Source organism: Natronoflexus pectinivorans, from assembly GCF_004345615.1.
Taxonomy (GTDB): Bacteria; Bacteroidota; Bacteroidia; order Bacteroidales; family Marinilabiliaceae; genus Natronoflexus; species Natronoflexus pectinivorans.
In genome coordinates, this window is the sequence record NZ_SLWK01000003.1 from 115344 (window position 1) to 230686 (window position 115343).

Sequence of the window (115343 nt, forward strand, 5' to 3'; positions counted from 1 at the left end):
CAACTGCTTCCTGTAACCAACTCCATTCTTTTAAATGGCGTGATACAGTTTAATAAAGAGAAGGTTGTTCCTTTTATATCGCCACTTAGCGGACAGGTTAACACCGTGCATTTCCAACCTGGCGATTTTGTTGAAAAAGGAGAACTGCTTGCAACGGTGAGAAGTGCTGAAACAGCTGCTCTTGCAAAAGAATTGTCCGACGCAAAAGGTTCGTTAGATATGGCAGAACGTGAGTTGGAAATGACCCGTCGAATGCACGAGTCCGGACTTGCATCTGGAAGAGATTTGTCGGAAGCCAAACGGATGTTTAATCATGCTAAAATTAATGTTGAGCAAATAGAAGAGACCTTACAAGTTCTTGGTGGAGGAGGGGAAAATATGCTGCAACAAATAAGAGCTCCCCGTTCCGGCTACATTGTTCAGAAATCGATGAATTCCGGCATGTACATTGGATCGGGCGAAGACCCTCTTTTCACCATTTCAGATTTGAACGATGTGTGGGTTATGATCGATGTTTTTGAGTCAGAAATTGCAAAAATTTCGGAAGGACAAGCTGTTATCATTCGTACCATAGCTTACCCCGACACTGTTTTTAAAGGATTCATAGATTACAGTTCAAGAATACTCGACCCGGAAAAAAAAGTGATGAATGCTAGAGCTACCATCTCCAATTCAGAAAAATTGCTGAAGCCCGGAATGTTTGCAGCTGTCACACTGGAACATAATCCGGGAAAAAAGTTGGTGGCGATACCTTCAAATTCTTTGGTGTTCGACCGAAACCGATATTTCGTGGTTGTTGCTAACGACTTGTGCGATGTCAACATTCAGGAAGTTAAGATTTATTCGCAAAATGATGAATTCACCTTTCTGAGTTCCGGCCTTGAACCGGAACAAACAATTATCTCTAAAAACCAACTGCTTATCTATAATCAACTCCAATATTAATAAGTTTCGGAGTAGAACATCGGTTACGCTTGATTAGTCATCAATAATAAATCAGCATATGCATAAAATTGTCAATAACATCATTGCCTTTTCCATTAAAAATCATGCTTTTATATTCTTTATGACATTTTTGGTGATTCTTTTTGGAGTCATCAGCTATCAAAACACACCTGTAGAGGCCTACCCCGATGTAACCAATACCCGTGCACGAATCATTGTACAATGGAGCGGACGAAGTGCCGATGAAATGGAGAAATTCATAACACTTCCCATTGAGAAAGAGATGAATACCATTCCATATACCCGCGAAATGCGCTCCATTTCACTGTTCGGGTTATCTGCCATAACCCTGATTTTTGAAGATCACGTGGACGATTTTACAGCACAGCAATATGTGAGCAGTCGTTTAGGAGGGATAGACCTGCCATCAGGAGCCGATGTGTTTCAGGAACCTCCTTCGGGAGCAACAGGGGAAATTTTTCGCTACGTCATTCGTGGCGAAAATCGCCACATACGGGAACTTACTGCCATTCAGGACTGGCTCATTGAACGCCATCTGTTATCGGTTCCGGGAGTTGCGGATGTTGTAACTTTCGGAGGCGAGGAAAAAATATATGAAATTCAGGTGGAGCCTTCACTTTTAGCACGGTACGAATTCTCTCCGTTGGATGTATATGAAGCGGTAAGCCGAAGCAATGTTAACGTGGGTGGTGACATCATTGAAAAAAGTGGACAGGCATACGTGGTAAGGGGCATAGGACTTCTTGACAGGATTGAGGACATCGAAAACATCATCGTGGACAACATCAACGGAACGCCAATTCTGATCAAACATCTGGCAACGGTTGAAGTCTCTTCAAAGCCCCGATTGGGACAGGTTGGACTTGATGATGATGATGATTTGGTGCAAGGCATTGTAATCATGCGCAGGGGAGAGAACCCGTCAGATGTTATTGAAGGTTTGCGGAAAAAAATCAGTCACTTGAACGAACGTATTCTCCCGTCCGATGTAACAATTAAACCCTTTATGGATCGTACCGAACTCATTGAAAATACGCTTAGTACGGTAAAAACCAATCTCATTGGAGGCGTGGTGCTGGTTTCGGCTTTTGTTTTTATGTTTTTGCTTGGATGGAGAACAACCTTGATGGTTGTGATCATTATTCCTGTTTCGTTTCTTTTTGCAATTATTATGCTGCGATTACAGGGACTGCCTGCTAATTTAATATCCATGGGGGCACTCAATTTTGGAATTGTGGTGGATGGCGCTGTTGTTTTGGTTGAGAGTATCTTTGTTGCACTAGATAAACGAGCCAGGCAAATGGGCATGGAAAAATTCAATCGGTTATCGAAAACCGGTTTAATAAAAAGAAGTACAGCGGTTATAGCAGGTTCTGTATTTTTTTCAAAATTGATTCTGATTGTTGCATTGATTCCCATTTTCGCCTTCCAACAAGTGGAAGGAAAAATGTTCGCACCATTGGCATACACCGTTGGGTACGCACTTCTTGGTTCCCTGTTGTTCAGCCTGACGCTTATTCCTGCCATGGCAAAATTTCTGCTGAACAAAAATGTTAAGGACTTTAAAAATCCGATTGCCGATTTTATCAGGGAAATGGCTTACAAAGCCTTTTCCTTCTGTTATAAATACCGCAGAGTTGCACTAACATCTGTTGGCCTTTTCTTTCTGTTTACCATCTATATTTTCAGAATGTTGGGAACAGAATTTCTTCCGCAGCTGAACGAAGGAGCCATATATGCCAGGGCAACCCTTCCTAACAGCATCGCATTAAACGAAGCAGTAGAAATCACAAAAGACATTAAACAACGCATCCGAAGTTTTGATGAAGTAAAATATGTTTTAACTCAAACAGGGCGTCCCAATGACGGAACAGATCCCACGGGCTTCTTCAATATTGAATGCCATATTGAATTGCATCCCCGAAAAAAATGGAATCGGAAGATATCACAACCAGATTTGCTTAGGGAAATTCAGGAAAAGCTATCGGTTTATCCCGGTGTAGATTTCGGTTTTTCACAACCCATTATGGATAATGTTGAGGAGTATGTTTCGGGTGTAAAGAGTTCGCTGGTGGTTAAAATATTTGGTGACGATCTTTACCGTCTCGAACACAAGGCGGAACAAGTAGCAGAAACCATTTCACATGTGGAGGGTATTGAGGACATCAGCATATTCAGAAACATCGGTCAACCGGAATTGCGTATTCTTCTGGATGAAGTTAAAATGGCTCGGCATGGAATTCACATGTCAGATGCACAGGCGGTAATAGAAATGGCCATAGGAGGTAAAACTGCCAATCAGTTTTATGAAGAGGAGAGAATTTTTGATATCCGGGTGCGGTTTAAAGCCTCTTACCGTGATTCGAAGGAGCGGATCGCAAATATTTTGATTCCCTCTTCCAATGGAAAAAATGTGGTATTGAAAGAGGTCGCCGACATAGAGGTGATCAGTGGTCCTGCATTTATTTACCGTGAAAACAACAACCGCTACATCGCTGTTGGCTTTTCGGTACGTCACCGCGATCTGGGTGGAACCATCAATAAAGCAAGGGCATTGGTTGATGATGAGTTAAATCTTCCTCGCGGTTATACCATAGAATGGGCCGGGGAGTTTGAAAACAAAGAAAGAGCCACCCGCCGACTTGCTGAAATCATTCCCATTGCACTGTTGTTGATATTTTTCCTGCTGTTTATGAATTTTGGCAACATTCGCGATACGCTCATTGCACTCTCCTGTATCCCCTTTGCATATATGGGTGGAATGGTGGCCTTACTCTCTACAGGAACCGTTTTTGGCATTTCAGCCGGTGTTGGTTTCATCATTCTTTTTGGGGTGGGGGTATTAGACGGTTCCATTCTCATTTCAGTAATAAAAAACAATCTTCAGAAACGAATGACATTGCATGATGCCATTCATAACGGGGTTTATTCAAGAATACGTCCGGTGGTTATGCTCGCCTTAATGGGAGCACTTGGATTGTTGCCGGCAGCACTTTCAACCGGTATGGGCTCGGAAATTCAAAAGCCAATTGCCATCATGAGTGTAATTGGAATGATGATTTCAATGGTTTTTACCTTGTTGATTCTTCCGCTGATTTTTCATTATGCGTATAAAGGCGATAAAAAAATCAGAAGCTTGCAGCAAAATTAGTATGAAGACGTTTTAATTAAGATGATACTAACATGCATATTCTTTCGATTTACAGAATCTCATTTAAAACTCTGCCCGGCACTTAAGTGCCGGGCAGATTACAAAATGTATGCATTTAATTCTTTCTAATTGAAGCTATATTAATTTAATCTGTTTATTGAACAGGCACAAATCTCCAATGAGCGTTGTGATGGTTGGTATTAACCCATTGACCAACATCTGCACCATTGGATGTTCTTCCCATTCCGTCAAGATACAATCCTGTACCACGGTTTCTTAAACGGAAGTAGCCGTCACCAGCTGATTCCAGACTCCATTGGGCATTGTTATGATTGGTATTTGCCCATTGACCGGCATCAGCACCATTCGAAGTTCTTCCCATTCCGTCAATATATAAACCGGTACCTCGATTTCTGAATCTTTCAAATCCTCCAGAAGCTTCGCGAACCCAATGGGCATTTTGATGATTGGTGTGAGCATATTGTCCAAGATTGGAACCATCAGAAATTCGCCCCATTCCATCCAGGAATAATCCTGTAGCTCTGTTTTGTATTCTATAGAAGGTAGCTCCACCACCTCCGCTGCCACCACTTTGTCCGGCAAGCCAAACAGTAGCATTCACAGAGCCCTGGCTATTTCCTCCATAAGCTTCAGTTAATAAAATGGCAGCTGGAGTCCAATCACTCCCAAGTCCTAAACCAACACTAGCCCAAGCATTTACGTGATTGGCAAATGTAATGGTACGATTCTGACCTGTTGGTGCCTGAGTTCTTCGGGTACTCCAAACTTGACGAAAAGTCTGAGTTCCATCAATCGAAGGTGCATTAACTCGCATTGCTGTATAAATATCATAGGTAGCTCCATCACTGGTTACAGTACCTCTGTGCTCACCCGTTGGTCTTGCATTACCCCATCTCTCATTTACATAATATTCGATTAATGGATTTCTAGTCCAGCCATAATAGCCGAAAACGCCTCCACCACTGTGGTTATGCACACCTATGTTATAACCGACTATTCTATTTACCGTTCCGGAATTCCAACCTTTTCCTGCAGTAAAATTACCTGAATAATCCCATGATACAGAGTAATTTCCGCCAGGTCCGTTTTGATAATTTACCCATCCTGGTCTATCATCAGTCCACAAGGCCCAAAAATAACCATCATGAGTTCCCGATTCATATGATTTTAGATAAGCATCATTTATTTCCTCATCTGCAATCAGTTCTACATCAATGATATCCTCTGAACAACCAGACAGCAAAAAAAGAAATGCTGCTGCATAAAATAATGTTCTTTTCATAATTGGATTTTTAAGTTGTTAAACAATTAGAAATGATATAAATGCATACATATTTATCTATCTTATAATTGTTAGAGAAACCAACTTCTATCAAATAAAATCATCCAACCACTCTTCCTCTAGTCTCAAATTAAGTTTTGCGTTATATATACTTCTGTAATAATATACCTGTTAATATGTTTAGTAGTAGAATTATCAATTGTGGGGCGGGCAAAGGAGCGTAGGGGTTGAAGTTAATTTGTGTTGTATTATGTAGTGGCATGCTAACAAATTCCTATTTGCAAAAATTTCTTGAACTACATATACATCTGTACATTAGTTTATTTTCACTGTTCATGTGGCAAATATTCTACATACTAAGATTTAACATAGATTTTCAAAATTTAAAAATACAACACAATAAATGATATTGTTTTTCAATATTAGATATTTGATTTAAACAATCAGATATACTTGATTATGTTTAATTTTTTGAATTATTCTGTGCAACTTTCAAATCTAGTTGTGGCTCTACAATAATTTGCATATATCAGATATATTAGCTGTTGCAAACATTGAAATAAATTTGAATTAAATATTAGCATCTCGTTTAATATACTTAAACCGCTCTCAAGGCTGATGTTATGTTATATTAAACCACAAAAAGAGTTTTTCAACTTTGATGAGAATTAGATATTCATACTTAACCATATTTGTTAAGAGTAATAAGAAATTGTCTCACAACTTATCCTGTATTTTTCTATATTTGTGTAAGGCCATAACTGATTTAACATCTATGGAGATATTTACCACAGACTACGTTGCTTTTTTTACCATTATTGCATTAGGAATCATCCTCGGGAGCGTGCGCATTAAAGGACTCTCACTGGATGCGTCGGCCATAATTTTTGTAGCCATGGCTTTTGGCCACTATGGTGTGAGTCTTCCACCAATTTTTCAGCAGGTAGGGTTGATCTTCTTCATGTTTAGCGTGGGTATTCAAGCCGGACCTGGTTTTTTCGGAGCTTTCAGAACCACTGGAATAAAATTATTGAAACTCTCGGGTATCATTATTGCGTCGGCTCTAATAACCACCATTGCCATCATCTATTTTTTTGATGTGGACAGTGCCATGGCAACCGGAATTTTTACAGGAGCCATTACCAGTGCTTCAGGACTTGCTGCTGCAGCCGAAATAGGGGATCCCCATTTGATTGCAATCGGGTTTGGATTGGCTTATCCTTTTGGAATCATCAGCATCATTCTCTTTGTCAGGTTGTCGGCATCTTTTTTAAGAATCGATATTCAAAAGGAAGAATTAAAACATCGTGAAGATGTTTTAAAGCATCATCCTGAGCCGGAGCAACGAAACTTTTCAGTTGAGAACCCCAATGTAATTGGCAAAACCTTGTCTGAACTCAATATCAGGGGTGTTACACATACCAATATTTTTAAGATATTAAGGGAAAATACCCCCATTACTCCAACCGGAAATACGACACTCGAAAGAAACGACATCATTAGAGCCTCCGGCACTTCCAAAGATCTTAACACCCTTTCGTATTTCATTGGACCGGTGACAAACATTGAAATTCCCGAAAGTCAGAAATACATTGTTCGCAGATTTTTGATATCTAATCGCAGAAACGTTGGAAAAACCATTGCAGATTCACTTTTTCTGCAAAAATTAAACGCCACTGTAACAGCCATCAGAAGAGCCGGTATTGACTTAATTCCGGATGCAGGAACCTATTTGCGCCTGGGTGATAAAGTTACCATCAGTGTTCCGGTTGAGAACATTCCTGAATTGAGCAGAATGTTGGGTGACAGCCGGGCAGAGTTGGATCATCTGGATTTTCTCCCCATTGCCGTTGGTGTGTTATTGGGCGTATTTCTCGGACAGGTTCGATTTCCCATTCGTCCGGACGTGGAGTTCAGCCTGGGATTAACTGGCGGAGTGCTGATTGTTGCTCTGCTGTTGAGTAAAATTGGGAAAACCGGACCCGTTGTTTGGAGCATCAGTCACACCACCAATCAGTTTTTGCGAAAACTGGGATTGCTTTTCTTCATGGCCTATATTGGCACGGAAGCGGGTAAAACTCTTGGAACCACCATAGCCGAGTATGGAATCAGTATGATATGGATGGGCGCTTTGATCTCTCTAGTCCCAATGATTTCTGCTGTATTTTTTGGTCGCAGGATTCTGAAGATTAATTACCTGAGTGTACTGGGTGTTCTTTCGGGTAGCATGACCAGTTCACCTGCACTCAGTGCTGTTGAATCGGTGAGTAAAACCAGCGCCCCACAAGAAGCTTACACAACTGTATATCCAATTTCCCTGGTACTTATTATAATCCTTAGTCAGATTTTGGTTGCATTGTAGCATCTCTATCATTACTATGCCGAGAATCATAGTTATCAAATTTGTTTTTGATTGTGAATGCTTTAAGTCATTTAATCTTTCAAAAATGGCAGATTTTTTGCATATTTACAGTACATCTACTTAGAACCTGGTTTATGAATCGAACCACAAAACTGTTTTCGCAAATTGAGAGATGATTTACGGAGGCTCGTTTCATATTACCTAAAACAGATTAGAGTATATGAAAATTTTACTCACCGGCGCCAATGGCTACATTGGCAAAAAGCTACTGCCTGCTTTGATTAAAGAAGGACACCAGGTAATTTGCTGTGTGCGTAATGCTTCGAAGCTACCCTCATCAGATATCTATTCCCATAAAAATGTTTCAGTTATTGAATTTGATTTTTTGAAAGGTCAGACTCCGCCTGATTCAATCATCGACATTGATGTTGCTTATTATTTGATGCACTCCATGACCGGTTTTTCAAAGGGTTTTGTGGAGATGGAGGAGAAGGCTGCATATCATTTTTTGAGCGTAGTTAATAGAACATCAATCAAACAGATCATTTATCTTGGAGGCATTACAAATGAAGACAATCTTTCTCAACACCTGTCATCAAGAAAAAATGTTGAAACCATACTCAGAAGCAGCGCTGTTCCCGTTACTACTCTTAAGGCCGGAATAATAGTCGGTTGTGGAAGTGCTTCGTTTGAAATCATCCGAAGCCTAATGGAGAAACTTCCGGTAATCATTGGCCCCAAGTGGTTAGATACTCAAAGTCAGCCGGTATCGCTTATCAATGTCATAGAGTATCTTACCGGTGTTTTATTAATGGAGGAGACTTTTAATAAATCCTATGACATGGGAGGTGAAAATGTTATTACCTACAAAAAGATGCTGGAGCAATATGCTGAATTCAGAGGATATAAAAGGTATATAATTACCATGCCATCAATCCCCATGCCGGTTGCTGCTTTTTTTGTTTCAGTTTTTACATCATCTGATTATTCTCTGTCACTTAACCTGATTAGGAGCATGAAAGTAAAAGTTGTAGCCGAAAACAATCCCATCGAAAAGAAATTAGGGATCAAACCTTTGTCATATAAAGAAGCATTAGAACGATGTTGTGGTTTTCCTATAAACAGGCAACAAAACAAATGCGCGGAAATTTCTTAAAATTTCCGCGCATGGATATACAGAATATTATTCTAATTACTCCATTTCCTGCACTCTTCCACCTAAACTGGTTCGAACTTCTATTTTTTGCGGATCTCCGGTGTATTCAATTCTGGCTCCTGAAGCTGCTCTTGCTTCCAACTCTTCAGTTACCCAAACTTCTGCTCCGGCACCAGTATTCGCGCGCACCTTGGCCTTTTTGGTTTCCAGGTTTGCTCCGTTAAAACGTCCACCGGTGCTTAAATTAACATCAATTGTATTGGCTGTACCCATCACTTCCACTCGTCCGGCAGATGCACTGACTTCCAAGTGGTCTACTTCAATCTCGAATTGGATGGAGGCATCGGTTCCGGCATCTAAAACCAACCGTTTTGCCTCAATAACATCGTCGGAATAGACACTGCCGCCGGTTCCTGCACTAATTTCTTTTATATTCTGGTAATAGAGATATACATTTACTGCCATGTTCCGATATATGCGGGTACGCATACGAATGGTCAGATCCTTGTTGGATTGCTCAATGAGAACATCTTCCGGATCGGCATTCATAATATGAACTTCAGCTTTTGGTTTTTCTCCCTCCACAAGGGTTACGTTAATTCCCCTTGCCACTCGCAGGGTTTCGAAAGGTGCAAGTTGGCGAGTTTCTACAATGACTTCACCAACAGCAGGTTCATCTTCCTGAGCTACAATAGGGAAGGCCATTAAAAGGCAAAGGGCTGAAATCATAATTTGTCTCATATTCTGATTATTTAAATTATTTCAGTGTAAAATCTTATCCTTCCTTGCAATCAAATATTAAGCCAAATAAAAAAACAAATTGGCCTCTCAACTGAATAATTCCATGATTTCCTCTTTTGAGAGGTCTGTCAATGGATTGTTGTTATTCACGAACATATCGGCCAACTGCATTTTCTTTTCCTGCAATCTGGCGATTTTTTCCTCAATGGTTCCGGATGAGAGAAACCTGTAGACAAACACGTTTCGTGTTTGTCCAATTCGATGAGCACGATTAATGGCCTGAGCTTCTGCAGCCGGATTCCACCATGGATTCAGCATAAAAACATAATCAGCTTTAGTCAGATTCAGCCCCACACCACCGGCTTTTAATGATATTAAGAAGATAGAAGCTTTTGTGTTGAACTCGTCGATCACCTTTTCTCTTTCACGGGTTGCGCCGGTTAGTTTTGCATACCTTAACTTCCTGTTAAACAATTCTTTTTCCAAAAGCTCCAAATCTTTTACAAATGAAGAAAAAACCAACACATTGTGGCCTTCGGCCACAATGCTCTCCAAATTATCAATGATCTGCTCAAATTTACCCGAAGAACCTTGGTAACTATCATCAACCATGACAGGGTGGTTGGCAATTTGTCTCAACCGGGTTAATGCCTGAAGTGCCATAATGGCACTTTGTTCAGGGGTCTTCTGTTCAAATACCTTGTAAATGCTGTTTCGAATCCCCGATTTCTCCTTTTCATAAAATTGCTCCTGCTCGGGAGTCATGTCGCAGTATAACACCTGCTCCATCACCGGCGGTAAATCCTTTGCCACCTTCTCTTTGGTGCGCCTTAATAAAAACGGTTGAATCAGTCGTTGTAATTTCATCTCCTTTTCCTCATTGTTTTGTTTGGTAATGGGCTGAATAAAGTGGCGTTTAAAAAAAGCCAATGAACCCAATAACCCTTTATTTACCAGATTCATTTGTGCCCATAAATCAACCAGCGAATTTTCAATAGGGGTTCCGGTAAGGGTTAACCGATGTGAGGCTTCGATCTCTTTTACAGCTTCATAAACTTTGGATGTGGGGTTTTTAACATATTGACTCTCATCCAGTATAAAATAATGAAAGCGATACAACTTAAGCATCTCAACATCATTTCGCAATACCCCGTAGCTGGTTAAAACCACGTGGTAGTGTCTGAATATCTTCCCAATTTCTTTACTTCTGAGGCGGTTTGTTCCGGTATAGTTGTATATTTTAAGGGAAGGGGCAAATTTATTCAACTCATTTTGCCAATTATGAACCAGCGAAGTGGGCATAACAATTAATGATGCAGATAACCCACTTCTATTAAACACAGGATTGGGGGGCGGATCAAACATGGATAATTGTTGCGGTGCTTTCTGGCTGGAAGAATCATCTAGTTGTTTATTGATCTCTTCATGTTCGGCTTCATCAGGGTTGCGTTTCTCATTCTGGTAAACCTTTTGAATCATGGTGATGGTCTGTAAAGTCTTTCCCAATCCCATGTCATCAGCCAGAATTCCTCCAAAACCATTCTCACGCAAAAAATTAAGCCAAGCATATCCCTCAATCTGGTATGGACGCAATTTGGCTTCAATTCCTTTTGGCAGCTCGGTTTCGCCAATCACCAATGGCTGTTGCGGCGCATTTTCGAGGTTAGAAACACCATGTTTTACCTGCTCCAGTATCTGAAAATGTGCACGGGGCAAACGAATAACTTCCTTGTCAGATTTGGCATAATTAAAGAGTTCACTGAAACGGGTAAACCACTCCACGGGTATCATAAACAATTGCCCATTGGGCAATATGTATTCCGGGTTGTTTTCCAAAAGGTTTTTCCTGAATTTATAGAATGATACAAGATATTCTCCAATCTGCACACGGGCTTTAATTTCGAACCAATCATTCTCCTCATTGGTATCAATTGTCAACGAAACTTTTCCCACAAAAATCTCTCTGCCTTCGTAATCGCTATCGAAAGAGAAGTTCAGCTCATCCAGCTTCTTTTTGTTTTTTATAAACCAATTCGTAATCAATGACAAAACCTCAGTTGAATCATCATTGCAATGAGCATCAGCAGGTTTAAACAGTGCTTCACCTGATTTTAAAAGTCCCAGCTTTGTCAATTCGTTAACATATCTCTGCTCATAATCAAAATCTCTCTCCAACTTGGTAAAGGTAAATCGTCCATCTTCGTTTTTTAGGTCTACGAAAATGCCCGATCGCCGATCAGCCAGAAAAGCTCTGCTTGAATACCTAAAATGAAGAGCTATAACCGGAAAATGTTTGAGATCCTTTTCAATGGTAAGGTGAGGAACCGGTTCTTCTTTCGTGGTATTAATTTCAAAACCTTTCGCGGTGACATCAAAATTTCGAACCATATTCCTGACAAAACCCTCCATATATGGCTCTATCTGACGAAGGGGAACTGTAATGGTGCTTTTGGTGATAAAGGGCTTAAACTTATTGCTGTCGATGCCATCAAAATACCAAATATCGTTTTGTATTTTTATTGCTGCGCTTTGATGACAAATAAACTCCACTTCACGATTTAATAATGAAAACTCTTTGATGTTTTCATCATTGTCGCATTGCTTTACTTTTAGTGTATAAATTAACCCTTCATTGGTCAGATCGAATGTAAAAACAGGCTGAGCTGCACATTGGGGAATATTCAGAATGTCAGATGTGTACAAGTGACTGTAACCTTCATTTTTATAGTAAGCTTTGGTAGTTCCTTTGGATAGCAATACGATGGCCTGATACAGTATCTTGTCAATGTGATCTTTAATCAAAGTATTGTAAAACCGGTGTTGAGGAAGATGATCAATGAAATCCTTGAGATTTTGTTGAGGACTGAACTTTTTTCGTAAGGCCTGGTCACTGATTTTGCTCAACAGGCTAATGATCTCCTTTTCCTGTGATGAAAACTTATCACTGCTCTCTTCCACATGCAACATAGTTGCATGTTCATGCAGCGTAATCGGTTCATTATTATTAAGTGTTGCAATATATGGAATGGCCGTCAGACCAATGTTTCTTTTTTCGGTAAATACTACAATCAGTTGCTCCATCAAAATCAAATTCTATCCTTTTTTCGATTCCAAAGATAATAAATTGGAGGTATCTAAAAAGAAGAAATATTATGAGAGTTCGAAAACAAGTATCTCATTACAAAAAAACCTGTGAGATAAAAATCTCACAGGCTATACCATCTCAATTACTAGTTATATAAAATCTATTTTACAATTATCTTTTCAATGGTTGAATTATTGCCATTTTCAATATAGATAAAATAAAGTCCCGGATTTAGTTGCTCATTAATCTCAACCTCTTTATTGCTAACACTTTCTGAATATACTTTTCGTCCCTGAATGTCGAGAATAGTAATATTTGCAATGCCTTCTAGATAAAAGGCAGCTAAATTTATTTTAAATGAACCACCTGTCGGATTTGGGAAGACTCGAATTTCTTCATTTACTTTCTCTAAATCTTCTAAGCCAACCATAACGTTTCTGTAATCATCATTCATTTCATTCTTAGTCTCATCAGGAGAACTAGACAGACTACCTAATCTGACTAATTCAAACATTTGATTGGTTGCACCTGATATACATTCCCACTGAATTATATTGGCTCCGTTTGCAGATGAAGCTCCATATACATCTAAACATTTATTACTATGTCGGGCAATAATGCGATATCTTCCTGAACCTGCATTCTGAAACCTGAATTGCTGTCCGTTTCCTCCCCAATAATTCCAAATGTGAATATTTGCACCATTGGCAGTAGATATACCATCTACATCTAGTGCTTTTGAAGTTGCAATTACAGGTGATATACGGTGCCAATCACCATCAACACTTGAAATATTAAATTGCTGTGCACCTCCTCCCCAATAGTCCCATTGAACAATATTGGTTCCATCAGATGTTCCCCAATTATATACATCAAGGGCTTTTCCGCTATGAACTGCAACCACTGCATAACGGCCGTTTATTCTGGCATTATTGTCACCAGAACCGGATCCAAGATTTATGGAACATCTGGTGGTTCTTACCATCTGTGTATTTGGGTTACAATTAACCACAGTACCGCTTAATACATGTGTATCAGTGGCATCTTCTAAAAAGATTCCATGACTGGTGTTGTTTGCAATATCCACATCATTAACAATGCAATCGTAACTTCCTGATACGCTAAAGAATCCACGTCCAGACTCTCTGGAGATTACCTTTTGAACGCGAATGTTTGGTCCATTGTTATTTGCAACCCTGAATGTTGCATAACCACCTCCACGATTATTGCGGAATCCATTAATGGTTCCAATGGTTGCGTTTCTCGAATTATTCAGAATAACTCCACAACCAACTGCAGTATTGGTAACTGTTACGTTCCCGATCGAAATTCCATCAACTCCATATGTTTCAATGGCATGGCCTAGAGATCCATTGATGTTAATATTACCACTTATGGTGAGGTTTGAAGCTGCTCCGGTGGAATTATCAACCCTTATGCCCAATCCTACTGCTCCTGGGTGTGACAAATCCATGGTGATATTATGTAAAGTAACACCTGAACATCCCCTGAACCACATTCCATAGCGTGGTGCTCCTGTAACATGGAGGTTTCGTATCGTGATATTGTTACGTCTGTCTGCATGAATGGCAACGATTAAATCACCTCCATCACAATGTATTGAATGACCATGAAAATCTAATGTTTGATTAGCTCCTGGCCGTATGGCATAAATATTGCCTCCTGATGGACCTGAAGAGCCTGAATTCCAAATATTAATCGTTCCTGCTCCCATGTTATTACAGGCGGCATTAATTGCATCAAACATTCGGGTTCCGGTGTATACCGTGTTCCCATTGACACGTGCAGTCCAGGTGCTGCCCGAACGGGAAACTGAACCTTGGGCAAATAAATCTGCTGTTAAGAATAGAAACAGTGCAGCTGCGATTAATAGAAATTTAAGATTTGGTAATGATTTTGACTTCATAATTAAGTGATTTAAGGTATTGAGATGGCATTTTGAATTATAATTTAACAAATACTGAATTGTATTAACTACTTTTATTAACATGATCATAGTTTATTTATAGTCTTGGTAAAGACGATTTTATCCTGATTAATTAATTGGCAGAAAACGAAAAAAGGTTAGTCGCTTTTAACTTTACGTTTGAAGTAAAAGAAGGATCTTATCAGTGAGGAAGCATTAAATAATGTTAACATCAAATATAAAAACTTAATTTTCCTTTGCGTTTACACATTTTGACTATTTTTTTATACAAAATGTCACTGTTTATTAATGAGTTTGAACCCATGACCTTTTTTTGTATATTAGAGATTTAATAATAAATATATGCTAATATGAGATTTAAACTACTTATTCTATTATCAATAATTTTCATTCATTGTCAGGGTCAACCCGCACAACAAAATGAACCGGACAACGATTTGGTAAGCTTTTTTGGTACACGTGCCAATGAATTTGCCTCAGCCACTGATCTGAATCCTGTTATAAATTTAGCTGCTGACCGAAAGCTAATACTACTTGGAGAAGCATCTCACGGAACCCACGAATACTATCATTGGCGCGCTGAAATATCAAAAAGACTGATTACCGAGAAAGGTTACAATTTTATAGCCGTTGAAGGCGATTGGGCATCCATATACCGATTGAATAAATATGTTAAGGGAAAAAGCGGAGCACTAAACTCTGCACGCGAGGTATTGCTATCATTTAATAGATGGCCGGAGTGGATGTGGGCTAATACCGATATTCTTATTCTTGCTGATTGGCTCAGAGAACACAATAAAAATCTTCCCCAAAGTGAAAAAGTGGGGTTTTACGGTAAAGATGTGTATGGACAATGGGAAGCCATGGATGACCTCTTAAGCTTCACAAGTGAATTTATGCCTGATCAGCACAATGAAATTGAGCGATTACTGAACTGTTTTGCTGTATTTAGTGACGACGAATGGCAATATGCCAGATCTGTTGCCAGTGGCAACAGATCCTGTGAAACTGATCTTAGAAGGGTTGTAAATATCATCAAAGAGAATTATCAAATAACAGATTTAGCTGATGAAAAAATGTGGTTCAGGGCAAAACAAAATGCACTGGTCATGCAAAATGCAGAGAGTTTCTACAGGTTGGCGGTTCAGAGCAACGTGGACTCATGGAACAGCAGGGTAAATCACATGTGGGATACCGTTCAAAGATTGTTAACTAAATATGGAGATGATTCCAAAGGAATTGTCTGGGCTCATAACACCCATGTAGGTGATTCAAGGGCAACCTCCATGGGGTTAAACAATCAGTACAACATTGGTAACTTAAGCAGAAACAACCTGGGAGAGGAGGATGTTCTCATTGTTGGCTTTGGGACTCGCATCGGAAAGGTAAACGCCGGAAGTCAATGGGGTTCTCCAATGCAAATTATGGATGTTCCCAATGCGCAAAGTGGCAGCCTCGATTATTATCTGGGACAGGTACCAATGGATCAATTTTTTTTAGTGTTTAGTGAGGAAGATCGCAGACACCCGTTACTTGCTGATCCTTTAGGACACCGAGCCATTGGAGTGACCTACAATCCCCGTTCCGAACAGGGAAACTATGTACCGTCACTGCCTGCGTACAGGTATGATGTGCTTATCTTTTTCCAGGAAACAAAGGAACTAACTCCTGTGAGATAGCATTTGTTAATATCTGTTAAATTCACATATACTTTGTAATATTCTTTTGAATTCTATATCATAATAACCAAATTTGTTCTTAACGATATTAATCAATTGAAATTCAATTGATTTTTAAAGAAAGTACCAACTGTTAATTAAATTATTTATCCCATGAAGAATATCGGTACTTTCATAACAATTCTTCAGGATTTAATCAAAAAAGAGTATTATGAGTTTTACAAAAAATCAGATCGGAAAAGTATTAACAAGTCTTTTTATTTTGGCATTTGTTGCCATGGCAACAAATGCTCAACAGTTTGATATGCAAATGCCACAAGAGCAGGCATCGTTCTCAGAAGATCAAATTGACCAGTTTGTAAATGCTGTGGTAAAGGTTATTCCAATACAGGAAGCTGCTGAGGAAAAAATGATTGACAAAATTGAAGAAGAGGGAATGGATCTTGATACATTTAATGCCATAGCTACTCAGCTTCAAACCACCGGTGATGTTCAAGGAGTTGACGAAGCTGAAATCACCAAGTTTCAAACCATTTCGCAGTCTCTTCAGCAAATTCAGATGGAGATTCAAGGAGATGTAATGGAGGCCATTCAGGAAGAAGGTATGGATTTGGATCTTTACCAGGGAATTATGGCTGCTTACCAGAGCAACCCTGCTGTAAGGCAACAAATTGATGAAAGACTTGGTCAAATGCAGTAGTGTTTCTCAAGGTTTGCATAAAACCAAAAACTCCTGTTTTCGAATGAAAACAGGAGTTTTTGGTTTTATTAACTTCACACATTCGAACAAATTAAGCTTGGTAAGGTTAAAAGAATATTATCAACTTAATCATAATAGAAAATGACACACTTAATCATAGTATCACATCCGTCCAAAAACAGTTTCAGCATATATCTGGCCAATGAGCTTGCCAATAAATATCGTGAGGAGGGCTGGAAAGTCATTATACGTGACCTTTATGACGCAAACTTCCAGGCAGTATTATCGTCCGACGACCTGGGACAATTAAAACAGGGAGCAGTACCGGACGATATTCAAACAGAGCAGAGATATATAAAAGAGGCCGATTTAATATCGGTGATTTATCCACTTTGGTGGGCTTCTTTTCCAGGAATTCTCAAAGGTTACATCGACAGGGTGCTGACCAACGGATTTGCCTTTAATTATGGAGCCAACGGTGCAACAGGCTTGTTGACCGACAAGAAAGTGGTGATTCATACCACCATGGGAAACACTGTGGAAGAGTATGAAGAGAAGGATCTGATTACCGCATTCAAAAAAAGTCAGGGGGAAGAGGTGTTTGGCTTTTGCGGCATGACAATCAAAGGACACTACTTCTATCCACAAATTACTTTGGCAGATGAAGCAAAGCGCGACCATTTTCTTCAATTCGCTTTATCAAAGTATCCCGAACTGGAATTCAACAATGTTCTTGAGAAATAAACAGGCGGATATTATGCAAATCGCATCATTTGATGTTATTTTGTTGTGATATTTGAATGTTTATGGAATTATCCGATACCTATAAAACACTTGCTCAGCCGGCTGAAGGTTTATATAAAGAAAAGGGAAGTAAATTTTTGGCTTTTGCCTGGCCTGTGAAGTCTGAAGTTGAAATTAAGGATCTCATTGACCAGGTTAAAGCCAAATATTATGATGCACGTCATCATTGCTATGCCTGGCAGTTGGGAAACGATGGTATGCACTTTCGTGTAAACGATGACGGGGAGCCATCGGGAACTGCCGGAAAACCTATTCACGGTCAAATCAAATCAAATGAAATCACCAATGTTTTAATTTTGGTGGTGCGCTACTTTGGAGGGACAAAACTTGGTACCAGCGGTCTTATACAGGCCTACAAAGAGGCAGCTGCTGATGCCATTTCCAATGGCATCATAGTCGAACGAACCGTTGACAAACATCTTACCATACAATTTGCTTACGAAAATATGAATGATGTGATGAGGGTCATTAAAGAGATAGAGCCCTCTATTGTTCATCAGGATTTTAATCTTCGGTGCGAAATGGTATTGTCAATCAGAGAGAGTAAGTATCAAGAGTTATTAAGCCGGTTTGAGCAACTTATGGACGTGTCCCTAATTGATGAAAAACCCTGAAACTCGTATCACCCGGTTGTATGTTCACTGAAACATTCTCAGAAGAAACGCCGCCGCCAACACGGTGTTGTTCCAGTATTAACTCATTTTTGCCTGCCGGTAACGAAACACGAGTATAGGATAGGGAATAAGGGAGTGATTGCCAATTTCGGGTATCCGCTCGCTCAGTTATGGCGTTAATGATGCTGACCAAAGTACCAAGGTTTCTATTTTCATTTCGAGCTGTTCTTTCCATAATCTGCTTGGCTGCCAAACGCATGATGTTGTTGCCGACTTCGCGCAACATGCGATCGTGCAAGGATTGAAATGCGATGCGATTGATGTTTTGTGCCATTTCAAGTCGGTGTCTTTCTCCCTGGTGAAGAAGTGATGCTTCATGATAGAGTGGCGGACGCTCGACATATTTTGGAAATGCTACCCGAATGATGGACAAATTGCTCAAAGAAGCTCTTTGCTGTGACGATTGATTGCCCAGATAAATTGGAAATGTCACTCCCAGTTCATCGCTTCCTAAAATCATCATTCCGTTTCGGGTTCCCATGTTACTGAGGTTCAGACTCCATTCAGATTTTACAGGCCCTAAACCATTCATCCATATAAAAACCAAATCTCCGTTTTCGCTGTCTGGTTCCGGCGCTTTAATACCAAACTTCTCTTCATAATAGCGCACTTCGTTTCTAAAACCCATGCGACGAGCAGAATAAAGCAAATCTTCCTTTAATTGAAGTGGAGGGCCAAGATGAAATAGTTCCGTATAGTCGGTTTCATAAATTTCCAATGCATTTCGATAGGCGATAAATGCATTGTTGTAATCACCGTTGGCCTGGTAAATCAGTCCCATCAAATTGTGTGCAAAAGCATCCCGGGCATAACGGTTTTTATGATTCCGGTATTGATCGTTAATTTCCTGAAGTCTGATGTTTACGCGTCGCGCTTCAACGAGTGCACCCTCATAATTTTCTAAAGCAATAAAATTCAGTGCTTTGTAATAGTGAATCATGATGGATTCGAAATCCTCGGGAGGATAGGGGCGAGCCATGGGATTGGAAACAAGTACCAATGCCTCTGTCGCAAGATTCTTTCGGTAATCCTCAATATAAAAATCCGCTTTGTCGAAATAGCGGTTGCTCTCTTCATGTTCGCCCATCATAAAAAGAACCAATCCGCGGTTCATGTAAAACAGAACCCTGTGATTATTACTTTCTGCCCATCGTCTGTTGCGCTCCAGGGAACGGTTGGCCTGCTCAAAATCCCCGGAAGCAATTTGTGTCTGAACTTCAGCTGTGCGCTGGTAAAATGTAGCACATCCTGTCAGGATCAACAACATATTTACCATCAGCAGATACTTCATTGTAAATTGAGTTATATTTAATTGCAGAGTTGAGGACTTTGTTTTGAATTCTGAAAAATTTTATTGTCGTGCGGAAAACATTCCGCACGACTTTATATACCTAAATGCTAGCTGGTTAGAATCTTTAGTTTCTGACGTATTTACGTATCTGTTTATCACCAATCCAAACGATTTCGCTGGTCTCAAGGTGAGTTAGTTCCAAATTCACACGATAGTAAATAACCCTTTCGCGACGATAAGTGTCAACAATTGAGTTAATATCGCCATTGAGCATGAAATCGGCACCCAGTTCCTGACCCCATCTTTTAGCGGTTTCCACCGAAGCAAATTCTTGCTGCGCTGCACGTTCCCGTCGAAGCTCTTCCCGTTTATCACCGGCTTGCACCAAACGCACTCTGCCACTGTTTATAAATGCTCTTTCAACGTCGCGAATAAATGTTTCTGCACTGATGTGCTCATGGGATTTATTATATACAAGCCCTACAATCACTACGGGTCTTTCATCGGTATTGCGGGTATGATTATCTATCCAGTGACCGCCTAGAATCTGATCGACCATGGCCTGTGCAGTCAACCGCGAGTCGGTATCGTTCCAACGTCCACTAAGATCAATGGTTTCATCTAATCCAACACGCTCAACGCGTCGCGAAGTACAGCCCTGAAGCATAAACAATCCGGCAAGGGCAACAATAAGGGTAAGTGATATGTATTTCATAATTTTTAATATTAAAGTTAATTTCCATCATCAATTTTTATGCCATCTTATCTTCATTTATACTTCCCAGATAATGAGCTAATTGTTCAGTTAAACTGACCTCTTTTTGCTCATTCAGTTCTATCATAAAATCCAGATCGTCGCCAAATGGTTTGGATGCTCCTGCTTTAAACCGCGCCTTAGACAATTTTACCACCCAATGAAGGGGAAAGTAGTAATACCTGGAAATAACCACCAGCAAATCGGGGGAAGATTCTATAAATGCAGAAACTGACTCACTTTGAGGGTACATGAAAAAACCAAGATCCTTAACGGTGAAGAAAGTCTTCTTTTTGTCACTTATATAATTATGCTCCTTTACATGTTCAGGAATATAGCCCAAAAGGGTAAAACTGGTGCCATACTCTGCTCTCGATTTTATAAAACGGTTCACTTCCTCCACAATTCCCTTATCGCCGGCATCGAAAACAATACCAATGCTTTTGGCCTGTTTAAGACTTATTACATTAACAACTCGTTTAACCGATTTTGCCTGCCTGTTTAAAATCCATGCCCCAACGCGGGTTCGTGTTTTTCGAAATAACTTCATTTTAATGATTTATATATTGCACAAAAATCATGCTTTATAAAGACTGTTTAAATTTATATCGACGATTTTTAGATGCTATCCCGATATTTATGGATTAGATAAAAACAGGATACCAGTTGTGTCTAATTATCTTTCTTAACAACTCTATCTGTCTATTCCCGAATATCTCGGGATAAAAATCTTCGAGTCTTTACATGTTTTATAGATTAAATTTAAACGGTTACTAATATGTGCATAAAAGTAAAAAGTAAATGGATAAAAGCCGAAATAATTCCGAATATTAATCCTGCTCATTGATCATTTTCAAAAATTCTGACTCATCAATGAGTTTTACACCCAGATTTTCAGCTTTTTTCAATTTTTCAGGCCCGGCATTTTCTCCGGCCAGCAAAAAACTGGTGTTTTTTGAAACCGAATCGGTTGATTTCCCTCCATGTTTTTCAACCAGTGCCTTCAACTCCTTTCTCCTCTGTGGGGTGGCAAAACTTCCTGTTATCACAAAAACCTGTCCGTTTAGTCCGTCACCAGCAACCTCTGTTGCATCTTCCGAAACTTCCATTTTCAAACCGCGCGAACGCAAGCGCTCAACCAACTCTCTGTTCTCTTTGTCGGCAAAATATGCCATGACACTACCGGCAATGGATGCCCCAATGTCTTTAACCTCCAAAAGTTGATCCAAACCGGCACTGCTGAGTGCATCTACCGTTCGGAAGGCCCTCGCGAGATTTTTAGCGACCGTTTCGCCTACATACCGAATGCCCAATGCAAACAAAACCCGCTCGAAAGGCTGATTTTTTGATTCTTCCAGCGAGATGGTTATGCGATCAAAGGTTTTTTGCTGAATGCTGATAATTGAAAGATGGTTGGCACGATCGGGCTTAGCAAAAGTACTTTTAATACCATTCACAAGTGCATTGGCTTTTATAAAATCAAAACCGGTTTTCTCTTCAATTTCTTGTGCAGATGCATTTTGCAAGAAATAAAAATATCCGAAGGAATCAACAATCTGCTCCAAATCAGCATCATTTAACCCCGGAATATTCATGGCTTTAAGTAATTCTGCAAAACCCACCACGTGGTTTTGCAGGTTTAATCGTTTTATAAACCGGAGATTTTCTCCAATGGTTAAAAACTTAAGGTTTTTACTCTCTATCTCTAATTTTCCTTGAATTTCTTTAGGAATTGATTCTTTATCAAGCTCTGGAAAAATACCCGCTATCTGCTTACAAACAGACAGTGATGGAGCACTTTTGAGCGAAAAAAGGATTTTTTCCAAAGGAATATCTGATGGAAGAGGATTACCTGCTTCATCTGTTGTTTTTAAATCTTTCAGATTTAAAAACTCACTTTTCCGTTCAGGAATGGTATATAAATCTGATACATCCTTAATCAATCCCTTTTTGTAGAAAAGTTCGATGGTCTCTTCTCCCAAACCATCAATATCCAAGGCTTTCCGGCTAACGAAATGAATCATTTTACCCAAAATCTGGGGGGAACATCCGGTATCGTTGGGACAATAATGCGCCGCTTCGCCTTCGTTTTTAATCAATGGGGTGCCACACTCGGGACAATTTTTGATAAACTCCACTTTCGGTACTCCGGGTGGACGTTGAGCCACATCAACAGCTGTGATTTTAGGGATGATTTCGCCACCTTTTTCCACCGCCACCATATCATTCAGATGCAAATCCAGTTTTGCAATGATGTCGGAATTATGAAGGGAAGCCCTTTTTACTGTAGTGCCTGCCAGGGGAACCGGCTCCAGATTGGCAACCGGCGTTACCGCGCCGGTACGTCCCACCTGAAAATCCACCGAAATCAAACAGGTATATGCCGATTCGGCCTGAAACTTATAGGAAATAGCCCAACGTGGAGATTTGGCGGTGAAGCCTAATTTTTCTCTCAATGCAATGGAATCGGCTTTTATAACAATGCCATCAATTTCAAAAGGCAGTTCCATGCGAGCTTTATCCCAATGGTGGACAAAAGCGATGACTTCATCAACACTGCGACAAAGTTCCATGTGTGGAGATACTCTCAGACCCCATGTTTCGGCCTTCTTCAGGTTTTCGAAATGACTGTCGCCGGGAAGATTATCTCCCAGCATATGATAGAGATAGCACTCCAAAGGTCGTTTGGCAACCAGTGAACTGTTCTGTAGTTTTAGAGAGCCGGCTGCTGCGTTTCGGGGATTTGCAAATAATGGCAAATTTTCGCTTTTCCTTTCTTCGTTGAGTTTCTCAAAACTCTTCCGTGATATAAAAATCTCGCCTCTGATGTCGAATGACGGGGGATGGTCGCCATTTAATTGCAGCGGGATGCTTTTTATGGTTTTAATGTTGGAAGTTACATCATCGCCCTCAATACCATCTCCCCGGGTTATGCCGGAAAGCAGGCGCCCATTTTCGTAAGAAAGTGATATGGCCGTACCATCATATTTCAGCTCACAGACAAAAACAACCGGCTCTCCGGCCAATTTTTCAACCCTGTTGACAAAATCACGCAACTCACCTTCTGAGTAGGTATTTCCAAGTGAAAGCATGGGATACTTATGCTTTACTGTGTTGAAATCCTGACTTAAATCACTACCAACCCGCATGGTGGGACTGTTGGGATCCTGAAATTCGGGATGTTGTTTTTCAAAATCTGCCAGTTCTGCAAGTTTCCGGTCAAATTCCTTGTCAGAAATTTCCGGATCATTTTTTATATAATAGAGGAAATTATGGTGGTGCAACTCATCACGCAGTTGCTTAATTCTTTCCTGAATACCTGGTTGTTCCATAAATTTAAGGGTAATTTGTAGAGTAACAAAAATACAATTTTATGAAACAAATCAAGAACCAATCTCTTAATTAGCGTCCTATTTTCTTGAGTGCCCGGTAATCTTACTCTCTATCCACTGCCTTAATGCACCGGAAAGCGGTTTTATCCATTCTGCCAAGGCAGAGGACAGCAAGCGCATTGGACTAAGTGCGGCACTAAATTCCATCACAGACAAATCCAGTTTACGACGAGCCAGCCTAACTTCATATAGCAGTCGGGTTTTCTCCTCTTCTAATTCCTGAAATGATTCGATGTATTGATAACTGATTTTTCGTTTTGCCATAGGAAAATATGTTTTTTAAATTTTACTCATCATCATCCTCAAATTTTGGGAAAAAGAGCTTTACAAAAGATCTGATTACAGGTTTTTCAACTAGTTTTCGGCGAAGCAGATAGAACATCCACGCCAATAAAAAATAGAAACCCGAAATAAATAGAAACCCAAGAGTTACGGATTCTAACAAATGTCCCAAAAAATAGGCTCCTGCAATAGAAATAAACATCAAAGCGAAAAAAAGCAAGTAAAGAATGCCCATTTTTACAGCAAACCCTGCGGTAAACCTGGATAACTCTTCCACAATGTGCAATTTTAATAAGTCTATGCGCTTATCTACGTATTTCTCAAATTCATCTTTTACATCATTCAGATGATCTTTAAAGTCTTCTTTAAACATAATACATCCTGATTTAGTGAGGTTGTGTAAGTACTGTATGTAAATATATCAAATTTCTTTACAGTATAGTTAAATTCTCTCCATATCTTATTTGGGAAACAGTTCAAACAAAACATCCGGCAGAACCCGATGTAAAGCGAGCATGGCCGGATGCAGGATTTTTAAATCCTCGAAAAAATGATTAATTGAGATAAAATGTGACAATGCTTTGCAAAAAGCATTGGGTCTTAATACCTATTTAGCTTTCGCTTCCTGTGGCTTTTTATATTCATTCACCATTTTCTCAATTCTTCCTTCGACTTCATGTATTTTTTGTTTGATATCCTCCTTTAATTCTCCTCCTTTGGTTTTAAGTTTTCCTCGAAGGACATCCAACTCATCTTCCAATTCATCGACTTTCTTCTTGATTTGCTTGCGGGTATCTTCACCCGACTGAGGGGCATATAACAATGCAATAGTTGCGCCTAAAGCTGCGCCAGCCAGTAAACCTCCTATAAATGATCCTGCACTTCTCATAATACAAGTTTTTAAGGTTAAACAATATATTGATTTTCAATATTCTATAAAATTGGGGTACATTACCCTGTTTGTAATTAGTAAATATTAATAGTTCGTTAAACCATTGAGATATTTTAATTACTATTTATAAAAAAATTACGCGATACAAACGACAACTTACTTTTAATCAACTTTTTTACCCTTTGAAATTCGGGACATTTGACCTGTTGATTCAGTCATCAGGCCGTTTAACATGCTCAGATGCGAAGTTGTTGCAATAAAATTAAATAACCGTTTGAGATCGGCGTGTTATCTAACTTTTTCGTTAATAATAAATATAGGACTAAATTATCAAAAAGTCAAATATGCAATTCATAAAGCATTATTAATAAATAAACCAACTGACGTCAATAATGTTCTTTTTAACATCGTTAAATTCTATTGAAGAAGCAATTGAAATGCCGCTGTGTAGGCATTGTTGGAGATAATCGACAACTATCCATCTGTTCATAGCAATCAGTGCTCAAAATAAGATGTTGTAAAAAAACTTAAAAGATTCAAACATCTGTTTGTGTAAGATTCTGGTTCATCATATTTCATTATTAAATATATAATTTAGTAAACTAACTGTATATATCTAATATAAAGAAAATTAAAAAATATTTCATTAGATTTCCAATAAAATTGATAAAACAATTTAAATGACTGTATTTCAACACATAATTATTATTACGCAGGAAATAAAAACTCCAAATCATTCATTAAACGGATTGTTTTATCTTTACACAAAGAAACCCTTCAAATTTGTTTAAACCCAACATGCACCGCATGTTGTTTGAGATAGACATTAAACCGGAGAAAAGATGGAAACAAAACTAGCCAACATATCAACCGAAGATCGGAAAGAGATTATTCAGGCGTATCAAAAGTTACTCAGAGCCTCTCGTAATGTTCTTAATTGGGATGATATCAAACAAATTAGAAAAGCAATTGAGCTGTCGCTCGAGCAGGCTGGTTTTGATCGTCGGTTATCAGGTAAACTCTCCGTTGTTCATTCCCTTGAAGTGGCCACCATCGCGCTGGAAGAAATTGGTCTTGGCAGAACCTCGCTAATATGTGCATTGCTTTATGATACCGTACGAAAATCTGATCAATCCATTGATCAGATCCAAAAGCAATTTGGTTCACAGGTTGCTAATATCATGGATGGACTGGTAAAAGTATTTGATCTGTATCAAAGGAATGTATCCATTCAATCCGAAAATTTTAGAAAGTTGTTGCTGACCTTTGCACAGGATGTACGGGTGATACTGATCATTATAGCCGAAAGACTTCAGACCATCCGTACTCTGGATTTATACGATAGGGAATTACAGCTGAAGATAGCTTCTGAAATATCCTATTTATATGCTCCAATGGCGCATCGTTTAGGTTTGTACACCATCAAATCGGAGATGGAAGACCTCGTGATGAAATATACGAACCGCGACATGTATAAATTCATTGCCAAAAAACTGAACGAAACCAAACGTGCTCGGGAGAAATATATTAAGGAGTTTATAGATCCTATTAAAGAGGAGCTTGAGCAATATAATTTAAAGTTTGACATTAAGGGAAGAACCAAAACTATTCACTCCATTTTTAACAAAATGCAGAAGCAAAAGGTGGAGTTTGAACAGGTTTACGACCTTTTTGCGATCCGTGTTATACTGGACAGTCCTCAAAAACACGAAAAAGCAGATTGCTGGAAAGTTTATTCAGTTGTAGCCGATAAATATCAGCCCAATCCCAGTCGCATGCGCGACTGGTTATCCATTCCCAAAAGCAACGGTTATGAATCGCTGCATACAACCGTATTAGGCCCCGCAAATAAGTGGGTGGAGGTGCAAATCCGCTCCAAACGTATGGACGAAGTCGCCGAAAGAGGATTGGCTGCCCACTGGAAATACAAAGGAGTGAAAGGTGATCAGGGACTGGATATGTGGTTAGCTAATATTCGGGATATACTTGAAAATCCGGAACTTAATGCCGTTGATTTCATTGACGACTTTAAGCTAAACCTATATGACGAGGAGGTATTTGTTTTTACTCCCAAAGGCGACTTGAGAAGGCTTCCCAAAGGAGCTACGGTGTTGGATTTCGCATTTGATATTCATTCCGAAGTCGGGAAAAAATGTGCAGGAGCCCGTGTAAACGATAAAAACGTGAGCATTCGGCATGTTCTTCAAAATGGTGACCAAGTAGATATACAAACCACTTCCAACCAGGAACCGAAACAGGATTGGTTACAAATAGTTGTAACCTCTAAGGCAAAAACCAAGCTAAAACAAGCGCTGCGCGATATTCAGTATAAGGAATCAGAGCTTGGAAGAGAACTTCTTGTAAGACGCTTAAAAAACTGGAAGATAGATCTCAGCGACCAGTTAACAGGAGTGATGGTTAAACACTTTAAATTTAAAAGTGTTAATGATTTCTTTAGAGATATTGCCCTGGAAAAACTGGACATAGTAGCAATAAAAGAGTTTATTCAACAGCATGAGCGTAAAGATCATGAACGAGATCATTCAGACTCCCGTCAATCAGGGCGAAGTGCTGAGAACTTTATTGCTCCGCCTCAGGATGATGGTCAACTGCAAGGCGATGATGTTTTATTAATCGACAAAAACCTCACCAACGTTGATTTTAAACTGGCAAAATGCTGTAATCCCATTTTTGGAGATGAAATTTTTGGGTTTGTTTCTGTTTCAGGTGGCATACGCATCCATAGAAATAATTGCCCCAATGCAAACGAAATGCACACCAAGTTCAGTTACCGTATCATTCAGGCTCGTTGGACTGGTGAAGCAGGAGGAAGTTATCTGGCTGCGATAAAAGTTGTGGGAGAGGACGATATTGGAATCGTCAGTAACATTTCTCAAATCATTTCTAAAGAGTTAAAACTAAAAACCCGATCAATTTCAGTCGACTCCAAAGAAGGATTATTTGAGGGTACTGTTTCTGTGTTCGTAAATAATAATCAAATATTAAATACGTTAATTAAAAAAGTAAAAGAGGTTAAAGGTGTTTTGTCGGTATCGCGTATTGATGCTGTTGGATAAATGTCTAAATTATTTTTTTTGATAAGGTAGAAAAAACTTTTTATTTTTACATTCTGAAACTTAAATAAAACCATTCATATTAAGAACTTTACCCTGACTTCATTTATAATTTCATGATTTTGGCCTAAAACAACCTGAGATATAATATATTACATCTGAGATTGTAAACACTTAAAAATTTCCTCCTCTGGAAAGGTCCCCGGTCAAAATTGTAACTTTGCAAATTTTGATGAAGACTCAAAAATGAAGATCAGCCTATTAGTAATGAGAATTTTGAATGACGCCCTCTTTTCTGAAAATAAGAAAAAAAAGGTGATTCATAAACTTCAGGAGTATAAATACCTTGTATTTTATAGTATTCTCGTTACATTTTTCTCTTTTTCAGATTTGTCCGGGAGCAATTTTGAATCCAATGAGACAATGATCAGTTCCGCACATTTTCAAAAGGAGGAGTTGGAAGTCCTGCAATTTGCCATTGAGAATTGTCCGTTGGCTAACGAAGAGAACCAGCCTCAATGTATTCAAACCATTCTTGAAGTTGCTGAAGTCCAGCGAAAGCAACAGCTTCAACAGATATTCATTACAATCATTTTTGCCGTTCTGTTGCTGGTTTTTATCATATTTTTATTTCGGCTGAAGCTGAAACAAAAAAACTCCAGTTTGGAAAAAGAGATTTTAATGCGTCAGATTGCAGAGTCATGGACTATACAAATAAGTAAGGAAAAAGCCCAGAAGGAGCATCTGCTGGCTCTTTATCATCAGCTGACGTTGAGACACGTAGCAACTCAGGAACGGCTTGAACAGCTTTCATACCGCTTTATTAAAGATAATTCCGACATGCATCAAGCCATTCAGATGGAACTTCAAACCATGAAAAATGAATTTAATGCTATTCTGAATGAGATCATACATGAAGACCTTTTCTATTCATATTTTGATATTCCAAAAGATATTTCTCTGACAACCGGAGAAAAGATCATTTTATTTCTATTTCATTGCGAGATGTCCTCAAAACAGGTTGCAACACTCATCGGAATCACACAAGGCAATTTGAGGGTACGCAAATCCAATCTGAGGAAGAAACTCAGCGAGTATTCCAATCAATATCCGGAGATAGAAAAAGTATTGATACTGCTTTAAAACTTCTACAAAAAGTAGGTTTCATCCTTAAAACGCAGTGAAATTTTTATGATTTCTCATGTTTCCTCAATAAATATCATGCGTTAAAACACCAATATTTAAATAATTGTAATTAAAACACTTCACCTATACTACATGCGTTAAAATGCACGCAACAAAACATAAAACCTAGGATAATTCAACTCTTAGTGCTTATTTTAAAATATCAAAATGACACCCGCAAACCCCACTTTATATCTTTCACTTTTAATCCTGACCAATCTTACCAAAAAAGCCGGAATCCTCCGGCTTTTTTGGTAAAACAGAGTTTCTGCTAATCCGCCTTATCAAGATAACATTTCCGATCTCTTTGGTTAAAAGTAAAAATCGCTACTTGTTTTTTTCATTAGGTTTTGTTAAATTAAGAGAGTAATAGCGAACTAAAACCCCTTTATATCATGGAAGAAAAGATAATCACATTAGCCACACACAATTTTCAACATGCACAGGTATTACAAAATATTCTTGAGTCAGAAGGTATTGAATGTTTTCTTCAAAATGCCAACTTGATTGAAGGTGCTGTAAATGCCAGTGTTAAAATCAGGATCAGAGAGTCTGACCTTGAAAAGGCTATGAAAATAATGGAGAGCATAGAGGAGCCGGGCATCATGAAATTTGCGGAGAAAAAATCCGGACGTCCACCCAAGCCACGCATTCTGTTGCCGGTTGACTTCAGTGACTATTCTGAAAAAGCCTCTGATATGGCTCTTGATTGGGCATCACGACTGAATGCCGAAATCACAGTACTCCATGTCTATTTTAACCCGGTTATTAATACACTTCCTTTTTCTGAAGCCTATGTATATGATACCAGTCTGGATGAAATGATGGTGGACATGGAGGAGAAGGCCGATGCTGACATGAAGATTTTTCTTAAAAAATTTAAGGAGAAGAATAAGGATCAATACCAGTCGAAAATTGGCATAAAGCACAAATTGCTTCGCGGAGTTGCCGAAGAGGAAATACTCCATTTCAGTGAAGAGTATCAGCCAACGGTGATTATTATGGGTACCAGGGGACGCAACCGAAAAGCGGATGACTTAATTGGCAGTGTAACTGCGGAAGTCATGGAACTGGCTAAAGTGCCTGTATTAGCCGTTCCCGAGGATTTTAACTATCAAGGCATCGATAATATTAAAAACGTACTTTATGCCACCAATTTCGAAGAGTCGGATTTTAAAGCGCTGGATAAACTTGAACGCATCGTAAAACCTCTTGATGTTAAAATCTTCTTTGTTCACGTTGGTCCACATTCAGAGAGCAAATGGGACAAGCTCAAATTGGACGGACTTAAAAAGCACGTAGAAGAGAAACTTCCTAACATCAAAGTTGAATGTGATTTGATTGAAAACGAAGATTTTTGGGTAGGGTTGGAGTGGTACATCAGGAAAAACAAAATTGACATCATCAGTTTGACAACACGAAGAAGAAACCTTGTAGCCAGGTTGGTTAACCCATCCATTGGTAAGAAGATGCTGTTTCATACCAATACCCCAATGCTGGTATTTCATGCTTAAATGATTTTGCAAATTGCCCGGATCAGAGCGTAGAGAAGATTAATTGACCGCAAAGCACACAAAATTTTAAAATTTTGTGTGCTTTGCTGCATTCAATAATGTCCTGTATTTCTCCCTGCCAATTTAAGATGAAGCTATTTTCACTCAAAATTGATTACATTTGAAATAAAAAAAGATGAACAAACGGGGATTTGCAAGTGATAACAATGCCGGGGTACACCCACTGATTATGCAAGCGCTTAACGATGTTAACAATGGACATACTGTTGGTTATGGTGGAGATGTTTACACCCAGGACTGCTTAAATCTCTTTAAAAAGCAGTTTGGGGAGGAAACCGAAACTTATTTTGTATATAACGGAACAGGAGCCAACATCATAGCCCTTCAGGCCATGGCGCGACCTTATGAAGCAGTCATATGTGCCCATACGGCACATATTAATGTGGATGAGTGCGGCGCTCCGGAAAAGCAGACTGGTTGTAAACTCATCGACATCTGGTCACCCGATGGAAAACTTACTCCGGAATTGATTGAACCATATCTGACTGGAGGAGGAGTGGAGCATCATGTGCAACCAAGAGTTATCTCCATCACACAAAGCACCGAAATGGGAACTCTCTATTCTTTGCAAGAGTTAAAAGCCCTTTGCAGCTGGGCTCACGATAAAGGTTTACTTGTACATATGGATGGTGCCAGATTATCTAATGCCGCCGCTGCATTGAATTGCTCAATGGCCGAAACTTCAGCTAAAGTGGGGGTTGACGTGTTATCGCTGGGGGGAACCAAAAACGGATTGATGTTCGGTGAGGCTGTGGTCGTTTTTAACAAAGAGCTTTCTGGCGGACTTAAATTCATTCGCAAACAATCGGCTCAGTTACATAGTAAAATGAGGTTCATCTCGGCTCAATTTAATGTCTTCTTTACAAACGACTTGTGGCGAAACAATGCATTGCATGCCAACAAAATGGCTCAAAATCTGGCTAAAGCAGCATCCGGTGTACCTGGCGTTACCATCACACAAAAAGTGGAGGCCAATGGCGTTTTTGCAATTATTCCCAAGCGTTGGATTGAGGCTCTTAAAGCACACTATTTCTTTTATACCTGGGACGAAAACCGCTCAGAAGTGCGTTGGATGACAGCCTTTGACACTACCGAGGAGGATATTGAAGGATTTACCAAAATACTTAGAGAAATAGCTAAAAAAGATACAAACTGACTCCGCACCTGATGTTCAAAATTGTTGGAAATCATCAAAAACCAGAAAAACGCCGTTTCATTCACAGTCTGATAATGCCTGTGAGTATGGTTTTGTTGATGTTTTCGGTTCATCTCATATCGTGGCTCGAAAAGCTGGAACTATATTACCTGGGGGTTTATCCTTTACAGCTAAAAGGTCTGACAGGTATTATCACAGCTCCTTTTATACATTCCGGATGGCAGCATCTGTACAACAATTCGGTCTCATTTTTCATATTAGGAGTCACTCTTTTTTATTTTTATCGTGGAGTGGCCTACAAGGTTTTTGTGACCATTTATTTACTGGCCGGCGCATGGCTTTGGTTTGGAGGACGCGAAGCCTGGCACATTGGTGCCAGTGGTTTGGTGTATGGACTGATGTCGTTTCTTTTTATCAGCGGCGTTATTCGCCGGCACATCCCTTTAATGGCGGTCACGCTGTTTGTCATTTTCCTTTACGGAAGTTTGGTTTGGGGAATGTTTCCGCTGGCCGAGTACATGCCCCATTCGTGGGAAGGTCATTTATGGGGATTTATGGCAGGGATTACGGCTGCTATTGTTTACCGAAAGGAGGGACCTCAGAAACCTCCACCTCCCTTTGAGGATGAAGAGGATGATGATGACGAAAATTTGCCGGAAATTCCTCCTGACCATCAAAACCCGCCTTCGCGGTTTTGATGAGTTCCAACATCTGGTCATATCCGTTTGTTTCCATTGAACGTGCTCTCAACTCAGCAGCACCTCTGAATTCGGAAAGATATATTTTATAAAAACGCTTCAGAATCTGATAGTTTTTCTTTCCTTCCCAATTGCGTCGAAACAACTGCAAGTGGTATTCGAGTGTTTCCAGGCGCTCGGTTAAGGTTGGCTTTTCCCCGTTTGAAAAGAGCCAGGGATTTGCAAATATTCCACGACCAATCATTACTCCATCAATCCCATGGTTAAAAACCTTTTCTCTTGCCTCTGTGATGGATGTGACATCCCCATTCCCGATGATTTTTACCGTTGAGCCCATCTGGTTGCGCAGCTGAGCGGCTTTTTCAATCTCATCCCAATTGGCATGGCCGTCCGACATCTGTTTCTGGGTGCGGCCATGTAAAATAATGGCTTCGGGTTGTTGTTCCAGTAAAAAGCCTGTCCACTCTTCGGTAACAATAGATTTAACGCCGATTCTGGTTTTTACACTCACCGGCAACCGGGTGGCTTCCCTGGTAGCATGTATGATCTCACTGGCCAATGTTGGGTTTGATATCAATGCTGAACAACATCCCTTTCGTACCACATTTTTTACCGGACATCCCATGTTGATATCAATTCCATCGAATTGATAATGTTCATCGATATGTTTTGTGGCATGGTAGAATTTTTTTGGTGAATTTCCCCAAATCTGAGCAACTATTTTAATGCCTTTGCTTTTCAAAACCGCTGCCTCACTTGGCGAAACAACAAGGCGCTCTGATACTTTGTCACGCCCCTTGGGGTGACAAAGTCCGTCGGTTGAAGTAAACTCAGTGAAAACAATGTTCAGATTCTCCGGTCTGCTGTTCTGCATCACCACCTCACGAAAAGAGGTGTCGGTAACATCCTCCATGGGTGCCAGCATAAACAGGGGTTGATTGGTCTCTCTCCAAAAATTTTTAATCATTTGACAACTGCTTTTTGCTTATTAACTTTCCCTACCAGTTCATGAAACAAGTGGTGCGGTGTTCCTTTTTGCTGATGCTCATGGCAAGTGTCACTACAACAACCATTGTATTTTGCTTTGCATTCATCACACTGGATGATTAAATCATGACACGGTTGATATGCACAGTTGGTGTGATTATCACAAGGTTTGCCACATTGATGGCATTTGGCAAGAATGTGAGGGGTAACTCTTTCACCCAACCGGTTGTCAAAAACAAAGTTTTTGCCAATGAATACAGACACTTTGCCAGTTTCATTAATTTCACGGAAATAAGCAATGATGCCACCGTGTAGCTGATTAACATCTTTAAATCCATGATGTTTTAACCAGGCACTGGCTTTTTCACATCTAACGCCACCGGTACAATAGAGAAGTATTTTTTCATCTTTCTTATCCGCCAGCATATCCACCACCATCTCAACCTCTTCGCGAAAAGTGGCCGCATCGGGACAAATGGCATTTTTGAAATGACCAACCTCACTTTCGTAACTGTTTCGCATATCCACTACAAAGACATCCGGATTTTGAGCCAATTCATGAAATTCAATTGGCGCTAAATGATTCCCAACGTTGGTGGTATCAAAAACATTCTCACTCAGACCATCAGCAACAATTTTTGGTCGCACCCGGATGGTTAATTTGTAAAATGAATGACCATCATCCTCAATGGCCCATTTTAGCGGCATGTTCTCCAATCCCTTTGTATTGTCAAGCAAATCACAAAATGTTGAAACGTTTTGTTCAGGAATGTTCATTTGTGCATTGATGCCTTCTTTGGCCACATAAATCCGTCCCAAACAATTCAAACTGCTCCATTCCAGGTAGAGCTTGTCTCTGAACTCTTCAGGATTATGGATGTTTACATAACGATAAAAGGAGACTGTTTTCCTTTTAAAAGTCTCTGCATTGAGGCGTGCAATCAATTCCGGTTTGCTGAGTTTATTATGTAACTGCATGATTTAAATTGATTTTTTTGCAAAGATAATGTATTTTAGGATGCAATTATCCGATTTGTAGAAAATCAATAGAAACACATCAAAATACTATATGATTTCATGAGGAGGCAGAGTTGACCTTAAAGTCTAAAAAAAATAGATCGTTAGACTTTTCCCGAGACATTAGGGATTAGATTTAAGATACATACAAGGCTCTAATTATCAGACGATTAGAATTTACGTTTGTAAATTCACATATGCTTGATAATTAAGCATATAAAAATGATTAACGAACTATTAAATTAAACAATAAATAACCAATCATTTGAATGATAAGTACTGAACATCTCATAATAGGACAGGGGTTGGCCGGTAGTGTTCTGGCTTGGAGTATGATGGAACGTAAGTTGGATTTCCATGTGATGGATTCACCTTCTCTACCAAAATCCTCAATGGTGGCGGCAGGTCTTTATAATCCTGTAATGTTTAACAAGTTAAGAATATCAAGAATGGCCGAAAAGTTATGGCCTGAAATGCTTAAAACTTACAGTGCCATTGAGAATACCATCGGCCATAAAGTGCTACACCCCATGAAATCTGTTAAATTGCTCAATGATGAAGAGTTGTCAGACTGGCAAAATAAACAAGAAGATCCACCTGGAAAATACATCGGCCAGATTATGTCTCACATGACAATCCCCGGTATTAAGCCATTCTCCGCAGCCGGTTTAATACTTGAATCGGGATACCTTGATATTCCTAAATTGATAGATGGCATAAACAACATATTGTGTCAAAAGAAGCAAATGATTGTTGAGGATTTGGACTATTCATCCATGGAATTTCAAAACGAACGTTTTGAAATCAGAAATCTGATAAGCGCAAAAAATGTGATTTTCTGCGAAGGAGCTGCTGTTATAAATAATCCATGGTTTAAAAATGCCGGATTTCACCCCAATAAGGGAGAAATCATTGAAATAGAATCTGAAACTATCGATTTTGATGGTATTATCAGAGATAAAGTATTCCTTCTTCCATCAGGAATAAATCGATATAAAGTTGGTGCCAGTTATCTACACAATCAAACCAACAATTTGCCGGAGAAAAAAAATTTGCCATTGTTAACATCTAAACTGGAACAACTCATATCAATCCCTTATACCATCACAGACCATAAGGCGGGTATGCGTCCGGCAGTGAAAGACCGGATGCCGGTTTTGGGATCGCATCCTCTCAACAAAAACTTGATGATTATGAATGGAATGGGTTCAAAAGGAGTGGTTTATGCCCCGTATTGTGCCAACATTATGATGAATTATCTCACTAATGAAAACTATTCCATTCCTCAAATTATAAATGTTCAGCGATATTTAAAAAATTAGTGAACCAGAACCGGAATCTTGTTGTTAATAGTTAAATCTAATGGCGTGCCTCCTAACCGTTGTGGTCATGGCTGATTTCTTCGGTCGGTTGAGCACGCCATTATTGCTTAAATATGCACTATTTTCTGCTCACTGCCATAAACATTCACAATTTTAACAAACTTTTCAGGGTGATTTAAAAATCTTTTGTCATCTTTACATGTCGTATTAAAACAGGTTAACCGGAAATGAAAAACCGTCCAGATATTACATATCTAACCATCATTGGGTTATCGCTAACCGTAGTTATATCGGTTTGCAAAGATGATGAACAGGATAAGAATGGTCTTTTCCGGATTACTTCTGCCAGTCAACAGCACATCCGGATTATGTCGGCTGATTTTTTTAAATCAGCACTCAGCCTAAATGAATCGACATGCAAACCCAATGCCTGTGTGTTTATTTACGAGCACGGACTCCTGAAAGGCAACATCATTGAAAACTTCTCCTCAGCCTGGCAACTTTCGGAGGTATTACTGTATCCGCAAATTAAAATTAGTTGCGTTTCAACCACCATCTGTTTGAAACAGGCAACGGATGAGTCGACTTCTGGTCAGACTGCCTATGTTTATCATTCCGGTTTTCCGGTTGCTGACTGGTTTTCAGACGCTTTGCATCCTTCAAATGAGGAAGTACTGCAATCCTGCACCGGATTTATCTGCTCCACCCGTGCAGGCCCCGGAATTGTCTGATAACTGTTCTTTCAGACCACATATTCATTTCCTAATCAATCAAATTACTCTATTTTTCGAAGTCTGTGCAACCGCAACAAGCGGTTATACTAATGGAAAAAGATGTAATTTTAATCGCAAAAAATCTATAAATAATTCATTATATGAGCATTGTTAATACAATACTATCCGTTTTCGTAGGGGACAAGTCGAAGCGTGACATGAAAGTACTTGCCCCTTATGTTGATAAAGTCAAGGCAGTTTACCCTGAAATAGAATCCCTTTCAAACGATGAACTGCGCAGTCGTACCGATGCAGTCAGAAAAACCATTTTTGATGCCGTTGCCGAAGAGCAAAACAGAATTGACTCTCTAAAAGCCCGCATTGATAATGAAGATCCTGACATTGATGAACGGGAACGGATTTACGAAGAGATTGATGAGTTAGAAAAAGTGATAACCTCAAAACTAGAGGAAGTTCTTGAGGAAGTGCTTCCCGAAGCCTTTTCCATTGTAAAAGATACCGGCAGAAGGTTTAAGGAGAATGAAACCATTGAGGTTACTGCCACGGAATTTGACCGTGAACTGGCTACTGTTCATGATTTTGTTGAAATTAAAGGTGATAAAGCCATATTTAGTAACTCATGGATTGCCGGAGGAAACACTGTTAAATGGGATATGGTGCACTATGATGTACAGCTCATTGGTGGTGCTGTTCTTCACCAGGGAAAAATTGCGGAGATGAGCACAGGGGAAGGTAAAACGCTGGTTGCCACTTTGCCTGTCTTTTTGAATGCGCTAACCGGACGCGGTGTTCACATTGTTACAGTGAACGACTATCTGGCAAAACGTGACTCGGAGTGGATGGGTCCCATTTTCATGTTCCATGGGTTAAGTGTGGACTGTATCGACAAGCACCAGCCCAACTCTGCCGAACGCCGAAAGGCTTATAGAGCCGACATTACTTACGGTACCAATAATGAATTTGGTTTTGATTATCTGCGCGATAACATGGCCATATCTCCTGATGATCTGGTTCAGCGGTCGCATAATTATGCCATCGTTGACGAAGTAGATTCGGTTTTAATTGACGATGCCAGAACACCACTGATTATTTCAGGTCCCATTCCACGTGGCGACGACCAGCTCTTTACAGAGCTGAGACCAAAGGTTGAGAGACTTGTTGAAACACAAAGAAATTTGATTTCAAAACTGCTTTCTGATGCTAAACAAAAACTTAAATCATCTGACTCTAAAGTGCAGGATGAAGGGAACTTATTGCTTTTGAGAGCTTTCAAAGGAATGCCTAAAAACAAGCCTCTTATAAAGTTTCTCAGTGAGCCCGGAGTAAAAGCAGGAATGCTGAAAACCGAGAACTTCTACATGCAGGAAAATAACAAAAACATGCATGTAGTAACCGACCCCCTCTTTTTTGTTATAGAGGAGAAAACCAACTCGGTTCAATTAACCGACAATGGAATTGACCTGATTACCGGTAACTCGGAAGACCCCCAGTTCTTTGTTCTGCCTGATATTGGTTCCGAAATGGCTACCCTCGAAAAAGCTGGTCTTCCTGAGGAGGAATTCCGTGCTAAGAAGGATGAGCTGATGCAGAGCTACAGCATTAAGTCGGAGAGAGTGCACACCATTAATCAGCTGCTTAAAGCATACACCATGTTCGAAAAGGATGTGGAATATGTGGTGATGGATAATAAGGTAAAAATTGTGGATGAGCAGACTGGTCGTATCATGGAAGGCCGTCGATATTCTGATGGTCTGCACCAGGCCATTGAGGCCAAAGAGCGGGTGAAAGTTGAAGCTGCAACACAGACCTATGCCACCATCACGCTTCAGAACTATTTCCGGATGTATAATAAACTTGCCGGTATGACCGGTACTGCGGAAACGGAAGCAGGCGAATTGTGGAATATCTATAAACTGGATGTGGTGGTTATTCCTACCAACCGACCCATTCAGCGTAAGGATATGAATGATAAGGTATATAAAACAAAAAGAGAGAAATACAACGCTGTAATTGAAGAGATAGTTGAACTTGTGAAAGCCGGAAGACCGGTATTGGTAGGTACCACCAATGTGGAAGTTTCGGAACTTCTGAGTCGAATGCTCAAGATCAGAGGCATTAAGCACAACGTCCTTAACGCCAAGCTTCACCAGAAGGAGGCCGACATTGTTGCTGAGGCCGGTAATAGCGGTACAGTAACCATTGCCACCAACATGGCGGGTCGTGGTACCGACATCAAGCTGTCTGCTGAAGTTAAAGCTGCCGGAGGTTTGGCCATTGTAGGTACCGAGCGACATGAATCCCGACGGGTTGACCGTCAGTTGCGCGGACGTGCCGGTCGTCAGGGTGACCCGGGTTCTTCTCAGTTCTTTGTTTCTCTGGAAGATGACCTGATGCGTCTGTTTGGCTCTGACCGCTTGGTAAAATACATGGACAGGCTTGGTGTTGAAGAAGGAGAGATGATTCAGCATGGTATGATTACCAAGTCCATTGAACGTGCCCAAAGAAAAGTGGAGGAGAACAACTTTGGTATCCGTAAGCGATTGCTGGAGTATGATGATGTAATGAATTCTCAACGTGAGGTTATATATACTAAACGTCGCCGTGCTCTTTTCGGTGAACGTATGCAGGTTGAGATTTCAAATATGATGTACGATACCATTGAAGAGATGGTGGACGAACATCAACAATCTGGTGATTTCGACCAATTCAAAGAGGAATTGCTTCGAATATTTTCTGTTGATGCACCAGTCTCAAAGGATGAATTTTTAAAAGGTCAACCCAACGAGTTGACCGATAAAATGCATGACGAAGTATGGAAAAGCTACCGCCGCAGGGTTGAAACCATGGCCAAACAGGCTTTTCCGGTTATTAAAAATGTTTACGAAACAAAAGCCGAGCTATACGAAAACATCGTTGTTCCCATTTCAGATGCGCAGCGCGTATTTCAAATCAACACCAATTTGAAACGTGCTTACGATTCTGAAGGAATGGAACTTTCCCGCTCTTTTGAAAAAGCGATGATGTTAATCACCATTGACGAAGCATGGAAGGAACATTTAAGGGAGTTGGATGATCTGAAACAGGCTGTTCAGAATGCATCCTATGAGCAAAAAGACCCGCTTTTGATTTATAAATTTGAATCTTTCAATCTGTTTAAGTCCATGATCGGTAAAAACAACCGAACCATCGCATCGTCTCTGTCTAAAGCACACATCCCCATTAGGGATGCCAGTCAGGTACGTGAGGCTGACCAGCGTAGGCGAACAGATTTGAGCAGACTCAGAACGCAAAAAGACGACCCCGGAGCGGGAACGCCAGGCTACGGTCAACCGGGAGCGGATCAAAAACGACCACAGGTAACGCAACCTGTTCGGGTTGAAAAGAAAGTAGGAAGAAATGAACCCTGTCCCTGTGGAAGCGGGAAAAAATATAAACAATGCCATGGAAAGGGAGCTTGATTGATTTAGATGTTAGAATACTAGATATTAGACATATAGATGTTAGAACAATAGACAAGACAAAATAGAAATGCAGTTGAGTCTAATAATCTTTCTAAACTATTCTATTTGTCTACTCCGAATGTCTCGGGAAAGATCTATAATCTAAAGAATTATTTAAATCTAAATTTTAACAACTACTAAATCTTAAATAAAATTTATAAATAACTAGTTGTATTATGTTGGTATTAAATTATATAACATGGGCTCCGGATCCAGAGATATTCTCACTAGGGCCTATGTCGGTAAGGTATTACGGACTGTTTTTTGCCATGGCCTTTTTACTGGGTTATTACTTGGTTGACAGAATGTTTCGCAGAGATAATGCACCGGAGGAGTGGATGGAAAAGCTGTTCATCTACGTGATGGTGGCCACGGTAATCGGGGCACGTCTGGGACATGTTTTCTTTTACGGATGGGACTATTACTCCCAAAATCCGGGCGAAATCCTGATGGTTTGGAGGGGAGGACTGGCCAGTCACGGAGGAGCCATTGGAATTCTTGTGGCCATTTGGCTCTATTCAAAACTGGTGACAAAAAAGTCGATGCTCTGGACCATGGACAAATTGGTGATTGCCGTGGCATTGGCAGCAGTATTTATTCGTCTGGGTAATTTAATGAACTCAGAAATCATTGGAAGTCCCACCACTGTTCCATGGGCTTTTGTTTTTGAAAAAGCACATGTTCATAATCCTGAAATACCAAGACACCCGGCTCAACTGTATGAGGCCATCAGCTATCTGATCACCTTTATTGTGCTGATATTTATGTATTGGAAAACCAATGCTGCCAAGCGGCAGGGGCTTATTTTTGGGGTGTTTTTGATAGGTATTTTTGCCACTCGAATTTTAATCGAGTTTGTAAAAGAAAACCAGGAAGCTTTTGAAGAGACCATGACATTGAACATGGGACAGATATTAAGTATTCCGTTTGTTATTCTGGCAGGGGTTCTGATTTACCAATCGTTTAAAAAGCCACTTGTGGAGACAGCCATAACCGGTAGACATAATAAGAGGAAATAAACTTCTATCATTTATTATTATGCAGAGTTCCATATCGGTTTAACAGCTGAAATGAACTCTGCATTTGTTTAAAATAAAACCTGTAAATATGCATCCATTACTATACATTATACTAGCTATCATTGTTTTCGAAGCATTGTGGGATTTTTTTCTGGGAGAACTCAATCGAAAAAGCTGGAGCGACAAGGTTCCCAAGTGTTTAGAGGATGTTTATCCGCAAGAAAAGTTTGAAAAGCAGAAACAATACCGCCTAGCCAACTACCGGTTTGGCCTGATCTCTTCAGCAGTCTCAACCATTCTAATTCTGATGGTTTTGTTGTTACAAGGCTTTGGGTGGCTACATTACACCGTTGAGAGTTTTACCAACCATAAATATTTGCAGCCATTGGTATATTTTGGAGCAATCGGTCTGGCCTCCATGATTCTCTCGTTACCATTTTCTATTTACAGCACCTTTGTAATAGAAGAAAAATTTGGCTTTAACCGAACCACCAAAGGAACCTTTATTGCTGATGTGTTTAAATCGCTACTTCTTGGCGCCTTAATTGGTGGTTTTCTACTATGGTTAGTGGTGTGGTTTTACCACAGTGCGGGATCGTTGTTCTGGCTTTATGCCTGGGGTGGATTGTCTTTGTTTATGATCTTTTTCAGTAAGTTTTATACCACTCTGATACTTCCGTTGTTCAATAAACTCACCCCACTTGAAGAGGGGGATTTGAAATCGGCCATTGAGAACATGAGTCAAAAAGCAGGGTTTTCATTGGAGAATGTATTTGTCATGGACGGCTCAAAACGAAGCACTAAAGCCAATGCATTTTTTAGCGGTTTTGGGAAAAACAAGCGAATTGTCTTATTTGATACCTTAATAAATGATTTGGACAAAGAAGAGATTGTTGCCGTGCTGGCACATGAAATTGGCCACTACCGTTTAAAACATACCATCAGGGGAACCATGCTGGGGATTTTTCAAACAGGAATTACGCTGTTTTTGTTGGGCTGGTTTATTAACCATCCCGGTATTTCCCAGGCTTTGGGTGTTGCAAATCCCGTATTCCATGTGGCATTACTGGGGTTTGGCTTGTTGTACAGTCCTATCAGTTCCATGGCCGGTTTGGGAATGACCATTTTATCGAGAAAGCAGGAATACCAGGCCGATGAATTTGCCGCAAACCATGCGAGTGCTTCAGCCTTGCAATCGGCCCTTAAGAAGATTTCCACCACAGCACTCAGCAATCCCACACCGCATCCATGGTTTGTCTTTTTTAATTATTCACATCCGCCGTTGTTAAAGCGACTGGAGGCTCTGGATAGTAATGATAAAGATTAAATAACACAACTTATATGAAACATTTACAGACTTTTATATAATCAACATGCAGGTAGAAATCATAACCATAGGCGACGAACTTCTGATTGGTCAGGTAGTGGACACCAATTCGGCATGGATGGCCGGGGAGCTCAATAAATCCGGCATGTTCATCAACCGGATTACTTCGGTGAGCGACCGCGAAGAAGAGATTTTAAGTGCCATAAAAGAAGCAGCCAGTCGTTCTGCCATAGTATTACTCACCGGTGGTCTGGGACCCACGCGAGACGACATCACCAAAGCTGCATTATGCAAATTCTTTAACACACAATTGGTTTTTAACCAACAAGTAATGGATGATGTTGAGAGGTTTTTGAAAAACCGGGTAGGCCGCATCAATCAACTCAACAGAGACCAGGCATTGGTTCCGAAAAAATGCGACGTGATCAGGAATCCTGTCGGAACCGCACCCATTATGTGGTTTGAAGAAAACGGAGTGATAGTTGTTTCCATGCCGGGAGTTCCCACGGAGATGAAACATGCCATGGAAAACGAGGTATTACCTCGTTTAAAAGCGAAATTCACCAACGGCATTGTTCGCCATCGAACTGTTCACATCTTCAACATTCCTGAAGCTGTGCTGGCTGAAATGCTGTCCGATTGGGAAGATCAAATCCCAGATTTTTTAAAAGTAGCCTATCTTCCTTCGCCCGGGAAATTAAGATTAAGAATCAGTGGAAAAGGCAAAAATGCGCAACAAATTGAATCGGCTATCGAAAATGCTATTGAGGCGTTATACCCATTAGTTGAAGAAAACATCTTTGGATTTGATGATGAAAAACCTGAATCATTACTATTAAACTTATTATTAAGTAAACATAAGACAATTAGCTGTGCAGAAAGCTGTTCAGGTGGACTTATGTCGCATTATATCACATCCGTTGCCGGAGCATCCAACGCTTTTATGGGAGGTGTTGTTGCATACAGCAACAACTTAAAATCCAATCTTTTGGGAGTTGATTCTTCCTCCATTGAAAAACATGGAGCGGTGAGTCGTGAAGTCGTTGAACAAATGGCCATAGGAGCGTGTAAGCGATTAGGTAGCGATTATGCCATTGCCAGTTCGGGAATTGCAGGACCATCGGGAGGCACCGATGAAAAACCGGTTGGGACAGTATGGCTCGCATGGTCGGATGGGACAAAAGTCATCAGTCGTACTTTTAATTTTGGCAACAACCGGGAACGAAATATTTTAAGAACCGCAGAAGCCGGCATCATCATCATGAAGCAACTTTTGGAAAGAGGGGAATTGTAGTGGGAGAATAGATCTTAGACCTAAGATGTTGAGAATTGAGATAGATGGAATAGTTGAGAAAGAATGCAGCCTCATAATTCAGTGTCCCTTAGGGGCGTCAACACTTTTTAATGGCTTTAAAATATTTTGCTTAAATTTGCCGGACAACAACAACAAAATTACTGTTCTATTAAAGATTTCAGATAATAAAAAGCAAACAACAACAATTAATTTAAAGAAATAACAACAATTAACAGAAATAAAAGGGCTAACTATTTGCATTTTTAAAAGAAAATCACGTATTTTGCGCTCTGTTTGAAAAACGTAGATACAAAAAACATTTGAGAGATGTCAAAAGTTTGTGAAATAACTGGTAAAAAGGCAATGGTTGGAAACAATGTTTCCCACTCAAAAAGACGCACCAAAAGAAAATTTGATGTAAATTTGTTTTACAAGAATTTCTATTTGCCTGAAGAAAAACGTTGGGTTAAGTTGAGAGTATCGGCTTCCGGACTTCGTTTGATCAATAAAATTGGTGTGCAGGCTGCGATAAAAAGAGCGCAGGATAATGGTCTATTAAGTACAAAATTATAATAAGGGAGGGTAGATAAAAATGGCAAAAAAAGCTAAAGGAAACCGCATCCAGGTAATTCTTGAATGCACCGAGCACAAAGAGAGCGGCCAACCCGGAACTTCCAGGTATATTACCGTAAAGAACAGAAAAAATACACCCGACAGAATGGAATTGAAAAAATACAATCCCATTTTGAGAAGGATGACTGTACATCGTGAAATCAAGTAAAATTTAAGTCATGGCAAAGAAAGTAGTAGCAACCCTGCAGAAAAAAGGCGAAGGTAAAGGACATACCCGTGTCATTAAAATGGTGAAATCACCTAAAACCGGTTCTTACTCTTTCCGTTCGGAAATGGTGACCAATGACAATGTGAAAGAATTTTTCAGCAAATAGCCGGAATACCGGATTAAATTTATCCAAAAGGGGACTTGTCGTTCAGACAAGTCCCCTTTTTTTGTTTTTAATCATTATATTTGCAAGGTTTTATAAATTAGCCAATCATAGACATAATCAATTATAATAATGGGACTATTTGGAAGTTTTAGCCGTGACAAAAAAGAACGGCTCGATCAGGGTTTATCCAAAACCAAAGAGAGTGTATTAAAAAAGCTTACCCGCGTTGTTGTAGGAAAATCAAAGGTTGATGATGATGTACTTGACGAATTGGAGGAGGTTCTTATTACTTCCGACGTTGGTGTGGATACCACTCTTAAAATTATAGAGCGCATTGAAAAAAGAGTGGCCAAAGATAAGTTTATCAATGCCTCAGAGCTTGATAAAATTCTAAAGGAAGAGATCACAGCTCTGTTGGCTGAAAATGCACTGAACAGTTCCGCAGATTTTGAAATTCCCCAACAATCCAAGCCATACGTGATCATGGTTGTTGGTGTTAACGGCGTTGGAAAAACCACCACCATAGGTAAACTGGCTCACAAATTTAAAAGTTCCGGTAAAAAGGTTGTTTTAGGTGCAGGTGACACCTTTCGTGCCGCTGCCATCGATCAGTTGGAAATATGGGCTCAAAGAGTGGATGTTCCTCTTATCAAACAAAAAATGGGATCCGATCCGGCTTCCGTGGCCTACGACGCTCTATCTTCGGCTAAAGCAACCGATGCCGATGTGGTCATCATCGATACAGCCGGTCGTTTGCACAATAAAATCAACCTGATGAATGAGCTGACCAAAATCAAAAATGTGATGCAAAAAGTGGTGCCGGATGCACCTCATGAAATACTGCTGGTTTTGGATGGCTCTACAGGACAAAATGCATTTGAACAAGCCAAACAATTTACCCTTGCCACCGAAGTAAATGCTCTGGCCATTACAAAGCTGGACGGGACAGCCAAAGGTGGAGTGGTTATAGGGGTGTCGGATCAATTTAAGGTGCCTGTAAAATATATTGGGATTGGTGAAGGAATGGATGATTTACAACCGTTTAACCGGGAGGCATTTGTGGATTCCCTGTTTGGAAATTAAGTACCTGAATGAGTAAGAAGCGTGTTGATGTTATAACACTGGGTTGCAGTAAGAACCTGGTGGATTCTGAGTTGTTGATTAAACAGTTTCAGGCAGGAGGTTTCGAGGTTGAACATGACTCCTCAAACCCAACCGGTGAGATAGTGGTTATTAATACTTGTGGCTTTATTGGCGATGCAAAAGAGGAGTCCATAGAGACCATCCTCAGTTTTGCTGAAGCGCGGCAAAAGGGGCAAATCCGTCAACTTTATGTCATGGGCTGTTTGTCTGAGCGCTATGTTGATCAACTTGGTGAGGAAATTCCTGAAGTTGACAAGTATTATGGAAAATTTGACTGGAAAAATCTGATCAAAGATCTGGGTATGACATACCGGGCAGATCTTATGAACGAAAGATCGCTCACCACTCCGGATCATTATGCATATCTTAAAATTTCCGAAGGCTGTAACCGGTCATGTTCTTATTGCGCCATCCCCATTATCACCGGGAAGCACCAATCCAGATCCATCGACAGTCTGGTAGACGAATCACAAAAGTTGGCACAAAAAGGAGTTAAAGAACTACAGCTGATTGCTCAGGACTTATCGTGGTACGGACTCGACACCCATAAAAAGCAGATGCTTGCTCCTTTGATTGACAGATTGTCGGAAATTGACGGAATTGAATGGATTCGCCTGCATTATGCTTATCCGGCAGGGTTTCCTATGGATATACTCGATGTGATGGCAGATAATCCTAAGATTTGCCGCTATCTCGATATTGCTTTGCAGCACATTTCGGATCCCATGCTGAGTGCCATGCAACGAAAAATTACCAAAAAGCAAACCATTGAACTCATCAAAACCATAAGAGAAAAAGTTCCCGGCATTCATTTACGAACCACCATGATTACCGGTCACCCCGGCGAAACCGAACAGGATTTTCGGGAGCTGATGGTATTTGTGGAAGAAACGCGCTTTGAAAGGTTGGGCGTGTTCCCTTATTCGCATGAGGAGGATACTTATGCCTATTTGAATTATAAAGATGATGTTCCCGATGAAATCAAGCAAGAGCGTGCCAATGCCATTATGGAACTGCAAAGCAACATCAGTCGCGAAATCAACGAAACAAAAATAGGAAAAGAGCTCAAGGTTATTATTGATCGTGAGGAAGGAGGATATTACATAGGCAGAACTGAATTTGACAGTCCTGAAGTTGACCCGGAAGTTTTGGTGACGTCACCAAATCCACTGAAAACAGGTAATTTTTACACAGTAAAAATCACTTCCGCAGAGGATCATGATCTTTATGGAGAGGTTAATTAAATCTGTATGAAGAAAGCAACTTTTTGTATTTTAAATCGTTAAAATCCTTAACTATGATTTCAAAAAAGTTATAACACCATGCAAAAAAATCTACTCTGTTTTCTTTTCAAAATATCCATCCTACTGATAACAACTAATGGTGTTACAGACAATCTTTTTGCACATCAAAATGGAATTACCTCTTTCTCTCTTCCCGCTGAGGAACAGGGACAATCAATTATTTCTCAGCAACAATTGTTTTCTTCTATACATAATACCCCTTTTTCGCTCACAGACAGTATTTTGATATTTAACAACTATACCAGTTCTGATTCTTTAAAGTATAAAAAAACGAGCTACAAGTACAACTTAAACAATAATGTTCTGGAGATTGTATTTCAAAAAGCCGGTGAGGATGATTCGAATTGGTATGATTATAAATCATATATCTATACTTTTGATGAGCTGAAACGTCAGACTCAATTCCTGAAACGGGAATTTGATCTGAACAACTTACAGTGGGAGAATCGGGAAAAACGGGAATATAAATACGTTGGCAACGGTCGGCACCCCTCTGAAATAGCTGACTATACTCAAAGTTCAGGATCTGAAACCTGGAAAGGCAACTGGAAAATAAATCATCAGTACGACTCGCACGGTAATGTTACGAAAACTGAGCAGTTTAAGTGGGATAGTAATATAAATCAATGGTTTATCACCACTCGAAAAGATATAATATACAACAATACCAACCAAATTGTATCAAAAACCTCTTATTACAATAATCTGACTGAAGAGGTCTGGATCGGAAACAACAGAACCATATACATCTATAATGATAAGAGCCAGCTCGAAAGCGAACTTCTTATGTTTTGGGATGCTGTTGAAAGTAAATGGATCAGCAGTTTAAAAAAGGAGTTTTATTATACCGGCGAAGGAATGCAATCCGGGTGGGAAGCTCTGCGTTGGGATAGAGATTTTGATATTTGGACTAACTGGTGGAAGGTTGAAAATGAATATGATGCCAAGGGTAACTTAATTGGATTGTTTAACTACAATTGGAACCAAAATCTTGATCAATGGGTTGACGGATGGCAAATTACCAACCATTTTGATCCCGAAAACAACGAGCAGGAGGAGACCGGATTTATATGGAATTCTGAAAAAGAGGACTGGGTGGGCATTTATCGGTTGTTTCATCAATACAATTATGAGTATTCGGTAAAAACCATTTCTGATTTCTCATGGGATCACGAGTCTGAGCAATGGGTATTGAACCAAAAACGATTTCATTACCTCTCCGTTCCGGAAATGTTGCCTTTAACCCTAAACATCATCAATCAAAATGGCCAAATTATTAATAATGCAACAGTTTCCATTGATGGTCATTTATATGAACCAGGTATTTACCATTTCCCGGCAAAAGCACAAGGGCAATACTCCATAACTGTTAATGCAGTGGGATATGAGTCAGCATCCATTGATCACAATCTTGATGCATTTAACACCATCGTGGACATTGTTTTAAAAGATCTCTCATTAAACCTACCTGAACTGCATATCAGTGATCTACATGTTTACCCAAATCCGGCATACAATGCAGTTCACATTAGAATGCCGGAGGAGATTACTATTAATCAATTATCGCTATACTCATCTAGTGGTCAGCTGATTCATTCCGATAAACCTGCTCACAGTGCGGTTAGGATATCTGTAAGCGATTTGCCATCCGGCTTGTACTTACTGCATGCCGAGACCTCTGCCGGATTTAGAGTTGCAAAAATTATTGTGGGACACCGTTAATGGTTTTTCGTTGAAAAACCATTAACAACTCATCACCTTTCAACAGATATAGTTCTTTACCTGTAACACGATAGCGATCAACCAGCGTCATAATGCGGGAAAAATCGTTTTCGGCAACCGATAAACAGAACATTTTTGTGGTTTGAAGGGCAAAAAACTGCAAGGTTGAAGCATCACGATCGAACCTGAATCGTCCGTTCAGCCTGTTACAACCATTGAAACCACTCACCTCACTTTGGCTACTGTTGATCTCCAAAACAGGAACTCCCCGCGGAAAATCACTCTCCAGATCATCACTGTGCATCCATTGTATCATTTCCCAACTTCCACTTAAAATATCAGGTTGTGGCTCAGTTTGCTGCCGCTGAAGTGTGGCGCATGATGAAAGAACCAGTGCTAATATAATGGCATATACCGCTGTATTTCTCATATTTTTGAATTATTTTAGTGACTTTTGACAAGCAAATAATATTTGACCAAATATCAACCGGGAAAAGCGTGCCAAAGATTAAAAAGATTTTTAGGTATTAGTCCCGAGTGTTTCGGGATATAAATCTATAATATACAAAATTCTTTATAATAGTTCGTTAATCTTTTTTATTTGCTTAATTATCAAACGTTTATGAATTTATGCTTGTGTTGTTCAATCAGTTGATAATAAGAATCTTACTTATTTCTAATATATAATCCCGAATATCTCGGGAAAAGTCTAAGGATCTATTGTTAATCCGATCATGAATTTATCATTAACATGGAGGAGTTTATCACTTTTATTACCGTATTTGGGGGATTAGGAATTTTTCTATTAGGAATGGATCTTCTAAGCTCCGGGACAAAAAGTCTGGCAGGGGCGCGGCTCAGACAATTACTCGATTCATTTTTAAAGAATAAGGCCGGAGGAGTTGGTTTCGGCGTCATTCTTACATTGCTTTTTCAAAGCAGCAGTGCTGCTTCTGTTGTATTGGTGGGTTTTGTTGATGCATCACTCATTACTTTCAAACAAACCCTTCCGGTGCTTTTAGGCACCGGAATAGGAACCACCATTACCACTCAGCTGATCTCTTTCAATGTAGGAAATTTTGCACTTCTTTTCGTGGGTTTGGGGTTCTTTATTCGAAATTTCACCAAGGGAAGCTGGAAACATGGCGGACAAATCATACTGGGTTTTGGTGTACTCTTTTTCGGAATGAAGCTGATGTCGGATGGTATGGTGCCGTTGCGCGACAATGATCAGTTCATCAAAGCCCTTCTTTACCTTGAAAATCCCTTGGCAGGAATGGCCGCGGGCATGATATTTACTGCACTCATACAAAGTAGTGCTGCTTTTATCGGAATACTAATAACCCTTTGCAACAGCGGACTTCTATCGTTCGAGGCATCACTTCCGCTGATTCTTGGTACCAACATCGGAACAACCGTAACTGCTCTTTTGGCAGCCATGACATCTTCCTACCCGGGACGCAAACTTGCCGTTGCAAATGCGCTGTTTAGGGTGATTGGCGCATTGATTTTTATTTGGCTGCTGACGCCTTGGGCAAATATAACCGCAGCAATTTCAGGACAAGCAGCTTCTAACGCACGATTACTGGCCAATGCTCACACCATTTTCAATTTCCTAATGGCGTTTTCAATGCTTCCGGTTACCGGGTTAATTGGCAAACTGGCTGTAAAACTGGTTCCCGTTCCTAAAGTGAAGCCGGTACATGCGCTTCAGCATTTGAATAAAGACCTTTTATCATCACCCGAACTCTCCATGCCGTTTCTACAGAAGGAGATAGAGGATATGGGGAATTTGGTTTATAGAATGGTAGAAGGATGTATGGATCCGTTTTTTCATCGCGATGAAAAGGCCATTAAACAAATACGGATTTGGGAAGAGAAAACCGATTTTTATCGTGAAGAGATCAATCAGTTTCTGGTGAAACTGAATGAATCCAAACCCATGGAAACATGGTCGGAGGAGGTATTTCGTCTCATGCACGTGGTTAATGAGCTGGAACAGGTTGCCGATATTGTTTCGGTCAATATTTTGCGACAGGGTGAAAAATGGCTTCAAAATCAGATCAAATTTTCGCCGGATGGAAAAAAAGAGCTAGAAAATTACCATCAACGATGCCTGAAACAACTTGAACGAGCTTTGACATTAATGCAAAACTGGGATCAAAACCAGGCTCTTAAAATGAAGCGAAAATACCGCAAATATGCATTGATGGCCTTTGATCTGGAAAGACGCCATTACAAACGGCTGCTTTCTCCAAATACCTTATCCCTCGAATCCAGTAAAATGCATATGGAATTGCTCAATCTGCTGCGCATCATCAACAGCAGAGCCACCAACTTTGGCCGGTTGGTTTTCATGTCCGAAGAATTGGAGTAAAAAGTAATTTCCGGTTTGTACCGGTTGCTGATTTTTTTATCTTTGTAGTGCTGCTTAAAAAACGCGGTTATCAACACTATGGAATACATTGTTTCGGCACGAAAATATCGTCCATCTACATTTGCCACAGTTGAAGGGCAGGAGAATATCACCGCCACTCTTAAAAATGCCATTAAAAACAATCAATTGGCACATGCCTACCTGTTTTGTGGTCCTCGTGGTGTAGGAAAAACAACCTGTGCACGTATTTTCGCAAAAACAATTAATTGCCAGGAAATTACCAGCGATTTTGAAGCCTGTAACGAATGTGCTTCATGTAAATCATTTAACGAGCAACGTTCATACAACATTCATGAACTGGATGCTGCCAGCAACAACTCGGTAGACGACATCCGCCTTTTAATTGATAAAGTTCGCGTACCACCCCAAATGGGAAAATACAGCGTGTACATAATTGACGAGGTACACATGTTGTCGCAGGCTGCTTTTAATGCGTTTCTTAAAACACTGGAAGAGCCGCCACATCATGCCATTTTCATTCTTGCCACTACTGAAAAGCACAAAATTCTGCCAACCATTTTATCTCGTTGTCAGACTTTTGATTTTAACCGCATAACGGTTGAAACAGCGGTTCAGCACCTTAAATACGTGGCCGAAAAGGAGCAGATTGCCTATGAAGATGAAGCATTGAATGTGATAGCCACCAAAGCTGATGGTGCCATGCGCGATGCACTCTCTATTTTCGACCAGATTGTGGCATTCTCCGGGCGGAACATCACTTATCAGCAGGTCATTTCCAATCTCAATGTGTTGGATTATGACTACTATTTTAGAATTACAGATGCATTTTTAGTTGAAGACACCACCAATAGCCTGTTAATATTCAACGACATATTAAATCATGGGTTTGATGGCAGTCACTTTCTGAACGGACTCAGCAGTCACTTTCGTGACCTGCTGATGTGTAAGGACTCGCAAACCGTTAATCTGCTGGAAGTAGGGGCATCCATTAAACAGAGGTACTTGGAACAGGCGCAGAAATGCGATGCAGAGTTTCTGTTTGAAGCTTTAAAAATTGTAACGAACAGCGAACTAAATTACAGAATTGCCCGAAATAAGCGGCTGCATGTAGAATTTGCGCTGATTAGCCTGTCACGCATCGTGACAGAAAAAAAAAAGCAGTTGAATTAGCAAAAAAGCGAAAAAATAATCCGGCTCAGGTTAAGTCAAACAGCCAATCGACAACAAAAACGGGTTCAGGCATCAACAAGCAGGCTCCGGGGATCACATCCTTTTCTATCAATAAGGTTATTTCTAATAATCAATCCTCAGGAAACGCAGAAACTAAAACATCAAATAACAATGCGCAAGAGCCTGTTGCAGAAGAATTAAACAAGCTTGTCACCATACAGGATTTACAAAGCGCCTGGAAGCGTTTTGCCACTGAAATTGAAAAAGAGAATGTACGTTTGTTTACCATTCTCAACAATCATTTGCCTCAAATAGAAAAGGATCACACCATTAATCTGGAATTATCAAGTCCGGTTCAGGAAGTTGAAATCGAAAAGAACAGAGATTCCATTATGCTTTTTTTAAAAAAGGAGTTGCATAACAGCTTGTTAAGTTTGAAGGTGAAAGTTGCAGAACATCAAGCATCCCCTCAGGAAAAAGTATTTACGGCTGCCGATAAGTTTAAGGTAATGATGGAGAAGAACCCTGCATTGGCTATGTTAAAGCAACAATTCAACCTTGATTTGGAGTAGGTATTTAGTACTTCGACAAACAATCATATGGATTGTTTGTTGAATTTTCAGCATAACATTAATTTTATTTCTAAACCGAAATTAATAAATATTTAAACTATGAGTAAAATAAAAGTAATCAACCCGGTTGTTGAACTGGATGGCGATGAAATGACACGCATCATTTGGAAAATGATTAAAGAGGAGCTGATTCTTCCATATCTGGATCTCGATATTAAATATTTTGACCTGGGAATGGAAAGCCGCGACGCTACTGATGATCAAATAACAATAGATGCCGCCGATGCCATTCGTAAGTACAATGTGGGAATTAAATGTGCCACCATTACACCGGACGAAAACCGTGTGGAGGAGTTTGGGTTGAAGAAAATGTGGAAGTCACCCAATGGTACCATTCGTAACATTTTGGGTGGAACTGTTTTCCGTGAACCAATCATCATTAAAAATGTACCACGCCTGGTTCCCGGGTGGGAGTATCCCATCTGCATTGGTCGTCATGCTTTTGGAGACCAGTATCGTGCGACAGATTTTCTGGTGAAGGGGAAAGGTAAACTTACCATCACTTTCACTCCCGAAGATGGCGGAGAGGTTCAGTCCTATGATGTTTATGACTTTGATGGTGATGGCGTAGCTTTGGCCATGTATAATACCGACGAAAGCATCAGAGGTTTTGCTCATAGTTGTTTCAATCAGGCCATAAATAAAAAGTGGCCTTTATATCTCTCCACCAAAAATACCATCCTGAAGAAGTATGATGGTAGGTTTAAAGATATTTTCCAGGAGATTTATGACAATGATTACAAGCAAAAGTTTGAGGAACTTGGAATTACATACGAACATCGTTTGATTGACGACATGGTAGCCGCTGCTCTTAAGTGGAACGGAAATTTTGTCTGGGCATGTAAAAACTACGATGGAGATGTGCAGTCTGATACATTGGCTCAAGGTTTTGGATCTCTGGGATTGATGACTTCAACGCTGGTAACTCCTGATGGAAAAACAATGGAAGCTGAGGCGGCTCACGGAACAGTAACACGCCACTACCGAATGCATCAACAGGGTAAACCAACCTCCACCAACCCGATTGCCTCCATATTTGCCTGGACAAGAGGTTTAGCTTTTAGAGGTAAACTGGATAACAATCAGGCTCTTATTGAATTTGCAAATACTTTGGAAGCGGTGTGCGTGGAGACCGTAGAGAGTGGACAAATGACCAAAGACCTTGCGCTGACCATTCACGGAAAAGATATGAAAGATGAGCATTATCTGACTACGGAAGGATTTATGGCAGCCATTAAATCCCATTTAGACATTAAAATGGCTAAATAAGGGGCGGATACAAATAAAAAAAAAGCCACATGGTTCACAGACAAATGAAATTTGTTTGTGATTATGTGGTTTTTTAATAACTTCTCTTCGCTAAGGCAATAAGGTCAGGATTTTCTGAGACATTCTTCAATGGCCTCCCTGCACTTTTCAACTAACATTTCAGCATCTAAGTTGCCGGGCTCAATGGGATCAAGCACCGTGTAGTTGATTTCAACTCCAAATTTTAATGGAAAATATCCCTTGTCCATTAACTCCGTATGACCATCTATTGCAAAAGGAATCAATAGGGAAGAGGGCGCTGCTTTAAGTAAAGATTTAACACCTGCCGATTGAAATTTGCGTAGTTTTCCTGTCCTGCTTCTTGTTCCTTCCGGAAAGATGCAAACTGCATAATTGTTCTTCTCTATCATCCTTCCAAGTCTGATGATCTCTTTAATAGACTGACTGCCATTTTTGCGGTCAATCAGCGCCGACCCACTATGTTTCAGATTGTATGATATGCTTGGAATCCCACTTGCCAACTCAATTTTAGAGACAAATTTTGGATGGAACTTTTTAAATCCGTTAATAAATGCAGATATATCGAACATACTTTGGTGGTTCGAAGCTACAATTAAAGGACGATTATCAGGCAACTTCTCCAAACCATGGTATCGAACCCGGGCTCCAATAATTCTCATCATCATCATTATTAACCCGTTAAGCACATTCACACTTTTAAGATGGGCATGGTATCCTCCGAGTTTTCGTGCTATAACTTGCACCGGATGAAAAATGACCAATAAAAGGCCAAATGCCAAGTAATAAACAGGGGTGAAGATGTACCCAGCAACTAATCTCATCATATTAGATATTTTAACGGGCAAAAAAACAACATTTATTTGGTTCATGCAATACAAAACATATAATCTAATTTAAACTGAAACCAAATAGTACCATTCTGCGACAGATTTTAAACAATACATGATAATTATCAACGAAATTTAACTATTTTACGCAACGCAAAAAAATGAAAATTAATCAAGCTATTAATAACTTTAAATTAATCAAATCACAATGAGTTCAAAAAATTCAACGAAAATTAATTTTTTCAGTGGAGAGCAGATTCCTGTCGAGTTACACAAGGTAAGAATTGTTCAAAAGCTCAATCTCAAACCGATAGACGACCGTTTGAAAGCAATTGAAAAGGGAGGATATAACACATTCCTGTTGAATACTGAGGATGTATTTCTCGATATGCTGACCGATAGCGGAACCAACGCTATGAGTGATAACCAGTTGGCATCCATGCATCAGGCTGACGACGCCTATGCAGGCTCTCAAAGTTTCTATCGCATGGAAAAGGCTCTTCAGGATGTTTTTGGCAAGGAACTTATATTACCAGTGCATCAGGGAAGGGCTGCAGAAAATATCATTTCCCAAACATTTATTCGTCCGGGGCACGTTATTCCAATGAACTACCATTTTACCACCACCAAAGCGCATATGGAGATCAATGGTGGTAAAATTTACGAAATATATACCGATGAGGCGCTTAAGATTAAGAGTAGTCATCCATTTAAAGGAAATATTGACATAGATAAGCTTAAAAAACTGATTACCAAATACGGAGTAGAAAATGTTCCATTCATTCGTCTTGAAGCATCAACCAACCTGATAGGTGGACAGCCATTTTCCATTGAAAACATGCGCGAGGTTCGTAAAGTGGCTGATGAACACGGAATTATGATGGTATTGGATGCCAGTTTAATTGGCGAAAATGCCTGGTTTATTAAGAAAAGAGAAAAAGAATTTGCCAATAGCAGCATACGCGATATTTTACGTACCATGTGCGATTTGTGTGAAATCATCTATTTCTCAAGCCGAAAAGTAAGTTCAACCAGAGGTGGTGGTATTTGCACCAATGACAAGAAGTTGTTCATGAAAATGCGCGATTTGGTGCCATTGTATGAAGGATTCCTTACCTACGGTGGTATGTCGGTTCGGGAGATAGAAGCCATGGCGGTTGGATTAATGGAAACCACAGATGATACTGTTATCAGTCAATCTCCCGGTTTTATTGAATACGCTGTGAATGAACTGGATAAATTAGGAATACCGGTGATCACTCCTGCTGGAGCTTTGGGTGCTCATGTAGATGCCTTGCAATTCTTAGACCATGTTCCACAAAAGGAGTATCCTGCCGGAGCTTTGGCTGCTGCTCTTTATATTGTTTCGGGTTGTCGTGGTATGGAAAGGGGAACCATATCAAGTGTGCGTTTGGACAATGGGGAAGATTTGCTGGCCGATATGGAACTTTTACGTTTGGCGTTCCCCCGCAGGGTTTTTACGCTTTCGCAAACTAAATTCCTCATTGACCGTCTTAACTGGTTGTACCAAAACAGAGAACTGATTGGTGGTCTCGAATTCGTGGAAGAACCTAAAGTACTTCGTTTCTTTATGGGAAGATTAACGGCAACTTCTGACTGGCCACAAAAACTTGTTGCCAAGTTTAAAAAAGATTTTGGAGATAGTTTGTAGCGAATAAATTAAAAAGATTCTTAGATAATAGATTTTTAGAACGATAGACAAGACAAAATGGAAAACCAGTTATGTCTAACCATTTTTCTATACTATTCTATTTGTCTAATCCCCAAACGCTCGGGATAAAATCTATAGAATTTTTAGAGACAAAATTTAAACAGTTACAAAGCACAGTGACGAAAAATCGCGAATTTTTAACGGTTTATTAGTCATTTACTAAATCTACCTTTACTTAATAAGCCTGTTCAATTGATTTTGAACAGGCTTTTTTTTAACTTTTATCTAAATAAGAACAAAATACGAACAAGTCACAAAACATCAATATTTACAGCAGTTTCAGTAATTTGTAACATTCTGGATATTCAAATTCAATACACAAGTACAAACAAAAATATAATATCGGTGTTAATAGGATAGATAATAAAAATAGCCATGATCACATTTGTCGGCAATTCTTATTTAGTCTTGTTTTAAATAAGAAAAATATTTACATTCGCCGCGCAATTAAAAAATCATGAACAATAACAATAAGTTTAATAAACTCAGATTAACATGTCTACATTTGAGATCCTAATGCCCAAAATGGGTGAGAGTGTTGAAGAAGCCACCATTACCAAATGGTTTGTAAAACAAGGTGATGTAGTGGAAGAAGACCAGGTATTATTGGAAATTGCCACCGATAAAGTGGACTCTGAAATTCCCTCGCCAGTAGCAGGGGTTATTAAAGAGATAAAATTCGAGACCGATGCACTGGTTCCGGTCGGTCAGATTGTGGCCATCATTGATATGGATGCCGATGGATCTGAAGCTACAGACGCCCCTGATGAGAAAAAAGACGAGGCGGAAAGCAAGCCTGAAAAATCAGCGCAAAAGGAAGAAAAGCCTTCTGAAGCAGAATCCAAAACTGCATCATCAGGCGACGAATACTCCAAGAGTAGTCGTTTCTATTCTCCATTGGTAAAAAGCATTGCCAAAGAGGAGAACATCTCTCTTGAGGAGTTGGATAAAATCGAAGGAACAGGCAAGGAGGGACGGGTAACCAAGTCCGACATTTTCAGCTATATAGAAACAAGGGGAAGCGGAGATGCAAAACAGCCATCCAAAACAGAGGAGCCTGCAAAAGCAGCTCAACCATCTGAATCAAAACTAGCAGCTGCAAAAGCACCGGATGTTAAAGCCTCCGAAGGTGATGAAATTGTTGAGATGGATCGCATGAGAAAAATTATTGCCGAACACATGGTTATGTCCAAACAGGTATCACCGCACGTTACCAGTATGGTAGAAGCCGATGTGACCAGCCTTGTACTGTGGCGTAATAAAAATAAAGATGCATTCCAAAAAAAGTATGGCGAAAAGCTAACCTTCATGCCGGTATTTACGCAGGCTGTTGCTAAGGCTCTACGCGATTATCCAGGTATCAATGCCTCGGTGAGCGGAACCAACATTATTATTCGTAAAAATGTAAATGTAGGAATAGCCGTTGCATTGCCATCAGGCAACCTGATTGTTCCGGTGATTAAGCAAGCCGATCAGAAGAACATTGTTGGTTTGGCTTCTGATATCAACTCTCTGGCTGCCAAAGCACGTGAGAACAAGCTTTCTTCTGACGATATACAGGGAGGAACCTTTACCATCACCAACTTTGGTTCATTTAAGAATACCATTGGAACCCCCATCATCAACCAACCCCAAGTAGCCATTCTGGCCACGGGAACCATTGAAAAGAAACCGGCGGTGATTGAAACTCCAACTGGAGATGTGATTGCCATACGGCACAAAATGTTCTTGTCGCTTTCATACGATCACAGGGTGGTGGATGGCGCTTTAGGAGGATTTTTCCTTCGCAGGGTTGCTGATTATCTTGAGGAGTGGAAAATTGATCAGGAGATTTAAAACATAAAGCGTATCGCCTGAAAGCGATACTCTTTTCAGAGTAAACAACATTAATAAGAATAAACTTATTTCTCAATAACTTAAGAGATTTTCTCCAGGTAATTAGCCAATCTGGAGAAAATAAAAACAGAGATGCGATGAAGAGTAACGTAAAAACCATTTACAGTATAAAAAAAACAGAAAAGGAGACCTTGTTGAAGTGGTACCATCTGTTGTTTTTGGGACGCACGCTCGACGAGCGTGCACCGAATTACCTGAAACAAGCCATTGGATGGTCGTATCACGCTCCCGCAGCGGGTCACGATGGCATTCAACTGGCCATCGGACAGGTTTTCCGAAAAAACAAAGATCACCTGTTTCCTTATTACCGCGATTTGCAAACGTGTGTGTCTGCGGGTTTAACAGCTGAGGAAGTCATCTACAACGGAATTTCCAAGGATGCCGATGTGGCAGGTGGTGGCCGACACATGTCTAACCATTTTGCCAAGCCTGCATGGAATATCCATAACTCAAGCAGCTGTACCGGTAACCATACACTTCATGCCACCGGAATGGGACGAGCGCTTAAGACCTATAAAGAGAAAGATGCTGTTGTAATAAGCAGTCAGGGTGAGAGTTCTGTTTCCGAAGGATATGTATATGAGGCCATTAACGGTGCCTCCAACGAGCAATTGCCCGTTGTATTTGTGTTTCAGGATAATGGTTATGGTATTTCGGTTCCCAAAGAGGACCAGACAGCCAACCGTAAAGTGGCCCGGAACTTTGAAGGATTTAAGCACCTGCGCATCATCTATTGCAATGGAAAAGATGTGTTTGATTCGATGAATGCCATGACCGAGGCGGTTGAATGGGCCAAAAAGGAACAGAAGCCTGTCATTGTACACGCAAACTGTGTTCGCATAGGCTCACATAGTAACAGCGACCGCCATGAGCTGTATCGCGACGAAAATGAACTCAGTTACGTGAAGGAGTATGATCCTCTGGCTAAATACCGTCGTTTATTGTTAAGATACGAGAGAGCCACTGAGGAGGAGTTGAAGGAGATTGAAGATAAAGTTGCTGCCGAGGTAAAGGATGCTCATAAAAAAGGATTGGCTGCTCCGCATCCAACACCTGAATCAATTCATGATTTCGTGATTGCAGAGCCGTATCCCGCTTCCAAATATCCCGAAGGGGTTCATGACCATAATGGTGAACCCATTAAGTTGATTACTGCATTAAATGAGACTCTAAAAGCTGAGTTCCGAAATAATCCGGATACGTATTTATGGGGACAGGACATTGCCAATAAGGACAAAGGTGGAATTTTCAATGTATCTAAAGGGATGCAGCAGGAGTTTGGTAAAACCCGGGTTTTTAACGCGCCTATTGCCGAGGATTTCATCATGGGAACGGCCAATGGAATGTCGAGGTATAAAAAAGATATGCGTGTGGTGGTGGAAGGTGCTGAATTTGCCGACTATTTTTGGCCGGCCATGGAGCAGTTTGTGGAAACCACTCACGAATACTGGAGAACCAAGGGTCAGTATTCTCCCAATATTACAGTGAGATTGGCCTCCGGTGGTTATATTGGTGGAGGACTTTATCACTCCCAAACCATTGAGGGTGCATTGACAACGTTCCCGGGCGTCAGGGTGGTTTATCCCTCTTTTGCAGATGATGCAGCCGGTTTACTGCGTACTGCCATTCGTTCGGAAGGGATGACAGTGTTTATGGAACCAAAAGCACTTTACAATGCCCCCAAAGCTGCAACACCGGTACCTGATGATTTTGAAGTGCCCTTTGGTAAAGCTAGAATTCGCCGTGAAGGTAAAGATTTAACCATTTTTACATATGGAAACACCACCCATTTTTGTCTTGAAGCTGCTGAAAAGCTTTCCAAAGAAGGATTCGGCGAAGTAGAGGTGGTGGACTTGAGAAGTTTGCTCCCATTAGATGAAGAAACCATCATTAACTCTGTAAAGAAAACATCCAAAGCACTAATAGTGCATGAGGATAAGGTGTTTGCAGGGTTTGGCGGTGAAGTGGCTGCCACCATTTCCGACTTGGCATTCCATTATCTGGATGCTCCAATTAAGCGGGTAGGCTCCACGTTTACACCTGTAGGGTTTAACCGCACGCTGGAAGCTGCCATTTTGCCCAATACAGATAAGGTTTTAAAGGCAGCTAAGGAGTTATTAGAGTTCTAATTTTTAATAAGTTAAAAGAACAGACCGAAACAAATATAAGAATATGGAAAAGATTGGAATATTTTATAGCTTCAGATCGGTTAAAACACAGCAGCAGGTAAAGAAAATCAAAAAGGCATTGGGTGAAAAGAATTGTGAAGATGTGGATGCAGATGCCGCGACTCTTGATGATTTTAAGAAATTCAAAAATTATATTCTTGCTGTACCGACTTGGTTTGATGGTGAGCTGCCCAATTATTGGGATGAGTATTTACCGGCTATTGAAGATGAGTCCTTTAAAGGAAAGAAATTTGCCATTTTTGGAGGAGGAGACCAGAAGAACTATCCCGAAAATTTCATTGACGGAGTTGGAATTATGGCCGAGTTTATTGAAGAGCGAAATGGCAAAATAGTAGGGATAACTTCTACCGAAGGATATACTTACGAGTTATCACGTGCGCAGCGAGGCGACAAATTTGTTGGTTTGGCCATTGATATAGAGAATCAGGCTGCGTTAACGGATGAACGCATCAAAAACTGGTGTGCAGATCTAAAAAAAGAGTTTGGTTTAAAATAGAGATATTTTATTGAGTTTTTGTTATAAGGTGAATCCTCCCGGATTCACCTTTTTTATTATCTGCCCAAATATTTATTAACATAATTAACGTCGTAAGAATCCGCTGAGTGCCTTTTACAAACCGAATTTCATCAAACTTCTCAGCATTTCAGGATATTGCAAATTTAGGCAATAGACCAACCCAACCATTGAAAAGAACTGTTCACAGGTTCGATCTCCAGATCTGTAATAGATACGACATAAAGAAGCATACCAAAAAATGCAAGAAGCTATTGAATTATGAATGATTTACGACAAAATAATGTAGGTATAAGGTTTACCACTTTTCGCAATAATAATGATGGTGAATTATAATTCTCAAATCACAAACAAAAGAGTAGGGAAGGGGGAAAGCATTAAATACAGAAGTAAACAGCACAAAAATGGCTGTTTTACTGTATGCAAAAGCAAAATATTTAATTATTTTCATTCACATTTCCAGAGCATTAAGTTATTCATATCAATTATTAATTTAATCCAACCAAATATATTTGTGTATAATTATTCAATTAGCAGCTGGTTATCTATTAGAATAAATCATTTTACATTAATATTCAGTTGTTTAAACATTTTTCATAAACTAATACTTTAAGACAAGAGCCAATCTGCTGAATTCCAGAGCAAACACCCATAGAGACAATCAAAACAAACAGAAAATAACAGGAAAAAGTCAACATATCGAAATGTTTAAACTGTTAACAATCTATTCTTATATCAGTAATTATATGAAACTTACAAAACCCATTTAAATATTAAGGTGATATTGTGATTGAACAGTTAATTAGATAAATTCAATTTTTAAGAAGGGTGTTTACGTTTGTCATGATTATTAAAATATCAATTGGAAAATCCCAACTATTTATTAATTTTGTAAACATGAAAATAAAAGAATATCTCACCTAATATTGATTACGTATGTAACCGAGACTATTTTAGAGTTATTCGCTAAATAGCAATACCCAAAGGATTATAGTATCTAAAACATCATATATTTAACAATATCGTTTAGTTAAGACCTGACAGGTTTCGATATTCTTATTAGGAAAGGATGATAAAAGAAATAACATCAATAGTTACCGAAAAAACCTGTCAGGTTTTTTCGCTTAACTAAACGACATTGATATATTCAAAGTAAATTAATTCCAGCAATATGAAAGAGCGTCTTCAGATACTTATAAAGAAAGAAAACCTGAGTCCAGTCAAGTTCTCTGAAATAGTCGGCGTACAGCGGTCGGCGGTAAGTCATATCTTGTCGGGCAGAAATAATCCCAGTCTGGATGTCATTCAAAAAATTCTAAGAAATTTTCCTCATATATCCAGCGACTGGTTAATAACCGGAAATGGAGAAATGTACCGCACAAATATCGAGGTTGATGCTAAACAACCATCCAATAAACCTACGGGTCTGTTTGATACCATAAAAGAAGAACCGGTGATTACATATGTAACGAATAAAAATGCCGCAAAGAACGATGTAATTGAAAAGCCGAATGTTACACCCCAGCAGAAAGAAAACATATCAATTGCAAAGGATCAGGATGTAGAACGGATTGTGGTATTTTACACCAACGGAACATTTAAGGAGTATAAACCAGCTAATCATTAAACTTAAAATTAAAGGCCAATCACAGGTAAATCTGCTCACACAACAAACAGATTATGGCTCACGTCTCCAAATCTTCTTTCGATTTATTCATATCACACCATTATGCTATCAATTCTGCGATTGAAAACCCAAATTAATTTCAATGAAATAACTATCTTTGCAGAGAATTAAACATCGCATTCAATCTAAATTACATATGTAAACGAAGTAAACCAACTTTACATCTTAGATGTTAAACATTTTATAAGAACTGATCTGTGTAAATCAAAAATAACAATCTAATGAAACACATCACTGATTTTACAGTTGTAACCAATCAACGGGAGACTGATGAATTTGTTGTATTAACTCTTCAACATCCCGGAGAGCTCCCTTCCATGGTTCCAGGTCAGTTCGCGGAAGTGCGGGTCGATGGAGCTGAAAATGCATTTCTTCGTCGCCCATTGTCGATACATGATGTGGATTACAGCAACAATACCATTAAACTTCTGATACAGGAAGTTGGAGAAGGAACCCGCGTATTGGCCAAATTAAAGTCCGGAGATCAGTTAAATCTTGTTTATCCCTTAGGAACCGGATACACACTGCCAAAATCCAATCGGGTTTTATTGGTAGGCGGAGGATGTGGCGTTGCCCCTTTGCTTTTTTTGGGGCGTCATTTTGTAGAGAATGGCATCAGACCTAAATTTCTCATCGGTGGCCGAACAGCAGCCACACTTATACGCCTCGATGCTTACGAACAGCTGGGAGACGTATACGTGACCACCGAAGATGGTTCTGCCGGTCATAAAGGATTTGTGATACACCATCCAATCATGAAAACAGAAACCCCTGAATTTGACCACATATACACATGTGGCCCCGATGCCATGATGAAAGTGCTGGCCAAATACGCCGGCAGCCGGGGAATTACATGTCAGGTTTCGTTGGAAAACCACATGGCATGTGGTTTTGGTGCCTGTTTGTGTTGTGTAACCCCCACAGTTGACGGACATAAATGTACCTGTGTGGATGGACCAGTATTTGACTCAAAATATTTGAAATGGGAAATTTAAAAGTACAGTTAGGAGAACTTACATTATCTAACCCGGTGATGACAGCCTCGGGTACCTTCGGGTATGGTGAAGAATACGCCGATTTTGTCGATATAAATACCCTTGGGGGCATCGTTGTTAAAGGAACAACCCTGCACGCCCGGGAAGGAAATGCTTACCCGAGAATGGCCGAAACAGCCAAAGGCATGTTGAATGCTGTTGGACTCCAAAACAAGGGTGTAGATGGTTTTATCAATGAGATATATCCAAGAATTAAAAACTTCAAAACAAATATTCTTGTAAACGTTTCTGGTTCAACAGTTGAAGAGTATATTGAAACGGCTGAAAAGATAAACGAACTGGATGCCATTCCCGGTATTGAACTCAACATATCCTGTCCCAATGTTAAAGAAGGTGGCATGGCATTCGGAACCAGCTGTCCATCAGCCATTGCAGTTGCCAATGCTGTGCGAAGAGTTTACAAAAAACATCTCATGGTTAAGCTTTCCCCAAATGTAACCGATATCACTGAAATAGCCAAAGGAGTTGAGGGAGCAGGCGCTGATTCAGTATCGCTTATCAATACACTCTTGGGAATGGCCATTGATGTTAACAGCCGTAAACCTGTGTTGTCAACCATCACCGGCGGTTTGTCCGGGCCATGTATTAAACCGGTGGCATTGCGTATGGTATGGCAGGTAGCGCAAGCTGTAAATGTGCCAGTTGTTGGAATGGGTGGTATTGCCTCGACAGAAGATGCCATAGAGTTTTTACTTGCTGGTGCTTCTGCAATCCAAATTGGCACCGCCAATTTTATCGACCCAACCATCACCATCAAAGTCATTAACGGAATCAGAGAGTATCTGGAAATAAATCAGATGGATGATGTAAAACAACTCACAGGTGCATTAATTACACGCTGATTTACTTTTGTTACCCAACACCACGCATATTAACAGACTTTTCCACCAGATTTACCAAAGGACGGAATTGTTCTCTGATTAATGGCCATTTATCAGGGAATTTGTTTAATAATCGTAAAATTCGCTCACTGTTTTTACGCAACGCATCGGTAATGGCAGGAGCGGAGACCGGCCGTTTAAGCATTTGTCCAACAGATGCACCGGTGATGTCATCACCACGACTATAGAGTTCCGCAGCAGCCTGTTCCAGGTTGTCCAGAAGCAATTTAGTCCGTGCCAACCGACCTTTGGGTTTGAAGTTTTCGCTACTGGTATTAGGAGTGTGCTCGCGATAACCATCTAAATTCAAGTATTGGGAATGAATGAGAAGTTCATTGCCTTCATTAGTCGTTGTATTAAGCATGATGACCAATCCGGCAGCTTTAATCAACCCCTCTTTAGCTTTTTTAAAACTTCCACAGGAGATTAACTTTTCCAGAGCATCTTTTGATAGTTGAAGATTCACAGAATGCTTTTCAGAAAGAGTGACCAGGAAATCTTCAGCCCATTCCGAGACCCATAATCTTTTCTCTTCCTCTTTTGATACACTTCCATCACCATTTCCATTCAAAACAGACCTGACTACACCTGTAAACTGCTCGACATATTGAATATCACGGCTCTTTGTCTGATAAAACGTTCTCATAAAACGATAAACAATCGAGCCGATTAAGGCTTTTCGACCTGTATCTAATGCCCCCTGAATGCGGTGAATGCCAAAGTTACTTTGATCTTCACGGAAAAACAGAAAATAGTGATCAATTCCATCTTCAAAACGCATTTTAATGTGAAGTACAACATGCTGAAATTCTGAAAATATCTGCAATTGACCGGGCATTTGTTGTTCTCCTTCGAAAGGAAGTTGGTCTTTATGTATCCAGTTGTATCCTGGCTGTGCATTTAAAAAAGCATCTTTTCGCAACAAACGATCACTTCCTATCACATTCCGGCGGCGGTATTGCTTGTCGACCAGGATGAGTTCCTCTCCACCTAAATCTCCATTGAGATGATTATATAACAGTACCACACGATCTATTCCCGGAAAAATATCAGGCCATACCTGCATGAGAGCCTCCCTGCAATTTAATGGTCTTTCTGGAATAGATGGAAATTGAATCATTATTGGTACTCAATAGATCGTTAGACTTTTCCCGAGACATTCGGGATAAGATATTAGATGCAAATAAGCTTCCAATTATCAGATGATTGAATTACAAAGCTATAAGTTCGTATACTTATGATAATTAAGTAAATAAAAAAAATTAACGAACTATTATGCATTAATTCACAGTAAAAATACACTTAAGCTAAATCTTAAGCAAGTATTTAAGCTTATTAATAGCAAATAAAGTACATATAATCTGGTCATCAGAAACAATTAATTAAATCTAAAATTACTAATCTATAATATGTTATATAAAATAAAGTATTAATTTCGAATGAATATAAACGATATTAGAAAATCTATGATTCTATATATAGATAAGTAAATTCTTAAGCATTTTGATTGTCGGAGAATATCCAGTTGCCTTAGAATTCCTCCGTATTGTATTCATATTTTATTATTTCTATATCACATACAAAGCAATATACATATGTAATCTCTCAAAGATTACATATGTATAATTAATTATTATGTGTGAATGCTTGTATGCGAGATTTGTTTTACATTTGTATCATAGGCAATAATTACTAAACAGACCTTACTCATGATGGTTTCTCTTTTTTAATTATATTAGTGGAAAATAATAAAACATCACATGCATGCCTTTTTAACCCACGAAGTATTTAATAAAATCTCAAATTGAGCTATAAAATGATGCAAGCTAATTGTACAATAATAAAGGAATCAAGCAATGAAAACAGCACCAATTTCGTCGGAAATGAAGGCAAATTGTCAATTCATTGCAGTATGAGAAATCACAATCACTCAAAGGAGTCTTTAAAAGCAAATGGCTTTTACAAAAGCCATTTGAAATATTGGATTCTCTCCTTTTTAATACTGTTAAATAGCTTTTCTCCAATCAAATCACAACTATCACCTGATGCTTCCATTAGCATTTTAACTTGTGCACCCGGTGATGAACTCTACAGTTTATTTGGACATACGGCCATCAGAGTACAAGATCCGGTAACAGATACCGATTATGTTTTTAATTATGGAACATTTAATTTCAATACGCCTAATTTTTATCTCAAGTTTATGAGGGGGCAATTAAATTATATGTTGTCGGTTACCTCTTATCAACATTTTCTATATGAATATCAATTCACCGGTAGGAGCGTTTGGGAACAAACACTAGATCTGACTCAATCTGAAAAGCAACAACTTTTCCGTGCGCTAATTATAAATGCAGAACCAGAAAATCGTTACTACCAGTATCACTTCTTCTTTGATAATTGTGCAACAAGAGTCCGAGATATGGCCCTCCTGTTTATTCCCGATGGCGTGAGCTTTGAAATCCCTGATTATTTGGAGGGGATGACATTTAGAGATGCCATCGCATATTATCTTCAAAACAAACCCTGGACAAAACTCGGGCTGGATATTCTGTTGGGACAGCCAACCGATGATCTGGTAGATGAATCTTCCATCCAATTTTTACCCGACTATCTCATGTGGCAGTTTGAAACTGCAGTGCGTAATAACAACAATCAACCAGTTATACTCAATACCCGCACCATATTGGAATTTGATGAGGAAAGCACCTACCCAATACTTTCTCCTATGGTTGTATTGTGGATTGTTTCTCTTATAATCATTGCGATTTCAGCATGGGAGTATAAGCGTAAAATATTTATAAAGTGGATTAATGTAGCAATCTTTTCCACTACGTCAATACTTGGTTTATTAATCTGTTTTTTATGGTTTTTTACTGAACATTCAGTCACCGGTCCAAACTGGCATTTGCTTTGGGCAAATCCATTGCATCTGTTTGTTATTCGTGCTGCATGGTATAACAACAGAATTAACCGTTACATAAATCTTCTGGTATTAATGGCGCTTGTAGTGATTCTAACAGGCTTCTCATTTGTTCCGCAATATATCCCTGCATCACTTGTTCCTCTATGGCTTGTATTAATTATAAGACTTCTGATGGTTGCGAGAGTAAAACCAGGTCCCCTTAAAAAGAATGATTAATTTCTAATATGCGCAATGAACGTGCGTTTACAATGAACATTTTTTGTTACAACGCTGTTTCAATATAAAATGTAAAATGTATCGTTATGCGAATTATATTATTATTAATGCTAGCATTATCCATCTCTTTAAAGACATTGGGAGAGACCAGGAAGGTTCCCGATGTTGAAGTTAGTCAATTATTAAAGAGAATAGAGACCCCATCGGACACCATATATGTTGTAAACTTTTGGGCAACGTGGTGTTTACCTTGCGTAAAAGAAATTCCGGAATTTAACCGAATAGAAAAATCATACCAAGGGCAACCTGTTCAAGTTATCATGGCAAGTCTTGATTTCCCTAATCAGAAAGAGAGCCGTGTATTACCATTTCTTGAAAACCACACTGTAACACATGACGTCATTCTTACAGTAACGCCCAGAGGTGGAGAATGGATTGCTAGGGTTGACAATGCTTGGACAGGAGCAATTCCAGCCACACTTATTATTAACCGTGACCAAAGATCATTCTATGAAGGAGAAATTAACTATGAACGGTTAATGGAGATGATAGGTGAAGTTTCTGGAGAATAAAACAAACAAATTTAAGATCAGAACAGATCTAACCATTTACATTTTTCACCAAAACAATAACAATTATGAAAACATTCAAGTATTTAATGATGATGACACTAGCTTTAGCAACCTTCACAGCTGGTGCACAATTAAAGGTGGGAGATAAAGCTCCTGGTTTTAAATTAAAAAACATTGATCACCAATGGGTTTCGCTTGACGATTACAAAGACCAAAAAGGGGTAATTGTTGTATTCTCCTGTAACCACTGTCCATATGTGGTTTTGTATGAATCACGCATGATAGAGTTACAGAAAAAGTATGGACCCAAAAAGTTTCCATTGATTGCCATTAACCCAAACGATTCGACTATAGTTCCTGCTGATGGTTTCTCTTACATGGTAACCAATGCAGCAGAGAAAGGTTTTAACTTCCCATATTTGCTAGATGATCAGCAACTTTTCAGAAAATTTGGAGCAACAAGAACTCCACACGTATATTTATTGAAAAACGAAGGAGATCATTTTACCGTTGCATATATTGGCGCCATTGACGATAATCCTCAGGATGCTTCTGATGTTAAGGAGAAATATGTGGCACAAGCCATTGATGCTCTTCTGGCAGGTCAGAAACCTAAGGTTACAGAAACGCGAGCCATTGGCTGTACAATTAAATTCAGAGAGTAAGAGACAGCCTATTAAAAAGTGAGCATGAGATAGCCAATAAAGTATCTCGCTACCGAAACAAAAATATTAAAAGCCTGTATAAAGTACAAAACCGTACTTTATACAGGCTTTTTTAGAACCTTTTCATTTAAATTACGTAATTTTGCACAGGATTTCACGAGCAAAAACAAAGAAATGCATATTAAAAGAACTCTACTATATTTATTAATCGGAATCATCACAGGTTTTGGAATTAAATATACAACCGGGCCATCAATAAAAACTTTTGGGACGGATCATATTCCACCTTCACCAATGATCAATTCCATTCGAATACCGAATGCGCTATCAAACGATTCTGCTTTTATGCACGTAGACCAGCAAATGAATAGGTTCATGAATCGTTGGGAATTAATGGGAGCTTCAGTCGCCATTGCGAAGGACGGACAGGTTGTATATGCCAGGGGTTTTGGTTATTCAGACGCAGAGAATGAAATTCCGGTTGAACCTTATCATCTTTTTCGTACAGCTAGCATTTCTAAATTAATTACTGCAGCAGGAATCATGAAATTGGTGGAAGATGGTGTAATTGGTTTGGAGGATTACGTTTTTGGAGAAGAGGGTATTCTCAATTTTGCACCGTATAATCAGTACAGAGATAGAAATATTGAGAGAATACAGGTTATTCACCTGTTAAACCATTCCGGAGGCTGGACAAATCGTTGGGGTGATCCGATGTTTATGCCACAGATAGTAGCCAGAAGATTAGGAAAAGAACTCCCTGTGAATGATGAGGATATCATTACATTTATGCTGGCAAGACCATTGCATTTTCGTCCTGGCACTATGTCGGCCTACTCAAATTTAGGATATGCAATTCTTGGTAAGGTAATAGAAACTGTCAGTGGTGAAACATATGAATCGTTTATCAACCACAACATTTTGTACCCTATAGGTGTTTATGACATGCGAATTGGGGGCAGTTTTTTAGAAGAGAGAGCAGATTTAGAGGTGAAGTATTATGAACCTGCAAATACGCCTCTGGTGGAAGATTTTATGGGGTTTGAGACCCGTGTACCACGTTCATATGGAGGCAACGACATCGAGACTTTAGGGGCAGCAGGAGGGTGGATTGGATCTGCAACCGACATACTGCAATTTCTTTTGGCAATAGATGGGCTGCCTTATCCTGAAGATATTTTATCCAAAGAGAGCATTGAAATCATGACAACTCCGGTGTCAGTGGGATTCCAGCCACTTGGTTGGAGAGGTGCCAATAGCCGCCAATGGTTCAGAACAGGCACATTATCAGGTACATCTACATTAATGGTTCGTAGAGATGATGGCATTTCTTATGTTATTTTGTTTAATAGCAACACTTGGAAAGGTTCGATGTTGTCTACAGATATTCGTCAATTAATGGATAGAGTTATTTCTCTAGTAGATGAATGGCCTGAATATGATCTGTTTCAAATCGCTTCAAACTCCGATATTGAGTCTTTACTTGCCAATTCGATAAATTAATTATCTTTTACTGTATATCCATTTGGGCTGCTATTTGTCCTAATAGCTCGTCTATATATAGAGAGACATATAGACTGCTTACAAAAAACGGATTAATAAGCTGATAAAATTGGCTAAAGTTTGAGTATTTCAAGTCAGATTTTATAAACTTTTCTTTTTTTTGCAATTTGTCTTTATTTCATATCCAAGTGATTATTTTTTCTGATTAACGTATTCATATTTGAATTTATAGTCGCTAATGAATATATCACAGCAGCTGTTCTAACCTTCAGTTATCAAACTCAAATTGTAAATGTTGTATCTCAAGTTGGAAATGATCAAAGGAAATCAATCAACACCCTAGTCTTATAATTGTCATTATGTTAATTGTAATATATATTAAAATACCGGGTATTACCCGGTATTTTAAACTACTCTTCTAAAGCCTTAAGTTTCTGCTCAACTTCATCATATTTGTCCATCATTTCGAAACGATAATAGAGATTTCTCAAAGTCTCTAAAACCATCCTTTCTTCTGGTCTAACCTCATGAGCCCTTTCCATATATGGCAAAGATTTACGAAAAACATCGAGAGCCTCATTACGGGCAATCTCAAATTTAGCAAAATCAGATATTTCATTTGCTTCCCTCATCATATCAATCGCACGATTAAAATAAATAACACCCAAGTTCAGCAAAGGATCAAAAAACTCAGGATTAAGCTCGATGGCTTTTCTATATTCTACCTCAGCAAGTTCATATTCACCGCTCATATCATATAAAACACCGCGTGCATTATAGAAAGAGAAGTTTTCAGGGTCACCATCAATGGCGGTATTCAAATACTCAAGAGCTTGCTCATTCTGTTCTGAAAGCAAGTAAAAATTAATTAATGATGTCAAAATCCTATCATCATCAGGAAACAGTTCAAAACCTCTTTTTAGATTTGGCCCCATTTTAGCAGAATCTCCTGTCTGTTCATAAATCTCATGAAGCAAAAGAATTGGATCTCCCTCCCCATATCTCAAATCCAGAGTCTTTTTAAAGAATTCTTCAGCAACATCCCAATTCTGGCTTCTGCTGGCTGCAAGTCCGGTGTAATAAATAAAAACAGAGTCCGGTGGTAAATTGTCCTCTTCAAAGATTGATAGATTATTCAAATTTACAACACTGCGAAAAATCTTCATAGCAGTTGCAAAATCTTCCTCATTGAAAGCGTCAATACCAGCATTTTGCAATTCAGGTACAAAAAAGGTTAATGCCACTTTAAGATCGCGCTCAAACCTACCAGGTCTGGCTCTTCTTCCACCTTGTTCATCTCTTTGATCAAGGTCAGCCGCAAGTTTGTAATGTTCAACGGCTTGTAAAATCTTAGCTTTGTCATTCGTTCTATTATACTCTTCGGTAGCAAGACGGGCAGCAACGATATATGTCCGTGGCCATTCCCGTGTTCTGTCGTGCTCGAATGCATCTTGCAGTCGTGAACGTGCAGACTCTATATCGCCGTTATCCAAAAAAGCAGAAGCAGCTGCAACCCTTCCTCTTTGGGCATATATAGCTGATACGGCTAAGATTGAAATTAAAACTAAAAGTAATCTTTTCATTGTGGTCTGTTTTTGTTTGTTGTTGTAATCAAAATTATAACAAATAATTCGAAAAAATCAATTATTCCGGAGCATTATCGTCTTTATTAATCTCCGTTTCTGGATTTACAGTTCCTGTTTCAAGTATGCTATCCTCAATCTGTTCAGCAAGAACCTTGGTTACAGAAGCAATTTCATCCTGCTTCTTGGTAAGATTAATAAATCTCACACCTTGAGTGGCTCTACCGGTTACGCGCACATTCGATACAGAAACCCTGATAGTGATTCCGGATTTATTAATAATCATCAGGTCATTATCGTCGCTCACACTTTTAATGGTAATAAGATCACCGGTTTTATCGGTGATTCTCATGGTTTTAACACCTTTCCCTCCCCTATTGGTTACCCGGTAATCTTCAATCTTGGAACGTTTTCCAAAACCTTTTTCAGACATAACAAGGATATCCTCATCCATATTCTTCACACAAACCATGCCAACCACCTCGTCGTTGGCAGAGGCAAGGGTTATCCCCTTGACTCCCTGGCCTGTACGACCAATACAACGAACCATAGATTCGTTAAATCGGATAGCTCTTCCCGAACGGGTAGCCATTAAAACTTCATTACGTCCATTGGTCAAACGAGCCTGAATCAATTCATCATCCTCTTTAATAGTAATCGCATTGACACCATTTTGGCGAGGTCTTGAATAATCAGCCAGTAAGGATTTCTTGATCACACCCTTTTTGGTACCCATAACGATATAATGTGATTTGGTAAACTCTACATCCTCATTTAATCTTTTAACCCTGATAAATGCTTTAACCGTATCATCAGGATCAATGTTCAACAGGTTTTGTATAGCACGCCCTTTGGTACTCTTTGATCCTTCAGGAATTTCATAAACCTTTAGCCAGAAGCACTTTCCTTTCTTGGTAAAGAACATCAGGGTGTTGTGCATGGAGGCTGGATAAATATGCTCAATAAAATCCTCATCACGCATGGAGCTTCCTTTAGAGCCAACACCTCCCCTGTTCTGAGTTTTAAACTCACTCAAAGGAGTTCGTTTAATATATCCCATATGTGAAATGGTGATAATCATTTCATCATCGGCATAAAAATCTTCAGGGTTAAACTCTTCAGATGAATAAACAATGTCGGTACGACGTTCATCTTTGTATTTCCCTTTAATTTCAAGCAATTCGTCCTTAATAATCTCCATTCTCAAGTGCACATGCTCCAGAATATTCTTTAACCTTGCAATTTCTTTCAGAAGATCTTCATATTCCTGACGAAGTTTATCCTGCTCAAGACCTGTTAATTGTCGCAAACGCATCTCAACAATTGCACGAGCCTGTATTTCTGTCAACTCAAAACGATTAATCAAGTCTTCTCGAGCCTGATCAGGTGTTTGCGCTGCTCTGATAATTTTAATTACCTCATCAATATTATCGCTGGCAATGATTAGCCCTTCAAGAATGTGGGCACGTTTTTCTGCCTGATCCAGTTCAAACTGGGTTCTGCGGGTAACAACATCGTGGCGATGTTCCACAAAACAACTGATGATCTCTTTTAAATTAAGTAGTCTGGGACGTCCTTTAACAAGGGCAATATTATTAATACCAAAGGAAGATTGCAGCGCGGTATATTTGTACAGATGATTCAAAACCACGTTTGCAATGGCATCTTTCTTAAGATCGATAACAATGCGCATTCCGTCACGGTCTGACTCATCATTTACATTTGAAATGCCATCAATTTTCTTATCGTTTACCAGATCGGCAATTTTCATGATCAGTTCAGCCTTATTAACCAAATAAGGGATCTCCGAGATAATGATTTTTTCTCTGCCATTGGGTGTGGTTTCCACATCCGATTTTGCTCTGATAACAACCCTGCCACGACCTGTGGCATAACCATCTTTAACACCTTGATAACCGTAGATGGTTCCCCCTGTTGGAAAGTCAGGGGCTTTAATGATTTCAACCAAACGGTCGATCTCTACTTCCGGATCGTCCACGTATGCCACAATGGCATCGATGGTATCAGACAAGTTATGTGGTGCCATGTTGGTGGCCATTCCCACAGCTATTCCTGAAGCTCCATTCACAAGAAGTAATGGAGCCCGGGTGGGTAAAACCGTTGGCTCCTTTAAAGAGTCATCAAAATTCAGCTGAAAATCAACCGTATTTTTATCAATATCCATTAAGGCCTCCTCAGAAAGCTTGTTCAGACGAGCTTCAGTATAACGCATGGCTGCAGGACTATCACCGTCCACAGAACCAAAGTTACCTTGCCCGTCAACCAAAGGATATCGCATCGACCAGGTTTGTGCCATACGAACCATGGCGTAATAAACCGATGAATCGCCATGGGGGTGATATTTACCTAACACCTCACCCACTATACGAGCAGATTTCTTATACGGTTTTCCGGCATTAACACCCAGTTCATTCATTCCGAACAAAACCCTGCGGTGTACCGGCTTGAGGCCATCCCTTACATCGGGAAGTGCCCTGGAAACAATCACCGACATCGAATAATCGATGTAGGCTGACTTCATTTCCTCTTCAATGTTAATCTTTATTATTCTATCTCCTTCAATCATTTAAATCTATCTTTAGATGAGTCTGGAACACAAAAAAAGGTCTGTCCATAAGACCTTTTTTTCACCGCTCTAAATTAAACATTATTCATGGAATAAGAAAATATGTAGCCTCGCTTTTTATTAACATTGAATCAACGTATGATATTTGCATAAAATATACTATTTTTGAGAATTAATTACGGGATAAAAATCATTCAAGATAGCAGAAAACAGATATCGTTTTCTCCATCTCAAACATCAATCCCAAACCTAAACCGAAACTGGTTTATTGAAATAAGGAACAACCTGTTTTAGTTCGTATCTTGTTCACTAAACCATAATTTGAATAGAGAGAGTAAGTTATGGATTTGAATTATTCATCACGTGTGCGGGACGTAATTACTTCCAGCAAAGAAGAAGCTTTAAGATTGGGCAATCTGTTTATTGCTCCAGAGCATTTATTGCTTGGAATTTTGTTACAACCGGAGGGAAAAGCATGTAGATTACTGGAAAGACTTAATGTAGATTTTGGTCAACTAAGAGAAACCATAGAAAACAAGATAAAAGGGAATAAACCATTGAACAAAATGGAACACTTACCCCTTTTAAAGTCAACGGAGCAAATTTTAAAACTGGTGCATCTCGAAGCAAGGTCTTTAAAAAGTGAAAAAATCACAACTCTGCACTTGTTGCTTGCTCTATTACGAGATTCTAACGGTACAATTTCTGAAATCATGGAAGAATACAACGTAAAATATAACCAATTAAAACATCAACTGACCAAAGGCAGTGCAAAGATGCGTTCCCAAATGCCGGATGATGATGATCATGATAATCCTTTTGGATCAGGAGGAGGCAGCCCGGAAGGAGCTAAACCATCAGGAGCCAAAACTGCAAGTGAGACACCCGTTTTGGATAATTTTGGCATTGACATTACCAAGGCCGCAGAAGAAGGCCGATTGGATCCCATCGTAGGTCGTGAAAGGGAAATCGAACGACTGGCTCAAATATTAAGCCGGCGCAAAAAGAATAACCCCATACTAATTGGGGAACCCGGAGTTGGAAAATCGGCCATTGCTGAAGGATTGGCTCTTCGAATTGTAGAGAGAAAGGTTTCCAGAGTACTCTTTGATAAAAGAGTGGTTACTTTGGATCTGGCATCAATTGTTGCAGGCACAAAATATCGCGGACAATTTGAGGAACGCATCAAAGCAATACTGAATGAATTATCGAAAAATCCAGGGATTATATTATTTATTGATGAAATTCACACCATCGTAGGTGCAGGTGGTGCCACAGGCTCTCTGGATGCAGCCAACATGCTTAAACCGGCATTGGCTCGTGGTGAAATTCAATGTATTGGAGCCACCACCTTAGATGAGTATCGTCAGCACATTGAAAAAGACGGAGCGCTTGAGCGCCGTTTTCAAAAAATCATGATTGAGCCCACCAGCGTGGAGGAAACTTTTGAAATCCTTAACAACATCAAGCCCAAATATGAAGACCATCACAACGTAGAATATACTTCCGATGCCATTGATGCATGTGTTAAACTGACTGAAAGATACATATCCGACCGCCATTTGCCTGATAAAGCCATTGATGCGTTGGATGAAGCCGGCTCACGGGTGCATATTTCAAATATAGTGGTTCCTGAAACCATTCTAAAGCTTGAAAATCAGATTGAAGAAACCAAAGAGAACAAAATCAAGGCTGTAAAAGCTCAAAATTTTGAATTGGCTGCAAGTTTCCGAGATAAGGAGAAAACACTGCTGGAAGAGCTAGAACAGTCGAAGGTTAAATGGGAAGAGGAGCTTCAAAAACATAGAGAAGTTGTAGACGCCGAAAAAGTTGCCGAAGTTGTTGCCATGATGACAGGGATTCCAGTACAAAGGGTGGCACAGGCAGAAGGTTTCCGGTTGCTGAAAATGGGAGAACAGCTCAAAGGTAAAGTTATAGGACAGGAAGAGGCCATTCAGAAGATTGTAAAAGCTATTCAGCGCAACAGAGCCGGTTTAAAGGATCCAAATCGGCCTATTGGTTCATTTGTGTTTTTAGGTCCGACAGGGGTTGGAAAAACCCATTTGGCGAAAATCCTTGCCGAATATCTTTTTGATACCACGGATGCCCTTATTCGCATCGATATGAGTGAGTACATGGAGAAATTCAGCGTATCGCGCTTGGTTGGAGCACCTCCGGGATATATTGGTTATGAAGAGGGTGGACAATTGACTGAAAAAGTTCGCAGAAGACCATATTCGGTGGTTCTTTTAGATGAAATTGAGAAAGCACATCCCGATGTGTTTCACCTGATGCTTCAGGTATTGGACGAAGGGCGTCTGACTGATAGTTTAGGACGCAGGGTCGATTTTAAAAACACCATCATCATCATGACATCCAACATTGGTACCCGCGAATTGAAAGATTTTGGTCGTGGTGTTGGTTTTGTACCTTCGGGAGCAAAAAGTGATAATGAATTTGCTAAAGGTGTAATTGAAAAAGCTTTGAAAAAAGCTTTTGCACCTGAATTTCTCAACAGAATTGATGATGTCATCATCTTTAATAACCTTACAGAAGCAGACATATATAAAATCATAGATATTGAATTAAAGGGACTCTTCTCGAGAGTGGAAAGTTTGGGATACAAACTCCAGCTCACGGATAAAGCCAAGAATTTCATCGCATCGAAAGGATTTGATGTGCAATATGGTGCTCGTCCTTTAAAACGAGCCATCCAAAAATACCTTGAAGATGAAATGGCCGAGGTTATCATTCAGGCCTCGATTTCAGAAGGAGATGCAATTGAGGTTGATTTTGATGATAAAGAAGAGAAAATAACCACCAAAATTGTGGCAATAGAGGGTGATAAAGATGCAGCGAAGAAAGCTGCCAGTAAGCATGGCAAAGAATCGAATAATTAACAGACTGCAAATGATAAAAAAAAGAGGTCATCCGATGGATGACCTCTTTTTTATGCCTAACATGTTCTATATTAATTAAGACGAGTATTGATCTCTCTCAATGATGCTTGCGCATTTGAATTATCAGGATCTATTTCAAGAACCTTTTCGAACCATGGTTTGGCTTTTTCAAACTCAACATTAGCTCTTGCGGTTATTGCATCAAATTCAGATGGATCAGCATCCTGAGCAGATGCAAGTATCTGAGAGGCTCTGTTATAGGGTTCTGCACCCTGACGCAAATAGTAATTGGTTAATAGACGACGCATATGTCCGAACACCGAACTTGAGCGAAAATCTGTCATTGCCTGTAGTAATACTTCCTCCATCTCATCGTGACGCTCCAGGTTGTTTAAGGCTGTAGCAACATAAAAAGTTGAGAAATCGGCACGATAACCAAGATCTACAGACTTTTGATAATACTCAAGCGCCTTTTCATGGTTATCTGAACGACGAGCACAAGTTGCCATGTTAAAAATCATCGCCGAATTTATTTCCTCATCTTCAGGCCAAGCAGCTAATGCTGCTTCATACAATTCAAGGGCTTCAGCGAAATTATTCTCTCTCAGCGCGTCATTTCCCTGATTCTGTAGTTCAATATGCGAGGTTCCATCCTGCGCAAAAACAACCAGAGAAAAAAACATTAAACCTACAACTGCTAAATACTTCATAATCTTTACTTTTTTATTGTTTCTTTTTATTGATTCAGATTTGTTATCCATATTTCAAAGCGTAAAAATAACACTTTTTTGAAATTGAGAAAAAACATTGTCAAATATTAAAATTATAAAAATTCATTCAATGATCATGCCATTTTTTCTATTCTGCTCTTAAACTCTGTGTACAAAGGCGACATAATATTCTTCCCAACATTCTCTCCAATCTCAAAATCAATGCTATATCCAGACTTCTCCAATTCTCCCGGGAGTATTTCGTCAATGACTTCGTTAAATTTAAACGGATGAGCTGTTGAAACAAAAACAGCTGTTTCATCAACTTTTCGCTCCTTTTTAACCACCGCATAAGCCGAAGCGGTATGCGGATCCATCAAATATCCTTTGCTTTTGTACACATCCACAATGGTTGATTTTATCTCATCATCTGAAACCGGAGATGAAATGAGGTTTTTGCGAAGCTCATCAATATCATTGCGGTAAAGATCGAACATGCGGCTAAAATTACTTGGGTCACCTACATCCATTGCATTTGCAACGGTCGATATGGTAGCGTGTGGATCGTATTTTCCTGATTTCAAAAAGCGGGGTACAACATCATTGGCATTTGTAGCAGCTATAAACCGCTTAACCGGCAACCCCATTCTGGTGGCAAGCATGGCTGCCGTAATATTACCAAAATTCCCGCTGGGTACTGTTATTACAGGAGCGTCTTCAATTCCCATTCGTCGTAACTGGGCAATGACTTGGAAATAATAGACCGATTGCGGCACCAGTCGGCCAATGTTAATGGAATTGGCCGAGGTCATATAAATCTTTTCACGTAATGCCTGATCATTAAAAGCCTCCTTAACAAGTCGCTGGCAGTCGTCAAAACTTCCATCAACGGCTATGGCGTGCACATTGTCGCCGGGGCCGGTTATTTGATATTCCTGATACGGGCTTACCTTTCCGTAAGGATAAAGCACCACCACCTCAACTCCGGGCACACGGTGAAAACCGTGTGCCACGGCACCACCTGTATCTCCTGATGTGGCTGTTAAAACCATCAACTTACGACTTTCACCTTTATTAAAATGACCCAATAATCTTGACAAACATCTGGCACCAACATCCTTAAAAGCCTGTGTGGGACCATGAAAAAGTTCCAGAACATAAACCCCCTCCTCCACTTTTTTCAGCGGTATATCAAATGCAAAAGTCTCCTCCGCTATATTTCTTAATACATCATCACCCAAATCGTCTTTCATAAATTGTGACAAAACACGAAAACCGATTTCCGGCAATTCCATGGATGCCAACTCATTGAAAAACGAAGAATCCAATGTGGGAATCGACTCGGGCATAAACAGATGTCCATCCGGAGCCAAACCCTTAAACAATACTTCCTTAAGATTATATTTTTCTTGGCGATTGCCTAAACTTATATACTTCATTTGAATGACCTATTTAAAAAATATATCCAAAATATCTTCTCCTAAAACCTCACCTAAACTGCCTTTTTTAACCGTTTGTTCGTTAAAAGAATCAACAGAGTCGGCATCAACTCCGGGTTTTATCATAAAAAATGGAACAGGATCCATCGTATGTGTACGCAAATTACAAGGGGTTGGATGGTCGGGCAACAACAGAAGGGTGAAAGGTTCATCCATTTTATTCAAGCCATCCCAAAGGGGTTTAAGCAATCTTCTGTCAAAATCTTCAATAACTCGCTTTTTGAGCTCGTAATCACCTTCATGACCAGCTTCGTCCATGGCTTCCACATGCAAAAACACAAACGGGTGTTTTTGCAAAGCATCCAGTGCACCAGCAGCCTTCCCTTCGTAATTGGTATCGTGTAAACCTGTGGCACCTTCAACAAATACAGATTCTAATCCCGCCAATTTTCCAATTCCATGAATTAAATCCACGGCCGAAATCACCGCTCCCGACTCTATTCCAAACCTCTCCTTAAATGAAGGGAACGCCGGCCTGTAACCCGGTGACCAAGGCCAAATACAGTCGGCACACTTTTTTCCGGCAGCACGCCGCTTCACATTCACAGGATGGGTGGACAATATCGCTAATGATTTTTCCATAAGTTCTGAGAGCAACTGAGCAGTACCTTGCGCCTCAGGCAATTCTGCCGTTGGAAATAAAGGGCGAACGGGTTTACCGGGATGGTCGTGAGGTGGTATGCACTTCACGTTTTTATTGGCTCCCTTAATAACCAGAATATGACGATAACTTGTTCCTGTATAGAATTTTATTTTATCGCTTCCCAACTCATTATTCAGAGTTTGAATAATCTCATCCGCTTCGGCAGTTGAGATGTGTCCGGCCGAATGGTTGATGAGAATATCTTCCTCAAGAGAAACAACGTTACATCTAAAAACCAGGTCGTCAGGCTCAGATTCAATACCCAATGCAGCCGCTTCGAGCACCCCTCTTCCCTGAAAATATTTTGCAGGCTGGTAACCAAGGATATTCATGTTGGCTATTTCGCTTCCGGGATGAAAGCCTTGAGGTACAGTATGAACCAAGCCGGTGGCGGCTTGTTTGCACATGGCATCCATAACCGGTTTATGGGCGGCCATGGCGGGCGTTAATCCATTAAATGCATCTATTGGTTCATCGGCCATTCCATCGGCCAAAACTACGATATATTTCATTATTAAATCTTATGCGATGAATTTCAAAACAGAGAAGCCAAGCTCATTTTAACTCTTGCACCATAAGTGTTTTGAACGAAACACAAAACTACTATTTTATTGCCATATATAAAAGACCAAAGAGCGTAGACCCGAATATTTTGGAATAGAAATTTAGTTTATAAATCACTACTGAACGGCTAATTAATTTAGATTTCTCGCTCTGCTCGAAATGACAAAACTTTCTTGAGGTCAAGGCGGGTGAAGTGGTGATGGCGGCTTCGCCTTAATAACCCCTTCACCTCTCATATCTTAACAGCCTGTCATTTCGAGCGAAGCGAGAAATCTATTATATGATTATCATTATAAAAAATCTTAGTCGGGCAGCAGTGTTAATAAATCTAAGCAATAATGTTGTATGATGTCAGGGCTACGCCCTTAAACTAATAGAAAAACAAATTATACGAAGATATTAGGGATACGCCCCTAGTTATTCTTGTTGAGATGATTAATAGAAGTAAATTCCCTATATTTATAACCACTTCCGAAATCATACAACTAAGCATTTAAAAAAACTGACCGCTTTCCCAAAAAGCTTTGAATTGTTTAATATATCAATCAGTGATGATGGATTTGGGACTAATAATTTCCTTTGAGATATCTCCGTTTTTTTTATTAGTTTTAGAGACAGAAATCAGAACAACATGTCAAAAATACAGGTTTACCGTGCTTCGGCAGGTTCAGGAAAAACATATACTCTCACCAAAGAGTATCTTATACTGCTCTTTAAAAACCCCGGCGATTATCGCCAAATCCTGGCCGTTACCTTTACCAATAAAGCCACAGCCGAAATGCGTTCGCGTATTTTATCCACCCTTCATGATATTGCAAGTCGCTCCGGCGAGCGGCACGAGTACATGAGCGACCTGGAAAAAGCAAGCGGAAAGCCGGAAAATGAGGTTCGTCAGCTTGCATTAAAACTGCTTCGACAACTGCTGCACGACTACGCCAACTTTTCGGTAAGTACCATCGACAGTTTTTTCCAGAAAGTAACACGCTCCTTTGCACGAGAAATGGGGCTTCCCGTGGGTTTTCGTTTGGAACTGGAAACCGAGCGAATACTGCAACAAGCAGTTGACCAGTTGATACTTGAAATGGACTCTCCACAGCATAAAGAGTTAAAATCGTGGTTAATTCAGTTTGCACGTGAGCGGATGGAGGATGATAAAGGCTGGAATATTTCAGGGGAAATACTGAACATCAGCAAAGAAATCTTCTCGGAAATGTACCAGGCCAATGCTTTGGCATTGGCCAATCACATCAACAACAAAGAATTTCTCAATACCTATAAGAAAGCACTGGAGGAGATTATTCACAATATGGACTCTCAAATACAGACCATCGGGAAAAATGGGTTGGAAATCATCAAACAACATAACCTCGACATCAACATCGATTTTAAAGGAAAATCAAGAACCAAAGTCAAATGGTTTGAAAAGATGACCGACTTGAATGGCCATCTGGATGTGGAAAAATACATGGTTCTTTTGTCCGGCACAGAGCAATGGATAAAAGGAGAAAAACAGGAGAACCGAAACGAAGATGTGCTTGCTGCTTACAGCGGCGGTTTGCTCGATTTAGTGACCCGGGCAGTTGAATTGATTGCGAAAAACGTAAGAGATTACCACACTGCAAAACTCATTTTACCCAATCTCAATGCCTTGGGCATGTTGAATGATGTCAACAATAAATTGATGGAGTTGTGTCGGGAGGAGAATATTTTCCTGATTTCCGGAACCAACCACCTGTTAACATGCATCATTGAAAACAACGAAACACCTTTCATTTACGAAAAAACAGGAACCCGCTACATCCATTATATGATTGATGAGTTTCAGGATACATCATCGTTGCAATACTCCAATTTTTTGCCGCTTATTAAAGATTCCCTGGCTTCGGAAAAGACTTCACTTTTAGTAGGTGATGTAAAACAGGCCATATACCGATGGCGCAATTCCGATTGGAACCTGTTGGCCGAACATGTAGAAAAAGACTTTGACCATTACGGCATCAATGCCATTTCGCTTGATACCAACTGGCGAAGCGATGAAGAGATTATTAAATTCAATAATGCCTTTTTCAGCACTGCTGCCGAAGCCATTCAGCAGCAGTTTAACAACATGATTCCCGATGATTTAGCTGATAGCGAAACTTTTCAGCATCTTTCAAAAAAAATCATCAGAGCCTACAGCGACATTAAACAGAACACCTCAAAATCGGCTCTTAACAGCGGCGGACGACTCCATTTTGAACTTCTTGAAGGCGAGAAAAAAGAGGATTTCCAACAGGCAGCCATTGTGCAAAGCATCAAGCACATTCATAACCTTTGCGATGAATTTAAACTTTCTGAAATTTCGGTGCTGGTCAGAAACAACCGGGAAGCGGTATTGATAACCGATGCGCTGTTGTCGGGCAACTACCACCCCGAATCGAGACCATTGCCTGTCATCAGCAACGAATCGCTGGTGATTGCCAACTCTGAGCTTATCCGGCTCATTATTGCACATCTGGAGCTCATTCAGAATCCGGAAAACCTTCAAACAGAATCGTTTATTCTGCAGTATTTATACAAAAACAGTCATCTGGAGCCTGAACAAATTGAATTTGATACCACTGAGGCATTCCATCAGTTTGCGAAAGGAAATCTTTGGCAATCGCACAAAGAAAAAACATCCAACATCCAGAAAAAGCCGCTCTATGAACTTACAGAAGCCATTATTCAGCTTCTACCTGAAAAGCTAGTTAAACAGCACGCTGTTTATGTTGAGGCTTTCCAAAGTATGCTGCTGAACCACATCAATCAGGAATCGGCCGATTTAAACCGATTTTTACAGTTTTGGTACAATAAAGGATACAAGCACTCGCTCTCGATTCCCGAAAACCAGGAAGCCATCCGTGTGATGACCATCCACAAATCGAAAGGCCTTGAATTCAAAGCGGTGGTAATCCCCTTTGCCTCGTGGGATTTAAACACCCTTCGTCATGGAAACTTATTGTGGTTTAAGCCGCAGAAAGAGCCTTTCAACGCCATTCCGCTTGTTCCGGTTAAAGGGATTAAACAGCTGGGAGATTCGTGGTTTGCAGCTGATTATTTGCAGGAAGTCCTCAATCAGTATGTTGACAACCTCAACATCACTTATGTGGCATTTACTCGTGCAAGACGAAGTTTGTCGGTGTTTGCACATCTCAACAAAATGGAATACAAGAGCATTAATGACATTGGACAACTGATTCACAGCCAAATTACAACCGGACTCTTTACCAATATTTCTGAAAACGGCATAGTGGAAAATGACAGGCTGTTTACCTTAAATCGCGCCAACAGAAGCGAACGCAGTCGATCGGATAAAAAGGAATCGTCCATAAGAAAAGAGGAAACTCTTAATTTGAGCGGTTTTATTCACATTCCTCCAGGCAACAGACTAAAAATCCACATGGAAAGTGAGAATTATTTTACCGAAGATGGCGAAAATGTACAGGTGAATTACGGAAAAGTGATGCATGCACTGTTTGAACAGATAATTACCGGGAATGATGTTGTTAAAGCCTTTAAAACGTTACGTTTTAAAGGGATTATAACGGAAGCTGAAGCAGGAAATCTCCAAAACCAGGTAGAGAAATGGCTCCTTCATCCAAAAGCAAAACATTGGTTTGACGGCACTTACCAAGTAAAAAACGAAGCCGCCATTTTATCGGGAGCAGTAAAACGTCCCGACCGGGTTATGATAAAGGACGACGAAGTGATTGTGGTGGATTACAAATTTGGGCAAGGCAAACATCCCTCCCACCAAAAACAGGTACAGGATTATATTTTGCTTGTTAAAGAGATGGGTTATTCAAAAGTTAAGGGATACATCTGGTATCCCCATATAAACGAAATAATTGAAACCGACCAGCAGGGGAGGCTGTTCTAAACAGCCTCATCCCCACCCTTTCTGTTTTTCATATGTTTTTCGTGACGTTTGCGCCGGGTCTTCTTCTTTTCCACAGAAAAACCAAATTTTCCAATCTTTTTTCCCAATCCAAAATAATTACCATGCGAATAGGCAATGGGTCGGGCTTTTTTAAGTGAGAAGGCACCTGTTTCGGAATCCAGATACTTATCTTCGACCATAACATTCACCACTTCAGCCAAAAACATGTGATGTGTTCCAAGCGGCTTTATTTCAGTTACTTTACACTCTATATTAACCGGCGATTCTTCAATAATCGGGGCATTTACAACCGAGGCTTTCCCGGGAGTGAGGTTCATGCTGTCAAATTTTTGGTGATGCCTGCCGGAACGCACGCCGCACCAATCGGTGGCATAGGCCAAATCGCGCGTAGTGAGATTGATGACAAACTCCTTTGTGCGTGATAAAATTTCGTACGAATGTCTGCCGGGACGAACCGAAATATAGCACATCGGCGGGTCAGAACATATGGTACCTGTCCAGGCTATGGTAATGATATTGAATTCTTCCGGGGTTTCGCCAAGCGAAACCATAACAGCCGGAAGCGGATAGAGCATGTTTCCGGGTTTCCAATCAACTTTTGGCATATTTACATCATTTTCAGCTCATCCCTGGTGGTGTTTTTCTCACAATAATGGCATTTAAGCGCCAAATCGGTTTTATCCATGACCTTAAAATGGGTTTTTATAACCTCATTATTGGTGATACACTTGGGATTAAAGCATTTTACAATACCGACCACTTCGTCGGGAATTTCCACATCTCGTTTCTCCACCACTTCGTAATCCCTGATAATATTGAGCTTTACATGTGGCGCCACCAATGAAATCTTGTTGATTTCATTGTCTTCAAAAAATTTACCCTCAACCTTAATAATGGCTTTTTTTCCTAATTTATCGCTGTCCAGATTGGTTCCAAAGGTAATCAGGTTGGTAATTTGATCGAGGCCAAGGATGTTGATGACGTCAAACAGCGATTCGGCCGGTATATGGTCAATTACAGTGCCATTTTCGATGGCACTCACCTGAAGTTGTTTTTGTTTTGACATGATTCACTGTTTTAATTGTTGGTCGTTTGAATCTGTTAAAGTTGTGTTTTTTAAAATTAATAGAAATGTTGAAACAATAAACAGACGTCCTTTTAGTCAAATAGTTTTATGGCTGCTTTTTTGGTCATATCATATTTGTTTCAAATTTGGATGTCCGGTTTTCGGATATCTCCAATGCGTGAATATTTACCATGCGCTCCTTCTATTATGGCGGCTATTTTAATGAATCGCTATTCCAATTTGCAGGGTTGTTTATAATATAATTTGAAATATTCATGTACGATTGTTCATTACGTATAATGTGTTCGTGGTAATTACGTTGCCATAATTTGCCCATCATATCATTATTCCTTTTAAATAATTTTAAACATTCATTTGACACCAACGATTTGTATGCCCCCACTATGTCGGATACCCTTGGGGGAAACCGTGCGGGTGCCATATTCTCCTTTTCATATTGGGCAGGGGTGATGGTTCTATTTTGGACAGGGGTGAACCCTGCCCCTACGGGTAATTCGTTCAAAACAATAATACCATGGATGTGGTTGGGCATAATTTGAAATACATCCAATTCAAAATTGGGAAATCGTTCGGGCAATTTTGCCCATTCATTATATGCCACCAATCCCAAATCATTTAAAAACATTTTACCGTTTTCTATATGACCAAACCTACAAATCCTATTCTGACAACAAATGGTTATAAAATATAACCCTGCCTGCGAATAATCATATCCTTTCAGACGAATACTGCGGCGATGATGCTTTTGCGGGTTATAGGTCATATTTTTTGTTATTTTATTATTGTTAAAATCCATCACGGATTGCACTCCAACTGGGTAACCGAAAGGGTTAATGGCTTACTTTCATGTCCACTGGAATTGACGCAAGGGCTAAGTTTTTTCAGATTGTCATCACCATACACTGCCCTCTGTTATCGTAATCTTCTGATTGCCCTAAACAATCTTACATCTAACAGTCTATCCTCCTATTTCAATCCCATAATGGCCGAAATAATCGCCATTCGTGTATACACCCCATTTTCGGCCTGCTGAAAGTAGTAAGCCTTCTCACTGCTGTCAACATCCGTATGAATTTCGTTGACACGTGGCAGGGGATGCAAAACCTTCAGGTTCTCTTTGGTTTTATCAAGCATGGCATTACGCAACACGTAGGCGTTCTTAACACGTTCGTACTCCATGGGGTCAGAAAAACGCTCCTTTTGCACCCGGGTCATGTAAAGAATATCGGCCTGCTCAAGGTTGTTCATCTCTTTTTGCTCGTAGAATTCAATTCCACGTTCGCGGAGAAATGCCTTGTATTCGCATGGCATTTCAAGTTCTTTAGGCGCCACAAAATAAAAAACAGGGTTAAAATGCGACAATGCCATTAAAAGAGAGTGAACCGTTCGTCCATATTTTAAATCGCCAACCATGAAAACGGTCAAATTCTCCAACGTTCCCTGTGTTTTTTGAATGGAGTACAAATCCAAAAGCGTTTGCGTTGGATGCTGATTGGCACCATCACCCGCATTGATGATGGGAACCCGCGATTGTTCCGATGCATAACGTGCACTACCCTCAAGTGGATGACGCATAACAATTAAATCGGCATAATTACTGACCATTTTAATGGTATCCTTCAGCGTTTCTCCTTTGGTAGTGGACGACGACGAAGAGTCGGTAAAACCTATAACCCTGGCACCCAGACGATTTATCGCAGTTTCAAAACTCAGCCGGGTACGTGTGGATGGCTCAAAAAAGAGACTGGCAATGACCTTCTCTCTTAATTCCGGTTGTTTGGGGTTGGCTTCATAAAATGCAGCCAATTCCAGAATCCGAAGTATTTCGTCTCTGGTGTAATCACTGATGGAGACTAAGCTTTTGTTCTTCATGTAAGATTACTTAATGAGGTTGATGATTGTGGAACATCAAAAAAATACCCAATCGAAACGATTGGGTAAATATCGTGAATAATCAATTTAGTAATAAATATAGAAAAATAATGTAGAAAAACACCCTTGTTATTCATAAAGGTGTTCTGTATAAAGTGAACTTTTTCGATGTTTTTTTCTGATTGCATATCAAAAAACAAATTTAATAAAAATAGAGAGATGGGCATTAAACTTAGATGTTGAATTTCTTTCTTTTTTTTTAAAAAAGAAAGAAAGCGTCCTAATCAATCATACATCATTGAAAATTCGAGTCATTAATGCTATTTTTGGATAAACATAAAGCAAAAACATTATGGACAATGCACATAGATTAGCCAACGAACTGATTGACTTTATATATGACGGAGCCAGTCCATTCCACGTTGTGGAAAGCATGGCCATGCAGCTTGACCAGGCGGGATTTGAATTTCTGGATTCCACAACTGAATGGGAACTTAAAAAAGGCGGAAAATATTACATCACCCCCAATGGTTCGTCGTTGTTTGCCTTTGTTACCGGAACTGGGAATCCGGCAGAAACCGGCTTCAGAATTGTATCCGCACACAGCGATTCGCCAACCTTCAGATTAAAACCAACACCCGAAATGGGCGTTGATAACTACTATGTAAAGCTCAACACAGAGGTTTATGGCGGTCCTATATTAATGAGTTGGCTGGACAGGCCACTTTCCATAGCAGGGCGCGTCAGTCTGAAAAGCGACAATCCATTATGGCCCGATAATCGCCTTGTTAATTTCAACAGGCCATTAGTGATTATACCATCGGTTGCCATCCATCTGAACCGTGCAGTAAACGATGGAGTTGCCATAAACAAGCAAAAGGAGATGCTTCCGCTTTTGGGGATTTTACCTGAAAATGACACGAAAGATGGATTAATTACCCGACTAATTGCTCAAGAATTAGGTATTGACTCCGGGGAGATACTCGATTTTGATCTTACACTAAATGAATACAATAAAGGATGCATCATGGGTATGCACAACGAGTTTATTTCCAGTCCTAAACTCGACAACCTTGCCATGACACATGCCGGTTTTAAAGCATTTTTAAACAGCAAGCCTTCGGAAGCGACTCAAATGCTTTGCATTTTCGACAACGAAGAGGTTGGTAGTTTGACCAAACAAGGTGCAGGCTCTCCGGTGTTTCGCCACCTGGTTGAAAGAATTATGCATCAGGTTGGGAAAAGCATTGAGGATTATTATCGTGCTGTTTATAAATCCTTTATGATATCGGCAGATATGGCACACAGCATACATCCCAACTATGAAGAAAAACATGACCCGATTTTACACCCTTTAATGAACAAGGGACCTGTAATAAAAATTACAGCCAACCAAAAATACACCAGCGATGGAGACAGCATCGCAGTTTTTGAATCCATATGCCAAAAGGCAGGAGTGCCATATCAGAAGTTTTTAAATCGTTCAGATATGCCTGGTGGTTCCACCTTAGGTAATGTATCAACCGGCCAATTGGACATCAGGTCGGTGGATATTGGCAATGCCATGTTGGGAATGCATTCAGTGCGTGAGTTGGCAGGTGTTACCGACCATGAATACCTGATCAGAGCCATGCAAACATTTTATGAGTTATAAAAACTCATAACGGACAAAAGCTTCAATGGCCTCATATTCGGCCATGCCAAGCTGATCATAGATTTTGGCGGTGCCACGGTTACGCTCCTCGGCACGTTGCCAAAATTCCCTGTTATCGCTTCCCAAAAACATGGCACCATCTTTTTGGGACTGGTGTTTGAAGATTGCCGTACGTTTGCGCATTAGTTCATCCGGGCTGATTGGAACCGCCATCTCAACCTGGTGAATATCCCATTCGTGCCAGGCTCCGCGATAAAGCCAAACCCAGCAATCTTTCATCCAACTTTCATGTTTAAGTTCGTCAATGGCCTCAAAAATAGCATCCAGACACACCCGGTGAGTGCCATGAGGATCGGACAAATCACCTGCAGCATAAATCTGATGGGGCTTTATATTCCTAATGAGATCAGAAATAATTTTTATATCTGTTTTCCCAATCGGGTTCTTTTCAACTTCGCCGGTTTCATAGAAAGGCAGATTCAGAAAATGTACATTTTCTGATTTAACATTGGCGTACCTGCAAGCATCCCTGGCCTCTCCCACCCTTATCAAACTTTTAATTTTCCTTAATTCTTGAAGGTCAGTCGAATCGTTGCGCTTATTCATAATAAAATCATCGGTCTTTTCTTTCAGATGATCAATTTTAGCAATTGACTCTGCACTGCATCCTATTTGAATCTGAAAATCACGAACAAATTCCAGATATCGAAATGCATCAGAGTCACTGACTGCAATATTTCCGGAAACCTGGTAGGCCACGTGAACATCATGTCCATGATCCACTAATCGGAGCATGGTTCCTCCCATTGAAATTACATCATCATCGGGGTGTGGACTAAAAATGAGAACCCTTTTAGGAAATGGCTCTTTTCTTTCCGGGCGCTTGCTATCATCAGAATTTGGCTTTCCCCCCGGCCAGCCAGTAATGGTATGCTGCAAATCATTAAACACCTTTATATTTACCGAGTATGAACCGCCCTTTTCAGTGATCAGATCTCCCATCCCATTATCACTGTAATCACGATCTGTTAATTTCAAAATAGGTTTTCCCAGTTTTTGGCACAGCCAAACAACAGCTTTTCGGATAAGCCGATCGTTCCACTCTACGGCATCAATCAACCACGGTGTTTTTATTCGTGTAAGTTCGGCTCCCGCAGCCATATCTAACACAATCCTGGCATCCTTATGTTGTTGCAGAAATGAAGCGGGTAGCTCTTCAGAAAGTTTATTTTCGACCGCACTTGCAATTACTGATGATTTTGCTTCACCCCATGCCAACAGCCGAATTTTCTTGGCACTAAGAATTGTTTTAATTCCCAGGGTTATGGCTTTGGCAGGTACATTTTCCTTCCCCCGAAAGAACGAACCCAAAGAGGTTCGTGTTGTGTCATCAAGAGACACCAAACGCGTTAATGAGTTCAAAGCAGAGCCCGGTTCGTTAAAACCAATATGACCAGTTGACCCAATACCCAAGAGTTGATAATCGATGCCACCAAATTTCTCGATTTTCTCCTCAATATCCTGACAATGTCGGTGAATACTTTCCTGACTTTGTTCTCCATTGAGCAAAAACAATTGCTCTTTAGGCAGGTCGATGTGTCTGATAAATTTCTCATGAATATTACGGGAGAAGCTTTGTATTGCATTTGCATTAATTGGGAAAAACTCCATAACACCAAACACAATGACATCTTTAAATGACAAGTCCTCCTGAAGGTGCATTCGAATTAACTCAGTATATACTTCAGCTGGTGCCGACCCTACTGTTAAGGATAACACGCACTTTCTACCTTTACTATTAACATGTTTAATGGTATCTGCAATTTCAACTGCCACGAGATTACTCCCCTGATTGGATGAATCAAATACATCTGTTGGAATTTTTTCTTTTTTTGTAATAAGCGCCTTAAAGTAAGGATCGTTTTTAGCGGCTTCATTTTTGAATTTGCCGGGATTTGAAATTTTTTTATCAAATGCCTCTAACATAATTAGGATAATGATTTACAAATGAAATACAATCGGTTTAATTTATATAGCATCCACGAATAACTAAAGATATTAATTATTCAGAAATTCTAGCGTAATTCAGCAGTATTAATTCATAAACAGGACAATGGTTGGACATCTTAAACTCTACATTTCAGCAAAAAGGTGTATGTTTTGTATCGAAAGGAATGTGCTATTAAGCACATAAAATCAGTCGCCCATCTACATATCCATAATTGAACCACAAATATCATTCAAAAACAAGATGCAGCTTTTCATTTTTAAGGCAAAAACATCAAGAAAGTGCAATACCAAAGATTCAGGATTACTTATCTAATATGGATTCGTAAATAATATCCTGCAATTTAGTTCTGATATTTTCCTGAATCAATATCCTATTATATTGATTTGGGTGTATTCTATTAGAGAGAAATACATACACAAGATTATATTCGGGATCGGCCCATGCAATGGTTCCTGAAAAACCTGAATGGCCAAAGGATTGAGGAGACGCCAGTTTACCCGCCGGACTTACTTTGGCAGGATCGGGTTCGGGTTTATCAAAACCCAAACCTCTTCGACTGTACTGGTTTTGTCTGGCACTAAAAAACTTTATGGTTTCACTATTCAGATAACGTCTGTAACCATAAACTCCATTATTTAAATACATCTGCATCATTTTACCCAGATCATTGGCATTTCCAAAAAGACCGGCATGTCCTGCAACTCCTCCCATGAGAGCAGCTGCCTGATCATGCACATACCCTCTAAGCAATTGTCTGCGAAACGCTACATCATTTTCTGTTGGAACAACATTTTCCACAGCCATTATTTTCCAAGGGTTATAAGTTAACGATGAAGCTCCCATAGGGCCGTAGAAGTTCTTTGAAACATATTGATCCAGTGAATGTCCAGTAAGGTTCTCCGTAATTCTTTGCAGCAACAAGAAATTCAAATCGCTGTATCGGTATGAATTTGAGTTCAGATGCGCTAAAATCGTCTGATTATAAATGGAATCGGCGTAAGTTCCATCCAGATACAAATCGCGAGCCACAGGTATTGAAAATCTAAGATCTGATACACTTCTATACAAATCATCTCTGAGAACAGCAGTCCTATTCATCCATAAACGCTCATCAACTTGAAACGGATGCGTTGCAGAACGTCGACGGCTATATAAATCACCAATTAACTTGGTGCGGTCGAGTGTAGAAATATGAAATGGGATAAATGCGGGCAGACCAGACTCATGTAATAAAAGCTGCCTCATTGTTATTGCTCTTTTATCTGTTGTGTCTGATTCGGGCAAATAACTCTTTAGCGAGTCAGCCAACCGCCAGCGGCCCTCATCGTACAGTTTCATCAGAGCAGGTAAGGTTGCTGACATTTTTGTTATAGATGCCAGATCATATAAATCCGTATTTAAAACAGGTTGGAAATTCTCATAAGTGTGAAATCCATAACTTTTATGCCAGGCTACAATACCATTTCTGATAATTAATAATTGGGCGCCGGGCGTGGCTTTTTGCCTGATGGCATCATGAATTAATTTGTCGGTTTTAAACAGCATTTCCTTATTTAATCCGGCTTCCAAAGGAGTACCATATTTTAATCGACTGGCTTCAATGTCTCTTTGCAACTCCAGAAGATCGTCATTAAAAGAATAAGATGCATCTTTTTTATTGGTTGCAATCCCACCAAAAGCAACCTGCGCCAAAGAGCTCCAAGAATAAGGAATATTAGCAGGGGATGCGATCAACGCATCCAGATGGCGGGGAAGTCGGGCAAATGGAATTTCATCCAGATCCCCTGCATAAACCATTACAACCCTGGTTCCATCGTACGTTCTTTTCAAATGTGAAATAAATCCGTTCACATCCACTTTCACATCCTCAAAAGAGTCAATTAACCAGAAAATAAAATCGTAATTAACATCATCAGCCAAATCCAACGGGGAGGCAACATGGTTTTGAGCCATGGCACGAAAATATTCAGCGTTTCCTTTTGTGTTGTCGTAAAATCCGACTCTGATGTTTAACTCCTGTATGGGGAAAGGAGATCGGTGCTGCCGTTGAAATAGCATTATTGCGTTTTCATATGCATGACGCAGTATGAGTTCCTCCTCTTCAACTGAGAAAACAGAATCGTAATTAACCAGATTGTTTATGGCATCATATTTAAACGCAAGGGCAATTTTGCATATTTTGCTTAAAAGAGATTCTGGAAGCCAACGATCCTTAAAAGCAGCTAAGAGACGCCTATAATCATACTCATAATCATCAGTAAGCAAAAGCATTCCATCATTCAAAACCTGCTCAATGGCAATTTCGGTAACAGGTTCCCTGCGCCAGCTACCGGAAGACATAACCGGAGTTTTATGAGCAGTATCCTTAAACGAAATATCAGGCAAACGGGAAGGTATTAAACTAATGACCTGGCGGGGCATCTGAAACAACCTGATTCCCGGCTTCCCTCCTGTTTCATTTCCATGACTACCCGGCATCCATAAGATATCCCGTGAACTGTAGTTTTCATATCCAATTACCTCACCATCCATCCATAGTGGAGAGTATTTCCCTGAGGCAACAAAAACAGGGTTTCCATTTGAGTATAGTTTATTAGCTAGCAGGTATTTCAATTGTTTCTGATGCTCTTTTCCCATTAAAATCATGCTACTCTCATCGGGAAAAGAGATGGTATGGTCGTTTTGACCTGAAATATTTTTTAGCTCTGGAACAATGAAAGTACTTAGAGCGAAACCGGGTTTCTGCATACCAGAGCTGGAATAATCTGTGTTGCCAATAATAAATCCGGGTTGGGGAATTTGTTTCTTAAAATCTGCTAAAAATTCACTTTGATTAGAAACAAGAATTTGAGCAACTTTTAACTCCAGATCAAGAGTATAATATATTGAATCTGCCCATTGCCGGGCATTTGAAGAAAATTTTTCATATCCGGGTATGGAAACATTTCCGAGAACCGATAAGCCAAAAAGCCAAAAAATCAATATACCCAATCCCTTCATACAAACCTGCTGGAATTACATTAAAAAATTGCCACATTAATGCGGCCTGAAATAATTTTTTGATTACTGCTTTTCCACAGATAATTCAATTCTAGAAAAGTTTAGTAACCAATCAAATTGTGAAATGCCAAATTCTACGTATATTTAAACAGTATGTTTTACTTAGCGCAAAATATATTCCGTTTTTTATCAAAAAACAAAAGAGAACGATATATTTGTATAAAAATTTGCATTCCTATAGATTTTTTAAAATAAAATCATATTTTTGAAGATATCTCTATAGTTTGCTTAATGATTAACCTTATATTATGTCAGACAACCTAAGCAATGCACTCAATCAGAACTGGGAGGATAAAAATATTCTCGTGGTTGAAGATGTAGACACCAACAAGATCTTCTTTGATGCAGCCTTAAGGCGTACCAAAGCGAAAATATTGTGGGCAAAAGATGGTCAGGAGGCCATTGACATGTTCAAAGAAAACCATATTGATCTGGTTTTAATGGATCTGCAACTTCCTGTTATGGATGGCTATACTGCCACAAGAGAAATTAAAAAGATCAATCCGGATGTTCCCATTATTGCGCAAACGGCTCATGTTATGTCCGGTGAAAGAGAAAAATGTCTGGAAGCTGGTTGTAACGACTATTTGGCTAAACCAATAAGACTGCAAATACTCATTGATACTTTGTCAAAGTATTTAAATGCATGAATTTAAGGATTAATGAATTTAAAAAAGAGAGCAATTAAATAATTGCTCTCTTTTTTTATTCTTAGAGTTTAAATTCTCCTGTAAACTCTTACATAATCCACTAGTAAAGTTACCGGAAAGATCGAGTCATCAACACCTTGCTGACCTCCCCAGTTTCCTCCAACTGCCACATTAAGCAACAAATGAAATTTTTGATCAAAAGGCCATTCAGCAGCCCCGTAACCACTGTTATTAAAAGTGAAAACCAACTCATCATCAATAAAAAAATCGATCTTTTCTGAGCACCATTCAATTGCGTACAAATGAAATTCATGTTCGTTTTGAGGGAGGTAAACTGAAGCACCCTTCTGTGTATTTATCATGTGATTAAACACCTCAGTATGAACAGTAACAAATACTGAGTCAGGTATGTAACCAACATGTTCAACAATATCAATTTCGCCACTATTTGGCCAATTTCCATACTTCCAATCGGTTGGCAACATCCAGATTGCTGGCCAAACACCTCTTCCTCCAGGTAGTTTGGCACGAACTTCTACCCGTCCGTATTTCCAATCGCCTTTGTTAAGTGTATTTAAACGGGCTGATGTAAAATCAAAACCATTAATCCGTTCCTTTTGAGCCCTAATATGCAGAAAGCCTCCCTCTACCCAGGCATTTTCCGGATTGGCATAAGTATAATATTGAAGTTCTTTATTACCCCAACCATAAGCATTTCCAATGGTATCATAGTTCCATTTTAGTGGATTTGGCAAGCCATGGTAATTAAACTCATCACTCCACACCAGTTTCCAATCGGATGAAATCTTGGTACAATTCATAAACAGAACAAAGGGCAATACCCAAATGAACAACGAATAGAGTTTCATTTTCTTCATTTCGCATTAATTCGGAAAACAATGACGATCAATTAAGTCGTGTTATCAAGGGATAAAATACCCTGCCAAAAGCTCTTGGCAGGGTATTTTATTTACTAGAGATATGTAGACTTATTAGTATTTCTATCGAGTAGACTTAATTCCTTCTACATGTGGACCATAAAGTTCATCAAAATAAAACTCATGAACTCCATCGCCAACACCAGGATTGCACATAATACGAATGATGTTGTAATAATTGTGGTTGTACCTATTATCAACTGTTACATCTGGAGCATAAGCTCCATGCCAGTCAAAACTGGCTGGAACGCCTTCAAAATTAAAGACAGCCGACTCCCAGGTATCATCATTTTGTATGGTATATGTCAATTCAGTACCGGTTTCCCATGCATTTCCACCCATATCGGTATTTTCCAGTTTAAGCAGAACAACTTGCCCAGCTTTACCGTAAACCATCATTCTAAAAGTGGAAATTTCACGAATATCGAAACGATAGCCTGAAGGAAGTTGCATATAGGCATTGCCCCACTCACTGTTTTCTTTACGATAGTGAGCCACCATTGCAGTTCTGTTCGGATATTGACGCAAGGGGTTCTCAACAATTGAGAACGCAATATCTTCGCCTCCAAATGGAACCATCTCAACATCAGAGAAATTATTATACATCACAAAGTCATTTATAATAAACTCCTCATAATCCGGATGGTGATTTTCAACATTTATTGAAATCGTATGTGAAAACTCTCCAATTGAAGTAAACAATGTAACCACCACATTATAAGTAGCTCTTCGCATATAAGAGTGCGTTATAGCTGCTTCAGGATCGATTGACGACTCAACGGTTCCATCACCAAAATCGACTGTGAATCTCTGGAAATTTGCACCTTCAGGAATTACAAGCTCATCTAAACTAACATGATACTCGTTTGGATTGATTCCGTCTTCTACGCTAACATCAAATGTTGCAACAGGACGTACATAACCTTGTGGAATAAATTTATAATGCCAGGCATTTCCATCCCCTCCTATTGCTACCAACTCTAGTTTGTTTTCCTCCAATGCTAGAACGCGATATCTGTTATCAACCGCACCTACGTCAAAGATTGGGAAAATTGGCCCCTCAGATGGAATCAAAGTGATATACCATTCACCGTCCTCCTCTTCCAGACTCCATTCGGCCGGAGATGGTGTAAAATCAACTTTGTAATCCGAATCTCTTTCCTCCGGGTTTGAATAAGCTGGATCATCAGATCTAAAATCCTTCACATAACTTGCACCATTGTTATGCAAATCAAACTTTAATCCGACAATATTAAAAGACATTACATCCTCGTACAAAACAAGAACACTTGCTTTATCAAGAGGGCCTGCACCCCACCAATCCAAACCATTTGACCCTGCGGGACCTACACCTAAATGCCCCCATGTAAGACTATCCAACACCCAAGATTTACCTGCTTCAGCTTCAACACCACCAGACAACAAAACCATTTCAGGACTGGCCAGGAAATCCCAATCAGTATCTTCAGTGGATAATGTAGTTGTAGTAGTTGCAGAACCACCTCTTGTACTAACAGTTAATGCTATTTCATGGTCACCTGGCATAGGGAACCTGATTGAAACATTATCTCCGGTTCTTCTGGTACCTCCTAACACCCATGAAGCAATTCCGGTTACACTTGATTCATTTTTAAAATGATAACGGAACGGATCAGTGGCATCCTGTTCAATAACAATTCTCAATTGATCCTCAGAAGGAGGATTTCCAATGGAGGGACTATCTCCAAGTTCGGGGTCACAGCCATAAAAAGCGAATGCTATGACCATCAAAAATCCCAAAATTATATTTTTTTTCATAATTCCTTATTTTATTTTTTATGAACCGGAGGTTAACACCTCCGGTACTTTCATACCATTTTCTCTTTGGATTTTAACTACTCATTAATTATAACCCGGGTTCTGAACCAATTTGAATTCACCCTCTGTCCGATCAATTTCCGACTGAGGAATTGGTAAATACTTTTTGTAGGGTTCCCAAGTTCTGATTGATGAAAATTCATCAATACTTTCGGTCAGCAAATGAGTATCTCCCCATCGAACAATGTCCCAAAATCGCATACCTTCACCTAAAAACTCACGTCTGCGCTCAAGTTTGATGTTCTCTTCTGTTGCGGCAATCGGTCCTAATCCCGCTCTATCACGCACCTCGTTTAATGCATCAGAAGCAGAAACACCTAAAGCAGCCTGACCATGCATTACAATCAATTCCGCAATATTTAAATACGCTTCTGATAAGCGGAAAATTCTTAAATTGTTCTCATAATTAAGGTCAACATCACCGGGAGGTTCGTTATATCCTACACGAGCTGCATACTTAGCCATGAAATATCCGGTATCCTGAAATCTCTGAACATACTGATCTTCGTCCCACTGATTAATGGAAGCATCACGACGAACATCTCCCGATTCAAAAATATCGATTACCCATGGACGAACCGGTCCAAATCCCCAACCACCTTTAAATACACCATCGGGATCACTGAGATCGTTCGGTGAAATAAATGCAGGGAAGTTAGTTCCAAAACCTTGCCATCCGCTGGCCCATGTTTTCCCACCATATTCACCAGGAAGGTGGTTGACCTCAAAAATTGACTCATCGTTAAACTGTCCTTCTCGAGTCCAAATCTCTGCAAAGTCCACTAGACTATATGCTCCACTGGTCACGATTTCGGTCATATCGGCTAACACCTGAGCATATCGTGATGCATCCTTTTGGTACATCACCACCCGGGCTCTTAACATCTTAGTTGCAGCCATAGAAGCACGACCATCATTCGCAGCGGAAGTTCGCATTGGCAAGGCACCAATTTCTATAATAGCATCCAAATCCTCCATGATGAACTCATAAATCTGGTCGGCAGAATATTGAGGAGCCATGTATGGCTCAGGTAAGTCATCAGTAAAATAAGGTATGTTACCCCAGAATTTCCACAGCCAATGGGTGTAATAAGCACGTAAAAACAGTGCCTCAGATCTCATTTCAGCAACTCTTTCAGCAGGAACGTCAACAGCATTATCACAAGCAAGGATCGCGTTATTACTACGGGCAATTCCACTGTAATAAATATTCCACAAACCTGCTGGTAATTCATCAGGTGTAGCATCAAGCAAAGAAAGACGATAAAGTTGTCCTTGGTCACCAGCATCACCACCTCCTTTAAGAATGTCATCAGAACGCAAATCTGACATTAGAAATATACTGTTGTAGTTATTATTGGCATAACTATCAAACAATAGTATCTGATAACTTGCGGCAAGGTTTGCCATGATAGCACCTTCGGTTGCATCACCTCCTGCTTCTTGAGACTCAGTTGGATACACAGTCAGGAAGTCATCGCTGCAAGCTACAAAACCAAGTAACAGTACAGCCAGGAAAAATCCATTTATATATTTTTTCATAATCAAAATCATTTTTTTTTGTTTAGAAAGTAATGTTTGCTCCCACAGAAATTGTTCTGGCCTGAGGATAAATACCTCTATCAATTCCTATTGTGGTAAAGGCACCTGATGCAATCTCAGGTTCAAAACCATCATATCCGGTAAAGGTTAACAGATTGTCGCCACTTACGTAAATCCGGAAACGATCGATTGATACTCTACGGCTGATTTCAGTTGGTAAAGTATAACCAATCTGCATGGTTTTAAGTCTCAAATATGATCCATCCTTAACATATAGATCAGATGAAGCCCAGTTTCCATTTGGGTTTGCATTGGTCATTCTTGGAATTCTGTCAGATGTTCCCTCGCCGGTCCAACGGTCAAGAATCCATGATGGACGATTCATTGCAGGAATATCTCCTCGAACTGAGTAGTCAAATATATCATTCCCGTAGGTACCCTGGAAGAACATGTTCAAATCAAAGTTTCTCCACTCAGCATTAAAATTAAATCCGAATGTCCAATCGGGCATTCCCTTTCCAATTTTAGTTCTATCTGCATCATTAATCTGACCATCACCATTCAAATCAACAAAGCGAACATCACCAGGTCGTGCATTACGGCCATATGCTGCATTATATGCATCTGCCTCAGCCTGATTCTGCAAAATACCGTCGGTTTTGAATCCGTAAAAATATGGGAAAGGCATACCATTTTCACCTTTTACAAAGGCGCCTAAACCAGCTGCACCAGCACTTTCAAGAATGATTTCTCCTGACTCGTTACCAAGATTAATCAGTTTGTTTTCCAAATAAGAAGCATTACCGCTGATGCTGTATCGGAAATCTCCGGTTCGACCTCTATAACCAAGTTCAAATTCAAACCCGGAATTTTCCATATCACCAACGTTACCCCAAGGCGAACCTTTACCAACATAAGCAGGAATTGGAATTTGCATTAACATCCCTGTGGTGGTCTTCTTGTAGTAATCAAATCCGAATGTCAGTGCACTGTTAAACATACGGGCTTCAAAACCAAAGTTAATCTGCTCAGTTTCTTCCCATTTCAAATCAGGATTTGATAGCTGTGAAGGACTGGCACCATATTGCATGGTCATATAATCGCCGGAACCAAAATAATAATTTTGTCCTCCACTCATCAAGCTGGTATATCCGAAATTTGGAATACGCTCATTACCATTAAGCCCCCAGCTTGCACGAACTCGCATGTGAGTAAGAAAGTCTGGACGATTATCCATAAATGACTCATTGGTAATATTCCAACCAACAGAAACAGAAGGGAAAGTTCCCCATTTATTATTCGGCCCGAAATTAGATGATCCATCACGACGTACAGTAGCCTGAAACATATAAGTTTCTCTAAAGTTATAGTCAAGCCGGCCAAAGTATGAAGCCAAAGTGTGTGCAGAAAAACCTCCTGTTCCACCCCAGGTTCTTTGCAAAGCCGGATCAGCTATTCCATAATTGATGTTCGCTTTGCGTGGGTCATTTTCCAACAGGTCATAATTATCTCCACCAAGATTACGGTAAGTATATTCCTGTCCGGATTGACCAAGAAGAGCGGTGAAGTTATGATTCTCCACAGAGAAATTATAGGTCAGAGTGTTTTCCAACTGCCATCTGAAACCTCTGTGCATATTTGAAAAAACATGACTCTGAGTAAAGTTTTTTCCTTGTGTAGCAAGAAAATGTTCAAAAGTATATCCGTCATTCCCCCAGAAAGCAAGGTCTACACCATAACTGCTTCTGAATGTAAGGCCTTCTAACACATCCAATTCACCCCAAAAAGTTGAAACAAACTTATCTGAATTTCCCTGTGAATTTTGAGGAGCAGCAAGCATAGCTACGGGATTTGCTATTTCCTGGAAACCACTTGGAGGTAAAGAAAATACTCTGCCATCCCTATCGGTAACAGCAGTTGGTCTTGCAGCCAAAACTCCTTCTGGATCTTCTGCATACACAGGAACTATAGGATTAAATGCCAGAGCACTGCCTAACACAGAACCATACTCCGAGTTTGGATCAATTCCACTTGACAAAATTCTTGAATAACCGGCATTTACACCAACACGAACTTTATTCAAAAAGCTCCTATCATCAGTAGAAAAAACAGTGTAGTTGTTGTTACTTCTTAAGCTGTAACGCACATAATTTGATTTACCGTAGTTTCCACCAACAATACCATCCTGACTAAAGTATCCAAAAGAAAGGAAGAACGTACCTTGGTCAGATCCACCCTGAATACTTACCTGGTGATTCTGAATTGGTGCATCATAGTTAAAAGTTTCATCTTGCCAGTCAGTACCTCTGCCAGCCCCAGCAATCTGCTCATTTGAGTATCGAGGAGCATTTCCATCGTTACGCAATGCTTCGTTCATAATAATCATATATTCACGTGCATCGAGAACTGATTTTTTTCTCCATGGATTTTGCCATCCATAGGAAAAATCGTAATTAACTGTCGTGCGAGCAACAGATCCTGATTTAGTGGTTACCAAAACCACTCCGTTGGCAGCACGAGCTCCATAAACTGCAGCTGATGCTGCATCTTTAAGGATCTCGATAGACTCAATGTCTGTAGGATTTAAATAATCAATACCTCCATCTACTGCCATTCCATCTACGATATACAAAGGCTCGCTGTTGTTTATGGTTCCTAAACCACGTATACGTAATTTGGAGTCTGAACCTGGCTGTCCCGAACTTTGAGTTATCTGTACTCCGGATACCCTACCCTTAAGTACGTCCTCAATTCGAGATGGCCGAGATGATTCAAGGTCATCTGAACTGACACTGCTTATGGCAGCAGTTATAACGCTTCGTCGCTGTACACCATAACCAACGACAATAACCTCATCAAGGTCTGTCCAGGTTTCAACCATTCTTACATCATGAGTGCTTGAAGTTACAGTCACCTCCACATTATTCATCCCAATAAAAGAGAACCTTAATCTTTCTCCCATTTGGGTAGATAATGAGTAATTGCCATCAATGTCAGTAATGGTACCGGTAGTAGTTCCAACCACCATTACACTTACACCGGGAATAGGTTCCCCGGTGGATTCAGATGTCACGCGTCCTGTAACGGTGACGTCCTGTGCTGCTACAAGAGTAGCAAGCATCATCAGAAACAATAGTCCTAACGTTTTTTTCATAAGATAATGATTTGTTTTAAATTGAAATAGAAGTTTGTTTTTGACTTCATCCTTTTTAGTTTATAAAGTCCTTTCATTTTTGATTAATGCTTCGATCTAGTTAAATCACTTTTACAAATCTATGCTCAGATGTTAACAAACACTAATCTACAAACGCACAAAAACCTCATAACCCACCCCTTCACTACCTCATCAAAAACTCACACACCATATCCTATATATTTATACTATAATCACATACAACAATCTCACGTAAATATATGATGCTCATCAAGACACTAATCAATAATAAAAAACACCATGAAAAATAATTTGCTTTTTTTAACAATGAGGTAAAAATGAGGTTGTGAACTTATAATAACATCAGAGATGGAGACCAAACTGAGTAAGAAACTCTATTTGAGTAAAGAATAGACAATTAAACAGGTCAAAAGCTAATGAATAACAGATAATAGGAAACGGGTCATACAGTAATATTTACAAATATTACTGTATGACCCGTTTATTAAGTTGCTGTTCCTAAGATGGGTTCAAATTATTCAATAAAGTAGGTTAAATATTCATGATGAAATCAATTAAGTTATCACCACCTTCTAGTCCTAGTTTCTTTCGAAGTTTATAACGATTGTTTTCCACAGCTCTAACGCTGATGTTTAAAAGTGATGAGATTTCTTTTGATGTCATATCCATTCGTAAATAAGCTGATAACTTCTTCTCTTTTGAGGAAAGATCAGGAAATTTCTCGTGTAGTCTTTTAAGGAATTCCTCATGAACCTGTTCCAGATGAAGCTCAAACACCTCCCAATGTGAATCATTATCTATGTCTTTGTCAATTTTCCTGATAATGTCTTTAACTTTTCTATCCATACCAGTAAAATCCCTTTGTTTACTAACCCTGGCTAGTTCCTCCTTAACTTTTAACAGAAACTCATTTTTATGTATAATATTCATGGTGGAATTGGCTAACTCCTTCTCTTTAAACATCATCTCATTTCTAAGCTTCTCGTTTCTAAGCCGGATCATCTCCTTTTCATTCTCAAGGGCGGCATTTCGCAATTGCTCCTCCCTTATCTTGAATTTTTCCTGCTGTCGTCTCTTTTCGAGCATTTTACTACGCTCCATTAATCTATTCATTAAGATCCAGGATCCAAGCAACAACAAAATAACTACAAACACATACAGAACTTTAGCAGTAGTAGTCCTGATCCAAGGGGGATTAACAACGAAAATAAAACCAATTGGGTCGGACTCAACCCCATGGATATTAACAGCCTTCACCCAAAAAGTATATTTACCTTCACGAATATTTGTAAACTGCCGCTGTTTTTGAGAAGTCCATGCAGACCAATCTGAATCTATACCCTCGATAAAATTAGAGTATCTGATGTTTGAATTCTCAAAAGTAGTAGCTGAATAGGTCACCTCAAAGGAGTTTTTCGCGTATGGCCATTCAGGTATCTGTTTTTGCTCTCCATTTGGCTGAGCTAAATAGTAGGTTACAGATTCATCATGATTTCTAAACCCTCTTATATGCACGTGAAATGGTTTCATAAAGTTTTTACGCTCATTCACAGAATAATGGGCAAAACCATCCTCTACTCCAATAATTGCGTTTCTTTCATCCAATATCTTTAAAAACTCAAAACCGTTTACCAATCTGCCATGTACAGGATAAAATGGACCAATCACCCGTGTAAATGAACCATCTTCAAGTCTGCGAAGTACGCCCACACCTTCTGTTGTAAAAAACCATATATTATTGTATTGATCCTGTTGAATTACCACCGGATACTCTTCATTAATAAAATATCTGTTCATGTAATGCCTGTAAAAACTTGCAGAACTATTATCGTACCCGTATATTCCATGAATTGAAGAAAATAAAGGCTCACCATTTATGAGAGAAACATTCAGAGCTGCATTATCAACCATCCCTCTTGCTTCACGGTACTCTTCCACACGGTCTATTTCTGTATAATCATCATTAAAATACAACCTGAATATCCCCAGATATCCATGCGTCACCCACAAGCTTCCATCCGAATCCCATTCCATATATCTGGCTGATTCAGAAAAACCATTGAGTCGCTTATCAAACACCCAGTTGTTTCCATCCTTTCGAAGAATTAGAATTCCAGAATAAGACCCAACCAATAGTATATCATCCCGATTTGGCGGATATCTAAATATCCATGCTCCCATTACAGATGTAGGAGTAATGGGTTGAGCATTAGATCCAGAAATCTCAAAAACACCATTGTTATGTCCACATAAAAGGCGCCCTTCCTTATCAACAAAAAGTGACCAAACTTGTCCACTCGTGCCAGGAATCCGAGTAAAGTCATCTCTACTTTTCTCAGGATTTCTGAAATCTTCATTTGAGATATGATATAACGCCTGATTGGTTCCTAAATAGACGTTGTTTTTAAATATCTCCATGGTGTACCCTGTTCCAATGTCATAATATCCATGAATAAAACTGATGGTAGAATTGAAATTGATTCTGGCTATTCCATTATCCAGCCCTGCCCAAATATTTCCTTCGTTGTCAATATCAAGTCCTAACACCGTGTTATTCTGAAGACCTCTGTCCTTATTGGCAATGAGTTGAACATTTCCGAGCATATCCGTTACAATTACACCTGATTGAATGGTACCAAAAATTAAAAATTCAGAACCGTAATTGACACCACAAAACACATTTGCATTTGCAACAATTTCAGCTGCCGGAGTCTCCCATGGTTTAAATTGCTGATAATCCCAAACAAAGAGACCTTCACTGATGGTTCCGATTAAAACCTCCCGGTCGGATAAGGGTAAAATGGTTCCGATTCCTATTCCAGCAAATTGTTCACCACCAGAAACTACAAAAAGATTATTATTTCGAAGTTCCATTAATCCAGCCTCTTCATCATATACCATAATGATGCCGTTAACAAGAAAAGCATTTGAAATCCTTGATCTGGCTGGTACAAACTGCATATCCTGATCATCTCTATACACGACCAAGCCCTTATCAGCCTGAAAAATCAACATATTATTGTATGGAATTATATTCCATACATCTCCCAACGCACTAATTTCATCATTAACTGAGAGTGATTTATACTCAAACTCATTTCGGTCATTTTTGAAATAATATCCAAACTCGTTATAAGCGCCCATATAAATCTTCTCTTCATGAGCCAAAACGCTTCTTACTATAACATCAACAACGCGGGTTAACAACCTCCAGGTTGTTCCATCATACTCAAGAATTCCATCATTATTCGCCGCATAAATGATTCCTGATTCAGCCTGGCTAATTTGCCAATTCTGAGTACCCCCTTGATAATGTCGCCGATTAAAGTATTCAATCTCAGGAATGCCAAGAAAAACAACTTCTTTTGCCAGAATAATTGCCGGATAAACTAAACAAAACAACAATCCTATTTTAAATCTGTAACTCTTCATCAGAACAAATTGCTATAAAATGGTAATTTCTGTTCGCCTGTTTTTAGCCCTTCCAGCCTCTGTTGCATTATCTGCAATTGGCTGATCCATTCCAAACCCCTTGTATTCAAGACGGGATGTATCAACACCCTGTTCAATGATATAATTATAGACTGATCGGGCTCTGTTCTCTGAAAGTCGTTGGTTGTAGGCTGCATTTCCGACATTATCCGTATGTCCTCCAATCATAATTCGAACTTCTTTATTATCAGCTAAGAACCTGACCAACCCATCAAGTTCTACCTTTGATTGAGATTCCAGACGATATGAATCAATTCCAAAGAAAATATTCTCCAGCGTCATTGAAACGCCTTTGCGTATGGGCTGTAGTCCAATGTCCAATTGATAAGGAGAATCAAGAGGGTGATCACCGAAAAGATCAAAATGCCCTGAGTAAAACATATATCCGGGATGCTCGGCTTTAAAAGCATATTGTCCTCCAACAGGCAAAACTACCAGGAACTTCCCAGAAAATCTATTACTTTGGGTTGACACAATTAAGTTACCTGTACTGATATCCTTTAACTCAAAATCAGCCGGCAGGGTCTCACCTGTTTCAATATCGTAAACACGACCGGCCACGTAAAGAACTGGTGATGGTTGAATGGGAGGAGGTAATTCAAACATGTAAATATTTTTACTCGTTTGATCCTCTTCACGTCCGTCACTAGCAAAATAAGCTCTGTTACCACGCGCATTTATAACAAGACCAATTTCATCCCCAGGTGTATTTATTGGCACTCCCAAATTGACAGGTACTCGCCAAACACCATCATCTCCTTTACGACTTACAAACAAATCCATCCCTCCCATGCCAGGCCAACCCTCCGAAGCAAAATATAACGTCCGGTTATCATGATGAAGAAATGGAGAGTTTTCATCTTTAGTCGTATTGATATTTGGTCCGAGATTTCGAACATCACCAAAAACCGGTACTCCATCTCTGTTGATGTGTTGAACGGTAGCCTGCCAAATATCTTTACCACCTCTGCCTCCAGGACGATTACTTACAAACATAAGCGTTTTACCATCAGCACCAAAGGTTGGCTGACTTTCCCAATAAGGTGTGTTCACAGGCATCCCGAGATTTACCGGCTCCGACCAACCTTCAGGAGCGCGTTGAGAAAAATATATATCACAACTGCCCCGACCATCAGACCTTCCACAAGCTGTAAAAAACATCCAGTTTCCATCTGCACTCAACGCTTGTGCGCCTTCGTTTCCATCTGTGTTTATACTGCCTGGTAATGGTTCTCGTGTTTGCCACTGACCATCAGCCCCACGATGAGACACATAAAAATCCTCCTGAAAATACATGGATGTGCGGGGCAAATTTCGTTCAGCGAACAAGCCTGGGTTGCGAGGAACCAATACAGTAAACACCAATGTTTGCTCATCGGCTGTTACACTTGGCCAGTATTCATCGTAATCACTGTTTACCTTTTCGCCCAAAGAGATCAGTTCTATTTCGTATGGGTTTTCACTTGCTTCAACAGCAAATCTAGCACGGTCAAGCCATTGTTTAACTCGTTCAGCACTTCTGTCGTCACTAAAATACCAGCGGTAACGCTCAAGCCAAAGAATTGATTCTGCATAATCGCCGGCATTGAATGATGCAACGCCAATATTGAACATCGTTGTTGGAAAAAAAGTAGAATCAATGGCTACCGCCTTTTTAAGCACCTCGGCCTCCTTTGCGAATTCTCGTTGTCTGTTATAAATATCACCCAACACAAGATAAGCCTCAATAAAATCGGAATCCCGGTCAATGGCTCTCTGAAGGGCAGCTATTGCTTCATTATGCTGTCCTAAACCATAATGATTCCTCGCCTCCTCATATAATCTGATAGCTCCTCTGTTTCGGGTTGTCAGCGACTCCTGAGCCTGAACCATTGTCCCAAAAATCAAGACTGATCCAATAACCAATAATAAAAATCTATTCATGTGTCTAAAATTTGTATTTTAGGGTTCCCGAGTACTCGGGAGAACTCGCCAATCCAGTCTTTCTTACTTCGACTGGGCTCAGTACTTCGCCTGTGTGAGAAGGTTTTCTCATGGCTCGTTTCATCTGTTTATAATTTGTTCTTTATAGGTTCCCGAGGTCTCGGGAGATTTCGCCAATTTAGTTATACTAACTTCGACCGGGCTCAGTAAATCGCCTGAGTGAGAATTCATAAACTTCGTCGATCTGCCGATTCTCATGGTCCATTTCTTCTATGTCAAATATTCTATTGTTATCTGAGAAGCTTATTACACAACATACTCAATCATAATCTTAAAGCATTACTTTCTTTTTGATGCATACCTCTATAATTTAACTAGTCAGATGGCAATTCGGATTCGATGACCTGCCTTGCTTTTATCATCAATCCACTTATGTCATCTTTAAAACCACCGGTTTTAATCATTGGATGCACAACTAACCCGGCATTTCCCGGTACCAAATTCATGAACCCTGCTCGTTTTATTTTATGACTATTTTGAATGGTAACCGGCAAAATATCCAAATCCAAATCCAGTGCCAATTTAAAGGCTCCTTTTTTAAAAGGACGCATTTGATTGTTTCTACTTCTGGTTCCTTCCGGAAAGATAAGAACTGAAGTTCCATTAACCAATTTTCTTTTTGCCTCTTCCAGAGTTTGAACTGCAGCTCTGGGAGAAGATCTGTCAATAAAAATATGCCCCACTTTTTCAGATGCCAATCCAATAAAAGGCAATTTTCTTAACTCCTTCTTCATCACCCATTTAAAATCAATTGGAAGATAACCATAAAGGAGAAAAATATCAAACCCTGTTTGGTGATTTGATACGATGACATAGGATTTTTTTTCGCTGATGTTATTCTGCCCTTTCACTTTAACACTAACCGGGGTAAGCCAGCATGTGATTAAAGCCCATGTTTTACCCATTAAACTGCCGGCTCTTGGTGAAACACAGAGGGACATAATAATGGCCAATAAAGCAAACACAATAGAATTAACAAGCATCAGAGGCATAAATATCAACCATTTATATGGTTGATACAACCAAAACTTCCAGGCAACAAAGCTTTTTTCGTCCATTTTAGTTTTTCATTTATCATCTAAAATATAAAAAAAGAGCACAATACCTTCACGGACTGTGCTCTTTTTAACAAAATCACCTAATAATATCTTCTCAAAAACTATAGGATAACCCAAAACCAAGTAATTGTTTGGTCTGAACTCTGGCACCTCTCTTATTCCCTTCCGAATCAACATACTTTATATCGTTATCATACAAAAGGTTAAGAGAGATTACTGCTGTTAAAAAATCATTTACTCGCATATTTATGCGTCCTTCCCAATCAACATCAATATATTGAGGATTATCTGCAAGATTTGAAAAGAGATCAAGCCTGGTAAAAAGATCCACATTTTTAATGATGTTCCTTTTTCTGTAAACAATTTTGGTGGATGCTCCAAATTCTCCTCTGAAGTTATCACCCGGATCAACTCCATACAGCCCCCTGTCGGCCAACTCATCATCCAATACAAAAGTCATTTTGGAGGTCAATGGAGACAAATACACGGAAAAAGCATCACTCGGTTTATAATCCATACCTACCGATAAAAGCAGGTATGCAGGCGCCATAAGGTTAGATATTGTAACTGTATTCTGAGGGGGATCCTGGTATCCTGTTGTCATTTGCGTTCTAAAATCAACCAACCCGGAATAAAACCAATGACCAGCAGCATTGTATCCATATTTGGATGTCACCAGCACACGGTCATCGCTTTTGATGAGATTTTCTGATCCCTGTCGGGTTAAACCATAACCAACCTGAAGACTATTATCCCAAGCATGCCTGTCCTTTTTGTAATTTGCATATGCAATAAATAAAAAGGTTCCTGTTTGCGCATCTTGTCCACCAGCAGCCCAATTATTAAAAGAAACCTGTGAGAGTGTTAAAGATGCATCTCCGCCGGTTGACCATAGTTTTGTGGTGTCTGGCTCTTCTGCCAACATAATTACCGGAATAAAGAAACTTAGGAAGGCTGATACGTACTTTTTCATTTGAAGCGTTTTATAATTAAGGTTTAACAGGTTGACAGGTTTTCTGCAACTGGAAAACATCTTTAAAGCAAGATTAAATTGCCTGAATGAGTAATATTATATTAAATCTGGCAATTAAACTTGCAGAAATCTCAACAACATGTGGAAAAAAAAAGAATAATTTGCAAGCTACAAATTATTCTTTCTTTTTTCCAGTCTTTATTAATCCAAAAACTGCACTCCATGTGCATCAACCTATATCTATCTCCGATCGGACATATTCAATAGTACAGTTGTCTATTCATTAGAATATCGATATATGAGTTCACGCGATGTAAAAGAGTCGTCATCGGCGCGAAAGAATATATTGATACTATCAGCTGTTTCTGTTTGCAACTCAGACAAATCAAAACTAATTATCCCCCGGAGGTTGTAGTATTGCTTGTCATTACGAGCGTCGTGATGAAAATCAAGTGTGGTGAAACCACCTTTGTATTGTTCTCCAGGATCCAGCAAAAGATCAAATATGTGAGCTTTCTCGTGCCCAAAAAACGAAAACTCCACATTTAGATACGATTTTCCAATCCACGCATTAATAATCCTAACAGGATCACGTTTTAATGTATCCCTCCCTTCACTATCAACATTCAGTATCCCTTTTGTTAACACATTCTGCATGGCTTGAATACGAATAGAATAATCAAAGTTTTGATCGTCTCTACCAGCATCTACATGTTTAAAATAGAAAAATACTCTCTTGCCCTCTATAATCTCATCATATTCTGAAGGGTATTCTATCGGGCGTAGAATAGTTCCATCATCTGCTTCGATTAAAAAGGTTGAAGGTGAATTTCCCATGACATTTCCCATGGCTAAGTATAGCTGTTCGTAATCATCTTCTACTTTACAAGAAGTTAAACCAGCAATTGTAACCAACAAAACTCCAATTAACAATGACTTTAAGATTTTCATTCGCACTTTTTTTTATACCGGATTGAATTCGCATGATGAATTCTGATCCATATTTTATTTACACGAATCATGCTCGTGCTATAACTAATAATACAATTAATTCATTATGCAGAACAGTCAAAAAGAGATGAGTCTCGTATTTTATTTATGCCCCTTTTCCCGGGTTTACTCAAATTGCTTTAATTAGCATGGTTGACTTAGCTCTAATAGTAACCCTATTAATACTGCCTAATTGCTTTCATATTTATAATCTATTGGTAGACGCAATTTAATTCAGATGGTTGCGTCGCAGATATTTTAAATAAACTCTTCATTACTACACGCATAAAAAAATCTTATAAATATAACAATTTCAAAACAATAGGCCAGAACTTAATTTCTAAATATTATAATATATCTGGAATAGATTTTAGACTTCTAATAATTTTTATGCCTCAAGCCAAACGCTGAACAGATTCTACCGATCATATTTGGCAGAGAATATTAAAAACAGGGCATGCCTTAAAAAAAACATATCTTTCAACCATACCACCCCATAAAAACAGGGGTAAATAATATTTTTTTATCGATTTTAGTTTTTTTCACATTGTTTTTAGGGGGGTCAATGTATTTTTTGCATACATTTGTATTATCAACCTACAAAAAAAAGGGGTTGATAACCTAAAAACCATTTTTTTATTCCTAATTACTAATTTAACACTACCGAGCCATGAAAAAGCTTTTAATCGCAGCAATCGGGGTACTGTTCTTTACAACAGCAAACGCCCAGGAAGTTAATGTAGGACTTGACTTCTACAACCGTTACGTTTTCCGTGGAGTTGATTTTGGAGACGGACCAAGCTTGCAACCCACCATTGAATTCACATCCGGCGGATTTACAATTGGAGCATGGGGAGCATTTGGTACAGGAAATGGAATTTTGACAAACTTTAATGAAGCTGACCTTTATGCTTCATACGACTTTGATTTTGGCCTAAGTTTAGGCGCAACCTCGTATTATTACCCCGGCTCCTCCTGGTTTGAGTTAGACAAAGGTGTTTCGAGCCATGCTTTAGAATTGAATCTGGGATATGAGGTATCAGGTTTATCTCTCAGTGCCAATTATATAGTAAATGACTCTTCGGATGGAGCCGGGTCCGAGGGAGGCGACATGTATTTCGAAATTGGATACAGCGGTGGCATATTCGATGTATTCTTTGGAGCAGGTGACGGCTGGCACACCACTAATGGAAACCTTCAGGTGGTAAATGTAGGTATTGGTACATCAAAAGAGATTAAAATCACTGATACATTCTCTATTCCGATGTCTGGGTCGTTAATTCTGAACCCGAATACCGAGCAATTCTATATCGTAGTTGGGGTATCATTCTAAATTACAAACAATTAAAGGTAGCCTTGTTATTATAATAACAAGGGCAACCTTTAATTCAACCTCATTACAACTTCATTATGAATATTCATTTAAAACCTGATATCATGAAAAAAATTGAAGCAATTATTCGACTTACCAAATATGAGGAGGTAAGAAAAGCGCTTGAAGAACAAGACATCACATTTTTCTCCTATTGGGATGTAAGAGGTGTCGGAACTGCCGTTGAAGGTCATTTATATCGCGGCACTGTGTATGACACCAGCATCATTGAGCGACGTTTAATCTCAATAGTTGTACGCGACGAAAATGTAGATAAAACAGTTAAGGCCATTACAGATGCTGCACGTACAGGTGAGATTGGTGACGGAAGAATTTTCATTTCCGATGTAGAGAACACCTACAAGATTCGCACCGGCGAATCCGGCCCAGAAACCTTGTACATAAAGAAGTAACCTAATTAACCGATTAAACTTAAACGCTATGGATACATTAGATATTGCAAAAGTAGCAAGCGAAAACTCCGTTTCAATTGATACTATATGGATACTGATTGCAGCTGTACTGGTATTTTTCATGCAGGCTGGTTTTGGTATGGTGGAAGCAGGTTTCACCAGAGCAAAAAACGTTGGAAACATCATCATGAAAAACCTAATGGACTTATCAATTGGGTCACTGGTTTTCTGGTTTGTTGGTTTCAGCATAATGTTTGGACCTTCGGTTGGAGGATTTATAGGAGGGTTTAACTTCTTCTTTACTGCCGATTATGGTAATGATGTGCCTGATATGGCCATATTAATATTCCAAACCATGTTTGCTGCAACAGCAGCCACCATCGTTTCCGGAGCTATGGCTGAAAGAACACGATTCGGTGTTTACTTGATTTTCACCCTTATTATCACATTGGTTATTTATCCAATATCAGGACACTGGGTTTGGGGTGATGGATGGTTGGCAGAAATGGGATTCCATGACTTCGCCGGTTCAACTGTAGTTCACTCTGTTGGAGGTTGGGTTGCATTGGCTGGAGCAGCCATCGTTGGACCTCGTCTAGGCAAATATACAAATGGGAAAGTTAATGCTATCCCCGGTCACAACATGGTATTAGGTGCTCTTGGAGTATTTATTCTTTGGTTGGGTTGGTTTGGTTTTAACCCAGGTTCAGAATTAGCAGCCTCAGGAGATAGCGTATTTGCCATTGCCCACATTTTTGTAACCACTAACCTGTCGGCAGTTGCATCAGTAGTTGTAACCATGTTCCTAACCTGGAAACGCTACGGAAAACCTGATTTAAGTATGACGCTCAACGGTGCATTGGCAGGATTGGTTGCCATTACAGCAGGCACAGACATAGTTTCACCAGGAGGTGCTGTTATAATAGGTGCTCTGGCAGGCGTAGTTCTTGTATTTGGGATTGAGCTGATTGACAAAGTTCTAAAAGTAGACGACCCAGTTGGTGCAATTACAGTGCACGGTTTGGTTGGAGCATTTGGAACCATCATGGTTGGACTTTTTGCTACCGAGGGTGGAGTATTCTATGGTGGTGGATGGTCACTATTTGGAGTACAGGTTCTTGGTGTTGTGGTAATCGCCGCATGGGCACTTGGAACTGCATTCCTTCTGTTCACAATACTTAAGCATACAACAGGACTAAGGGTTTCTGAAAAAGAAGAGCGTGAAGGTCTTGACATACATGAGCACGGACAAAGTTCATATAACTATTAATCCGTACTTTAAAATTTACCTGGTTTTTTAATTCGAGAAGGGAGTTGCCTAATGAGGCAGCTCCTTTTTTATTACATATACCCAATCTACAAAAAGCAACCCTCAAAATATTAGATCGTTAGACAATTTAAGTCCCGAGACATTCGATATTAGACTTAAAGATACTGAACCCAGCGAAGTTTGAACGGAGTAAACTTCCTAT

The 115343-nt window shown here is 39.7% G+C and carries 82 protein-coding genes and 1 pseudogene (1 of these 83 only partly in view); 47 read left to right on the top strand and 36 right to left on the bottom strand.

Annotation, left to right across the window (positions count from 1 at the left end):
- Positions 1–945, top strand: the 3' portion of a protein-coding gene (locus EV194_RS05795) for an efflux RND transporter periplasmic adaptor subunit (protein WP_132433041.1). Its footprint begins 135 nt before the window's first position; the window shows 945 of its 1080 coding nt (coding positions 136–1080); its start codon lies beyond the left edge, outside the window; its stop codon occupies positions 943–945.
- A 58-nt stretch (positions 946–1003) separates the two neighbouring features.
- Positions 1004–4117 (top strand): efflux RND transporter permease subunit, encoded by a 3114-nt coding sequence (locus EV194_RS05800; protein WP_132433043.1) that lies wholly within the window; start codon positions 1004–1006, stop codon positions 4115–4117.
- Positions 4118–4271: 154 nt separating this feature from the next.
- On the opposite strand, the gene EV194_RS05805 is transcribed toward EV194_RS05800, so the two are convergent.
- A complete protein-coding gene (locus EV194_RS05805) occupies positions 4272–5420 on the bottom strand; it encodes a glycoside hydrolase family 11 protein (protein WP_132433045.1) in 1149 nt (382 codons plus the stop codon).
- 775 nt (positions 5421–6195) lie between these two features.
- Here EV194_RS05805 and EV194_RS05810 point away from each other — a divergent pair.
- Together EV194_RS05810 and EV194_RS05815 are read left to right on the top strand one after the other, a co-directional pair.
- A complete protein-coding gene (locus EV194_RS05810) occupies positions 6196–7782 on the top strand; it encodes an aspartate:alanine exchanger family transporter (protein WP_165921811.1) in 1587 nt (528 codons plus the stop codon).
- Between the two features lie 220 nt (positions 7783–8002).
- The gene (locus EV194_RS05815; protein WP_132433049.1) at positions 8003–8938 is read left to right on the top strand and encodes an NAD(P)H-binding protein; all 936 of its coding nucleotides are present in this window, start codon (positions 8003–8005) and stop codon (positions 8936–8938) included.
- 36 nt (positions 8939–8974) lie between these two features.
- On the opposite strand, the gene EV194_RS05820 is transcribed toward EV194_RS05815, so the two are convergent.
- From EV194_RS05820 to EV194_RS05830, 3 genes are all read right to left on the bottom strand, one after another.
- Positions 8975–9679 (bottom strand): head GIN domain-containing protein, encoded by a 705-nt coding sequence (locus tag EV194_RS05820; RefSeq protein WP_132433051.1) that lies wholly within the window; start codon positions 9677–9679, stop codon positions 8975–8977.
- A gap of 87 nt (positions 9680–9766) precedes the next feature.
- Positions 9767–12760, bottom strand: a complete 2994-nt coding sequence (locus EV194_RS05825) for a DEAD/DEAH box helicase (RefSeq protein WP_132433053.1) — start codon at positions 12758–12760, stop codon at positions 9767–9769.
- A 164-nt stretch (positions 12761–12924) separates the two neighbouring features.
- Positions 12925–14691 (bottom strand): RICIN domain-containing protein, encoded by a 1767-nt coding sequence (locus tag EV194_RS05830; RefSeq protein ID WP_165921812.1) that lies wholly within the window; start codon positions 14689–14691, stop codon positions 12925–12927.
- A 371-nt stretch (positions 14692–15062) separates the two neighbouring features.
- Between EV194_RS05830 and EV194_RS05835 the strand changes: the two genes are divergently transcribed.
- The 4 genes from EV194_RS05835 (at position 15063) to EV194_RS05850 (ending at position 18509) form a co-directional block, all read left to right on the top strand.
- Positions 15063–16391, top strand: a complete 1329-nt coding sequence (locus EV194_RS05835) for an erythromycin esterase family protein (RefSeq protein WP_132433057.1) — start codon at positions 15063–15065, stop codon at positions 16389–16391.
- A 211-nt stretch (positions 16392–16602) separates the two neighbouring features.
- Entirely contained in the window at positions 16603–17091 is a 489-nt protein-coding gene (locus EV194_RS05840; RefSeq protein WP_132433059.1) for a DUF4168 domain-containing protein, read from the top strand.
- Between the two features lie 141 nt (positions 17092–17232).
- Positions 17233–17835: an NAD(P)H-dependent oxidoreductase gene (locus tag EV194_RS05845; protein ID WP_132433061.1), complete on the top strand. Its 603-nt coding sequence runs from the start codon at positions 17233–17235 to the stop codon at positions 17833–17835.
- A 62-nt stretch (positions 17836–17897) separates the two neighbouring features.
- Positions 17898–18509, top strand: a complete 612-nt coding sequence (locus tag EV194_RS05850) for an IMPACT family protein (protein WP_132433063.1) — start codon at positions 17898–17900, stop codon at positions 18507–18509.
- On the opposite strand, the gene EV194_RS05855 is transcribed toward EV194_RS05850, so the two are convergent.
- From EV194_RS05855 to EV194_RS05885, 7 genes are all read right to left on the bottom strand, one after another.
- Positions 18475–19860 carry a COG3014 family protein gene (locus EV194_RS05855; protein ID WP_132433065.1) on the bottom strand — a complete coding sequence of 462 codons (1386 nt, stop codon included), beginning with the start codon at positions 19858–19860 and terminating at the stop codon, positions 18475–18477. The two genes, EV194_RS05850 and EV194_RS05855, sit on opposite strands and share 35 nt — an antisense overlap.
- Positions 19861–19984: 124 nt before the next feature.
- Entirely contained in the window at positions 19985–20575 is a 591-nt protein-coding gene (locus EV194_RS05860) for a penicillin-binding protein activator LpoB (RefSeq protein WP_132433067.1), read from the bottom strand.
- 37 nt (positions 20576–20612) lie between these two features.
- Entirely contained in the window at positions 20613–21164 is a 552-nt protein-coding gene (locus tag EV194_RS05865) for a DUF6913 domain-containing protein (protein WP_132433069.1), read from the bottom strand.
- Between the two features lie 280 nt (positions 21165–21444).
- The gene (ligA, locus tag EV194_RS05870; RefSeq protein WP_132433071.1) at positions 21445–23946 is read right to left on the bottom strand and encodes an NAD-dependent DNA ligase LigA; all 2502 of its coding nucleotides are present in this window, start codon (positions 23944–23946) and stop codon (positions 21445–21447) included.
- A gap of 78 nt (positions 23947–24024) precedes the next feature.
- Positions 24025–24270 carry a hypothetical protein gene (locus EV194_RS05875; RefSeq protein WP_132433073.1) on the bottom strand — a complete coding sequence of 82 codons (246 nt, stop codon included), beginning with the start codon at positions 24268–24270 and terminating at the stop codon, positions 24025–24027.
- Positions 24271–24292: 22 nt separating this feature from the next.
- Positions 24293–24661, bottom strand: a complete 369-nt coding sequence (locus EV194_RS05880; RefSeq protein WP_132433075.1) for a phage holin family protein — start codon at positions 24659–24661, stop codon at positions 24293–24295.
- 234 nt (positions 24662–24895) lie between these two features.
- Complete coding sequence (locus EV194_RS05885) at positions 24896–25177, bottom strand: YtxH domain-containing protein (protein ID WP_132433077.1); 282 nt, start codon at positions 25175–25177, stop codon at positions 24896–24898.
- Positions 25178–26022: 845 nt separating this feature from the next.
- Between EV194_RS05885 and EV194_RS05890 the strand changes: the two genes are divergently transcribed.
- The 5 genes from EV194_RS05890 (at position 26023) to EV194_RS17080 (ending at position 32867) form a co-directional block, all read left to right on the top strand.
- Positions 26023–28257: a RelA/SpoT family protein gene (locus EV194_RS05890; protein WP_132433079.1), complete on the top strand. Its 2235-nt coding sequence runs from the start codon at positions 26023–26025 to the stop codon at positions 28255–28257.
- A gap of 243 nt (positions 28258–28500) precedes the next feature.
- Entirely contained in the window at positions 28501–29397 is an 897-nt protein-coding gene (locus EV194_RS05895) for a hypothetical protein (protein ID WP_132433081.1), read from the top strand.
- 437 nt (positions 29398–29834) lie between these two features.
- Positions 29835–30953, top strand: a complete 1119-nt coding sequence (locus EV194_RS05900; RefSeq protein ID WP_243699342.1) for a universal stress protein — start codon at positions 29835–29837, stop codon at positions 30951–30953.
- Positions 30954–31128: 175 nt separating this feature from the next.
- Complete coding sequence (locus EV194_RS05905) at positions 31129–32169, top strand: threonine aldolase family protein (protein WP_132433085.1); 1041 nt, start codon at positions 31129–31131, stop codon at positions 32167–32169.
- Between the two features lie 11 nt (positions 32170–32180).
- The gene (locus tag EV194_RS17080; RefSeq protein ID WP_132433087.1) at positions 32181–32867 is read left to right on the top strand and encodes a rhomboid family intramembrane serine protease; all 687 of its coding nucleotides are present in this window, start codon (positions 32181–32183) and stop codon (positions 32865–32867) included.
- Between the two features lie 10 nt (positions 32868–32877).
- On the opposite strand, the pseudogene EV194_RS05915 reads toward EV194_RS17080, so the two are convergent.
- Together EV194_RS05915 and trhO are read right to left on the bottom strand one after the other, a co-directional pair.
- Positions 32878–33834 (bottom strand): annotated as a pseudogene (locus EV194_RS05915) (tRNA dihydrouridine synthase); the annotation flags it as partial.
- Entirely contained in the window at positions 33831–34832 is a 1002-nt protein-coding gene (gene trhO / locus EV194_RS05920; protein ID WP_132433091.1) for an oxygen-dependent tRNA uridine(34) hydroxylase TrhO, read from the bottom strand. The gene trhO and the pseudogene EV194_RS05915, both read right to left, overlap by 4 nt.
- 308 nt (positions 34833–35140) lie before the next feature.
- Between trhO and EV194_RS05925 the strand changes: the two genes are divergently transcribed.
- From EV194_RS05925 to EV194_RS05980, 12 genes are all read left to right on the top strand, one after another.
- On the top strand, positions 35141–36193 hold the full coding sequence (locus EV194_RS05925; protein WP_132433093.1) for an NAD(P)/FAD-dependent oxidoreductase: 1053 nt from the start codon (positions 35141–35143) through the stop codon (positions 36191–36193).
- Between the two features lie 227 nt (positions 36194–36420).
- A complete protein-coding gene (locus EV194_RS05930) occupies positions 36421–36924 on the top strand; it encodes a hypothetical protein (RefSeq protein WP_132433095.1) in 504 nt (167 codons plus the stop codon).
- A gap of 143 nt (positions 36925–37067) precedes the next feature.
- On the top strand, positions 37068–40385 hold the full coding sequence (secA, locus tag EV194_RS05935; protein WP_132433097.1) for a preprotein translocase subunit SecA: 3318 nt from the start codon (positions 37068–37070) through the stop codon (positions 40383–40385).
- A 218-nt stretch (positions 40386–40603) separates the two neighbouring features.
- A complete protein-coding gene (lgt, locus tag EV194_RS05940; RefSeq protein WP_132433099.1) occupies positions 40604–41446 on the top strand; it encodes a prolipoprotein diacylglyceryl transferase in 843 nt (280 codons plus the stop codon).
- Positions 41447–41534: 88 nt separating this feature from the next.
- The gene (locus EV194_RS05945) at positions 41535–42773 is read left to right on the top strand and encodes a M48 family metallopeptidase (RefSeq protein ID WP_132433101.1); all 1239 of its coding nucleotides are present in this window, start codon (positions 41535–41537) and stop codon (positions 42771–42773) included.
- Positions 42774–42819: 46 nt separating this feature from the next.
- Entirely contained in the window at positions 42820–44067 is a 1248-nt protein-coding gene (locus EV194_RS05950; RefSeq protein ID WP_132433103.1) for a competence/damage-inducible protein A, read from the top strand.
- A gap of 327 nt (positions 44068–44394) precedes the next feature.
- A complete protein-coding gene (rpmB, locus tag EV194_RS05955; RefSeq protein ID WP_079556845.1) occupies positions 44395–44640 on the top strand; it encodes a 50S ribosomal protein L28 in 246 nt (81 codons plus the stop codon).
- 19 nt (positions 44641–44659) lie between these two features.
- Positions 44660–44848 carry a 50S ribosomal protein L33 gene (gene rpmG / locus EV194_RS05960; RefSeq protein ID WP_079556844.1) on the top strand — a complete coding sequence of 63 codons (189 nt, stop codon included), beginning with the start codon at positions 44660–44662 and terminating at the stop codon, positions 44846–44848.
- A 10-nt stretch (positions 44849–44858) separates the two neighbouring features.
- Entirely contained in the window at positions 44859–45014 is a 156-nt protein-coding gene (locus EV194_RS05965) for a DUF4295 domain-containing protein (protein WP_079556843.1), read from the top strand.
- A 129-nt stretch (positions 45015–45143) separates the two neighbouring features.
- Positions 45144–46097 carry a signal recognition particle-docking protein FtsY gene (ftsY, locus tag EV194_RS05970; protein WP_132433105.1) on the top strand — a complete coding sequence of 318 codons (954 nt, stop codon included), beginning with the start codon at positions 45144–45146 and terminating at the stop codon, positions 46095–46097.
- 8 nt (positions 46098–46105) lie between these two features.
- On the top strand, positions 46106–47401 hold the full coding sequence (gene rimO, locus EV194_RS05975) for a 30S ribosomal protein S12 methylthiotransferase RimO (protein ID WP_132433107.1): 1296 nt from the start codon (positions 46106–46108) through the stop codon (positions 47399–47401).
- A gap of 78 nt (positions 47402–47479) precedes the next feature.
- On the top strand, positions 47480–49183 hold the full coding sequence (locus tag EV194_RS05980) for a T9SS type A sorting domain-containing protein (protein ID WP_132433109.1): 1704 nt from the start codon (positions 47480–47482) through the stop codon (positions 49181–49183).
- Here the strand turns inward: EV194_RS05980 and EV194_RS05985 are convergent.
- Positions 49164–49613 carry an META domain-containing protein gene (locus EV194_RS05985; protein ID WP_132433111.1) on the bottom strand — a complete coding sequence of 150 codons (450 nt, stop codon included), beginning with the start codon at positions 49611–49613 and terminating at the stop codon, positions 49164–49166. The two genes, EV194_RS05980 and EV194_RS05985, sit on opposite strands and share 20 nt — an antisense overlap.
- A 321-nt stretch (positions 49614–49934) precedes the next feature.
- Between EV194_RS05985 and EV194_RS05990 the strand changes: the two genes are divergently transcribed.
- The 4 genes from EV194_RS05990 (at position 49935) to EV194_RS06005 (ending at position 54652) form a co-directional block, all read left to right on the top strand.
- Entirely contained in the window at positions 49935–51560 is a 1626-nt protein-coding gene (locus EV194_RS05990) for a Na/Pi cotransporter family protein (protein WP_132433113.1), read from the top strand.
- 78 nt (positions 51561–51638) lie between these two features.
- Positions 51639–52751 (top strand): DNA polymerase III subunit gamma/tau, encoded by a 1113-nt coding sequence (locus tag EV194_RS05995; RefSeq protein ID WP_132433115.1) that lies wholly within the window; start codon positions 51639–51641, stop codon positions 52749–52751.
- 278 nt (positions 52752–53029) lie between these two features.
- Complete coding sequence (locus EV194_RS06000) at positions 53030–53323, top strand: hypothetical protein (RefSeq protein ID WP_132433117.1); 294 nt, start codon at positions 53030–53032, stop codon at positions 53321–53323.
- 99 nt (positions 53324–53422) lie between these two features.
- A complete protein-coding gene (locus tag EV194_RS06005) occupies positions 53423–54652 on the top strand; it encodes an isocitrate dehydrogenase (NADP(+)) (RefSeq protein ID WP_132433119.1) in 1230 nt (409 codons plus the stop codon).
- Positions 54653–54756: 104 nt separating this feature from the next.
- Here the strand turns inward: EV194_RS06005 and EV194_RS06010 are convergent, their stop codons facing one another.
- Complete coding sequence (locus EV194_RS06010) at positions 54757–55497, bottom strand: lysophospholipid acyltransferase family protein (RefSeq protein WP_165921813.1); 741 nt, start codon at positions 55495–55497, stop codon at positions 54757–54759.
- Between the two features lie 211 nt (positions 55498–55708).
- Between EV194_RS06010 and EV194_RS06015 the strand changes: the two genes are divergently transcribed.
- From EV194_RS06015 to EV194_RS06045, 7 genes are all read left to right on the top strand, one after another.
- Positions 55709–57172, top strand: a complete 1464-nt coding sequence (locus EV194_RS06015; protein ID WP_132433123.1) for a tryptophanase — start codon at positions 55709–55711, stop codon at positions 57170–57172.
- Between the two features lie 555 nt (positions 57173–57727).
- On the top strand, positions 57728–59068 hold the full coding sequence (locus tag EV194_RS06020) for a dihydrolipoamide acetyltransferase family protein (RefSeq protein WP_132433125.1): 1341 nt from the start codon (positions 57728–57730) through the stop codon (positions 59066–59068).
- Positions 59069–59205: 137 nt separating this feature from the next.
- Positions 59206–61257, top strand: coding sequence for an alpha-ketoacid dehydrogenase subunit alpha/beta (locus EV194_RS06025; RefSeq protein WP_132433127.1), 2052 nt, complete (start codon positions 59206–59208; stop codon positions 61255–61257).
- Positions 61258–61300: 43 nt separating this feature from the next.
- A complete protein-coding gene (locus EV194_RS06030) occupies positions 61301–61813 on the top strand; it encodes a flavodoxin (protein WP_132433129.1) in 513 nt (170 codons plus the stop codon).
- Positions 61814–63002: 1189 nt separating this feature from the next.
- Positions 63003–63458 (top strand): helix-turn-helix domain-containing protein, encoded by a 456-nt coding sequence (locus EV194_RS06035; protein ID WP_132433131.1) that lies wholly within the window; start codon positions 63003–63005, stop codon positions 63456–63458.
- A gap of 281 nt (positions 63459–63739) precedes the next feature.
- Complete coding sequence (locus EV194_RS06040) at positions 63740–64513, top strand: dihydroorotate dehydrogenase electron transfer subunit (RefSeq protein ID WP_132433133.1); 774 nt, start codon at positions 63740–63742, stop codon at positions 64511–64513.
- Positions 64501–65415 (top strand): dihydroorotate dehydrogenase, encoded by a 915-nt coding sequence (locus EV194_RS06045; RefSeq protein WP_132433135.1) that lies wholly within the window; start codon positions 64501–64503, stop codon positions 65413–65415. The genes EV194_RS06040 and EV194_RS06045 overlap by 13 nt, the downstream gene beginning before the upstream one ends.
- A gap of 10 nt (positions 65416–65425) precedes the next feature.
- Here the strand turns inward: EV194_RS06045 and EV194_RS06050 are convergent, their stop codons facing one another.
- The gene (locus EV194_RS06050) at positions 65426–66574 is read right to left on the bottom strand and encodes a hypothetical protein (protein WP_132433137.1); all 1149 of its coding nucleotides are present in this window, start codon (positions 66572–66574) and stop codon (positions 65426–65428) included.
- A gap of 792 nt (positions 66575–67366) precedes the next feature.
- On the opposite strand from EV194_RS06050, the gene EV194_RS06055 reads away from it, so the two are divergent.
- The 4 genes from EV194_RS06055 (at position 67367) to EV194_RS06070 (ending at position 71336) form a co-directional block, all read left to right on the top strand.
- The gene (locus EV194_RS06055) at positions 67367–68596 is read left to right on the top strand and encodes an Lnb N-terminal periplasmic domain-containing protein (protein ID WP_165921814.1); all 1230 of its coding nucleotides are present in this window, start codon (positions 67367–67369) and stop codon (positions 68594–68596) included.
- Positions 68597–68682: 86 nt separating this feature from the next.
- The gene (locus tag EV194_RS06060) at positions 68683–69168 is read left to right on the top strand and encodes a TlpA disulfide reductase family protein (protein WP_132433141.1); all 486 of its coding nucleotides are present in this window, start codon (positions 68683–68685) and stop codon (positions 69166–69168) included.
- A 65-nt stretch (positions 69169–69233) separates the two neighbouring features.
- Entirely contained in the window at positions 69234–69833 is a 600-nt protein-coding gene (locus EV194_RS06065) for a thioredoxin family protein (RefSeq protein WP_132433143.1), read from the top strand.
- Between the two features lie 174 nt (positions 69834–70007).
- Positions 70008–71336, top strand: a complete 1329-nt coding sequence (locus EV194_RS06070; RefSeq protein WP_132433145.1) for a serine hydrolase domain-containing protein — start codon at positions 70008–70010, stop codon at positions 71334–71336.
- A gap of 410 nt (positions 71337–71746) precedes the next feature.
- On the opposite strand, the gene EV194_RS06075 is transcribed toward EV194_RS06070, so the two are convergent.
- Both EV194_RS06075 and gyrA read right to left on the bottom strand, forming a co-directional pair.
- Positions 71747–72919, bottom strand: coding sequence for a tetratricopeptide repeat protein (locus EV194_RS06075; protein ID WP_132433147.1), 1173 nt, complete (start codon positions 72917–72919; stop codon positions 71747–71749).
- A gap of 61 nt (positions 72920–72980) precedes the next feature.
- On the bottom strand, positions 72981–75506 hold the full coding sequence (gene gyrA / locus EV194_RS06080; protein ID WP_132433149.1) for a DNA gyrase subunit A: 2526 nt from the start codon (positions 75504–75506) through the stop codon (positions 72981–72983).
- Between the two features lie 341 nt (positions 75507–75847).
- On the opposite strand from gyrA, the gene EV194_RS06085 reads away from it, so the two are divergent.
- On the top strand, positions 75848–78406 hold the full coding sequence (locus EV194_RS06085) for an ATP-dependent Clp protease ATP-binding subunit (RefSeq protein ID WP_132433151.1): 2559 nt from the start codon (positions 75848–75850) through the stop codon (positions 78404–78406).
- A 71-nt stretch (positions 78407–78477) separates the two neighbouring features.
- Here EV194_RS06085 and EV194_RS06090 read toward each other — a convergent pair whose 3' ends face one another.
- From EV194_RS06090 to EV194_RS06100, 3 genes are all read right to left on the bottom strand, one after another.
- Complete coding sequence (locus EV194_RS06090; protein ID WP_132433153.1) at positions 78478–79116, bottom strand: tetratricopeptide repeat protein; 639 nt, start codon at positions 79114–79116, stop codon at positions 78478–78480.
- 134 nt (positions 79117–79250) lie between these two features.
- Positions 79251–80555 carry a threonine synthase gene (thrC, locus tag EV194_RS06095; RefSeq protein ID WP_132433155.1) on the bottom strand — a complete coding sequence of 435 codons (1305 nt, stop codon included), beginning with the start codon at positions 80553–80555 and terminating at the stop codon, positions 79251–79253.
- Positions 80556–80564: 9 nt separating this feature from the next.
- A complete protein-coding gene (locus EV194_RS06100) occupies positions 80565–81770 on the bottom strand; it encodes a cofactor-independent phosphoglycerate mutase (RefSeq protein WP_132433157.1) in 1206 nt (401 codons plus the stop codon).
- 683 nt (positions 81771–82453) lie between these two features.
- Here EV194_RS06100 and EV194_RS06105 point away from each other — a divergent pair.
- Positions 82454–85723 (top strand): UvrD-helicase domain-containing protein, encoded by a 3270-nt coding sequence (locus EV194_RS06105; protein ID WP_132433159.1) that lies wholly within the window; start codon positions 82454–82456, stop codon positions 85721–85723.
- On the opposite strand, the gene EV194_RS06110 is transcribed toward EV194_RS06105, so the two are convergent.
- The 4 genes from EV194_RS06110 to pyrB form a co-directional block, all read right to left on the bottom strand.
- Positions 85720–86349 carry a flavin reductase family protein gene (locus tag EV194_RS06110; protein ID WP_132433161.1) on the bottom strand — a complete coding sequence of 210 codons (630 nt, stop codon included), beginning with the start codon at positions 86347–86349 and terminating at the stop codon, positions 85720–85722. The two genes, EV194_RS06105 and EV194_RS06110, sit on opposite strands and share 4 nt — an antisense overlap.
- A gap of 2 nt (positions 86350–86351) precedes the next feature.
- The gene (gene pyrI, locus EV194_RS06115; protein WP_132433163.1) at positions 86352–86810 is read right to left on the bottom strand and encodes an aspartate carbamoyltransferase regulatory subunit; all 459 of its coding nucleotides are present in this window, start codon (positions 86808–86810) and stop codon (positions 86352–86354) included.
- Positions 86811–87024: 214 nt separating this feature from the next.
- Positions 87025–87594: a transposase gene (locus EV194_RS06120; RefSeq protein WP_132433164.1), complete on the bottom strand. Its 570-nt coding sequence runs from the start codon at positions 87592–87594 to the stop codon at positions 87025–87027.
- A 203-nt stretch (positions 87595–87797) separates the two neighbouring features.
- Entirely contained in the window at positions 87798–88703 is a 906-nt protein-coding gene (gene pyrB, locus EV194_RS06125) for an aspartate carbamoyltransferase (RefSeq protein ID WP_132433165.1), read from the bottom strand.
- Positions 88704–89055: 352 nt separating this feature from the next.
- Between pyrB and EV194_RS06130 the strand changes: the two genes are divergently transcribed.
- A complete protein-coding gene (locus EV194_RS06130) occupies positions 89056–90357 on the top strand; it encodes a M18 family aminopeptidase (RefSeq protein ID WP_132433166.1) in 1302 nt (433 codons plus the stop codon).
- Here EV194_RS06130 and EV194_RS06135 read toward each other — a convergent pair.
- Both EV194_RS06135 and EV194_RS06140 read right to left on the bottom strand, forming a co-directional pair.
- Positions 90352–92343, bottom strand: coding sequence for a glucosamine-6-phosphate deaminase (locus tag EV194_RS06135; RefSeq protein WP_132433167.1), 1992 nt, complete (start codon positions 92341–92343; stop codon positions 90352–90354). The two genes, EV194_RS06130 and EV194_RS06135, sit on opposite strands and share 6 nt — an antisense overlap.
- Positions 92344–92668: 325 nt before the next feature.
- On the bottom strand, positions 92669–95368 hold the full coding sequence (locus EV194_RS06140; RefSeq protein WP_132433168.1) for a serine hydrolase domain-containing protein: 2700 nt from the start codon (positions 95366–95368) through the stop codon (positions 92669–92671).
- Positions 95369–95676: 308 nt separating this feature from the next.
- On the opposite strand from EV194_RS06140, the gene EV194_RS06145 reads away from it, so the two are divergent.
- Entirely contained in the window at positions 95677–96078 is a 402-nt protein-coding gene (locus EV194_RS06145) for a response regulator (RefSeq protein ID WP_132433169.1), read from the top strand.
- A gap of 68 nt (positions 96079–96146) precedes the next feature.
- On the opposite strand, the gene EV194_RS06150 is transcribed toward EV194_RS06145, so the two are convergent.
- The 9 genes from EV194_RS06150 to EV194_RS06190 all read right to left on the bottom strand — a co-directional run bounded on the left by EV194_RS06150 (position 96147) and on the right by EV194_RS06190 (position 112047).
- Positions 96147–96956, bottom strand: coding sequence for a glycoside hydrolase family 16 protein (locus EV194_RS06150; RefSeq protein WP_132433170.1), 810 nt, complete (start codon positions 96954–96956; stop codon positions 96147–96149).
- Between the two features lie 123 nt (positions 96957–97079).
- On the bottom strand, positions 97080–98813 hold the full coding sequence (locus EV194_RS06155) for a PKD domain-containing protein (RefSeq protein ID WP_132433171.1): 1734 nt from the start codon (positions 98811–98813) through the stop codon (positions 97080–97082).
- An 84-nt stretch (positions 98814–98897) separates the two neighbouring features.
- A complete protein-coding gene (locus EV194_RS06160; protein ID WP_132433172.1) occupies positions 98898–100415 on the bottom strand; it encodes a RagB/SusD family nutrient uptake outer membrane protein in 1518 nt (505 codons plus the stop codon).
- A 22-nt stretch (positions 100416–100437) separates the two neighbouring features.
- Positions 100438–103569, bottom strand: a complete 3132-nt coding sequence (locus EV194_RS06165) for a SusC/RagA family TonB-linked outer membrane protein (RefSeq protein ID WP_132433173.1) — start codon at positions 103567–103569, stop codon at positions 100438–100440.
- A gap of 552 nt (positions 103570–104121) precedes the next feature.
- Positions 104122–107022 (bottom strand): triple tyrosine motif-containing protein, encoded by a 2901-nt coding sequence (locus EV194_RS06170; protein ID WP_132433174.1) that lies wholly within the window; start codon positions 107020–107022, stop codon positions 104122–104124.
- Positions 107023–107034: 12 nt separating this feature from the next.
- Positions 107035–109005 (bottom strand): OmpA family protein, encoded by a 1971-nt coding sequence (locus tag EV194_RS06175; protein ID WP_132433175.1) that lies wholly within the window; start codon positions 109003–109005, stop codon positions 107035–107037.
- A 374-nt stretch (positions 109006–109379) separates the two neighbouring features.
- Entirely contained in the window at positions 109380–110123 is a 744-nt protein-coding gene (locus EV194_RS06180) for a lysophospholipid acyltransferase family protein (RefSeq protein WP_132433176.1), read from the bottom strand.
- 94 nt (positions 110124–110217) lie between these two features.
- Complete coding sequence (locus EV194_RS06185; protein ID WP_132433177.1) at positions 110218–111096, bottom strand: DUF3078 domain-containing protein; 879 nt, start codon at positions 111094–111096, stop codon at positions 110218–110220.
- Positions 111097–111372: 276 nt separating this feature from the next.
- Complete coding sequence (locus EV194_RS06190) at positions 111373–112047, bottom strand: NigD1/NigD2 family lipoprotein (protein WP_132433178.1); 675 nt, start codon at positions 112045–112047, stop codon at positions 111373–111375.
- Positions 112048–112756: 709 nt separating this feature from the next.
- Here EV194_RS06190 and EV194_RS06195 point away from each other — a divergent pair.
- The 3 genes from EV194_RS06195 (at position 112757) to EV194_RS06205 (ending at position 115141) form a co-directional block, all read left to right on the top strand.
- Positions 112757–113419 (top strand): TorF family putative porin, encoded by a 663-nt coding sequence (locus tag EV194_RS06195; protein ID WP_132433179.1) that lies wholly within the window; start codon positions 112757–112759, stop codon positions 113417–113419.
- 104 nt (positions 113420–113523) lie between these two features.
- Positions 113524–113871: a P-II family nitrogen regulator gene (locus EV194_RS06200; protein WP_132433180.1), complete on the top strand. Its 348-nt coding sequence runs from the start codon at positions 113524–113526 to the stop codon at positions 113869–113871.
- Between the two features lie 28 nt (positions 113872–113899).
- Entirely contained in the window at positions 113900–115141 is a 1242-nt protein-coding gene (locus tag EV194_RS06205; RefSeq protein ID WP_079556794.1) for an ammonium transporter, read from the top strand.
- Positions 115142–115343: the final 202 nt, after the last annotated feature.

Excerpts from the sequence above, each read along its gene's own strand:
- EV194_RS06120 (WP_132433164.1), bottom strand. The coding sequence starts at position 87,594 with ATGACCTATAACCCGCAAAAGCATCATCGCCGCAGTATTCGTCTGAAA.
- EV194_RS05825 (WP_132433053.1), bottom strand. The coding sequence starts at position 12,760 with ATGGAGCAACTGATTGTAGTATTTACCGAAAAAAGAAACATTGGTCTG.
- EV194_RS06175 (WP_132433175.1), bottom strand. The coding sequence starts at position 109,005 with ATGAATAGATTTTTATTATTGGTTATTGGATCAGTCTTGATTTTTGGG.
- EV194_RS06185 (WP_132433177.1), bottom strand. The coding sequence starts at position 111,096 with ATGAAAAAGTACGTATCAGCCTTCCTAAGTTTCTTTATTCCGGTAATT.
- EV194_RS06165 (WP_132433173.1), bottom strand. The coding sequence starts at position 103,569 with ATGAAAAAAACGTTAGGACTATTGTTTCTGATGATGCTTGCTACTCTT.
- trhO (WP_132433091.1), bottom strand. The coding sequence starts at position 34,832 with ATGCAGTTACATAATAAACTCAGCAAACCGGAATTGATTGCACGCCTC.
- EV194_RS06145 (WP_132433169.1), top strand. The coding sequence starts at position 95,677 with ATGTCAGACAACCTAAGCAATGCACTCAATCAGAACTGGGAGGATAAA.
- EV194_RS05980 (WP_132433109.1), top strand. The coding sequence starts at position 47,480 with ATGCAAAAAAATCTACTCTGTTTTCTTTTCAAAATATCCATCCTACTG.
- EV194_RS05820 (WP_132433051.1), bottom strand. The coding sequence starts at position 9,679 with ATGAGACAAATTATGATTTCAGCCCTTTGCCTTTTAATGGCCTTCCCT.
- EV194_RS06065 (WP_132433143.1), top strand. The coding sequence starts at position 69,234 with ATGAAAACATTCAAGTATTTAATGATGATGACACTAGCTTTAGCAACC.
- EV194_RS05800 (WP_132433043.1), top strand. The coding sequence starts at position 1,004 with ATGCATAAAATTGTCAATAACATCATTGCCTTTTCCATTAAAAATCAT.
- EV194_RS05925 (WP_132433093.1), top strand. The coding sequence starts at position 35,141 with ATGATAAGTACTGAACATCTCATAATAGGACAGGGGTTGGCCGGTAGT.
- EV194_RS06140 (WP_132433168.1), bottom strand. The coding sequence starts at position 95,368 with ATGAAGGGATTGGGTATATTGATTTTTTGGCTTTTTGGCTTATCGGTT.
- EV194_RS05880 (WP_132433075.1), bottom strand. The coding sequence starts at position 24,661 with ATGTTTAAAGAAGACTTTAAAGATCATCTGAATGATGTAAAAGATGAA.
- EV194_RS06060 (WP_132433141.1), top strand. The coding sequence starts at position 68,683 with ATGCGAATTATATTATTATTAATGCTAGCATTATCCATCTCTTTAAAG.
- EV194_RS05830 (WP_165921812.1), bottom strand. The coding sequence starts at position 14,691 with ATGAAGTCAAAATCATTACCAAATCTTAAATTTCTATTAATCGCAGCT.
- EV194_RS06090 (WP_132433153.1), bottom strand. The coding sequence starts at position 79,116 with ATGAAGTATTTAGCAGTTGTAGGTTTAATGTTTTTTTCTCTGGTTGTT.
- EV194_RS05945 (WP_132433101.1), top strand. The coding sequence starts at position 41,535 with ATGCATCCATTACTATACATTATACTAGCTATCATTGTTTTCGAAGCA.
- EV194_RS05995 (WP_132433115.1), top strand. The coding sequence starts at position 51,639 with ATGGAATACATTGTTTCGGCACGAAAATATCGTCCATCTACATTTGCC.
- EV194_RS05890 (WP_132433079.1), top strand. The coding sequence starts at position 26,023 with ATGGAAACAAAACTAGCCAACATATCAACCGAAGATCGGAAAGAGATT.
- EV194_RS06005 (WP_132433119.1), top strand. The coding sequence starts at position 53,423 with ATGAGTAAAATAAAAGTAATCAACCCGGTTGTTGAACTGGATGGCGAT.
- EV194_RS05985 (WP_132433111.1), bottom strand. The coding sequence starts at position 49,613 with ATGAGAAATACAGCGGTATATGCCATTATATTAGCACTGGTTCTTTCA.
- EV194_RS06110 (WP_132433161.1), bottom strand. The coding sequence starts at position 86,349 with ATGCCAAAAGTTGATTGGAAACCCGGAAACATGCTCTATCCGCTTCCG.
- rpmG (WP_079556844.1), top strand. The coding sequence starts at position 44,660 with ATGGCAAAAAAAGCTAAAGGAAACCGCATCCAGGTAATTCTTGAATGC.
- EV194_RS06180 (WP_132433176.1), bottom strand. The coding sequence starts at position 110,123 with ATGGACGAAAAAAGCTTTGTTGCCTGGAAGTTTTGGTTGTATCAACCA.
- lgt (WP_132433099.1), top strand. The coding sequence starts at position 40,604 with ATGTTGGTATTAAATTATATAACATGGGCTCCGGATCCAGAGATATTC.
- pyrI (WP_132433163.1), bottom strand. The coding sequence starts at position 86,810 with ATGTCAAAACAAAAACAACTTCAGGTGAGTGCCATCGAAAATGGCACT.
- EV194_RS05855 (WP_132433065.1), bottom strand. The coding sequence starts at position 19,860 with ATGAAGTATCTGCTGATGGTAAATATGTTGTTGATCCTGACAGGATGT.
- EV194_RS06105 (WP_132433159.1), top strand. The coding sequence starts at position 82,454 with ATGTCAAAAATACAGGTTTACCGTGCTTCGGCAGGTTCAGGAAAAACA.
- gyrA (WP_132433149.1), bottom strand. The coding sequence starts at position 75,506 with ATGATTGAAGGAGATAGAATAATAAAGATTAACATTGAAGAGGAAATG.
- EV194_RS05810 (WP_165921811.1), top strand. The coding sequence starts at position 6,196 with ATGGAGATATTTACCACAGACTACGTTGCTTTTTTTACCATTATTGCA.
- EV194_RS06150 (WP_132433170.1), bottom strand. The coding sequence starts at position 96,956 with ATGAAGAAAATGAAACTCTATTCGTTGTTCATTTGGGTATTGCCCTTT.
- pyrB (WP_132433165.1), bottom strand. The coding sequence starts at position 88,703 with ATGAAGAACAAAAGCTTAGTCTCCATCAGTGATTACACCAGAGACGAA.
- secA (WP_132433097.1), top strand. The coding sequence starts at position 37,068 with ATGAGCATTGTTAATACAATACTATCCGTTTTCGTAGGGGACAAGTCG.
- ftsY (WP_132433105.1), top strand. The coding sequence starts at position 45,144 with ATGGGACTATTTGGAAGTTTTAGCCGTGACAAAAAAGAACGGCTCGAT.
- EV194_RS06205 (WP_079556794.1), top strand. The coding sequence starts at position 113,900 with ATGGATACATTAGATATTGCAAAAGTAGCAAGCGAAAACTCCGTTTCA.
- EV194_RS05990 (WP_132433113.1), top strand. The coding sequence starts at position 49,935 with ATGGAGGAGTTTATCACTTTTATTACCGTATTTGGGGGATTAGGAATT.
- EV194_RS05950 (WP_132433103.1), top strand. The coding sequence starts at position 42,820 with ATGCAGGTAGAAATCATAACCATAGGCGACGAACTTCTGATTGGTCAG.
- EV194_RS06085 (WP_132433151.1), top strand. The coding sequence starts at position 75,848 with ATGGATTTGAATTATTCATCACGTGTGCGGGACGTAATTACTTCCAGC.
- rpmB (WP_079556845.1), top strand. The coding sequence starts at position 44,395 with ATGTCAAAAGTTTGTGAAATAACTGGTAAAAAGGCAATGGTTGGAAAC.
- EV194_RS05930 (WP_132433095.1), top strand. The coding sequence starts at position 36,421 with ATGAAAAACCGTCCAGATATTACATATCTAACCATCATTGGGTTATCG.
- EV194_RS06040 (WP_132433133.1), top strand. The coding sequence starts at position 63,740 with ATGAAACACATCACTGATTTTACAGTTGTAACCAATCAACGGGAGACT.
- rimO (WP_132433107.1), top strand. The coding sequence starts at position 46,106 with ATGAGTAAGAAGCGTGTTGATGTTATAACACTGGGTTGCAGTAAGAAC.
- EV194_RS05905 (WP_132433085.1), top strand. The coding sequence starts at position 31,129 with ATGAACAAACGGGGATTTGCAAGTGATAACAATGCCGGGGTACACCCA.
- EV194_RS06050 (WP_132433137.1), bottom strand. The coding sequence starts at position 66,574 with ATGATTCAATTTCCATCTATTCCAGAAAGACCATTAAATTGCAGGGAG.
- EV194_RS06160 (WP_132433172.1), bottom strand. The coding sequence starts at position 100,415 with ATGAAAAAATATATAAATGGATTTTTCCTGGCTGTACTGTTACTTGGT.
- thrC (WP_132433155.1), bottom strand. The coding sequence starts at position 80,555 with ATGAAGTATATAAGTTTAGGCAATCGCCAAGAAAAATATAATCTTAAG.
- EV194_RS05845 (WP_132433061.1), top strand. The coding sequence starts at position 17,233 with ATGACACACTTAATCATAGTATCACATCCGTCCAAAAACAGTTTCAGC.
- EV194_RS05815 (WP_132433049.1), top strand. The coding sequence starts at position 8,003 with ATGAAAATTTTACTCACCGGCGCCAATGGCTACATTGGCAAAAAGCTA.
- EV194_RS06010 (WP_165921813.1), bottom strand. The coding sequence starts at position 55,497 with ATGATGAGATTAGTTGCTGGGTACATCTTCACCCCTGTTTATTACTTG.
- EV194_RS06075 (WP_132433147.1), bottom strand. The coding sequence starts at position 72,919 with ATGAAAAGATTACTTTTAGTTTTAATTTCAATCTTAGCCGTATCAGCT.
- EV194_RS05885 (WP_132433077.1), bottom strand. The coding sequence starts at position 25,177 with ATGAGAAGTGCAGGATCATTTATAGGAGGTTTACTGGCTGGCGCAGCT.
- EV194_RS05965 (WP_079556843.1), top strand. The coding sequence starts at position 44,859 with ATGGCAAAGAAAGTAGTAGCAACCCTGCAGAAAAAAGGCGAAGGTAAA.
- EV194_RS05835 (WP_132433057.1), top strand. The coding sequence starts at position 15,063 with ATGAGATTTAAACTACTTATTCTATTATCAATAATTTTCATTCATTGT.
- EV194_RS06030 (WP_132433129.1), top strand. The coding sequence starts at position 61,301 with ATGGAAAAGATTGGAATATTTTATAGCTTCAGATCGGTTAAAACACAG.
- EV194_RS06155 (WP_132433171.1), bottom strand. The coding sequence starts at position 98,813 with ATGAAAAAAAATATAATTTTGGGATTTTTGATGGTCATAGCATTCGCT.
- EV194_RS06015 (WP_132433123.1), top strand. The coding sequence starts at position 55,709 with ATGAGTTCAAAAAATTCAACGAAAATTAATTTTTTCAGTGGAGAGCAG.
- EV194_RS06100 (WP_132433157.1), bottom strand. The coding sequence starts at position 81,770 with ATGAAATATATCGTAGTTTTGGCCGATGGAATGGCCGATGAACCAATA.
- EV194_RS06070 (WP_132433145.1), top strand. The coding sequence starts at position 70,008 with ATGCATATTAAAAGAACTCTACTATATTTATTAATCGGAATCATCACA.
- EV194_RS05805 (WP_132433045.1), bottom strand. The coding sequence starts at position 5,420 with ATGAAAAGAACATTATTTTATGCAGCAGCATTTCTTTTTTTGCTGTCT.
- EV194_RS17080 (WP_132433087.1), top strand. The coding sequence starts at position 32,181 with ATGTTCAAAATTGTTGGAAATCATCAAAAACCAGAAAAACGCCGTTTC.
- EV194_RS06035 (WP_132433131.1), top strand. The coding sequence starts at position 63,003 with ATGAAAGAGCGTCTTCAGATACTTATAAAGAAAGAAAACCTGAGTCCA.
- EV194_RS06130 (WP_132433166.1), top strand. The coding sequence starts at position 89,056 with ATGGACAATGCACATAGATTAGCCAACGAACTGATTGACTTTATATAT.
- EV194_RS06200 (WP_132433180.1), top strand. The coding sequence starts at position 113,524 with ATGAAAAAAATTGAAGCAATTATTCGACTTACCAAATATGAGGAGGTA.
- EV194_RS05840 (WP_132433059.1), top strand. The coding sequence starts at position 16,603 with ATGAGTTTTACAAAAAATCAGATCGGAAAAGTATTAACAAGTCTTTTT.
- EV194_RS05850 (WP_132433063.1), top strand. The coding sequence starts at position 17,898 with ATGGAATTATCCGATACCTATAAAACACTTGCTCAGCCGGCTGAAGGT.
- EV194_RS06025 (WP_132433127.1), top strand. The coding sequence starts at position 59,206 with ATGAAGAGTAACGTAAAAACCATTTACAGTATAAAAAAAACAGAAAAG.
- EV194_RS06170 (WP_132433174.1), bottom strand. The coding sequence starts at position 107,022 with ATGAAGAGTTACAGATTTAAAATAGGATTGTTGTTTTGTTTAGTTTAT.
- EV194_RS06055 (WP_165921814.1), top strand. The coding sequence starts at position 67,367 with ATGAGAAATCACAATCACTCAAAGGAGTCTTTAAAAGCAAATGGCTTT.
- EV194_RS06020 (WP_132433125.1), top strand. The coding sequence starts at position 57,728 with ATGTCTACATTTGAGATCCTAATGCCCAAAATGGGTGAGAGTGTTGAA.
- EV194_RS05900 (WP_243699342.1), top strand. The coding sequence starts at position 29,835 with ATGGAAGAAAAGATAATCACATTAGCCACACACAATTTTCAACATGCA.
- EV194_RS05875 (WP_132433073.1), bottom strand. The coding sequence starts at position 24,270 with ATGGCAAAACGAAAAATCAGTTATCAATACATCGAATCATTTCAGGAA.
- EV194_RS05895 (WP_132433081.1), top strand. The coding sequence starts at position 28,501 with ATGAAGATCAGCCTATTAGTAATGAGAATTTTGAATGACGCCCTCTTT.
- EV194_RS06190 (WP_132433178.1), bottom strand. The coding sequence starts at position 112,047 with ATGAAAATCTTAAAGTCATTGTTAATTGGAGTTTTGTTGGTTACAATT.
- EV194_RS06195 (WP_132433179.1), top strand. The coding sequence starts at position 112,757 with ATGAAAAAGCTTTTAATCGCAGCAATCGGGGTACTGTTCTTTACAACA.
- EV194_RS05865 (WP_132433069.1), bottom strand. The coding sequence starts at position 21,164 with ATGAAGTTATTTCGAAAAACACGAACCCGCGTTGGGGCATGGATTTTA.
- EV194_RS06135 (WP_132433167.1), bottom strand. The coding sequence starts at position 92,343 with ATGTTAGAGGCATTTGATAAAAAAATTTCAAATCCCGGCAAATTCAAA.
- ligA (WP_132433071.1), bottom strand. The coding sequence starts at position 23,946 with ATGGAACAACCAGGTATTCAGGAAAGAATTAAGCAACTGCGTGATGAG.
- EV194_RS05860 (WP_132433067.1), bottom strand. The coding sequence starts at position 20,575 with ATGAAATACATATCACTTACCCTTATTGTTGCCCTTGCCGGATTGTTT.
- EV194_RS06045 (WP_132433135.1), top strand. The coding sequence starts at position 64,501 with ATGGGAAATTTAAAAGTACAGTTAGGAGAACTTACATTATCTAACCCG.